A 110,991-nucleotide genomic window follows, 5' to 3' on the forward strand; every position below is an offset into this window, starting at 1 on the left:
GGCGGGGACGACAAGGGCAAGGGCGGCGACAAGAAGTAGCCCGGCCGGTTTCCCGAGGTTCTTGAAGGCCCCCGCGGGCGCGCTCCGGCGCGTTCTCGGGGGTCTCGCGTGCGCTGATTGTCTTCTCGCGGCCGTAAAGGACTGACGTGACTGAACTGATTCCGGGGCCGCGCCGCGGCGTCGCGGGTGACGGCGAGGTGCGGCTGACGGCGCACTCCCAGCTCTACGCAGGTACCGGCACGGAGGGCGTCGGCCATTGGCTGCGGACGGTCCTCTGGGAGGCCACCGGGCTGCCGCTGACCGAGGGCCAGGAGCTCGACGACGCCTGCGACGACGGCATCGGGCTCCAGCTCGACCCCGAGCTCGGCGCCGAGGAGTACCGCCTCGTCAGTGACTGGAACGGCGTCCTCATCGAGGGCGGCAGCGCGGCCGGTGTCTTCTGGGGCGCCCAGACACTGCGGCAACTCCTCGGCCCCGACGCGTACCGCAGGGCGCCGCTCGGCCGCGGCCGTACCTGGACCGTACCCCACGTCACGATCGAGGACTCCCCCCGCTTCCACTGGCGCGGCCTCATGCTCGACGTCGCCCGTCACTTCATGCCCAAGGACGGAGTCCTGCGCTACCTCGACCTGATGGCGGCGCACAAACTCAACGTCCTCCATTTCCACTTGACCGACGACCAGGGCTGGCGCGTCGAGATCAGGAAACACCCCCGGCTCACCGAGGTCGGCTCCTGGCGCTCACGCACGAGATTCGGCCATCGTGCCTCGCCGCTGTGGGAGGAGAAACCGCACGGTGGCTTCTACACCCAGGACGACATCCGCGAGATCGTCGCCTACGCCGCCGAGCGGCATATCACCGTGGTCCCCGAAATCGACGTACCCGGCCACTCGCAGGCCGCCATCGCCGCGTATCCGGAACTCGGCAACACCGACATTATCGACACCACCTCGCTGACCGTCTGGGACGACTGGGGAATCTCTCCCAACGTACTCGCGCCCACTGACAACACCCTGCGTTTCTACGAGGGGGTGTTCGAGGAACTCCTGGAGCTGTTTCCCTCGGAGTTCGTTCATGTGGGCGGCGACGAATGCCCGAAGGACCAGTGGCGGAAGTCGCCGGCCGCGCAGGCCCGGATCAGGGAACTCGGGCTCGCCGACGAGGACGAACTCCAGGCGTGGTTCATCGGCCACTTCGACAACTGGCTCTCCGCGCGCGGGCGCAGGCTCATCGGCTGGGACGAGATCCTGGAGGGCGGTCTTGCGAAGGGCGCTGCCGTGTCCTCGTGGCGCGGGTACGAGGGCGGGATCGCCGCCGCGCGGGCCGGGCACGACGTCGTCATGTGCCCCGAGCAGCAGGTGTATCTGGACCACCGGCAGGACGCCGGCGCGGACGAGCCGGTCCCCATCGGCTACGTCCGCACCCTGGAGGACGTCTACCGCTTCGAGCCCGTTCCGCCGGAGTTGACGGCCGAGGAGGCCGCGCATGTGCTCGGCACACAGGCCAATGTGTGGACCGAGGTGATGGAGGACCACACGCGTGTGGACTACCAGACGTTCCCGCGGCTTTCGGCCTTCGCGGAGGTGGCCTGGAGCCGGCTGCCCGCCCCGGGGGAACGGGACTTCGCCGACTTCGAGCGGCGGATGGCCGTCCATTACCGGCGACTTGACGCCCTGGGGGTCGGCTACCGGCCGCCCACCGGCCCGCTGCCCTGGCAGCGGCGGCCCGGGGTGCTGGGGCGGCCCGTCGAGGGGCCGCCGCCGAACAGGTAATGGAAAAAGCCCACAAGGGTCACTGAAGAGTGTCAATCGGTGCGCACGGGCGATGCCGTACGAAAACGGACCATCTCCCCGGTGAGGTGGGCGAATGCCTCCTAGTGGACCCCCGCGTTCGGGCCCTGTGAAGATGTGCCAGAGTTGCCACGTCCGCCCTGTCAGCACGTACCGTACGGCAGCAACAGGTGGGACCAGGTGGGGCAGCGGGAAGGGGCAGCCGGTTTGACCACGCACGCACCGCAGGCGGCGCAGGCCGTCACGCTGCCCACGACACTGGACGAGGCCGTGGCGGCGCTCACCGCCATGCCGGCCGCGGTACCCGTGGCCGGCGGTACCGACCTCATGACGTCCGTCAACTCCGGGCAGCTCAGGCCCGCCGCCCTGGTCGGCCTCGGCCGGATCAGCGAGATCCGCGGCTGGCAGTACCAGGACGGTCACGCCCTGCTCGGTGCCGGGCTCACCCATGCGCGCATGGGCCGCCCCGATTTCGCCGCGCTGATCCCGGCGCTCGCCGCGTCCGCGCGCGCGGCGGGACCGCCGCAGATCCGCAACGCCGGCACCCTGGGCGGCAACATCGCCACGGCGGCCCCCACGGGCGACGCGCTGCCCGTACTGGCCGCCCTGGAGGCGACGCTGATCATCGCGGGCCCGGGCGGAGCCCGCCGGGAGATCCCGGTGTCGCACCTGCTGGCCGGCATGGAGATGCTGCGCGCCGGCGAACTCATCGGCTACGTGCGCGTGCCGCTGCTGCATGCCCCCCAGGTCTTCCTCAAGGCGACCGGCCGCACCGGCCCGGGGCGGTCGATGGCCTCCGTCGCGCTGGTCCTCGACCCCGCCCGGCGGGGCGTGCGGTGCGCGGTCGGTGCCATAGCGCCGATGCCGCTCAGGCCCCTGGAGGCCGAGCAGTGGGTCGCGCAGCTGATCGACTGGGACAACAACCGCACGATCGTCCCGGAGGCCCTGACCGCCTTCGGTGAGTACGTCGCCGCGGCCTGCATCCCCGATCCGGCCCCGGAGGGCGACGGCTCCGTGCCGCAGCTTCCGCCCGCAGTACTGCACCTGCGGCGCACTGTCGCCGCGCTGGCCCGACGAGCACTGGGGAGGGCGCTGTCGTGACCGACGACCGGCACGGAGAGGGCGCGCCCCAGGGCGCGGGCCGCTGGGACCCGCTGCCCCAGGGCGAGTACGACGACGGCGCCACCGCCTTCGTGAAGCTTCCCGAGGGCGGTATCGACGCCCTGCTGGCCTCCGCCGACAGCCCGCTGGCCGCGCCCGGCCACGGCTACGTCCCGCCGCCGATAACGGTCACGCCCGCCACCACGGCGGGCACCGACCCGGCGGCCACCGGCACCTGGACGATGCCCGCCGGCGGCGTCCAGTGGCCCGAGCCGAACGCGGCGCCCCAGGAGACCGGCGACGACCGGTTCACGTACAACCCGGGTGCCACCGGGCAGTGGAACTTCGAAGAGGCGGCGGCCGCGGAGGGCGCACCCGGGCACGACGTCACGGGCCAGTGGTCGATCCCCGTCGCGGGCGGCGACCTTCCGGACGAATCGGGCGAGTTCACCACCTCGTCGCTGGTCGAGCAGTGGGGCGGCACCCCGCCGCCCACGCTGCCCGGCGGCGCGCCCGCACCCTGGGCGACGCAGCCGACGCAGGCCATCGGGGAGCCGTGGGGCCCGCACACCGGCGAGCAGCAGCCCGGCCCGCACGCGCACGTGCCCGTCGAGGCCGAGGACGCCGCCACGGCCGTACCGGCGGAGCGGGCCGGGGCCGACGACCACGCGCGCGTACCCTCCGATGCCGCGCCCGCCCCCGAGGCACCGGCCCCCAGTGGCCCGGAAAGCGCCTCAGAGGCCGCGCAGACGGCCCCTGAGGCCGGTGAGGCGCCCGAGGGGCCGCAGGAGCCCGACGAGGCCGCCACGGAGGCCGGAGCCGAGGCCGACGCGCCCGACGGATCCGGCGAGCAGCCATCCCTGCCCGGCGAGGAACACCCCCTCGCCTCCTACGTGCTGCGCGTCAACGGCGTCGACCGGCCCGTCACCGACGCCTGGATCGGCGAGTCGCTGCTCTACGTGCTGCGCGAGCGGCTCGGGCTCGCGGGCGCCAAGGACGGCTGCTCGCAGGGCGAGTGCGGGGCCTGCAACGTCCAGGTCGACGGACGGCTCGTCGCCTCCTGCCTGGTGCCCGCCGTGACCGCCGCCGGCAGCGAGGTCCGCACCGTCGAGGGCCTGGCCGTCGACGGCCGGCCCTCCGACGTGCAGCGGGCGCTCGCCCGGTGCGGCGCCGTGCAGTGCGGCTTCTGCGTGCCCGGCATGGCGATGACCGTCCACGACCTGCTGGAGGGCAACCCGGCTCCGACCGAGCTGGAGACCCGCCAGGCGCTGTGCGGCAACCTGTGCCGCTGCTCCGGCTACCGGGGCGTCGTCGAGGCCGTCAAGGAGGTCGTCGCCGAACGCGAGGCGCACACCTCGGCCGAGGGCGAGCCCGATCCGGACGAGGCACGCATCCCGCACCAGGCGGGCCCGGGGGCCGGCGGCGTCAACCCGTCGGCGTTCGGGGACCCGGCACCGCATGACCAGGCGTACGGACAGGACGGAGGCCAGGCGTGAGCAACGAAGCCGCCACCGCGACCAGCCCCGCGGAGGCAGCCCCCGCCCCCGAACCGATCCCGCACGGCCTCGGCGCCTCCCTGGCGGCCGCCGACGCGCGCGCCAAGACCGAGGGCACCTTCCCCTTCGCGGCCGACCTGTGGGCCGAGGGCCTGCTCTGGGCGGCCGTCCTGCGCTCCCCGCACGCGCACGCGCGCATCGTCTCCATCGACACCACCCACGCGCGCGAGATGCCCGGCGTGCACGCCGTCATCACGCACGAGGACGTCCCCGGCACCCCGGTGCACGGCCGCGGCAAGGCCGACCGCCCGGTGTTCGCCTCCGAGGTCGTGCGCCACCACGGCGAGCCCATCGCCGCCGTCGCCGCCGACCACCCCGACACCGCGCGCATGGCCGCGGCGGCCGTCATCGTCGAGTACGAGGTGCTCGACCCGGTCACCGACCCCGAGCAGGCCTTCGAGGCCGAGCCGCTGCACCCCGACGGCAACCTGATCCGGCACATCCCGCTGCGCCACGGCGACCCGGACGCGGCCGCCGAGATCGTCGTCGAGGGCCTGTACCGCATCGGCCGCCAGGACCCCGCCCCGATCGGCGCCGAGGCCGGCCTCGCCGTACCGCGCCCCGACGGCGGCGTCGAGCTGTACCTGGCCTCCACCGACCCGCACGCTGACCGCGACACCGCGGCCGCCTGCTACGGACTGGCGCCGGAGCAGGTCAAGGTCGTGGTCACCGGCGTCCCCGGCGCCACCGCCGACCGCGAGGACCAGGGCTTCCAGCTGCCGCTCGGCCTGCTGGCGCTCAGGACCGGCTGCCCGGTGAAGCTGACGGCGACCCGCGAGGAGTCCTTCCTGGGCCACGCCCACCGCCACCCGACGCTCCTCAGGTACCGCCACCACGCGGACGCCGAGGGCAAGCTGGTGAAGGTCGAGGCACAGATCCTGCTGGACGCGGGCGCCTACGCGGACACCTCGTCGGAGGCCCTGGCCGCCGCGGTGTCCTTCGCCTGCGGCCCCTACGTCGTCCCGAACGCCTTCATCGAGGGCTGGGCGGTGCGCACCAACAACCCGCCCTCCGGCCATGTACGCGGCGAGGGCGCCATGCAGGTGGCCGCCGCCTACGAGGCGCAGATGGACAAGCTGGCGAAGAAGCTCGGCGTCGACCCGGCGGAGCTGCGCCTGCGCAACGCCATGGCGACCGGCGACGTCCTGCCCACCGGCCAGACGGTGACCTGCCCGGCGCCGGTGGCCGAACTCCTCCAGGCGGTACGGGACTTCCCGCTGCCGCCGCTGCCGAAGGACACCCCCGAGGACGAGTGGCTGCTGCCCGGCGGCCCCGAGGGCGCGGGCGAACCGGGCGCGGTGCGCCGGGGCGTGGGCTACGGGCTCGGCATGGTGCACATGCTGGGCGCGGAGGGCGCCGACGAGGTGTCCACGGCCACCGTGAAGGTCCACGACGGGGTTGCGACGGTCCTGTGCGCGGCCGTGGAGACGGGCCAGGGCTTCGCCACCCTCGCCCGGCAGATCGTCCAGGAGACGCTCGGCATCGACGAGGTGCACGTCGCGCCGGTCGACACCGACCAGCCGCCGGCGGGCCCGGGCTGCCGGGGCCGCCACACCTGGGTGTCCGGCGGCGCGGTGGAGCGCGCGGCGAAGATGGTCCGCACCCAGCTTCTCCAGCCCCTGGCGCACAAGTTCGGCATGTCCACCGAGCTCCTCCAGATCACCGACGGCAAGATCACCTCGTACGACGGTGTCCTGTCGACCACGGTCACCGAGGCGATGGACGGCAAGGAACTGTGGGCGACGGCCCAGTGCCGCCCGCACCCCACCGAGCCGCTGGACGAGGCGGGCCAGGGCGACGCGTTCGTGGGCCTGGCGTTCTGCGCGATCCGCGCGGTTGTGGACGTCGACATCGAACTCGGTTCGGTACGGGTGGTGGAGCTGGCGCTCGCCCAGGACGTCGGCCGGGTGCTCAACCCCGCGCAGCTCGCGGCGCGCATCGAGGCGGGCGTCACACAGGGCGTCGGCATCGCGCTGACGGAGAACCTGCGCACCGCGCGCGGTCTGATCCGCCACCCCGACCTCACCGGCTACGCCCTGCCGACGGCGCTGGACGCGCCGGACATCAGGATCGTGAAGCTGGTGGAGGAGCGTGACGTGGTCGCCCCGTTCGGGGCGAAGGCGGTCAGCGCGGCGCCGGTGGTCGCCTCCCCGGCGGCGATCGCCTCCGCCGTGCGCGCGGCGACGGGCCGTCCGGTGAACCGGCTGCCGATCCGGCCGCAGGCCGCGGTGGTGACCGGACAGTAGGCGGACGCGCCTTGGGCGGAGGGCGTTGTCAGTGGTGCGGCGTAGTGTGATGAGCACGTGCACGACCTGCCCCGACCCGACATCGGCCCGGGGCACAGTGATCATCCCGGGGGAACGATGAGCACGACCGCCACCGCTTCAGGCCTCGCCCTGGACCTTCATACCCGCCTGCTGGACCAGGAGTTCGGCCGGGGCCGGATGATGCGTTTCGAGGACGTCGACTTTCCCGCGACACTCACCCACGACCCGACCCGCCGCTTCCTGCGCGAGACGGGCCTGCCCGAGGACGGGGTCCTGTTCCAGCCGGACGCCGACGTGCCTCTGCCGACGCTCGCCGACCTCTGCGCCGACGAGGGCCTGATGGAGGTACCGGCCCGGTCCGGCCACCTCATACGCCTCGGCCGGCTCACCGGCGGGGCCAGCCTGCTGCTGGACGGCGGGACCGGCGCGGTACTCCACTGGCACGGCTCGGGCACCACCCCGTCCCCACTGCCGAACGTCGACGTCTCCACCGTCGTCCTCACCCTCTGGCTGATGCGCCGCGCCAGGACGGCCCGGCGTTCACAACGCACGGACGGAGAACACCACCGTCCGCCCGGCGGAGCCCGCCGAGTTGACGGACGGGGCGGACGACGACGGCGTGTGAGCTCGCTGCACAGCGTCATCGGCGTGCGGAGCCCATCACCGAGTACTACACTCGTCAAGACGGGCAAATAACTCCGACGGGTCTTCGCAGAAGGCTGTTTCAGCGCCAACGCACTTCTCCTCGGCTGAACTCCAGCAGCTTCCAAGGGTTTTGAGCGATCGGAGGCGTGAGAACATGACTCGCATTCAAACGTTCAACCTGAACTCGAAGTTCTTCATTCGGCATCACAATTTCGAGGGCGAGATAAACGAACTTGATCGCCCGGGGCCAATCAGTGATTTCGAATGGCAGGTCAAGTTTCTCAGAATGGACAATGGATTCAGGCTGGTGGCATTCAAGTCACTCAGTCCGGCGGGGTTCCATCTTCGCCACAAGGGCTTCCGGCTGGTGCTGGAACGCCCCGACGGGAGCGACCAGTTCAAGCAGGACAACGCGTTTCGCGAAGTCCCTCCGCTGGTGGGTGACCCCAACGCAGGGTGGCGCTCGTACCAGGCGTTCCAGCAGGAGTTCTCCGACCGCTTCATCGGGCACAAGACCTTCCACCTCTGGCTGCGCGACAGGGCCGAGCCGGGCATGGCGGCCGACTCGACTTTCAGGCTGGTCGATCGGATTGACGACTGAAAGGGTGGTGCTCCTAAAGGGGCACCACCCATACCGCATAGTGTCACCGGGATTCCGCCCGCACCCGCATAGCCGGCGGGGCCGACGAGGTGCGTGACTACGGGTTGCTGGACTCGGCTCTGGCGCGGCCCCGGTCGAGTGTCTTCGGGCAGGATGCCTACCCGGACGTATGGTAGAAGGCTGCGGCGCTGATGGAGTGCCTAGCCCGCAATCACGGCCTTGTCGACGGGAACAAGCGCATCGCCTGACGAGGCGGAGCGGTTCGTTCTGGACGTCTGCCAGGGTGCCCTGGACGTTCCCAAGATCGCGGCCCAGCTGCCGTGCTTCGCGCGGTGACTGTGACCTCGGTCCCACCCGAGGGCGACCCGCCCCCGTGCGCACGTTGACACTCCCGGGTCGCCGGTAAGGTGGCCCGGTTGTCATACGTAGCCGAGCAGGCCGACCCCCACGGAGACCGTGACTACCACCGCCGCCTCCACCTCCCACCACCTTTCTCCCGCCTTCCCCGGCCGTGCCCCCTGGGGTACCGCCAGCAAGCTGCGTGCCTGGCAGCAGGGGGCGATGGAGAAGTACATCCAGGAGCAGCCGCGTGACTTTCTCGCGGTCGCGACCCCGGGCGCGGGCAAGACGACCTTCGCCCTCACCCTCGCCTCCTGGCTGCTGCACCACCATGTCGTGCAGCAGGTGACCGTCGTCGCGCCGACCGAGCACCTGAAGAAGCAGTGGGCGGAGGCGGCCGCGCGGATAGGGATCAAGCTCGACCCCGAGTACAGCGCGGGCCCGCTCGGCAAGGACTACCAGGGCGTCGCCGTGACGTACGCCGGTGTCGGCGTGCGGCCCATGCTGCACCGCAACCGCGTGGAGCAGCGCAAGACGCTCGTCATCCTCGACGAGATCCACCACGCCGGTGACTCCAAGTCCTGGGGCGAGGCCTGTCTGGAGGCCTTCGAGCCCGCCACCCGCCGGCTCGCGCTCACCGGTACGCCGTTCCGGTCCGACACCAACCCGATCCCCTTCGTGACGTACGAGGAGGACAACGCCGGCATCCGGCGGTCGGCCGCCGACTACACGTACGGCTACGGGAACGCGCTGGCCGACCATGTCGTCCGCCCGGTCATCTTCCTGAGCTACAGCGGCAACATGCGCTGGCGGACGAAGGCCGGCGACGAGATCGCCGCCCGGCTCGGCGAGCCGATGACCAAGGACGCCATCAGCCAGGCCTGGCGCACGGCGCTGGACCCGCGCGGCGAGTGGATGCCCAGCGTGCTGCGCGCCGCCGACCAGCGGCTGACCGAGGTCAGGAAGGCCATCCCGGACGCGGGCGCCCTCGTCATCGCCTCCGACCAGGACTCCGCGCGCGCGTACGCCAAGCTCATCCGGGAGATCACGGGCAGCAGGGCGACGCTCGTGCTGTCCGACGACGCCGGCGCGTCCAAGCGGATCGACGACTTCAGCGGCAACAACGACCGCTGGATGGTCGCCGTACGCATGGTGTCGGAAGGCGTCGACGTGCCCCGGCTGGCCGTCGGGGTCTACGCCACCACCATCTCCACGCCCCTCTTCTTCGCCCAGGCCGTCGGCCGTTTCGTACGGTCCCGCCGGCGCGGCGAGACCGCCTCCGTCTTCCTGCCGACCGTCCCCGACCTGCTCACCTTCGCCAACGAGATGGAGGTGGAACGGGACCACGCCCTCGACAAGCCGAAGAAGGAGGGCGAGGAGGACCCGTACGCCGAGTCCGAGAAGGAGATGGAGGAGGCGAACAAGGAGCAGGACGAGGACACCGGCGAGCAGGAGCAGTTCTCCTTCGAGGCGCTGGAGTCCGAGGCCGTCTTCGACCGCGTCCTCTACGACGGTGCCGAGTTCGGCATGCAGGCCCACCCGGGCAGCGAGGAGGAGCAGGACTACCTCGGGATTCCCGGACTGCTGGAGCCCGAGCAGGTCCAGCTGCTGCTGCAGAAGCGGCAGGCCCGGCAGATCGCGCACAGCCGCAAGAAGCCGGACGCCGAGGCCGACCTGCTGGAACTGCCCGCGGAGCGGCGCCCGGTCGTCTCGCACAAGGAGATGATGGAGCTGCGCAAGCAGCTCAACACGATGGTCAGCGCCTACGTCCACCAGAGCGGCAAGCCGCACGGGGTCATCCACACCGAGCTGCGCCGGGTGTGCGGCGGCCCGCCGAGCGCGGAGGCGACCGCGGGACAGCTGCGGCAGCGCATCGCCAAGGTCCAGGAGTGGGCGACGCGGATGAGGTGACCGGCGGCGACCGGTCTTCCCCGGGCGAGTGACGTACGTAACAGGACAAAGCCAAGCAGGCCGTACCGGCCATTGCCCGGATTCTGGACGGAGCCTTCCGCTCAGCGAACCGCCTTCGCTACTGTCCCGCTACGCACACGCCCCGTGGCAGCGCCGCCGCGGAGCGCAGCCGTGAAGCGACGCGGCCCGGTACAGGCCGGGCCGCCGGCCGATCGGCGGCCTCTGAAGCGCGTCACTGACGGGACTCGGTGACGCATCCGCCGCGAGGGGGCTGCCGACCTCACCACTAAGGAGTGGGCGTCGTGACCGCGGAGACCTCCCAGACGCTCGACCGGGGACTGCGTGTCCTCAAACTGCTGGCCGATACGGACCACGGGCTGACCGTCACCGAGCTATCCACCAAACTGGGCGTGAACCGGACCGTTGTGTACCGGTTGCTCGCCACGCTTGAGCAGCATGCCCTCGTCCGTCGTGACCTGGGCGGACGTGCCCGGGTAGGACTCGGCGTGCTGCGACTGGGCCGCCAGGTGCATCCGCTGGTACGGGAGGCGGCGCTGCCCGCGCTGCGATCGCTGGCCGAGGACATAGGGGCGACGGCACATCTCACGCTCGTGGACGGGGCGGAGGCGCTGGCCGTCGCCGTGGTCGAGCCGACGTGGACGGACTACCACGTGGCGTACCGGGCCGGGTTCCGGCACCCGCTGGAGCGCGGGGCGGCCGGGAAGGCGATCCTCTCGGCGCGCCACCAGCCGCTGGAGGAGCCCGGGTACACCCTGACGCACGGCGAGCTGGAGGCCGGCGCCAGCGGGGCCGCGGCGCCGCTGCTCGGGGTCACGGGTGTCGAGGGCAGCGTCGGAGTCGTGATGCTGGCCGACGCGGTACCGGAACGGGTCGGGCCGCGGGTGATGGACGCCGCGCGGGAGGTGGCGGAGGCGCTGCGCTGAGCTGCCCACAGGCTCCGCGGGCCCCGCACGTTAGATTGACCCCGTGCTCTCTCGTCTCTCGCGCCCCCAAGCTCTCGCTGTCTGTGCCGCGCCCGTCGTCGGGCTGCTCGCCGCCGCGGTGTTCGCGCCGCTGCCGTTCTCGCTGACGCAGCCCGGGATGACGGCAAACGTGCTCGGCGAGGACAAGGGGGAGCCGGTGATCACGATCTCCGGCGCGCCGACGCGGGAGACCAGCGGGCAGCTGCGGATGACGACGATCGAGGCGACCGGCCCGGACGCGACGGTTCAGCTCGGCGATGTGATCGACTCCTGGTTCCGTACGGACCAGGCGGTCATGCCGCGTGACGCGGTCTACCCGAGCGGCCAGAGCACCAAGGAGATTGAGGAGCACAACGCCGAGCAGATGCGGGAGTCCCAGGACACCGCGACCGAGGCGGCGCTGAACTACCTCAACCTCGACGACAAGGACATCAAGGTCAGCCTGGAACTCGCCGACGTCGGCGGCCCCAGCGCCGGACTGCTGTTCTCCCTCGGCATCGTCGACAAGCTGGACGGCGACGGCAGCGGCGGCGACCTCACGGGCGGCCGCACCATCGCCGGTACGGGCACCATCGACGCCGACGGCACGGTCGGCCCGGTCGGCGGCGTCGCCCTGAAGACGCAGGCCGCCAAGCGGGACGGCGCGACCGTGTTCCTCGTGCCCAAGGACGAGTGCTCCGACGCCAAGGGCGAACTGCCCAAGGGGCTGCGCCTCATCCCGGTGACCACCCTCAAGAGCGCCGTCGACTCCCTGGTCGCCCTGGAGCAGGGGAAGGGCTCGGTCCCGAGCTGCTAGCAGGAACGGGTCCGCACGCGACTCAGCCCTCCTTCACGAACCCCTCCGCCTTCATCCAGTCCAGCGCCACCTCGTGCGGGTCCTCCCCGTCGACGTCCACCTTGGCGTTCAGTTCCTGTGCCACCGCGTTGTTCAGCTTCGCGGTCACCGGGTTCAGGATCTCGGCGATGGCCGGATACTCCTTCAGGGTCTTGGAGTTGACCTCGGGTGCCGCGTTGTAGTTGGGGAAGAACTTCTTGTCGTCCTCCATCACCGTGAGGTTCATCGACTTGATGCGGCCGTCGGTGGTGAACACCTCGCCGTAGGTGCAACCGCCCTTCGCGGCCTCGGTGTAGATGATCCCGGTGTCCATCTGCGTGATGTTCTTCGCCGGGACGCTCATCCCGTACGCCTTCTCCATGCCCGGCAGCCCGTCCGCCCGGTTGGCGAACTCGCTCTCCACGCACAGCGTCACCGCGTCCGGGTCGGACTCGGCCAGCGCGGCCACGTCCGAGAGCGTCTTCGTGCCGTACTTCTTGAAGTTGTCCTGGTTCATCGCCAGCGCGTAGGTGTTGTTCAGGGCGGAGGGCTCCAGCCAGGTCAGCCCGTTCTTCAGGTCGGCGTCGCGCACCGCCTCCCACTGCGCCCGCGGGTCGTCGATCGGCTCGCTGTTGCCCTGGTACGTGATCCAGGCGGTGCCCGTGTACTCGTACATGGCGTCCGCGTCACCGGACTTGACCGCCTCCCGCGCCCCGATGGAGCCCTGGATGCCCGTCCGGTCGAGGACGTCCGCGCCGGCCGCCTCGAAGGCGATGCCCATGATCGCGCCGAGGATGAGCTGCTCGGTGAACTCCTTCGACGTCACCGTCAGATCGGCCCCCTTGAGCGGCTCGCCCTTGCCGATCGAGCCGGGGACGACGTCGTCGACCATGGGGGAGCCGCTGGTCAGCCCGCAGCCGGAGACCACGATCAGCGCCCCGGCGACCGCCAGACATCTGCGTTTCATGTCCCCGCCTCCAACCCCCGCGGCCGGAGCAGTAGTTCGGCCAGTGAGGCCAGCCAGTCCACCAGCAGCGCCAGCGACACCGTGAGGATCGAGCCCAGCACCAGCACCGGCATGCGCTGGGTGGTGATGCCGGTGGTGATCAGCACGCCCAGGCCGCCGCCTCCGCCGAAGGTCGCCAGCGTCGCCGTACCGACGTTCAGGACGAGGGCCGTGCGGACGCCCGCCAGGATCAGCGGGACGGCAAGGGGGAGTTCCACCTTGGCCAGCACGCCCAGGGGCGACATGCCGATGCCGCGGGCGGCCTCCAGCAGCGTCGGGTCGTTCGCCTTCAGGCCCGCGATCGTGTTGGACAGCACCGGCAGGACGGCGTAGATGATGATGCCGATCAGCGCCGCCCTCGTGCCCGTGCCGAGCCAGATGACCAGCAGGGCGAGCAGGCCGATCGCCGGGGTCGCCTGGCCCATGTTGGCGACCGTCATCGCCACCGGAGTGGCCTTGCGGAACGCCTTGCGGGTGAGCAGGATGCCCAGCGGGATCGCGATGATCAGCACGAAGAACGTGGAGACCACCGTCAGCTCCACATGCTGCCAAAGAGCCTTCGACACCTGCCCGTTCGACAGCGCGTTCTCGGAGATCGGGTCCAGGTCGGCCTGCTGGAACCACAGCCAGGTCGCCAGCAGCACCGCCACCAGCAGCGCGGGCAGGACCGTCAGCTTCTGCCAGGTCACCCGGCGCCGCGTGGGCGCCGGTGGCGGGGGAGCCTCCTGCTCGGCCTCGCCCTCGTCCCGGAAGGCGAGCCCCTTGACCTCGTGCTCGCCCTGCGGACGCTGCTGATCGGGAGACCTCGAAGGAACGGTCACGCCTTCTTCTCCCCTCCGTCGCCCTCCTGCTCGGCATGCGTCTGCGTGGCCCGGGCCGACTCCAGCTCGTGCTGGTGCTCCATCGCCTCCAGCCGGTCGGCCTCCAGCAGTTCGTGCACGGAGTTCATCAGCGTCTCCATGTCGACGACGCCGTCGTACTCACCGCGCCGCCCGGTGACCGCGACCCGCCCCGCGTTGTCGGTGAGTACGGCCTCCAGGGCGTCGCGCAGGGTGGCGTCCCGGGTGACCGTGTCGTGCACCAGCGTGCCCGCCCGCGCCAGCGAGCCCTTGGCCCTCATCAGGTCACCGCGCCGGAGCCACTTGTAGGGGCGGCCGCGCTTGTCGAGCAGCAGGATCTCGTTCGTGCCGCTGGAGCGGAGCTTGTTGAAGATCTCCTGGAGCGGGTCGTCCACGGTCACCGTCGGATAGTCGGTGATCTCCACATCCCGTACGCGCGTCAGATTCAGCCGCTTCAGGGCCGCCCCGGCCCCGACGAACCCCGAGACGAAGTCGTCGGCCGGGTTGGTCAGGATCGCCTCGGGGGTGTCGAACTGAGCGATGTGCGAGCGTTCGCGCAGCACCGCAATGCGATCACCCAGCTTGATCGCCTCGTCGAAGTCATGGGTGACGAAGACGATCGTCTTGTGCAGCTCGTGCTGCAACCTGATCAACTCGTCCTGGAGATGGTCCCGGGTGATCGGGTCGACCGCGCCGAACGGCTCGTCCATGAGCAGCACGGGAGGATCGGCGGCGAGCGCCCGTGCCACGCCCACCCGCTGTTGCTGACCGCCCGACAGCTGACGCGGATAGCGGCCGTGGAACTCGCCGGGGTCCAGACCGACGAGGTCGAGCAGCTCCTCCACCCGGCCCTTGATCCGCGCCTTCGGCCAGCCGACCATCCGCGGCACGAGCGCGATGTTCTGCGCGACCGTCATGTGCGGGAACAGCCCCGCCGACTGGATCGCGTAGCCGACCTTGCGGCGCAGCTTCACCGGGTCCATGTCGGTGACGTCCTCGCCGTTGATCCGGATCCGGCCGCCGGTCGGTTCGATCAGCCGGTTGATCATCTTGAGCGTCGTGGACTTTCCGCACCCGGAGGGGCCGACGAAGATGACGATCTCACCCGCCTTGATCTCCATGTTCACGTTGTCCACGGACGGCTGCGGATTGCCCGGATAGCGCTTGGTCAGGTTCTCCAGCTCGATGGACGCGCCCGAGGTGCCGGACGTACTGGACTCAGGCACGGATCCCCCTGGGAATGGTCAGCCGTCCGATCAGGACGTACGCGGCGTCGAACAGCAGCGCCAGGACGACGATCCCGAGCGTGCCCGCGAGCACCTGGTTGAGCGCGTTCTTGCTGCCCAGCGAGGCGATCCCGCGGAAGATCTCATTGCCGAGGCCAGGACCGGAGGCGTAGGCGGCGATCGCTGCGATGCCCATCAGCATCTGCGTCGAGACCCGGATCCCGGTCAGGATCGGCGGCCAGGCCAGCGGCAGCTCGACCCGCGCCAGACGCATCAGCCGGGACATCCCGATGCCCTTGGCCGCGTCCACCAGCGACGGGTCGACCCCGCGCAGGCCGACGATCGCGTTGCGCACGATCGGCAGCAGCCCGTACAGCGTCAGTGCGATCACCGTGGGCGGCACGCCGAGACCCACGATCGGAATGAGCAGACCGATCATGGCCAGCGACGGAATGGTCAGGATGGCCGAAGTGGTCGTCGTGGCGAGGTTGCCCGCCCATTCGCTGCGGTAGGTGACGACACCGATCAGCACGCCGATCACCGTCGCCACGACCATGCACTGGAACACCGCGCTCGCATGTTGATACGCGTCGGTGAGCAGCTGTTGGTGGCGCGCGCCCAGGTACTCCCAGAAGTTCACATCGCCACCCCAGGTTCGGCTACGGTCTCGCCCGGCGGTCCTCCGCCGCCTGCTCCACCAGCGGGATGATCCGCAGCGGAACGGGGTTCTCCATCACGATCGCGGTGGAAGCCCGGACGATCCCATCGAAACCGACAACCAGGTCGATCACACGCTGGAGATCGGCGTTCGAGCGGGCCACGAGCCGGCACAGCATGTCCCCGCTGCCGGTGGTCGTGTGCAGCTCCAGCACCTCCGGAACGGTCGCCAAGTGCGCCCGCACATCCGCCCCTTGGCCCTGCCGGATCTGGAGCGTGGCGAAGGCCGTGACCGGATAGCCGAGCGCCGCCGGGTCGACCTGCGGACCGAATCCGCGGATGACGCCATTCGACTGAAGCCGGTCAAGGCGCGCCTGCACGGTCCCGCGCGCCACACCCAGCCGCCGGGACATCTCCAGCACCCCGATCCGCGGCTCCCGGGCCAGCAGCACGATGAGCTGCCCGTCCAGATGATCGATCGCCATCAGGGTCCTCCCGGCACTGGTCATCCTGTACAGGACGCCCGCCGACGCGGGCGTATCGCCGCACACAATGCCCAGCGATGATGCGAACTATTGCGCACCTTGCGAGGTGCGACCAGGCTTCCGATATGACGCAGACCACACACCACACTCCCGACACAGCCCGGCAGGCGGACCCCTTCCCGGTCAAGGGAATGGACGCGGTCGTCTTCGCCGTGGGCAACGCCAAGCAGGCGGCGCACTACTACTCCACCGCCTTCGGTATGCAGCTGGTTGCCTACTCCGGACCGGAGAACGGCAGCCGTGAGACCGCGAGCTACGTGCTGGAGAACGGCTCCGCCCGGTTCGTGCTCACCTCGGTGATCAAGCCCGCCACCGACTGGGGGCACTTCCTCGACCGGCATGTGGCCGAGCACGGCGACGGCGTCATCGACCTCGCCATCGAGGTCCCGGACGCGCGCGCCGCGTACGCCTACGCCGTCGAGCACGGCGCCCGCTCGGTCGCCGAACCGTACGAGCTGAAGGACGAGCACGGCACGGTCGTCCTGGCCGCCATCGCCACCTACGGCGAGACCCGCCACACCCTCGTCGAGCGCTCCGGCTACGCCGGCCCGTACCTGCCCGGCTTCGTCGCCGCGCAGCCCCTCGTCGAGCCGCCCGCCCAGCGCACTTTCCAGGCGATCGACCACTGTGTCGGCAACGTCCAACTCGGCCGCATGAACGAGTGGGTCGCCTTCTACAACAAGGTCATGGGCTTCACGAACATGAAGGAGTTCGTGGGCGACGACATCGCCACCGAGTACAGCGCGCTGATGTCGAAGGTCGTGGCCGACGGCACGCTCAAGGTCAAGTTCCCGATCAACGAGCCCGCCGTCGCCAAGAAGAAGTCCCAGATCGACGAGTACCTGGAGTTCTACGGCGGCGCCGGCGTCCAGCACATCGCGCTGAACACCAACGACATCGTGGCGACGGTCCGCACCATGCGCGCGGCCGGCGTGCAGTTCCTCGACACCCCGGACTCGTACTACGACACCCTCGGCGAGTGGGTCGGCGACACCCGCGTCCCCGTCGAGACCCTGCGCGAGCTGAAGATCCTCGCCGACCGCGACGAGGACGGCTATCTGCTGCAGATCTTCACCAAGCCGGTCCAGGACCGTCCGACCGTGTTCTTCGAACTCATCGAACGGCACGGCTCGATGGGCTTCGGCAAGGGCAACTTCAAGGCCCTGTTCGAGGCGATCGAGCGGGAGCAGGCCAGGCGCGGCAACCTCTAAGGCGCTTCGAGCGACGGCTCGCCCAGTTCCTGAAGGGCTTGGCGAGCCGCCTGCACATGCCCGAGGGAGAAGTACGGGTTGATCCGCAGCGCCTCCTGAAGATGCCGCCGCGCGGGACCGTACCGCTCCAACTCCCGCTCGATCATGCCCCGGTGGTACGCGTACAGCGCGCTGCGCACCGCGCCGCCGCGCGTCCTGTCCGTGGCCGTCTCGGCGAACCGCAGCGCCTCCTCGTGCTTCCCGGCCCGGTGCAGCGCCCAGCCCAGCGCATCGGCCACCGGGATCCCGGGCTGCCGTTTCCACTCGGCCCGCAACCGCCGTACCGCCGCCTGCGGATCGCCGTGGTCGGCCTCGAACTGCCCGAGCACCAGCTCCTCGTCGGCCCCGCCCGCGGCGGCGCCGCGCACGCGCTCGCGCAGGACGTCGTACTGCACCCGTGCCGCCTGCTCCAGGCCCAGCGACTCGTACAACTCGCCCAGTTCCAGGGCGTACTGGGGGAGCGGCTGCTTGGCGAGGGCCATCCGGTAGGCGTTCAGGGCCTCCGTCGTGCGGCCCAGGGCCGCCAGCGCCCGCCCCTGCCCGGCCAGCGCGGCCCGCTGGTCGGGGTCCAGCCGTACCGCCGCCTGGAAGTGCCGCAGGGCGACCTCCCGGTCCCCGCGCTCGAAGGCCAGCTGCCCGGCCCGCTCCAGATACGCCGCCTGCTCGGCCGGTGTCCCGGCCGCGGCCGCCGCGTCGGACAGCTGGGCCGCCGCGTCCTCGCGCCAGCCCCGGTCGCGGTAGACGGCCGCCGCCCGCGCCATCACGGCGGGCCCGGAACGCAGCTCCAGCAGCCGGTCGAGGCTTTTCTTGGCCGCCTTGTGGTCACCGACCCCCGTGTACGCGTCGATCAGCAGCGGATACGTCGTCCACCGCTTCGGCGCCAGCTTCAGCGCGGCCTCGCCCCACTTCCGGGCGGCGGGAAAGTCCCGGCGCGCGTTCGCCAGCGCGGCCAGCCCGCCCAGCGCCTCCACATTGCCCTTGGGCCGCACCTTCAACGACGTACGCAGCGCCCGGTCGGCCCGCGGGTAGTAGCCCGCCTCCGCGGTCCGCCGCCCGTGCTCCACATAGGCGGCCCCGAGCACCGCCCAGGACTCCGCGTCCTTCGGATGCGCCCGCAGATGCGCCTCGCGCTCACCGATCAGCACCGCCAGGTCGGGCAGCGCCGCCGGCACCCCCGTGGTGACCGCGGCCAGCGCCTGCGCCCCCGGGGCCGGCGCGGGCGGCCCGCCCGCCGACCGCTCCCACGGCAGCAGCACCAGCACCCCGCCGAGCACGGCACACCCCGCCACGGAGGCGGCCACCACCCGCAGCCCTCGTTGGTTCTCCATGGCGCTCACTGTGCGTCAATACGACGACCACACCCCCGCTTACGACGGGCGGCGCAGACGGGGTTCACACCGATGGCCCCCGGTGCGACGCTGTGATCATGAGCCGTATCGAAGCGCCCCGCGACGAAGTGACGGGCAACCTCGTGGACCGTCTGCTGACCGGCCTGCCCGCCGAGGCCGTCCTGACCGACCCCGACGTCGCGGCCTCCTACGCCAACGACATGGCCAGCTTCTGCCCGGCCGGCACCCCGGCCGTGGTCGTCCTGCCGCGCACGGTCGAGCAGGTGCAGCACGTCATGCGCACCGCCACCGAACTGCGCGTCCCGGTCGTCCCGCAGGGCGCCCGCACGGGCCTGTCCGGCGCGGCCAACGCCTCCGACGGCTGCATCGTGCTGTCGCTGACCAAGATGGACCGGATCATCGAGATCAACCCGGTCGACCGCGTCGCCGTCGTCGAACCGGGTGTCATCAACGCCGCCCTGTCCCGCGCGGTCGCCGAACACGGCCTCTACTACCCGCCGGACCCCTCCAGCTGGGAGATGTGCACCATCGGCGGCAACATCGGCACGGCCTCGGGCGGCCTGTGCTGCGTGAAGTACGGGGTGACGGCCGAGTACGTCCTCGGTCTGGACGTGGTGCTGGCCGACGGCCGCCTGATGACCACCGGCCGCCGTACCGCGAAGGGCGTCGCCGGGTACGACCTGACCCGCCTGTTCGTCGGCTCCGAGGGTTCGCTCGGCATCGTCGTACGCGCGATCCTGGGGCTCAGGCCGCAGCCGCCGCGGCAGCTGGTGCTCGCGGCCGAGTTCGGGTCCGCGGCCGAGGCCTGCGACGCCGTGTGCCGGATCATGGCCGGCGGGCACGTGCCGTCCCTCCTCGAACTGATGGACCGTACGACGGTGAAAGCCGTCAACGACCTGGCGCACATGGGCCTGCCGGAGACGACCGAGGCCCTCCTCCTGGCCGCCTTCGACACCCCGGACCCCGCCCCCGACCTCGCCGCGGTCGGCGCGCTGTGCGAGGCCGCCGGCGCCACCCAGGTCGTCCCGGCCGACGACGCGACCGAGTCGGAACTGCTCCTTGAGGCGCGGCGGCTCTCGCTGACCGCGCTGGAGGCGGTCCGGGGCGTGACGATGATCGACGACGTGTGCGTGCCGCGGTCCCGGCTCGGCGACCTGATCGAGGGCGTCGAGCGGATCGCCGACAAGCACCGGCTGACGATCGGGGTCGTCGCCCACGCCGGCGACGGCAACACCCACCCCACCGTCTGCTTCGACGCCCAGGACCCCGACGAGTCCGCGCGCGCCCGCGAGTCCTTCGACGAGATCATGGCGCTCGGCCTGGAGCTCGGCGGCACCATCACCGGCGAGCACGGCGTCGGCGTCCTGAAGAAGGAGTGGCTGGCGCGCGAGATCGGCCCGGTGGGCGTGGAGATGCAGCGGGCGGTCAAGCAGGTCTTCGACCCCCTCGGCATCCTCAACCCGGGCAAGCTGTTCTGACCCCCTCGCGCTACGGCTCACTCCCCGTCCTTGGACTCGTCCGAGGGCCACGGGTCGCACAGGTACAGATCGTCGGCCGGGGTCGGGGCAAGCAGCTCGGCCAGGCCGTCGTCGATGCCGAGCTGCTCGGCCTCAGAGCCCGGAGGGACCACCCGCAGGGTGCGCTCCAGCCAGGCCGACACCTGCGCGGCCGGGGCCTCCAGCAGGGCGTCCCCGTCGGGCGAGCTCAGCGCCATCAGCACGACGCTTCGGCCCTCGACCTTCGTCGGCCACACCCGCACGTCCCCGTGCCCGCACGGCCGGAACACCCCCTCCACCAGCAGCTCGCGGGCGAAGGTCCAGTTGACGGGGTGGTCGGAGCCGATGTGGAAGGCGATGTGGACGGCGTAGGGGTCGTCGCTGCGGTAGGTGAGACGGGCCGGGACCGGGATGCTGCGCTCGGGAGACAGGATGAGCTTCAGCTCCAGCTCCCGTTCGACCACGGTGGAGTACATGACTGCGGTGTCCTCTCATGACGTCGTGCGGTCCCGTGGTGGGGCCGCACGAGTGGAGAGGGCGTGGGGCGTCGAGCATTACGCGGGTTCGCAGAACTTTTTTCCGCACTTCTTTCGGGGCCGTGAAGAGCGTGCACGAGCTTGCCCGGAAAGGGGCGGGTCCGGCGGGACCGGCAGTGGGGGTTGCCCGCGTCTGATAGATGTGGAGGCCCCCAAATGACCCCCGAGCAGATACGGGACGACGGACATGAGCGCCCCAACCCCGGCCCCCGGTGACGACAGGCCCCGCGAAGGGTATTACCCGGACCCGTCCATTCCTGGATATGTCCGGTACTGGAACGGTGCCGCCTGGGTACCGGGCACCAGCCGTCCGGCACCGTCGGACGGCGAGCCGCTCGCGCCGCCGCCCGGCGCCGGCCCCGCGCCCGCTCCGGTGGAGGAGACCGGCCCGCACTTCTTCGACGAGGACCCGGTCGCCGGGCCCGGTCCGGCGCAGGCCCAGCACGGCACTCGCCCCGAGCCCGCGTCCGCCTGGGGCGCCGACCGCTCCCGCCAGACCGGCTTCGGCGGCGAGCAGGACCGCCGCGTCTCCTGGGGCGCCCCGCAGGGCGCCGACCCGCGCGACCCGCGTACGGCGGCCCCGGCCGACGGCACGGCCCCGCGCACCGACGGCACGGCCACGATTCCGCCCGCGGAGCCGGCCGGGGACGCGCAGGGCGCCGCCTCCGGCAACACGTTCGTGTTCCGCCGCCCGACGCCGGGACCCGCCGGAACGAACCCCTCCGGCCAGGCCGCACCGGGCGTCCCCAGCCCCGCCGGCCCCGCTGCCGACGAGGGCACCATGACATTCCGCGCCGTGTCCCCGCGCACGGGTCAGCAGGACGGGGCGTCCGGGGCGCGCCCGGGGCGCACGGCCCCTTCGACGGGCGGACAGGGGACAGCGGGGGCCGCTGGTTCGGGAGGGGGTTCGGCAGGGGCCGGTGCCGGTACGGGTGGCTTCGGCGCACCGGCTGGTGCTGGTGCTGGTGCCGGGGCAGCGGGTGCGGCCGGTGGCGCGGGAGCCGGTGGCTTCGGCGGTGCCTCCGGTGCCGGTGCCGCCGGGTTCGGTGCCTCCCCGGCGGCCGGAGCCCCCGGCGCCCCGCAGGGCGTCAACTCCGGTTCCACCGCGCCCTCCAGCGCCCCGCAGGGCCCCGGCTTCAGCGCCGGCAAGGCGGCCGCCGAGCGGGCCGCCGCCGCGCAGGCGCAGGCCGCTCAGGCGGCCGTCCCGACGGTCCCTCAGCAGTCCTCCGGCCCCCAGCCCTCCGCCACGCCCGCCTCCGCCATGCCCTCCTCCGCGATGCCCGCCTCCGCCGCCGCCCCGGTGACCTCCGGCCCCGGCGGCGGGCAGTCCTCGTGGGCGCAGCAGGTGCACCGGCTCGCGGGGGCGCCGGGCGAGGACCAGCCCGTCGCGCCGTGGAAGCCGCCCGTGGAGGACGTCTTCCAGGCGGCCGCCCGGCGCCAGGCCGCCGCGCGTCCCGCGGGCCTCGGCAAGCGGCTGGCCGCGCGGCTGCTGGACACGGTCGTCGTCGTGGGCGTCACCGCGGTGGCCGCCGTACCGCTCGGCACGAAGGCGATCGACCACGTCACCGAGAAGATCGACGCGGCCAAGCTGTCCGGGGAGACCGTCACGGTCTGGCTGCTGGACGGCACGACCTCGGCGTATCTCGGCATCGTGCTGGCCGTCCTGCTGCTGTTCGGCGCGCTCTACGAGGCGCTGCCCACCGCCAAGTGGGGCCGCACCCTGGGCAAGAAGCTGCTCGGTCTTGAGGTGCGGGACATCGAGGCGCACGAACCGCCGTCCTTCGGCGGGGCGCTGCGCCGCTGGCTCGTCTACAGCATCCCCGGTCTGCTCGTCATCGGCGTCGTCGGTGTCCTGTGGTGTCTGTTCGACAAGCCGTGGCGCCAGTGCTGGCACGACAAGGCCGCGCGTACGTTCGTAGCGGGATGACGGCATACGGCGAAGTGGCCGGGTAATTCCGTACCCCGGACGGCCGCTCGCCGGATGCGGAGCCGGGGGGTTCGCGGTCGACTCGGGCCATGAGCAGTGAACCGCCTCCCGGCTCCGGTCAGCAGCCACCGGAAGACGACCCGTTCAGGAAGCAGCCCCCGCCCGGGGACTCGGGCGGACCCTACGGCAGTCAGCCGCCCCCCTATCAGGGCGGCCCCTACGGCGGCGATCCCTACGGCGGCGGCGCGGGCGGCTACCCCGCCGATCCGCTCGCCGGTATGCCCCCGCTCGCCGACAGCGGCAAGCGCACCCTGGCCCGGATCATCGACATGCTGCTCGTGCTGGTCGTGGTCTGGCTGCTCACCTGGGCGTTCGGCGTCAACGAGTACGACATGGACGCCGACGAGGTCGACTACGGCAAGTCCCTCGGACAGTCACTGGTCGCCGCCCTGCTCTACATCGGCTACGACACCTTCATGATCGCCAAGTCGGGGCAGACGCTCGGCAAGAAGTGGCTGGGCATGCGGGTGGCCAACCTCGACAACGGCTCGACGCCCTCCGTCCAGACCTCGCTGGTGCGCGCGCTGGTGCTGTGGATTCCGTTCGCGTTCTGCTGCGCCTGTATCTGGACGGCGATCTCGGGCGGCTGGAGCTTCTTCGACAAGCCCTACAAGCAGGGCCTGCACGACAAGGCCGCCAAGACGGTGGTGGTCAGCACCCGCTGAAGCAGCCCCGCGCGGGTCGGTCAGGAAGCAGCGCGCTCGTGCACGGGCTCGGACGCCACCACGGCGACCGGGGCCGGCACGGGCGTTTCCGCTGCCACGGGGGTGGGCTTGCGTACGGCGACCACCCGGGACCTGGGCGTCGGGACGGTGAGGGAGACCAGGAGGCCGAGGGCGAGCGCTGCGACCACGATGAGCGCGATGCCGGCACCCGAACTCGTCTGTGACAGCAGCAGCATGGCGAGGGTCGACAAGATCACGGTGCACGAACCGTAGGCGAGCTGTGCGGCGGTCGGACGAGGCATGTCAATCGTGTCCTCGGAATCGGGGGTACACGGGGGGTGTCGGCCTGGCATTCCGCCGACGTCCGGGCGTTCCGCCAATCGACTCTAATCGCGTGCATGCCCGAGCGGAACGAACAGTAAGCGTGACCTAACCAACAGTACCGGTGCATGGGGGGCGCACGGAGTCATGCAGTCCACCAAGTGGACGGGGTCGCGCGCCTGTTGAGTGATCTCCAGGTGTCCGTAAAGCGGAACTCGACTCCGCATAGTGCACTTGACCTGCTCAAGTCAAGGTCTGTCTTTTCTTCTAAACCTCTAGTCAAATTGCGTCACTTGACTACACGCGTCGATCACGCGCCCGCGGATCATCCATGACCAGGACCCTCCTTCCGCGCGCCCGGACGCGGGGGAGGATCTCAAGTGACCAGCAGACCCTGGACGTTCAGAGCGGCCGCGACGGCCGTTGCGCTCGCGGCGGCCACCGCCACGCTCTCGACGTTCACCGCGGCCCAGGCCGACGACACGGCCAAGAGCCCCGCCATCGACCGGCACGACCCCGCGTCGGCGCACGGCGAGCAGGAGCACGACTTCGACGGCCCGCTGACCAAGACCGTGGAGGCCCAGCGCGAAGAGGCGCTGAACCAGGTCATATCCGGCGAGGCCAAGGTGAAGGAGCGCGCCGGCTCCTCGGTCGTCGAGCTCAAGAGCAAGAAGGGCGACAGCAAGTACGTCGAGCTGGGCCGCGAGAAGACCGACAAGATCTTCACGATCCTCGTCGAGTTCGGCGACCAGGTCGACAGCCGCTACGGCGGCACGCCCGGCCCGCTGCACAACGCGATAGCCCAGCCGGACCGCGCCGACGACAACAGCACGGCCTGGCAGGCGGACTACAACCGCGAGCACTACCAGGACCTGTACTTCGGCGAGGGCACCGCCTCGATGAAGACCTACTACGAGAAGCAGTCCTCGGGCCGCTACTCGGTGGAGGGCGAGGTCGCCGACTGGGTCAAGGTCCCCTACAACGAGGCCCGTTACGGCTCCAACAAGTGCGACCCCGACAACTGCGCCTGGTACGCGGTGCAGGACGGCGTCACCGCGTGGGCCGCCCAGCAGAAGGCGGCCGGCAAGACCGACGCCGAGATCAAGGCCAAGCTCGCCGAGTACGACCAGTGGGACCGCTACGACCACGACGCCGACGGCAACTTCAACGAGGCCGACGGCTACATCGACCACTTCCAGATCGTGCACGCCGGTGAGGACGAGTCCGCGGGCGGCGGCGTCGAGGGCGAGGACGCGATCTGGGCGCACCGCTGGTACGCGTTCGGCACCGACGCCGGCGCCACCGGCCCCGAGGGCAACAAGCTCGGCGGCACCCAGATCGGCAGCACCGGCATCTGGGTCGGCGACTACACCATCCAGCCGGAGAACGGCGGACTCGGCGTCTTCGCCCACGAGTACGGCCACGACCTCGGTCTGCCGGACCACTACGACACCTCCGGCGACGGCGAGAACTCCACCGGTTTCTGGACCCTGATGTCCTCCGGTTCCTGGCTCGGCACCGGCAAGGACACCATCGGTGACATGCCCGGCGACATGACCGCCTGGGACAAGCTCCAGCTGGGCTGGCTCGACTACGACACGGCGAAGGCCGCGACGAAGTCCAAGCACAAGCTGGGCGTCGCCGAGTACAACACCAGGAACAAGCAGGCGCTGGTCGTCGAGCTCCCGGACAAGGCGGTCACCACCGAGATCGTCACCCCGGCCGAGGGCGCGACCCAGTGGTGGAGCGGCAGCGGCAACGACCTGCGCAACACCCTGACCCGGTCCGTCGACCTGACCGGCAAGGCGTCGGCGAAGCTGACGCTGGACGGCTGGTACGACATCGAGAAGGACTACGACTACCTCTACACCGAGGTCTCGACCGACGGCGGCGCCAACTGGACCGCCGTGGACGGCACGGTGGACGGCCAGCCGATCCCGCGTGACGGCAGCGACAAGCCGGCCCTGACCGGCTCGGTCGACGGCTACAAGAAGCTGGCGTACTCCCTGGACGCCTACGCGGGCAAGAAGATCGACCTGCGCTTCCGCTACACCTCCGACGGCGGCGTGGCCCTGGACGGCTTCGCGGCCGACGCCATCACGGTCACCGCCGACGGCTCCGCGCTGTTCACGGACAACGCCGAGACCGAGGACGCGGCCTGGACGAAGAACGGGTTCTCCCGGATCGGCGCGTCCTTCACCAAGGAGTACGACCAGTACTACATCGCCGAGAACCGTCAGTACGTGTCGTACGACAAGACCTTGAAGGTCGGCCCGTACAACTACGGCTGGGACGACACCCGTCCGGGCTGGGTGGAGCACTTCCCGTACCAGAACGGCCTGTTGATCTGGAAGTGGGACACCTCCCAGGCGGACAACAACACCAGCGCGCACGAGGGCACCGGTCTGCTGCTGCCCGTCGACTCGCACCCGAAGGCCACGAAGTGGGCCGACGGTACGCCGATGCGCAGCCGTATCCAGTCCTACGACTCGCCGTTCAGCCTGTACCGCACGGACGGCATCACGCTGCACCTGGACGGTGTCGCGGCGCGGATCCCGTCGTCGAAGGGTGTGTCGGTCTTCAACGACCACACGAACACCTACTACGACCCGCAGACCCCGCTCGCGGGCGTCAAGATCACTGACACCAACACCAAGATCAAGATCGTCAAGGAGGCCAAGAGCGGCTCGACGATCACGGTCCAGGTTGGCCCCGCGGTGAAGTAGTCGGTATTTCCGCAGGTCAGACGCGTATCGGCGGCAACCCTCTGGCGGGTTGCCGCCGATCGTGTTTAGGTGCGTCCTGTGGCTCTCTTATTGACACCGACGCACACGGGGGTATGACCGCATGGCCGCAGGGGGATTCTGCAAGCTGCCGACCGGCAGCGTGGTGGTGGCGCTGAACCTGCCCAGACCCACCACCGACGGCACGGGCTCGGTCCGTGTCCTCGTCCACGCCCGCAACCGGGCGCGAGCCCTGACCAGGCTCCGCAACCTGGGCATGCGGGCGGTCTATCTGCGCGGCAACGCCGCCCCGCCGACCCCGGACGAGATCACCGCGGTCCTGCACCACCCGGACGGCCTGATATGGCGAACGGCCCCTGACAACGGTGTCGTGGTCGGCGGCCCGGAGCTCCCCCAGGAGCTGTGGCACCCGATCAGGGCCCTGCTCAGGCGCCCCGCGGCCCAGGCCTGACGCCTACGCCACCACCGGCTTCCCGGTCAGCTCCACGCCCGCCGTGCGCATCTCCTCCAGTGCCCGCTCGGTGGTCTCCTCGGCCACCCCGGCGGTCAGGTCCAGCAGCACCTGCGTACGGAAACCCTCCCGGGCCGCGTCCACGGCGGTGGCGCGTACGCAGTGGTCCGTGGCGATGCCCACCACGTCCACCTCGGTGACCTCCCTGGCCCGCAGCCAGTCGGCCAGGGTGACCCCGTTCTCGTCGACGCCCTCGAACCCGCTGTACGCCGCCGCGTACGCCCCCTTGTCGAAGACGGCGTCGATCGCGCCGGAGGCGACCGTGGGGGCGAAGTTCGGATGGAAGCCGACGCCCTCCGTGCCGGCGACGCAGTGCGCCGGCCAGGAGTGGGCGTAGTCGGGGTTGTCGGCGAAGTGGCCGCCGGGGGCGATGTGGTGGTCGCGGGTGGCCACCACGTGCTGGTACCCGGTACCGGCGGCCTGCCCGACCAGCTCGGTGATGGCCGCGGCGACATCGGCGCCGCCGGCCACCGCGAGGCTGCCCCCCTCGCAGAAGTCGTTCTGCACGTCTACGACGATCAAGGCGCGGCGCATGATGTGTCCTTCGACTAAGAGTGAACTTACGAGCCTAGAGACTTCGAGGGCACTGCGGGAGGGCGCACCCGCTTTAGCTACCCGACCGCCCCGTGGCGTACTCCGTCGGAATGACGGGTTCCCCGCGCGAGAGCTGTGTCGCGGACAGCGGCAGACCGGCCCGGGCCGCGATGTGCCGGTCCCGTACGACGTCCAGCGGCTCACGGGCCACGACCTCGCCGCCCTTGACCAGCTCCACCAGCAGCTGCCGGTCGGCCAGCTCGGCCGGGACCGCGCCGGTGCCGATCACCTCGGCCTCCGCGACGCCGTACTCGTCGAGCCGCCGCGCGGCCCACTTGCGGCCGCCGATGGAGGTCTTGCCGCCCGTCGACTTCTTCGCCACCGGCACCAGCGGGGCCTTCGGGTCGGCGGACTCGGCACGGGCGACCAGTTTGTAGACCATCGAGCAGGTCGGGTGCCCGGAGCCGGTCACCAGCTGGGTGCCGACGCCGTACGCGTCCACGGGCGCCGCCGCCATGGAGGCGATGGCGTACTCGTCCAGGTCCGAGGTCACCACGATCTTCGTGCCGGTCGCGCCCAGCTCGTCCAGCTGTTGGCGCACCCGGTGCGCGACCAGCAGCAGGTCGCCGGAGTCGATGCGCACCGCGCCCAGCTCGGGCCCGGCGACCTCCACGGCCGTACGGACGGCCTCGGTGACGTCGTAGGTGTCGACCAGCAGGGTGGTGCCCCGGCCGAGCGAGTTCACCTGGGCCTGGAAGGCGTCCCGCTCGCGGTCGTGCAGCAGGGTGAAGGCGTGCGCGGAGGTGCCCACCGTCGGGATGCCGTAGCGGAAGCCGGCCGCCAGGTCGGAGGTGGTCGCGAAGCCGCCGACGTACGCGGCGCGCGAGGCGGCGACCGCGGCCAGCTCGTGGGTGCGGCGGGCGCCCATCTCGATCAGCGGGCGCTCGCCCGCCGCCGAGGACATCCGGGAGGCGGCCGCGGCGATCGCCGAGTCGTGGTTGAGGATCGACAGGATCACGGTCTCCAGCAGCACGCACTCGGCGAAGGAGCCCTCGACCCGCATGATCGGCGAACCGGGGAAGTACACCTCGCCCTCGGGGTAGCCCCAGATGTCGCCGCTGAAGCGGTAGGAGGCGAGCCAGTCCAGGGTCTCCGCGTCGACGATGCCGCGCTCACGCAGAAAGCCGAGGACGCCCGCGTCGAAGCGGAAGTTCTCCACGGCGTCCAGCACCCGCCCGGTGCCCGCGACCACGCCGTAGCGACGCCCGTTCGGCAGCCGCCGGGTAAAGACCTCGAACACGCTCCGCCGTTCGGCCGTGCCCGCCTTCAGGGCGGCCTGCAGCATCGTCAGCTCGTACTGGTCCGTGAAGAGCGCCGTAGAAGGAACGTCCACCGGCAGCCCAAGGTCCGCTGTGTTCATGACGAAGATGCTACCCCTCTTTGTGTCAGTGTGACGATTTATCTCGCGCGTGGCAGCATGGGCCATGTGACGTCACCCGCTCCCGTAGAGATCGAACGCACCGAGTCGGCGGAAGAGGTCTTCGCCGTCCCCGAGCCCGACGTCCCCTGGGTCACGATCGTCCACAACGACCCGGTCAACCTCATGAGCTATGTGACCTACGTCTTCCAGACGTACTTCGGCTACTCCAAGGACAAGGCCACCAAGCTCATGCTCGACGTCCACCACAAGGGCCGGGCGGTCGTCTCCAGCGGGACCCGCGAGGAGATGGAACGCGATGTGCAGGCCATGCACGGCTACGGTCTGTGGGCCACCCTCCAGCAGGACCGGAAGTAGCGACATTCCCTGATGCCAGGACAATTCGAACCGCTCCCCGGCGGCGGCGCGGCCGTCGCGCTCGACGACGTCGAGATCTCCATCATCCGGTCGCTGGCCGTGCAGCTCCTGGAGCTCATCGGCCCCGGCCCCGCCGAGGACGCCCCCGACGACCCGCTCGCCGAACTCTTCGCCGAGGGCCCCAGCGAGCCGCCCGCCGACCCGGTGCTCCGCCGCCTGTTCCCGGACGCCTACGGCGACCCGGAGGGCACCCCCGGACCCCAGGAGGCCGAGGAGCAGCGCGCCCACTCCGCGGAGTTCCGCCGTTATACGGAGAACGACCTGCGCGCCGGCAAGCGCGACAACGCCCTCGCGGTGATCCGCTCCCTGGACGCGCTCAGCTCCGCCGGCGACGGCGGCGCCGTGCTGAAGCTGTCGCCCGACGAGTCCCGCCAGTGGCTGGGCGCCCTCAACGACCTGCGCCTGGCGATCGGCTCCCGCCTGGACATCCTCGACGAGGACGACACCGATCTGCTCTACCGGCTCCCCGACGAGGACCCGCGCAAGCCGATGGTGATGGCCTATCTGTGGCTCGGCGGGCTCCAGGAGACCCTCGTGACGACCCTCATGCCCTGATGTGACCGATTTGGCGTTCGCTCAGCGGACGCTCAAATCCGAATAACGATCCCGTCACCGCGGTGGCGGTGTATGCCACCGACCGGGCGCTTTGTCCGCTTCTTCCTGTGCGGTGCGCCACATGTCACTCAGGCGATCACTGTTGCGGCCGTGATAAATCTTCACGACCGCCCGGCGAACACCACCCGTATGTTCCGCCGGGTGCGCCACCGAGCCGGCGACCGCCGGCCAGGCACGGGCGGGCCCGCTGAGGCCGCCCAGCTCCATCAATCCGGGGGGATCGAAACCCGATCTGAGGCCGACGAGAGGCCCGGTTCGGCATGGAGAAAGGCGCACCACACATGACCTCCGCTCAGGTCGACACAGAAAAGGCCCCGACAGAGTCGGGTGAGGGGTACGAGCGCGGGCTCGGCAGTCGTCAGGTCCAGATGATCGCCATCGGCGGCGCGATCGGCGTCGGCCTCTTCCTGGGGGCCGGGGCGAACATCGCCAAGGCGGGACCCAGCCTCATCTTCATGTACGCCATCGCCGGCGTCATCATCTTCTTCATCATGCGGGCGCTCGGTGAGCTGCTGCTCTACCGCCCCGTCTCGGGCTCCTTCGCGGAGTACTCCCGCGAGTTCCTCGGCCCGTTCTTCGGTTACTTCACCGGCTGGACGTACTGGCTGATGTGGGTCGTCACCGGCATGGCGGAACTCACCGCCGCCGCGATCTACGTCAACTACTGGTTCCCCGACATCCCGCAGTGGGTCACGGCCCTGGCCTTCCTGGTCCTGCTGTTCGCGGCCAACCTGATCTCGGTGAAGCTGTTCGGCGAGATCGAGTTCTGGTTCTCGATGGTCAAGGTGACCGCGCTGATCGGCATGATCGTGATCGGTCTCGGCGTCCTCACCTTCGGCTTCAGCTCCGCCGGTGACACCGCCGCGGTCTCCAACCTCTGGGCCTTCGACGGCTTCTTCCCCAAGGGCATCGGCTCGTCCCTGATGACCCTCCAGGGCGTCATGTTCGCCTACCTCGCCGTCGAGCTGGTCGGCGTCACCGCGGGCGAGTCCGAGAACCCGGAGAAGACCCTCCCCAAGGCGATCAACACCCTGCCCTGGCGCATCGCCCTGTTCTACGTCGGCGCCCTCACCGTCATCCTGTGCGTGGTGAAGTGGACCGAGTTCGCCGAGGGCGTCAGCCCCTTCGTGAAGGCCTTCGCGGTCATCGGCATCCCGGCCGGCGCCGGCCTCGTGAACTTCGTGGTGCTCACCGCCGCCCTGTCCTCCTGCAACTCCGGCATGTACTCCACGGGCCGCATGCTGCGCACCCTGGCCGACAACGGCGAGGCCCCGCGCGTCTTCAGCAAGCTGTCCTCGACGAAGACGCCCGCGCTCGGCATCAGCGTCTCGGCCGTCTTCATGGGCATCGGCGTGGTCCTGAACTACGTCGTCCCGGAGAAGGCCTTCGGCTACGTCGTCTCCGTCGCCACCGCGGCCGGCATCTGGACCTGGCTCATGATCCTCGTCAGCCACGTCCTGTACCGCCGCGCGGTCGACGCGGGCCGCCTGCCGGCCTCGTCGTTCCCGGCCCCGGGCGGCGCGAAGTGCTCCTACGTCGCCATCGCCTTCCTCCTCTTCGTCACGGGCCTCATCGCCTACGACGCCGACTCCCGCGTCTGCCTGTACGTGATGGCCGGCTGGGCCGCGGCGCTCGGCGTCGGCTGGGCCGTACTGAAGTCGCGGAACCCGCAGGTCACGCAGCGGCGCGAGGTGTTCGACCAGGTCGGCTGACCCCCATCCCAGCCGAGCTGTCCGGAATACGGGCGGCCCTGTACCACTCCTCGGTACAGGGCCGCCCTTCTGCTTATCCTGACGAGCATGCTGACCATCACCCAGGCCCTCGTCGACCAGATCGTCGCCCATGCGCGCAAGGACCACCCCGACGAGGCGTGCGGCGTCGTCGCGGGCCCGGCCGGCTCGGACCGCGCCGAGCGCTTCATCCCCATGCTGAACGCCGCGATGTCGCCCACGTTCTACGAGTTCGACTCCGGCGACCTGCTCAAGCTGTACCGCGAGATGGACGACCGCGACGAGGAGCCGGTGGTGATCTACCACTCCCACACGGCGACCGAGGCGTATCCGTCCCGGACGGACATCTCGTACGCGAACGAGCCCGGCGCGCACTACGTCCTCGTCTCCACCGCCGACACCGACGGGCTGGGCGAGTTCCAGTTCCGGTCCTTCCGGATCGTGGAGGGAGAGGTGACGGAAGAGGAGGTGGAGATCGTGGAGTCGTACTGATCTCGCATCGCGGATGAATTGCGTCCGGAAGGTGAGATCACACTCCAGGAGTCGGGTCGGGAATCGATACGATGACCCCATGGTTTCCCACGACGTGAGCGAAAAGACGCCGGGCATGCTGCTCGTGGCGCGGCTGCACGTCGACCTGTGCAGGCTCGCCAGCGCCATCTGTTGACGCTGCCCTGCCGCCGTACGGCCGTGGGCCGCGGCGCACTCTGACATGCACGACCTGCTGTACTGCGCTGCCGCGCGCCCACCGATCCGAACACCATCCGACAGGAGCCCTGAGCCATGGCCATCGAGGTCCGCATCCCGACCATCCTCCGCCCGTACACCGACGGCCAGAAGGCGGTGGAGGGCTCCGGGGACACCCTCGCCGACCTGTTCACCGACCTGGAGACCCGGCATGCGGGCATTCACGCCCGCATCGTGGACGGCGAGCAGCTGCGCCGCTTCGTCAACGTCTACCTGAACGACGAGGACGTCCGCTTCCTCGACGGCATCAACACCAAGCTCGCCGACGGCGACAACGTCACGATTCTGCCGGCCGTGGCCGGCGGCATGGTCTGATTCCTATGCGTTACGACTCCCCGCTGGCCGCGGTGGGCAACACCCCTCTGGTGCGCCTGCCGCGGCTGTCGCCCTCCGCCGACGTCCGGATCTGGGCCAAGCTGGAGGACCGCAACCCCACCGGCTCGGTCAAGGACCGCCCCGCCCTGCACATGATCGAGCAGGCGGAGAAGGACGGCCGGCTCACCCCGGGCTGCACCATCCTGGAGCCCACCTCCGGCAACACCGGTATCTCGCTGGCCATGGCGGCCAAGCTCAAGGGCTACCGCATCGTGTGCGTGATGCCGGAGAACACCTCGCAGGAGCGCCGGGACCTGCTCGGCATGTGGGGCGCGGAGATCATCTCCTCCCCGGCCGCGGGCGGCTCCAACACCGCCGTACGCGTCGCCAAGGAACTGGCCGCCGAGCACCCCGACTGGGTGATGCTCTACCAGTACGGCAACCCGGACAACGCCGGCGCCCACTACGCCACCACCGGCCCCGAGATCCTCGCCGACCTCCCCTCCATCACCCACTTCGTGGCGGGCCTCGGCACCACCGGCACCCTGATGGGCGTGGGCCGGTACCTCAGGGAGCACAAGCCGGACGTCAAGATCGTCGCCGCCGAACCGCGCTACGACGACCTGGTCTACGGCCTGCGCAACCTCGACGAGGGCTTCGTACCCGAGCTGTACGACGCCTCCGTCCTCACCACCCGCTTCTCGGTCGGCTCCGCGGACGCGGTCACCCGCACCCGCGAGCTCCTCCAGCAGGAGGGCATCTTCGCGGGCGTCTCCACCGGCGCCGCGCTGCACGCGGCCATCGGCGTCGGCAACAAGGCGGTCAAGGCGGGGGAGTCCGCCGACATCGTCTTCGTCGTGGCCGACGGCGGCTGGAAGTACCTCTCGACCGGCGTCTACACGGCGGCGACGACGGAGGAAGCGATCGAGACGCTCCAGGGCCAGCTCTGGGCGTAGTCCCTCACGACGCCAGGTGACGGACCTGGTCCCACAGGACCGGGTCCACCACACCCACCCGCCGCCGGAAGTCCCACACCGGCACCTCGCGCAGCTCGTCGGTCTCCAGATAGCTCGCCCGCCCCTGTGCATCGCCGACGGCACCGGGCGGCAGCGGAATCACCCCGGCCCGCTCGTCATGGAACCGGCTCGTGATCTTCGCGACGCGCACCCGCTTCCCGTGCACCGCGAGCACCAGACACGGCCGGTCCTTCGTCCCCGGCCCGTCCTCGAACGGCACGCTCGCCCACCAGATCTCCGTCGGCCGAGGCCGCGCGGCGACCCGTGTCCGGGTCCGCCGGAGCAGCGGAGTACGCCCCCGTCCCCACCCGTCGACGAGCGCGGCGACCAGCGCCAGCAACACCACCGCCGCTAGCGCCAGCCACCAGGACGTATCCATACGGACGACGTTACCGGCGCGCACCCAGAAGCGCGCGCCCTCTTGCGAGCCCCGCACGCCCCGCTTCCAGCCGAACCGGTGACAGCACAGGTGAGTTCGCCCACAACAGCCCTTGGCGGAGGAGCGACCGGGGGTTTTGCGCCTTACGCTCGACGGACCGCACGACCCCCGACGCCCCTCCCCCACGCTCGGCTTCGCTCGCGTGGGGGGACCCCCATCCGACATCCCCGCCAGCGGAGGTTTCTGCTTCATGAAGCTCACCGTCGTCGGCTGCTCGGGGTCGTTCCCGTCCGCGGAATCGGCCTGTTCGAGCTACCTCGTCGAGGCCGACGGCTTCCGGCTGCTCCTCGACATGGGCAACGGCGCCCTTGGCGAGCTGCAGCGCCACTGCGGTCTCTACGACCTCGACGCGATCTTCCTGAGCCATCTGCACGCCGACCACTGCATCGACATGTGCGCGTACTTCGTCGCGCGCTACTACCGGCACGACGGCGGCCGCTGCGCCCCGATCCCGGTCTACGGTCCGGAAGGCACCGAGCACCGCCTGACCACGGCCTACGCCGACACCCCCTCCGCCTCCTCCATGAGCGAGGTCTTCGACTTCCACACGGTCAAGCCGTCCACCTTCGAGATCGGCCCGTTCACCGTGCACACGGAGCGTGTGGCGCACCCGGTGGAGGCGTACGGCATCCGCGTCGAGCACGGCGGGAGGTCGCTGACGTACTCCGGCGACACGGGTGTCACCCCTGCCCTGGACGAACTCGCCCGCGACACCGACCTGTTCCTGTGCGAGGCGGCGTTCACGCACGGCAAGGAGAACATCCCCGACCTCCACCTCAACGGCCGCGAGGCCGGCGAGACGGCGACCCGCGCAGGCGCCCGCCGCCTGGTGCTCACCCACATCCCGCCGTGGACCGACCCCCGGACCAACCTGGCGGACGCCCGCGAGGCCTACGACGGGCCGGTGGAACTGGCGGCGCCGAGGGTGTCGTACGAGATCTGATCGACACGAGCGCGAAGGCCCCGGAACCAATCAGGTTCCGGGGCCTTTGTCATGCCGTCAGGCGGAGGGGGCTCACGCCTTCGTGAGGTCCTCGACCTCCTCCTCGGGCTCGCGGCCCGGGGTGGGGAGGTTGAACTTGGCGATCGCGAAGCGGAAGACGAAGTAGTAGACCGCCGCGAAGACCAGGCCGATCGGGATGATCAGCCAGGGCTTGGTGGACAGCGACCAGTTGAGCCCGTAGTCGATGGCGCCCGCGGAGAAGGTGAAGCCCACGTGGACGCCCAGCGCCCAGGTGATCGCCATGGACAGGGCGGTCAGTACCGCGTGGATCGCGTACAGCACCGGCGCGATGAACATGAACGAGAACTCGATCGGCTCGGTCACACCGGTCACGAAGGAGGTCAGCGCGAGCGAGATCATCATGCCCATCACGGCCTTGCGGCGCTCGGGACGGGCGGCGTGCGCGATGGCGATCGCGGCGGCCGGCAGACCGAACATCATGATCGGGAAGAAGCCCGACATGAACTGACCGGCGTCCGGGTCACCGGCGAAGAAGCGGTTCAGGTCGCCGTGCACGACCTCGCCGGCGGCGTTGGTGAAGTCGCCGATCTGGAACCAGGAGACGGTGTTCACGAACTGGTGCATGCCGATGGGGATCAGCGCGCGGTTGATCAGACCGAACAGACCGGCACCCGCGGCGCCCAGACCGGTGATCCACTCGCCGGCGTCGGAGATGACCTCACCGATCGGCTCCCAGACCAGGCCGAAGAAGACACCCATGGCGGTGCCGACGAAGGCCATGATGATCGGGACCAGTCGGCGGCCGTTGAAGAAGCCCAGCCAGTCCACCAGCTTCTTGCGGTGGTAGCGCTGCCACAGCACGGCGGAGAGCAGACCCATGAGGATGCCGCCGAGGACACCCGGGTTGTTGTAGGTCGCGGCTATGTCCGCGCCCGCCTGCACCTTTGCCTCGGTGACCGGGAACGCCTTCAGGACGTTGCTGTAGACCAGGAAGCCGACCAGCGCGGCCAGCGCGGTGGAGCCGTCGGCCTTCTTGGCGAAGCCGATCGCGACACCGATGCAGAACAGCATCGGCAGGTTGTCGAAGATCGCGCCACCGGCCGTGGCGAAGACCGCCGTGACCTTGTCGGGCAGGTTCAGCTTCTCCTGGACGTCGGCCTGGCCCAGACGAAGCAGGATGCCCGCCGCCGGCAGTACGGCGATGGGCAGCTGGAGGCTGCGGCCGACCTTCTGCAGGCCCTGGAACAGGCCTGATCCCCGCTTCTTTGCGGGGACCGCCGATGCGGTGGCGGTGCTCATAGACTTCCTCCATCGGGTGGTGGTCTACACCACTCAGTGGTGTAGACCTGTTGTAGCACGATGAAGGCCACGTAAGGAACCCGCGATTCCGTGACCGGAACCGCGGGTTCTGTAACCGCTCTTCGGAGCCTGCGAGGTCAGGCCTTGGTGACGTCCTCGTGTTCCTCCTCCGGCTCCCGGCCGGGTGTCTTGAGGTCGAACTTCGTGATCGCGAAACGGAAGATCACGTAGTACACGGCAGCGAACACCAGGCCGATCGGGATGATCAGCCAGGGTTTGGTCGCCAGGTTCCAGTTGATGATGTAGTCGATGAGGCCGGCGGAGAAGCTGAAGCCGTCGTGCACGCCCAGCCCCCATGTCACCGCCATCGACACACCCGTCAGCACCGCGTGGACGACATACAGCAGCGGCGCGATGAACAGGAACGAGTACTCGATCGGCTCGGTGATGCCCGTGACGAACGACGTCAGCGCGACCGACAGCATCAGGCCGCCGACCTCCTTGCGGCGGCTGGGCTTCGCGCAGTGGGTGATCGCCAGTGCCGCGGCCGGCAGCGCGAACATCATGATCGGGAAGAAGCCCGACAAGAACTGCCCCGCGTCCGGGTCGCCCGCCAGGAACATGTTGATGTCGCCGTGCACTTCGGTGCCGTCCGGCTTGGTGTACGTGCCGAACTGGAACCAGATGGGCACGTTCAGGAACTGGTGCAGACCGATCACCAGCAGCGCCCGGTTGGCGACGCCGAAGATGCCCGCGCCCCAGGAGCCCGCGTCGCTCAGCCAGTCGCTGAAGTTCTCCAGCGCGTCGCCGATCGGCGGCCAGACCCACAGGCAGAGCGCCGCGAAGAAGATGGCGACGAACGCCATGATGATCGGCACGAGCCGGCGGCCGTTGAAGAAGCCGAGCCAGTCCACCAGCTTGGTGCGGTGGTAGCGCGCCCAGAAGAAGGCCGCCATCAGGCCGATGACGATCCCGCCGAACACCCCGGGGTTCTGGTAGGTGAAGGCCGTCACCGCCCCGTCCGTCGCCTGGCAGCCGGTGGCGACCTTCTCCGCCCCGTCCGGGCAGCCCTCCGGGAACTGGCGCAGCACGTTGTAGTAGACGAGGAACCCGGCCACCGCCGCCAGTGCGGTCGAGCCGTCGGCCTTCTTCGCCATGCCGATCGCGACACCGACGCAGAACAGCAGCGGCAGGCCGAGCGAGCCGTCGAGCAGTGCGCCGCCCGCGCCCGCCATCACCTTGGAGACGTTGTCCCAGCCGAGCCCGTCGTCCCCGAACACATCCGGCTGACCGAGCCGGTTGAGGATGCCCGCGGCCGGCAGCACGGCGATCGGGAGCTGGAGACTGCGGCCCATCTTCTGGAGGCCCTGGAACGCCGACTGCCACCGCCGACGTGCTGGAGAGGTCTCGGTGGGAGCGTTCATCAGTTGGCGACCGCCTGTCAGGTGGTGTAGACCAGTTATCGACGATTGGGTTGCTGTGACGTCATCTTTCGGTACGTACGGCGCAATCGCTCGTAAAGTTGGGCCAACTGTGCGTGAGGAGACCGAAATGGCCAGCAAAGCTGAGAAGATCGTTGCCGGGCTCGGCGGCATCGACAACATCGAAGAGGTCGAGGGCTGCATCACCCGCCTGCGGACCGAGGTCGCCAACGCCTCCCTCGTCGACGAGGCGGCCCTGAAGGCCGCCGGCGCCCACGGCGTCGTGAAGATGGGCACGGCCATCCAGGTCGTCATCGGCACCGACGCCGACCCGATCGCGGCGGAGATCGAAGACATGATGTGAGCCCACGGGCGCACTCGAAGGGGTCCCTTCCCATCGGGGGAGGGACCCCTTCCATATGTCCGGCTAGGCTCAGCGGCATGTCCTCAATGCCTCGAATCGACGGCCGCACCCCCGAACAACTCCGCCCGGTCACCCTGGAACGCGGCTGGAGCAAGCACGCCGAGGGCTCCGTCCTCGTCTCCTTCGGCGACACGAAGGTCTTCTGCACCGCCTCCGTCACCGAGGGCGTTCCGCGCTGGCGCAAGGGCAGCGGCGAGGGCTGGGTCACCGCGGAGTACTCCATGCTGCCCCGCGCCACCAACACCCGCGGCGACCGCGAGTCCGTCAAGGGCAAGATCGGCGGCCGCACCCACGAGATCAGCCGTCTCATCGGCCGCTCGCTGCGCGCCGTCATCGACTACAAGGCGCTCGGCGAGAACACCATCGTCCTCGACTGCGACGTCCTCCAGGCCGACGGCGGCACGCGTACGGCCGCCATCACCGGCGCCTACGTCGCACTCGCCGACGCCATCTCCTGGGCCCAGGGCAAGAAGCTCATCAAGGCCGGCCGCCAGCCGCTGACCGGCACGGTGTCCGCGGTCTCCGTCGGCATCGTCGGCGGAGTCCCGCTCCTCGACCTCTGCTACGAGGAGGACGTCCGCGCCGAGACCGACATGAACGTCGTCTGCACCGGCGACGGCCGCTTCGTCGAGGTCCAGGGCACCGCCGAGGCCGAGCCGTTCGCCCGCGACGAGCTCAACGCCCTGCTCGACCTGGCCGTTTCCGGCTGCGGAGAATTGGCTGCCCTCCAGCGCGCGGCACTTGATACCGTCCTCCAAAAGTAAAGGACGCACCAAGAGGCGGCGGGCGGCGCGGGCAACCACGTCGACCGCCCCCGCGTCACTAGGGGTACGGGGGCCTGCCTCAAGGCGGGGCCTGAGCACGGGAGGGACACCAGCATGGGCGCGAGCCGACGCCGTCGGAGCCGTATCGCCATTGTCGCCGCGGTCGCGGCCGTAGGGCTGACCGCAGGACTGACCACCGGCTGCGACGCCGTCAGCAAGGCACTGGACTGCGTCCAGACCGCCGAGGCCGTGGCCGACAGCGTGACCGACCTCCAGCAGGCCGTGGAGGCCGCGGGCAACGACCCGACCCAGATCGACGAGTCCCTCGACTCCATCGACAAGAACCTCGACGAGATCGGCGACAAGACCGACAACGCCGACGTCAACAAGGCGGTCGACGACCTCGCCGCGGCCGTCGACAACGTCCGTACGGCCATCGAGAACGGCGACGAGACGCCCGACCTCTCCCCGGTCACGGACGCGGCCGGCGAGCTGACGAAGGTCTGCACTCCCTGATACTGGGGGGCATGACCCGCCTGATCCTCGCCACGCGCAACGCCGGAAAGATCACCGAACTGAAGGCCATCCTCGCCGACGCAGGTCTGTCTCACGACCTCGTCGGCGCGGACGCCTACCCCGACATCCCCGACGTCAAGGAAACAGGCGTCACCTTCGCCGAGAACGCTCTCCTGAAGGCGCACGCCCTGGCGCAGGCAACAGGCCTCCCGGCCGTCGCCGACGACTCGGGCCTGTGCGTGGACGTCCTGAACGGCGCCCCGGGCATCTTCTCGGCCCGCTGGGCGGGAAGCCACGGGGACGACAGGGCCAACCTGGAGCTGCTCCTCGCCCAGCTCGCCGACATCGACGACGCCCACCGGGGCGCGCACTTCGCGTGCGCGGCGGCCCTGGCGTTGCCGGACGGCACGGAGCGGGTCGTGGAGGGCCAACTGCGGGGCGTACTACGGCATGCGCCGACGGGCACCAACGGCTTCGGCTACGACCCGATCCTCCAGCCGGAGGGCGAGACGCGCACCTGCGCCGAGCTGACCCCCGGGGAGAAGAACGCGATCAGCCACCGGGGCAAGGCGTTCCGGGCGCTGGTGCCCGTCGTGCGGGAGCTGCTCGGCTGAGAGCTGGTGCGGCCGGAGGGACTCGAACCCTCACGGGAGTTACCCCACTGGGACCTAAACCCAGCGTGACTGCCAGTTCCACCACGGCCGCCTGACACTGCCCGGCCATGCTACTGGCCGGGCAGTGTGTTCAGATCCCCAGATCTTTGATGATCTTGGCCACGTGGCCCGTCGCGCGGACGTTGTACAGCGCCCGCTCGACCTTGCCCTCCTCGTCCACGACGATCGTGGAGCGGATGACGCCCATGTACGTCTTGCCGTAGTTCTTCTTCTCGCCGTAGGCGCCGTAGGCCTCGGTGACCGTCTTCTCGGGGTCCGCGAGGAGGGTGACCTTCAGGTTCTCCTTCTCGCGGAACTTCGCCAGCTTCTCCGGCTTGTCGGGGGAGATGCCGATGACGTCGTAGCCGGCGGTGGCCAGCACGTCCAGGTTGTCGGTGAAGTCGCACGCCTGCTTCGTGCAGCCCGGCGTCAGGGCCGCCGGGTAGAAGTAGACGATGACCTTGCGGCCCTTGTGGTCCGCAAGGGAGACCCCGTTGCCGTCGGCGTCGGGGAGGGTGAAGGCGGGGGCGGTGTCCCCGGGCTGGAGTCGCTCGCTCATCGGGCTAGCGTAACCGGGGGTCCTGACAGTGCGGCGGCGCGTGGAACTGACAGACTGTCCGCAACAGGCATCAGCTCAAATCGGAGGCCGTACGGTGGCGGAAACCTCGGACACCAGAACCCCGGCGCAGATCGAGGCGGACATCAGGCGCCGTCGCGAGGTGCTCGCCGAGACGCTCGACGAGATCGGGGTCCGTGTGCACCCGAAGACCATCGTCGGGGACGTCAAGGCCAAGGTCGTCTCCAACGTCGACCACACACTGGGACGGGCCTACGTTCAGGCCAACCGGGTCGTCAGTGACGTCAAGGCGCAGTTCGTCGACGAGGAGGGCGCGCCCCGGCTGGAGCGGGTGGTGCCCGTCGCGCTGCTCGTCGTCGGCGTGGTCGGGCTGCTCACCGTGGGCTCCCGGCGCCGTAGGCGCTGACCCGGCGGCGTACGGACGCGGCAAAGGCAGGTAGGTTCACAGCGTGAGCGCCAACAGAAACGAGCACAGCACCCACCACGACAAGCTGCCCATCCGGATGCTGCACGACCGAGTCCTCGTGCGGCAGGACACCAGTGAGGGCGAGCGGCGTTCCGGTGGCGGCATCCTGATTCCGGCCACCGCGGCGGTCGGCCGCCGGCTGGCCTGGGCCGAGGTCGTCGCGGTGGGGCAGAACGTACGCACCGTGGAGCCGGGCGACCGGGTCCTGTACGACCCGGAGGACCGGGCCGAGGTGGAGGTGCGGGGGACCGCCTACGTGCTCATGCGTGAGCGGGATCTGCACGCCGTGGCCGCCGACCGGTTCGAGGGGTCCGAGGACACGACGGGGCTGTACCTGTAGAAGCACGGTTCAAAGGGGCCGGTGACCATCGTCACCGGCCCCTTTTGTCGTTTTCTTGCTACCTTTGCAAGGAGCCCGACGAGACGCGCCGTACCGGGACCCAAGGAAAAGACGACGCGACGAAGTCTGTTCCGTCCGTCTCTCGGAGGTGCTCCCCATGGCCTGGGTTCTGCTCGTCGTCGCCGGTCTGCTGGAGGTCGGCTGGTCGATCGGGATGAAGTACACCGACGGCTTCACCCGCCTGGTCCCCAGCCTGTTCACCGGCGCCGGAATCGTCGCCAGCATGCTGCTGCTGTCCTACGCCGCCCGCTCCCTGCCCATCGGCACCGCCTACGGCGTGTGGGTCGGGATCGGCGCGGCCGGTGCGGCGGTGCTCGGCATGGTGGTACTCGGGGAGCCGGTCACCGCCGCCCGCATCTTCTTCGTATGTCTGCTGCTGGTCGCCGTGGTGGGACTCAAGGCGACCGGGGGTCACTGAGGGTCACTCCCTGCGGCTCGTGGACAGCGGGCCCGCCGTCACCCCGCCGGTGGTGCCTCCCGTCGAGCCGCCACCGGTGGTGTCGCCCGTAGTCCCGCCGTCCGTGGTCGTGCCGCCGTCCGTCGTGTCGCCGGTGGTGCCGCCCGTGGTGGTCGTGCCGCCGTCCGTGGTCGTGCCGCCGTCCGTCGTGTCACCCGTGGTGCCGCCGGTCGTCGTACCGCCCGTGGTGGTCGTGTCGCCGGTCGTGCCCTCGGTGGTCTGACCCCCGGTCTGGCCTTCGGTGTCCTCGCCGCCGGTCGTGCCGCCGTCGTCCTGGCCGCCCGTGGTCGGGTCGGCCGGCGGCTCGACGGTGGGCGGGGGCTGGACGATGTCGGCGCCCTCCTGGAGCTGAAGGTCGAACTCCGTCACCGGCTTGCCCTTGAGGGCCTCCTCGGTGAACTGCGCCCAGATCTCGGCCGGCGCCCCGCCGCCGTTGATGCGCGGCAGGCCCATCACGTTGTACAGCGACTCGTGCTTGGCGGTGACCGGGTCCTGGCCCATCACGGCGACGACGGTGGCGAGTTCGGGGGTGTAGCCCGCGAACCAGGCGGCCTGGTCCTCCTCGGCGGTGCCCGTCTTGCCGGCCGCCGGGCGGCCCGCGGCCTGGGCGGCGGTGGCGGTGCCGTTCTCGACGACGCTCTGCAGTACGGAGGTCGTGGTGTCGGCGGCCTCGCGGCTGATGACCTGGGAGGTCTTGCGTGCGGGCATCTCCACGACGTCGGCGCCGTCCTTGGTGATCCTCTCGACCATCGTGTACGTGCCGTGCTTGCCGTGGCTGGCGAGGGTGGCGTAGGCCTCCGCCATGTCGAGGACGCTGGCGGTGGCGGTGCCGAGCGCGATCGACGGGTACGGCTCCAGGTCCGGGGTGTCGGTCGGCAGGCCGAGGTCGATGGCCGTCTGCTCGACCTTCTCGGGGCCGACGTCCACCGCCATCTGCGCGTACACCGAGTTCACCGACTTGTCGGTGGCCTCGCGGACGGTGATGTCGCCGTAGGAGTACTGGTCCTCGTTCTCGGGGGCGTAGGTGCCTCCCGTCCAGCCCTGGACGGGACGCATGTTGGTGCCGTCGTAGTACGTGTTGGGGGTGATCAGCTGGCCGTCCTGGGTGGTGGAGCTGTTCTCGACGGCCGAGGTGAACACGAACGGCTTGAAGGTGGAGCCGACCTGGAAGTCGCGGCGCGCGGCGTTGGGCGTGTACTGCTTGACGTAGTCGATGCCGTTGTACATCGCGACGACCTTGCCGGTCTTCGGGTCGACGGCGGCGCCGCCCGCGCGGACGTAGGAGTCGACCTTGCGCGCCTTCGGGTCGAGCTTGTCCATCAGCTTGTCGTTGACGGCGTCGACGAAGGCGTCCTGCTTGCTCTTCTGCAGGGTGGTGGTGATGCGGTAACCGCCCGCGTCGAGCTCCTCCTTGTCGACGATCTTGTTGTCGACGAGGTAGTCCTTCACGATCTGGACGATGTAACCCCGCTGCCCGGACATGCCGGTGGAGACCGTCGCCTCCTTCGGCATCGGGAACTTCAGGCCCGCCCGCTCCGACTGGCTGATCCAGTCCTCCTTGACCATGCCGTCCAGGACGTAGTTCCAACGGGCCTGTGCGGCGGCCTTGTTCTCCGGGTGGGCGACGACGTCGTACTCGCTCGGCGCGTTCAGCAGCGCGGCCAGGTAGGCGCCCTGGGCGGCGGTGAGTTCGGCGGCGTCGATGCCGTAGTAGGCCTGCGCGGCGGCCTGGATGCCATAGGCGTTGCGGCCGAAGTAGCTGGTGTTGAGGTAGCCCTCCAGGATCTGGTCCTTGGTCTCGTTGCGGTCCAGCTTGATCGAGATGAAGAACTCCTTCACCTTGCGGGTGAGGGTCTGTTCCTGGGCCAGGTAGTAGTTCTTGACGTACTGCTGGGTGATCGTGGAGCCGGACTGCTTGCCCTTGCCGGTGGCCGTGTTCCAGGCGGCGCGCAGCATCGCCTTGGGGTCGATGGCGGACTCGCTGTAGAAGTCGCGGTCCTCGGCGGCGAGTACGGCGTACCGGGCGTCCTTGGAGATCTGCGAGAGCGTGACGTTCTCCCGGTTGACCTCGCCGTCCCGGGCGAGCTGGGAGCCGTCGGCGTAGAGGTAGACGTTGCTCTGCTTGGTGGCGAGCGCGTTGGCCGGCGGGATCTTGACCAGGGAGTAGCCGAGGAAGAACAGGCCGACCAGCAGCAGCACACCGATCACGAACGTGCCGAGCACCATGCGCCAGGTGGGGATCAGCCGGCGCCAGCCGGTGCGCTTGGGCCGCTTCGGCTTCTTCCCTCCGTCGTCCTCGGTTCTGGGTGCCCAGCCCTCGGTCGGCTGCTGCGGCTGCGGCTCGTCACTCATGTCGTGCACGGACTCCTGTTTCGCGTCGTACGTTCCCGTACGACCTCGTACGCGTTCTGCGCCCCCTGTTGAAGACTCTCGCACCAAGCGTTCCGTTCCCGGATCACGGCACGCTTCGGCGGCGGAAAATGCGTGGCGTCTGTCAACACCTGCGCGCTAGGCTCCTGCGCTTTGGCGCGCGGCGGGCCGAGGAGGGCTGTGGGTGTGGGTTCCGGGCGGTTGTACGCGGCCGTCGCGGCGGGGGGATTCAGACGGTACGTGACCTATCGGGCGGCCACGGCGGCCGGGGTGTTCACCAACACGGTCTTCGGGGTCATCCTCGTCTACACCTACCAGGCGCTGTGGGACGAGAGACCACACCTGGGAGGGTACGACCAGACGCAGGCCGTCACCTATGCGTGGCTGGGGCAGGCCCTGTACTCGACGCTGGCGATCCAGGGCGGCGGCGCCGAGAAGGACCTGATGACCCGGATCCGCACGGGGGAGATCGCGGTCGATCTGTACCGGCCCGCCGATCTCCAACTGTGGTGGCTGGCGAGCGACTTGGGCCGTTCGATGTTCCAGCTTCTGGGCCGAGGGGTGATCCCCTTCGCCTTCGGCGCGCTGTTCTTCTCGATGGCGCTGCCCCGGGACGTCATCTCCTGGGCGGCCTTCCTGCTCGCGGTGGTGCTGGCGATGATCGTCAGCTTCGGCATCCGGTACCTGGCCGCGCTGTCGATGTTCTGGCTGATGGACGACCGGGGCGTCGCCCAGACCCTGATGATCACGGGTGTCTTCTGCTCCGGCATGGTCCTGCCGCTGAACGCCTTCCCGGACCCGCTCGGGGACATCGTCCAGGCGCTGCCCTGGGCGGCGCAGCTCCAGATGCCGGCGGACGTGCTGATGGGGGAGACCGCGCCGCTGCACGCGTACGCCTTCCAGGCGGGGTGGGCGGTGGCGCTGCTGGCGGCCGGGCGGCTGCTGCAGTCCGCGGCGACCCGGCGGGTGGTGGTGCAGGGTGGCTGAGACGACCCGCCTGGGCGAGGGCCTGCGCGCCTACCGGCTGATCGCCGGGATGTGGATCCGGTCGATGACGGCCTACCGCACGTCGTTCGCGCTCACCGTGGTCGGCAATCTGCTGATTACCGGGCTGGACTTCGTCGCGATCCTGCTGATGTTCTCGCAGGTCGACTCGCTGGGCGGCTGGACGCTGCCCGAGGTCGCCCTGCTGTACGGGCTGTCCGCGACGGCGTTCGGCCTGGCCGATCTGCTGCTCGGTTCGATGGACGTCCTCGGCGGCCGGATCCGGGACGGTTCGTTCGACGTCCTGCTGGTGCGGCCGGCGCCGGTGCTCGCCCAGGTGGGCGCGGACCACTTCGCGCTGCGCCGCCTGGGCCGGATCACGCAGGGCGGGCTGGTGCTGGGGTACGCGCTGCTGGCCGTGGACGTCGACTGGACCGCGCCGAAGGTGCTGCTGGTGCCGGTGATGGTGGCCTGCGGTGCGGTGATCTTCGGATCGGTGTTCGTGGCGGGCGCGGCCTTCCAGTTCGTGGCGCAGGACGCGGCCGAGGTGCAGAACGCCTTCACCTACGGCGGCAACACGCTGTTGCAGTATCCGCCGACCGTGTTCGGAACGGATCTGGTGCGCGGGGTGACGTACGTACTGCCGCTCGCCTTCGTCAACTGGGTGCCCGCCGCCTATGTGTTGGGGCGCCCGTATCCGCTCGGCCTGCCCGACTGGGCCGCCTTCGCACCGCCGTTGGTGGCGGCCGGGTTCTGTGCGCTGGCGGGTCTTGCGTGGCGGGCGGGGCTGCGGGCCTATCGGAGTACGGGGAGCTGAGGGTGCATGTTCATTGAGGTGGACGGCGTCGAGAAGGTCTTCGACGTGCGCAGGAAGACCGGGTTCCTGAAGCGGGAGCGGCGGCAGGTGCGGGCGGTCGACTCGATCTCCTTCACCGTGGCGCGCGGCGAGATGGTCGGCTACATCGGGCCGAACGGCGCCGGAAAGTCGACGACGATCAAGATGCTGACGGGCATCCTGACGCCGAGCGGCGGCCGGCTGCGGGTCGCCGGCATCGACCCTTCGCGCGAGCGGACAAAACTTGCGCACCGAATCGGGGTGGTGTTCGGGCAGCGCACCACGCTGTGGTGGGACCTTCCCCTGATCGACTCCTACCGGCTGATGCACCGCATGTACCGCATCCCCGACGCCCGTTACCGGGAGAACCTCGACCGCTGCGTCGAACTCCTTGAGCTGGCCGACCTGTTGGACGTCCCCGTCCGTCAGCTCTCCCTCGGCCAGCGGATGCGCGGGGACATCGCGGCGGCCCTGCTGCACGATCCGGAGGTGCTGTACCTGGACGAGCCGACGATCGGACTGGACGTCATCTCCAAGGCGAAAGTCCGCGGCTTCCTGCGGGAGTTGAACACCGAGCGCGGCACGACGGTGCTGCTGACCACGCACGACCTCCAGGACATCGAGCAGTTGTGCTCACGGGTGATGGTCATCGACCACGGGCGACTGGTGTACGACGGTTCGCTCGCCGGTCTGCACGAGCGCGGCGGCAGCGAGCGGGTGCTGGTGGTGGACCTGGAACGTGAGCTGCCGCCGATCGAGGCCGCGCCCGCGCGGGTGGTGAAGGTGGAGGGGCCCCGGCAGTGGCTGGCGTTCCCGTCGGGGGAGTCGGCGGCGGGGCTGGTGGCCCGGATCGCGGCGGAGTATCCGCTGGTGGACCTGTCGGTGCGGGAGCCGGACATCGAGGCCGTGATCGCGCGCATGTACGCGGAGAAGGCCACCGCATAGTGCCCGGCGGCCGGAAAACGTAGGCTGAATCCATGACCGACGAACTCCCGGAGCTCCGGGCTTCCGACGCCGATCGTGAGCGAGTCGCCGAGATCCTGCGGGACGCCCTCGCGGAGGGGCGGCTCGACATGGAGGAGTTCGAGGAACGGCTGGACGCGACGTACAAGGCGCGGACCTACGGCGAGCTGACGCCGATCACCCGGGACCTGCCGACCGCTCCCACGGTGAGCATGGTCAAGGAGCCCGAGGCGAGAGGGAGTTGGGCCGGACGGATCACCGGCGGCGAGGGTTCCTCGACATGGGCCGTGGCCGTCATGTCGGGCTTCCAGCGCAAGGGTCGGTGGACGGCGCCCAAGCGCTTCACCTGCTTCGCCTTCTGGGGCGGCGGTGAGATCGACCTGCGCGAGGCGAACTTCGCCGACCGCGAGATCGTGATCAACAGCATCGCGATCATGGGCGGCGTGAACGTGATCGTGCCCCCCGGCGTCGAGGTCGTCGTCCGCGGCATCGGCATCATGGGCGGCTTCGACCACCGCGAGGAGGGCATCCCGGGCGACCCGGGAGCACCCCGCGTGATCATCACCGGCTTCGCCTTCTGGGGCGGCGTCGGAGTCGAACGCAAACTGACCCGCGACGAACGCCAACGCCTCAAGGAGGAACGCCGCCGAGAGAAGCTGGAACGGAGGGCGGAACGGAAGGAGCTGGGGGAGCCCTGAGCTTCTTGGCCTCACCGGCGGTCGAGGACGAGGCCGTAGCCATCCCGAGCCCTCACCCACCCGCAGGGGCGCAGCCCCGGGGCGGTCACATCTGGACACCGGTCCGCGCCCTCCAGCCCGTCCGGCGTTCGAGGCCGAGCCCGCAACCGTCCCGAGCCCCCACCCACCCGCAGGGGCGCAGCCCCGGGGCGGTCGCATCTGGGCGCCGGTCGCTACATCCAGCCCGTCCGGCGTTCGAGGCCGAGCCCGCAACCGTCCCGAGCCCCCGCCCACCCGCAGGGGCGCAGCCCCGGGGCGGTCGCATCTGGGCGCCGGTCGCTACATCCAGCCTGTCCGGCGTTCGAGGCCGAGCCGCAACCGTCCCGAGCCCCCACCCACCCGCAGGGGCGCAGCCCCGGGGCGGTCGCATCTGGGCGCCGGTCGCTACATCCAGCCTGTCCGGCGTTTGAGGACGAGGCCGTTCAGGCCGATGGGGTCCAGGGGCGGAGCCCCTGGGCGGGGGCGAAGGGGCGGCAGCCCCTGGAGGATGGGACGGGTAGGGGCGGCGGGGGCGAGGAAAAGCCCTACAGCTTCGCCGGTGCCGAGCCCCTCAGGTCCTTCAGGTCGAACGCCTCCGCCATCTCCTCGTAGCCCCGGTCGCTCGGGTGCAGGTGGTCGCCCGAGTCGTAGTCGGGGCGGAGCTTGCGGGGGTTGTACGGATCGCGCAGCGCCTCGTCGAAGTCGACGACCGCGTCGAAGACGTGCCCCGCCCGGATCTCCGAGTTGATCTCCTGCCGCACACCCTCCCGCGCGTCGGTGTAGCCGCGGTGCCCCTGGAACGGCATCAGCGTCGCGCCGACGACCTTCAGCCCACGAGCATGCGCCTGGCGGACCATCGTCCGCAGCCCGTCGAGAATCGCGCCGGGATCGGCGAGCTGCCGGCTGCGCAGGATGTCGTTGACGCCGAGGGCGATCACGACGACCTTGACGTTCGTCCGGTTCAGCACGTCACGCCCGAAGCGGCCGAGCCCGCTCTGGTTGTCCGCGGGCCGGCCCAGCCCGCCGACGAGGATCTGGTTCCCGCTGATGCCCTGGTTGACGACGCTGTAGCGGGGCAGGTCCGCGCCGGACTCGATCGCCGTACGCAGCCGCTTCGACAGCACGTCCGTCCAGCGCCGGTTGGCGTTCTCCGTGGAGCTGATGCCGTCGGTGAGCGAGTCGCCGAGGACGACGACGGTGCCGTCGGACTCGTTGCTCAGCACGTCCAGCGCGGTCAGGTACCGCCAGTACGCGGTCTCCTCGGTGTACGCGGCCGCGGTCGCGTCCTCGGCGCGGTCGCCCCGGGCGACGTAGGAGATCTGGCGGGCGTGCGGGTGGTAGGTGACCGGTCCGGAGGCGTTGGGGGAGTACGTGGTGACGAGGACGTCGGCGTCCGCCGGGACCGTGACCCGGACGGCGTCGCTCATCACCTGCCCGCCGGGCGGCACGACGACCGAGGGGTTGCCGCCGAAGGTGAGCCGCCGCATGGTCCCGGTGAGCGCGGCGGCGGTCTCGCTGCCCGCGGCGACCGCGAGCGAGGCGTGCGTGACGGTCAGCGGGGACGTGCCGTAGAGGTTGGACAGGGTGATGCGGGCGCTCGTACCGCCGACACTGGTGTGGACGACGTTGCGCACCGAGCGGCCCGCCATGCCCTCCGTCTCGGTGCCGGGCTCGGCCCCGGCCGGCGACGCGGACCAGGCGCCCACCCAGGTGCCGGTGGAGACCGGCGCGGCGGAGTTGTGCGGGGCCTTGCCCTTGGCCAGGTTGGTCTTGCTGCCGGTGCCGTCGTCGGCGGCGACCCCGATGTAGATGGCGGCGGAAAGAGCCATGATCAGCGCGACGATCATGGAAAGCAGGGCATAACCGTGTCGCCTGGTCATGCGGTGCAGTCTCCTCGGGCGATGGGAGCCCGAGGCTCCGATGTGATCACCTCATGATGCGTCATGAGGGAAGGAGGACTTGAACAGACCCCCCGTTGGGCCGTGGAGTTCCCCAGTGTGCTCCCCCGTCCGGTCAGACGCCGGGAACTCTCATTTCGTTCCAGGAGTCGGTCAGGAAGGGACAATGAGGTACGAGGGTCGCGAACGGGTGGAGTGAATGAACCGATCAAAAACGGACGAAGCGGAGTCTTCGAGCATGGAGGAGCATTCCCGGCGGGACGCATCGGCCAACCCTGCCGGCGTCCCGGCATCGGCCGTCCGTGCGATGACGACCTTCAGCGCCGCCGACGAGGAGAAGCAGCGCGGCGTACGCCGGATGAAGCTCACCGCGACCGGCCTGCTGCTCTTCGTGGCACTGATCTACGTCCTCGCCAAATGGGCGTCCAACGAGGGCGCCGGCGCCTGGGCGGGCTATGTCGCCGCGGCCGCCGAGGCCGGCATGGTCGGCGCGCTGGCCGACTGGTTCGCCGTCACCGCCCTCTTCCGCCACCCCCTCGGCATCCCCATCCCGCACACCGCGATCATCCCCACCAAGAAGGACCAGCTGGGCGTCTCCCTGGGTGAGTTCGTCGGCGAGAACTTCCTCTCCGAGGACGTCGTACGGCAGCGGCTGCACGCCGTCGGCATCGGCAGCCGGCTCGGCGCCTGGCTGGCCGAACCCCAGCACGCCGACCGGGTGACGGCGGAGCTCTCCGCGGCCCTGCGCGGCGCGCTGACCGTCCTGCGGGACTCCGACGTGCAGGCGGTCGTCGGCGAGGCGATCACCCGGCGGGCCGACGCCCAGGAGATCGGGCCCGGCATCGGCAAGATGCTGGAGAAGGTGGTGGCCGACGGCGGCCACAGGCGCGTGGTCGACCTGGTCGTCACCCGGGCGCACGACTGGCTCGTCCTGCACGACGAGCAGGTCATGGACGCCGTACAGGGCGGGGCGCCCGGCTGGACCCCGCGGTTCGTCGACAAGCGGGTCGGCGAGCGCGTCTACCGTGAGCTGCTGCGCTTCGTCACCGAGATGCGCGACATGCCCTCCCATCCGGCCCGCGGCGCCCTCGACCGCTTCCTCACCGACTTCGCCTCCGACCTCCAGTCCGACACCGACACACGCGCGCGCGTGGAGCGGCTCAAGGGCGAGGTCCTCGGCCGCGGCGAGGTCCAGGACCTGATCGCCTCCGCCTGGACCGCCGTACGCTCCATGATCGTCTCGGCGGCGGAGGACGAGCGCAGCGAGCTGCGGCTGCGGGTGCGCGCCTCGCTGCTGTCGCTGGGCGCCCGGATGGCCGTGGACCCGAAGATCCAGAGCAAGGTCGACACCTGGGTGGAGGGCGCGGCGGTGTACGTCGTCACCACGTACCGCAAGGAGATCACCTCCCTGATCACGGACACCGTGGCGAGCTGGGACGCCGAGCACACGACCCGCAAGATCGAGGCGCACATCGGCCGTGACCTGCAGTTCATCCGGATCAACGGCACGGTGGTCGGCTCCCTCGCGGGGCTGCTGATCTACACGGTGTCGCGGGCGCTGGGGGCGTAGCCGGGGGTGAGACGCAGGTCACTCCCGCGTCTGTCACATCGCGTCGAGCCGCTCCGTCAGTTGTGTGTAACCACCTACGACGGCAGAGGAGCCCACGATGGAAGCCCGCCTGAACCTGTTCGGCAACGACTTCGCGATGAAGGCCCTGAAGCACTTCAACTCCGCGGGCAAGGCGGTCACGGACTCGACCGTTCCGGCCGCCACCCAGGAGCTGGTGAAGATCCGCGCCAGCCAGATCAACGGCTGCGGCTTCTGCACCGACATGCACACCAAGGACGCCGCCGCGGCCGGTGAGACCGTACAGCGCCTGCACCTGGTCGCCGCCTGGCGCGAGGCCAAGGTCTTCACCGAGGCCGAGCGCGCCGCCCTTGAGCTGACCGAGCAGGGCACCCGGATCGCGGACTCGGCCGGTGTCAGCGACGAGGTTTGGGAGAACGCCGCCAAGCACTACGACGAGGACCAGCTCGTCGCGCTGGTGGGGCTGATCGCCCTCATCAACGCCTACAACCGGCTGAACGTCCTCGTCCGGCAGCCGGCCGGCGACTACGAGCCGGGCATGTTCGGCTGAGCGACGGCGCAAGACGGCGCCGGGACGGCGCTGGACGGGGCACGGAGGCACGGCCCGGGGCGATCGGCCCCGGGCCGTCCTGGCGTTCTCCGCGGCTCAGTTCGTGGCCTTGCCGCGCCGCCGCAGCAGGAGCAGACCTCCGGCCAGCGCGCCGATCCCCGCGGCGGCCGTCCATCCGACGAGGTCGTCGGAGCCGGTGGCGGCGAGGTCGTCGCCGGTGGGCTTGGGCGTGGTCTGCGGCCGGGGATCCGACGGGGTGGCGGACGCCGACGGAGCCGTACCGCCCTCCGCTGCCGCCCTGTCCCGCGTGAACGCGATGGTGCCGAAGCCGAGTTGGTCGTAGCCGCCGCTGTTGGGCCCGTAGTCCCCGCCGCCGCCCTCGGGCGCCGACTTGGCGGCGATCCGGGTGACGTAGGAGGCGGACAGGCCGCGCCGCTTGGTGTAGTGGTTGGCGATCATGGCCCAGATGGGGCGGGTCATGGCCGGGTCCACGGCGGCGGCCTCGGTGACGGTCTCGGAACCCGACCAGCCGTTCACCGCGCCCTTCGCGCGGGTGTTCGCGGTGAACGGCACCTCGCCGCCCAGGCTCCACTTGGCCACGTACTGGGCGCCCTTGAGGAAACGGCTGTCGTCGTGGCCGTAGAGGTCGATGCCCTGGTTCCACGCCATCTCGCAGACCGTGCCCATCAGGCCGACGCCGAGCAGCGCGTGCCCCTGGTCGCGGCCGGCCTCCAGCCATTCGCCGAGTCCGTCGTCGTACACGACGGGGATGGCGTTCTTTACGGAACCGAGGCCCTCGCCGTGCTTGAAGTAGTCGACGGCGCGGGCGACTTGGGCCCTGTCGTCGCAGAAGATGCCGGTGGCCAGGACGCAGGCCATGGCCGTCAGGTCCCAGTTGGTCCAGTAGTTGGTGATGACGGCGCCGTTGTGGTCGGTCAGGAAGTTGTCGCTGAGCGGCGCGAAGACGGTCGTCAGCATCTCCTGGAAGCGGCCGAGCTCGAAGTCGGGGTGGTCGCGGACGAGTTCGGCGGCGTTGGCGAACTGGTAGCCGTACAGACCGGCGGCCAGGAAGCGGTCGGCGCTGCCGTCGAGCCGGGTCATCGTTGCGGACCAGGCGTTCAGGATCGCGACGGCGGTGTCGAGGTGTGCGCCGTCGCCGCTGATGTGGCCGCGCAGGGCGTTCTGGTACGCGGCGTGGATGTCGTTGTAGAGGATCGAGTAGTTCTGCGGGCTGCCCGCGCCGCGGTAGACGGCGGCCTGCGGATTCGCCGTCCAGCCGCTCTGCGCATGCCGGTTGGCGCTCAGCTTGGCGAACCCGGCGGTGTAGGGCGCCGCTTCGGCCTTCACCTTCGCCGTCATACGGTCCAGATCGGCGCGGGTGTGCAGGAGACCGGGGTGGGCGTAGGCGCCGGCGGCCGCGGCGGGCGCCGGCGTGAGCGCCGTACCGATACCGACGGCTCCCGCTGCCACGCCCGTGGCCTTGAGCATGCTGCGACGGCTGATGTGTCGTGTCACGTGCGCGTACCTCAACGTCTGGGGTGGGGGACGGAGAGGAGACGTACGGGCCGGCGCGGCGATAACAGAAAGTCGCCCCCGGCCTTGGCGTGGGTTGGAGGCCGGGGGCGACTGGCTGGGGGGGGAGGGGTGGTGGCTCACGCCTGGCGTGCGGGTGCGAGGGCAGGCGCGGGGTGGCTCACGCCTGCCGTGCGTGTGCCGTTGCGGGGTGGCTCAGGCGTCACCGTCCGGCTCAGGCGCCACCGTCCGGCTCAGGCGTCACCGTCCGGCTCAGGCCTTGCGGTCCGCCACCGCCCACGAAGCCAGGGCAACGGCCCCGGCCACGCCGACCACGGCGGGCCAGGCGCCCACCTTCTTGGCCAGCGGGTGGGAACCGGCGAAGGCGGCGACATACGCCGCCGTCAGCGCGCCCGCGGCCCGCCCGCCGGCCCGCTCCCGCCACTGCTGCGCCGCGGCCGCTCCGGCGGCGGCCAGCACGGCACCGCCGAGCTGCCGCTTCTTGGTGAGCCTGGCCACGCCGTACCCACCGACGAGCCCGCCCGCTGCGACCACCGCGCTGGGAACCTTCGCCATGTTCGACTCCTCCTGCCTGCGTGACTGATGTGAACGAGGCTAATCGTCGCGCTCGACGATCACTCGAACACCCCTGCAGCCCGCCGCGGAGGCACCCTCGGCAAGAATCCTGACGTCCCCGGCCCCACCGACCCCTCCGGTCCCGACTCCCAGGAACAGAGCACCCGTTGACACCGGCATCGCAGCACCTCACCACCCCCGACGGCACCCGTATCGCCTACCGCGACCACGGCCCGGCAGCACCGCCCGCCCGCCCGTTCCTGCTCCTGCACGGCCTCGCCGGACACCAGGGCGAGTGGGACGACCTGACGGCCCGCCTGCTCGCCGACGGCCGCCGCGTGGTGACGTACGACGCCCGCGGCCACGGCGCCAGCACGCGCCGCCCGCCGACGGTGACCCGCGAGGCCTGCGTCGAGGACGCCGTAGCCCTGATCGAGCACCTGGCCCTGTCCCCCGTAACCCTCGTGGGCCAGTCGCTCGGCGGCCACACGGCGCTGCTGCTGTCCGCCGTCCGCCCGGATCTGGTCCGCGCCCTGGTCCTCGTGGAGGCGGGCCCGGAGCGCGCCGCCACGGACCTCCCGGCCCAGATCGGCGCCTGGCTGGACAGCTGGCCGAAGCCGTTCGAGTCTTTCGACGCTGCACGGGACTTCCTGGGCCACGAGGCATGGGCGAGGGGCCTGGAGGAACGTGAGGACGGCTGGTGGCCGCGGGTCGACCGAGACGTGATGGTGGCGACGATCAGCCCCCTGACGACCCGCGACCGCTGGCCCGAATGGCGGCGCACGACGGCCCCGGCCCTGGTCGTCCGGGGTGAGAACGGCTGGCAGCCGGAGCAGGAGTTCCACGCGATGGCCGCCGCCCGCCCCGGCACCGAACTGCGCACGATCCCGGCGGCGGCCCACGACGTACACCTGGACCAGCCGGAACTCCTGCACACGGAGATCAAGAAGTTCACGGACGGCGGGACACACCCGGAGGCGACCTGAGCGGCACCCCAAAACCTGACATAGCGTGGCACCTACGGACCGATGAACCCAAGGTGAACCACTGGGGGCAGTCATGCTCAAGGTCAGCGTCGTCGTCCCCGTCTACAACGCGGGCCCCTACCTGGACCGCTGCGCCCCCTCCCTCCTCACCCAGACCATCGGCCGGGACGCGTACGAGATCGTCTACGTCGACGACGGCTCGACCGACGACAGCCCCGACCGCCTGGCCCGGCTCGCGGCCAGCCATCCCCACGTCCGCGTCCTCCGCCAGGAGAACTCCGGCTGGCCCGGCAGACCCCGCAACGTAGGCGTCCGCGCGGCACGCGGCGACTACGTCCAGTTCGTGGACCAGGACGACGAACTCACCAGCGACGCCCTGGAGAACCTCCACCGCCTCGCGGAACGCAACGACTCCGACATCGTCCTGGGCCGGATCGTCGGCACGATGCAGGGCCCCAGCCACGTCTTCAAACGCACGGTGGACCGCTGCACCGCCGCCGACGCGCCGCTCTTCGAGAGCCTCACCCCGCACAAGATGTTCCGCCGGTCCTTCCTCCTCGACCACGGCATCGAGTTCCCCGAGGGCCGGGTACGCCTGGAGGACCAGATCTTCATGGCCCGGGCGTACGTACGAGCGAAGACGGTCTCGATCCTCTCCAAGCCCTGCTACATCTGGAACCGCCGCGAGGACGGCGGCAACACGAGCTCCTCGGCGACGACCCCGGAGACGTACTACGGCCATCTGCGCACGGTCGTCGAAGCGGTGAAGGAGGGCACGGAACCAGGCCCCCTCCAGGACCACCTCCTGCGCCGCTCCTACCGGGTCGAGGTCCTCCGCCCGGTGACCGAGCCGCGCGTCCTGCGCCGCAAGGGCCAGTCCCTGGACCGCTACTTCACCGTCGTCCGCCGCACCGCCCTCGACTGCTTCCCACCGGGCGTACGGGAGGGCCTGCCCGCGATCACCCGCCTGCGGGCGACCCTGCTGGAGGAAGGCCGGCTGGAGTCGTTGGTCGAGCTGGCCAGGAGGGTGGAGGCGGTGCGACCGCGCCTGACGGTGGACGACATCCACTGGAGCTCGGGCAAGCTCCACGTCACGGTTACGGCGGAGATGCTCCGCCCGGACGGCGAGCCGCTCGTCCTGCACGAACGCCAAGGCCGCCTCTTCCTGGACCCCGACCTCCTCAACGGCATCAAGGGCGCCGAGGACTGGGAGGTCCCGGACCCCCTGGCCTACGCCCGCGGCGAACTGCTGACCCACGACACGGGCCGGGACGCGTGGTGGTTCCCGGACGGGGACCTGACGGCACGGACGGAACGGGCGGGCGCCGCGGGCCGTATGCGAGTAGTCGTCTCGGGAACGACGGTCATCGACCCGTTGACCCTGGCGGCGGGCGAGGCCATGCCTCCCGGCACCCACCTGATCTGGGCCAATGCGCAGATGCTGGGGGTGGGGCGGCGGGCGCGCGTGATCGTGGACGGCGACGGTCTCGCGACGCTGAAGACGGTGCAGGCGGGCACGCCACCCCGCCTGATCATCCCGACCCGGACACCCCGCGAGTCCCAGCTCAGCCTGGCGGTCGGCCCCCTGGGCAGCACAGCGCCCCACCACCGCCTCATCCTCCATGCAACGACCTCCCCCGACCTGCGCCGCAGAGCCCGGGTCCTGCTTCACCACCTCCCACTGGCGGTGCGCCGCAGGGCGAGGAGGCTGGCGCGGAGGGCGGATCCGTGGAGCCGTTGAGACCGGGCCGGGCGACGGCTCGGGCATGGCTCCGGACCCCGATCGGACCTGACCGGGCAGCCCGTGGACGCGGCGGCCGACCCGAGGGTGCAGGATGGGGGGTATGACAACCAAGGTCTACTTCGACATCACCATCAACGACGAGCCCGCCGGGCGTATCACCTTCAACCTCTTCGACGACGTCGTCCCGAAGACGGCCGAGAACTTCCGCGCGCTCGCCACGGGCGAGAAGGGCTTCGGCTACGCCGGCTCTTCCTTCCACCGCGTCATCCCGGAGTTCATGCTCCAGGGCGGCGACTTCACCCGCGGCAACGGCACCGGCGGCAAGAGCATCTACGGCGAGAAGTTCGCCGACGAGAACTTCAAGCTCAAGCACGACCGTCCGGGCCTGCTCTCGATGGCCAACGCGGGCCCGAACAGCAACGGCTCGCAGTTCTTCATCACCACGGTCGTGACCGGCTGGCTCGACGGCAAGCACGTCGTCTTCGGCGAGGTCGCCGACGACGCGAGCATGGAACTCGTCAAGAAGATCGAGTCCCTCGGCTCCGGCAGCGGCGCCACCAAGGCGAAGATCACCATCGCGGAGTCGGGCCAGCTCTGACGGACGTGCCGGCCGGGGCGTGACGCGTGCCGCCCCGGCCAGGGCACTGCGCCCTACGCTCCCGCTTACAGCTGCGCTGCCGCTGATTGCCCGCACCCGGCATGAAAGCACCGTACTTGCCTGCCAGAACCCCTCATGGAGTGGCAGTTCGCGGCAGGCGAGGATAGGCCGACAGGCCGGGACACCCAGCCTCGGAGGCGCGGGAGTGGGCGATGACCGGGGTGACTCGGGCCTGGGGGCTGCTGATGATCGCGGTGTCCGTGGCCCTGGCAACGGGCTGCGCCCTCACCTTCACTGACTGGCTGCCCGCCAACGTCGCGCGGTACGAGGACTACCGCGCGGCCGAGCCCTGCGCGGCCGGCTCGACCCCGGGAACGTGGTGGGAGGACTGCCTGCGGGAGATCGAGCTCAACATCGTGGACACGGTGGTCGAGACGAGGGCCAAGAGCAGCGAGTACCGGGCGACCTTGAACGGCGAACAGGTCCGGGTCGAACTGGACTTCGGCGATCCCGGACCACTCCTGGACACACTCCAGCCGGGCGACAAGGTCACCGCCACCGTCTGGCGCGGCGACATCGTCGCCCTCACCAAGGACGGCGTCCGCCAGAAAACCTCCGACGAGCCGCGCAACGAGCCCCAGATGATCGCCGCCGGAGGCGCTTGCCTCGGCGTACTCGCCCTGCTCGGCCTCACCTTCGGCGCGGCACGCCTGGTCGCGCCCCGCAACCCCGGCCCCTTCACCTGGAGCCGCTCCGGCAAGATCCTGTTCTTCACCAGCCTGGCAGCCACCTTCGGCGTGGGACTGCCCGCGGTGTGGCTCGGGCTTCCGTGGCAGCTCGTGACGCCGACGATCGTGGCGGTCCTGCTCGGCGCGGGCTACTTCTTCCTGGTCGTCCAGAGATCTGCCAAGTCAGGCGCGATGCGTTGAGCGCAGGCCACCGTCGCTCAACGCGCCCACAAATCGCAGCCAAGTCTCCGTCGCGACCGAAACGAGTGGCCCATCCGTGCGCTTGGAGTCACGTATCAGAGCCCCGCCAGTGACGTAGGCGCACTCCACGCACTCAGTCCCGCTGCCGCCGCTGTAGGACGACTTGAACCACTGGTGCGTAGAGGGCGCCTGCATCAGGTCTCCTTGCTTATGCGGTGGATGATCTCCGCGGAGGAATCGAGATCGAGTGCCTGTGCGCTGAGGTACTCGAACGCCAACCTATAGCGGCCGAGTTCTTGGGGCTTCTCCATGAAGAGGCCGCCGCCGAGTAGATCCACGTACACCACGTCCAGTTCCGGAGTCGGGCCGCGGAGAACGGCGAAGCTGCCAACCGCAGCGGCATGGGCGCCTGTTGAGAACGGCAGCACCTGGACGGTGACATGTGGTCGCTGCGAGACGGTGAGTAGATGCTTCAGTTGGTCATGCATGACGGCATTGCCGCCCACCCGGCGTCGTAGTGCTGCTTCGTCGATGACGCACCAGAGGTGGGGTGGCTCATCTCGGTCGAGGAGCTCCTGGCGCTTCATGCGGATGTCGACCATGTGCTGCACTTCCCGCTCCGGGCACTGCACTTCCGACGCTCGATGAACAGCCTCTGCATAGGCCCGCGTTTGGAGAAGGCCGGGGATGTACATGCAGGCGTAGTGGTCCTCGCGGACCACCTCGTCCTCCAGGGTGAGCATGAGGTTCATGGACTCAGGGATGGGGTCGGCAAGCGATCGCCACCAGCCCTGGATCTTGGCTCCCTTGGCAAGCTCGACGAGGGCCTGACGCTCTTCGTCTGAGGCGCCGTACTCGCGACAAAGGGCGTCTACGGCTGGCCATTTGACCGCGCCCTCCTTGGTCTCGTAGCGACTGAGCGTCGCCTTTGAGATGCCGACGCGGGCCCCGGCCTCCTCAAGGGTCAGCCCCTTGGACTCGCGGAGGCGGCGCAGGTCGGCGCCGAGTTGGCGCCTTCGTGTGGTCGGTCCGATTGGCATGCTCTTAGCCCCTCATGTCGATCTCTGGGATCGTCGCGGGTGTTCGAATGCATGGGCAAGGTGGCGTGCGCGGGGGGCGCGCGATTCATCAGCGTGCTCCCGCAAGGTGCGAGATGAGAGTTCCATTTTGAGAGTTCCAGTGCAACTCTCGGTGTGTGCAAGGTTGCACACTGCGACTGTCGTGGAGGGTTGATAGATGGACTGCACTGGCTGCATGCCGAGGAAGCCGTGGGAGTTGCCCTTCCTGGCGGAGCCCGAGGAAGTCGCGGTGCTGCGCCGCCTCCTGCGAATCCACCTGGGAATCTGGGGTCTGCACGACCTGATCGACGGGGCCCAACTCTGCGTAAGCGAGCTGGTTGCCAACGTCATCACGCACGTTGGGCGCGGTACACCAGCCACCCTTGCCGTCTCGATGAGGGGCACTCATCTGCGTATCGAAGTCCACGACCCGGACACGCGCGCTACCCCTACGCTCCTCGATGCCGCGTCCGACTCCGAGGACGGTAGGGGCATGGCCTTAATCAACGCAGTCGCAGAGCGGTGGGGCGTCCAACTCCATGCCGATCGGAAGGTCACCTGGTGTGAGCTCACTACGACGCTCATCTCGCCGGACGGACATGTGAGCGGCGATAGCGTGGTTCGCGCGGAGGCTCTACTCGGGCTCTATGGGGCAGCGAAGCTCCCCCGTCATCCAGGCTCAAGCAGACTGAGCGCGTCGATCGCTGAAGAAGCGGTCATCGACGTCATCACGGACGTCCTCCACTGGCTCCGGGCGCATGGGCGCGACGCGGAGGACGTCCTGGACTGTGCGCAGACTCGCTTTGAGGTGCAGGTTGAGCAAGCCGGCGTCCGCGTGTGACATCGCTACCCGGTGGCGATGGCTGAGTACGTGAAGACGTCGGCAGGAAGCTCGTGCTGGAGTCTCCAGGTGATGGCCATCGGCTTGCTGCCACTGTGGTCCTCGTATGTTGCGGGGCCGAGGAGCATCCAAGGCTGCGACTTACCGATGTCGGTGTTCTTGTAGCGGCGCATGAACAGCAGAACGTGGCTGCCTTGTTGCGCGTGGTGCTGATAGCGCAGGCCAGTGGGGGAGTTTTCGGCCGTGGCGTTCTGCGACTCCCAATGGAAGAGCGTGGGACTCAAGGCGAAGTCCTTGTAGCGGACCGTCGGGGAGAAGTCCCTCTCGTTCTTCTCCAAGGTGATGAGTAGGGCATCGGTCTGCATATCCGCGACCCACTGCACACCCTGAGCGAACGACCGAGGCATCTGACCGCCGAAGCGGGCAACGCCCAGCGCAGCCAGGATCTCAGAGCGGTTGTAGGAGCAGTGCACCTTCAGGGGGAGTTGGGCATGAGGGCCCGACAGAGCGATCGGGAAGTGATCGGCCTGCTCAATGACGTGGGTCAGTACTTGGCTTAGTTCGTCCCGGAGCATCCTCTGGGAGCGCAAGGATTCCAGGCCCTGTTGGAAGCTGGTGAAGCCCCCCGCGTCATCCCACAGATTGAAGAAGAGCATGCGGGCGTAGGACTGGTCGGCCGCCGAGAGAGCGTCGTACGAAGGTGCATCGTCGGCGAGGAGGCGGCGATACGTCTCGGCCCTATCGGGGTCGTCTACGTGGAGGAAGGCGTGCACGCGCTTGAGGAGGGCCGCTTCCCCTTCGGGCGCAGGCTCCTCGACCAGGCCAGCACGGCGAAGGATGGTCGTCCAGGAGTTGTTGCTCTTGTACAGCTCCTTGAGCTCCCGGCGACTCTCACGGAGGTAGTCCGTGAGCCGCGGAGTGCGGAAGTCCTTGACCTCCTTCACCAGTGTTTTGACGGTGGCGCCCAGCTGCGTGCGGATGTTGTCGAGGACGAGGTCCTTGGACTTGCCTTCCAAGAGGATCTGGCAGCCCGAGGGGAGCTGAGGGAAGTCTCGTTCGATGTGCTCGATGAGTCGGTTGCGGGAGAGGTTCGTGAGGGCACGGAACTGCTCCTCGAAGCGGAACTCAGCTCGGTGTTGGCCGATGAAGTCGAGGACGGTCAGCACTGGCTTGTCGTCGGTGCGGCGCAGGCCACGTCCGAGCTGCTGAAGGAAAATGGTGGCGCTGTTCGTAGGCCGGAGCAGCAGCAACGTATCGACATCGGGAATGTCGAGACCCTCATTGAATAGATCGACAGAGAAGATCACCTGGAGCCTCCCGTCCCGGAGATCAGCGAGCGCCTGCGCCCGCACCTCGGCAGGTGAGTCACTGTCGAGCGCCACAGCTCGGAAGCCAGCCTTGACGAAGAACTCGGCCATGAAATGCGCATGCTTCTTGGACACACAGAAGCCCAGAGCACGCATCGCCCCCGGCTCGGAGACCTTGTCGCGGATCTGCTTGACGACGATCCGAGCGCGGGCGTGATTGCCGGTGTAGACGTTGTCGAGATCACGGTCCACGTACGCGCCCTGCTGCCAGGTGAGGTTGGTCAGGTCCGTTCCATCAGGGATGCCGAAGTAGTGGAACGGGCAGAGGAGGTCGTTCTCCAGGGCTTCCCACAAGCGCATCTCGGCCGCGATGCGACCGTCGAAGAACTCGTCCTGGACGTTCTTGCCGTCCATCCGCTCTGGAGTAGCGGTGAGGCCCAGAAGCTGCTTCGGCTTGAAGTGGTCGATCACTCGGCGGTACGTGGCTGCCGTGGCGTGATGGAACTCGTCGATGACGATGATGTCGAAGTGGTCCGGGGCGAGCTGCTCCAGCCGCTGCATGTTCAGCGACTGGACGCTCGCGAAGACGTGGTTCCCGTCGCGCGGGTCTTTGCCGCCGTAGAGAAGCTCCCCGAAGGAGGCGTCGTCGAGGACTTCGCGGTACTTACGCAGGGACTGATCGAGGATCTCCTTGCGGTGTGCCACGAATAGTAGGGTCGGGTTCCCGTTGCGCAGTTCCTTCCTCAGGCTCCGGTAGTCCAAGGCAGCCATGACGGTCTTGCCGGTACCCGTCGCGGCTACGAGGAGATTGCGGTCTCGGCCGCGAAGTTCCCGCTCGACATGGAGGCGTTCGAGCATGTCCTGTTGGTGTGGGAAGGGCCGGACCTCAAGTCCTGAGAGGCTGATCTTGAGGTCGGTCGAGGGGCCGGTCCCGCCGGCCTGAGCGAGGGCTCGATCGAGACGCGCGCCGTCCTCATCGGGGTCGTACAGCTCGAATGCGATGTCGTTCCAGTACGCATCGAAGGTGGCCTCGAACTTCTTGAGCACTTCGGGAGTGGTGACCGATGACAGACGTACGTTCCACTCCAGGCCGTCGAGTAGAGCAGCCTTGGAGAGGTTGGAGCTCCCCACGTACGCCGTGTCGAAGCGGCTCTCGCGGCGAAACAGCCAGGCCTTGGCGTGCAGTCGCGTTGAGCGGATCTCGTAGTTGACCTTCACTTGTGCACCGAAGTCGCGCACTAGACGGTCGAGCGCATGGCGATCGGTGGCGCCGATGTAGGTGGTCGTGATGACGCGGATCGGTACGCCGCGTTCCTTGGCAGCGCGGAGCGAGTCTTCGAGTACACGGAGGCCGTACCACTTCACGAAGGCGCAGAGCAGATCAATACGGTCTGCCGTGGCAAGTTCCGCACGCAGCTCGCTACCAAGGCTCGGGTCTTCGGGGGAGTTGGTGATGAGCGCTGTTTCGGACAGCGGGGTAAGTGGGCGCATCGCGTAGACGCCGGGAGCCTCTTGTTCAGCCAGCGCGAGCAGTTGGCGAGGCCCCTCGGCGATGAGCTCAGAGTCATCGGGTGCAGGCGAATCGGACGCCAGTGACTCAATGATCTGGTTGGCCATGGCCACACGTTGATCGGGCGGCAACTGGCGTAGCCGTCGACCTATGGCCCGCCCTAGGTGCCGAGCGAGCACATGCGGAGACGACTCCTCGCTGACGTCAGCGTCGATCGCCTTCCAGCCAGACGCCCCCAGCTGCGCAATCTGTTCCTGCATGCGCTCAGTGATGAGCTCCTCGTACACACCCGCGATCGGCTCAGACAGGTCCCCGGGCTGGCTCACGCTGGCTCCTTCAACGGTCGTACCACGATGGGCCAGTTGTAACAGGTGCCACTGACAAGTGATGGGGAAGTGGCCAGGAACGATCATAGGAAGTTGGAAGGGATCGCCTGACAGTTCAAAGGAGTTGACAGTATCGATCGTCTGCGGTCCAGTTTGATCGCATGAGGAACGAACGCGTGATCGGCTACGTCGAGGGCGTCGGACCCGGGACCTTCTTCGATGGGCGAAGGGAGATGTTCGACGCTAAGCTGCACGGCGACCTGCGACGAGGTATCTCTCGAATCAAAGACCCGGACGGTGCTTGGGTCGCCGACGCCATTGTCCTTTATGGCGGTTACGAGGATGACGCGGACGAGTGGCACACCGTCCTGTACACGGGAGCCTCGCCGGACGTCGATAAGTACAAGGAGCACGGCGTAACGAAGCTCAAGCGCAGCCAGTCTTGGGAGCACCAAGACAATGCTGCCCTGAAGTTGAGCTATGAGCGGGACCATCTCATTCGAGTATTTCGTGGCCGCAAAGGAGACAAGCGATACTCTCCTGTGCAGGGTTATAGATATGACGGCCTGTACGAGATAACCGACATCCGTACGGCAACTTCCAAGTCTCCAGCACCTGACGGTTCAGAAATCAAGATCTGCCAGTTCGATCTGCAGCGAGTTCCTGAGCCTCTTCAAGAGACGACTGACCTGGAGCGTCATACGATAAAGGCGCTAAAGGAGGCGGAAGAGGAGCGCGAGCAGGAGTGGGAGGCTGAGGGCGCCCCCGTCGTACGCTCTTCGTGGGTGCAGCGGCAAGTTCGCGACAGTGCGCTGATCAGGCGTATCAAGGCGATGTACGATCACGAGTGTCAGACCTGCGGCCTGCGTTTGGTGGGGGCGGACGGAAGGCCGTACAGCGAGGGTGCTCACATTAAGCCCCTTGGCAAGCCGCATTACGGTCCCGACGTTGAATCGAATGTCTTGTGCCTCTGCGCAAATTGCCATGTTCTGCTTGACATCGGAGCTATAGCGATAGCGCGTGACTGGTCAATCGTCAAGCGTGCTGGATTGTTTGGTGTCAACCTCAGGTCGAAGCTGAATATAGATCGAACGCATAAGGTGCATGAGGAGTATCTTCAGTACCATCGGAATCAATGGCAGGGTGTCGAATAGTCTGGCCCGGTGGTGATTTTACGGACCGGCGTACCGGTTACATTGCCTGCACTTCTCGATCGCGAGGAGTCGCCAAAGAACGAGCGGACCCGTGGAGCAGGGGCGTCGTTTGCGCTCCGGGCCGGGCCTTCGGGTACGACCAGTGAGGCTCAATCTTGTGAGTCTGGCACCGTCGGATGCGTACCCCACGTGGCTCCCATGGTCCGTAACCGGAAGACCAGCTTCGGCGTTGCCACCGCTGACGGCCGTTGCACACGAGCGAGGGTCGCCCCGGCCAATGAAAGGCAAGAGCCACCGTGACCGAAGAACCCGGTGTCTACCTGTACAGCGAGTGCGACTACCAGGGCAGCGTGTTCCATCTGCCGAGCTCCGACGACAAGGCCTACGCGCTGGAGGCAACCGGCCTGGGCAGGATCGCCTCGATCCGCGTGGTCGACGCCGACCCCAACGGGCAAGTCCAGGCGTTCCTCTACTTCCACCGCCCCGAAACCGGTTCCCTCGAAGGGGCCGAGGGCGAGGACTGGGCGGTCTGCACGGCCGACACCGCAGACCTCGGCGAGGACGGTGAGCGCACGCAGTACGTGGAGGCCAAGGTCGCCGAACGCCGTCCCCGCAACCTCAACGTCGGCGCGACCTCGGGAGGCTTGGAGATGTTGGTGAAGCTCTCGCTCACCATCGAAGTCGTCGACAAGGCAACGTCAGAGACGATCCACATGCTGTCGACGGATCCGACCAAATATCCGTAATCCTGGAGGGATGTGAGCCAATCCCGCACCCGCAAAGGGCCGAGGCCCGTCGACTCAGGTGTGAGTCGACGGGCTTCTTCGAGTATGCACGGTCTGCTTGAGGGCTTGCGGTCGTCGGGCGGGTGGTCGGCTCCGCTGCTTTCATGGACCCATGACCAGCAAAAGCGTCGTCGTCGAGCGTCGTATTGCCGCAGACCGGAAGACTGTGTGGGAAGCGCTGACCGACCTCAAAGGTATGGAACGCGTGCTCAGCGGCGTCTCGAAGATCGAGCCCCTTACCGGTGGGGCCTTCGGGGTCGGTACCCGGTGGCGGGAGACCCGGCGGATGTTTGGGAAGGACGCCACCGAGGAGATGTGGGTTACCGCGAGTGAGGTGCCCGAGCGGTTTGTTGTTGAGGCTGAGTCGCATGGCACTCACTACGTGTCGGAGTGGGTGCTGCGGGCGGACGGGCCCGTGGCTACGACCGTCCGTATGACCTTTACGGCGGCAGCGCCCGGTGGGGTGGCGGGGCTGCTCGCCAAGGTTCTGGGTGGGGTGGGGGCCCGGGCCGTCAGTAAGGCCGTCGCCAAGGACCTCGACGACGTTGCTTCTGCCGTCGAGGGGCGGGCCCGGGGCTGATTACTCCGCGCCGTGGCACTCGCCGTAGGCCCGGCCGGAGCCGCACCAGCAAGCTGTCCCCCTCTGCGGCGGCCACTCCACGGCCCGGCCCCTTGCCGCCAGGGTCGTCGCGTACTGCGGTAGCAGGGACGCGTCTCCCGGGGACGAACCCTCTGACGCCGCGAATGCCTCGTACGACGGGACCGTGCCCGTGACGATGCCCAGGTTTGGCGTGCCTGACGAGGCCAGCTCCCTCAGCGAGGCCTCTATCGTCGCCAGGTGGGTCTCGTGGGACGGGTATTCGTCGGACAGGGACGGGTACGCCTCCAGCAGCTCCGCGAGTTCTGCTTCCGGCCAGCGGAGGATCGCTACCGGGAACGGGCGGGACAGGGCCTCCCTGTAGGCGCCCAGTTCGGCGCGGAGGCGGGAGATTTCCGCTTCCAGTTCCGCTGGGTTTTCCGAGCCGAGGGACCAGACGCGCTTCGGGTCGTGGAGTTCGTCCAGGGAGACGACCGAGGTCGGGGTTACGTGCGCCAGGTGGGCCGTGTCGGCCAAGGTGTCCCACTCGTCGTGGGTGGCGCCCAGCATGCGGCGTACTCGGTGGCGGCCGAACAACAACGGGTGCGTCGAGTACGGAGGGTCCGTCACGTCCGTCAGTAGGAGGTGGACGCCCTCCGTGAAGGTCGCGCTCGCCGCCTCCAGCTCGTCGTGGGACTCCAGGGCCTCCGCCACGATCACCCAGGGGGCCGGGTCCCGCGGGGCAGATGCGCGGATGCCGTCGATGATCGCGCGGGCCTCGGCCTCATGGCCGTACTCCCAGAGGTTCGAGGCCTTCAGGGCGCGGACCAGGTGCGGGTTCTCCAGTGCGGCCTGGGACGACAGCAGGCGGTCGTAGAGCGCGGTCGCGGCGGGGCGGTCGCCGGCGAGTTCCAGGTGGGCCGCGGCCTGCAGCAGCAGGGCCTCGGCGTCCTCGGGATACAGGCCGGCGGTCCGCTCCAGGCGTGCCGCTTCGGCGGTGTGGTCGACGTTCTCGGCAGGCGTGTCGGGGCGCATGGGGGACACCGTACTGCCGGGCGCGGACATAGGTGAGATATAGGCAGGCCAGGGCACTCATGTACCTGGCTGATCTCCTAGATCGTCACGCAGTCACACAGTCACTCCGTCCACTTGCAGCGTCTGCACCGCCCCCGCCGCGAACGACGCGCTCACCGACTTCCCGCTCAGGTACGTGTTCGAGTACGACCGGTACATGTCACCGCCGCCGGTCACCGTGTTCCAGCGCGGGACCAGGCCGCCCGACCCGCCCGTCACCGTCGTGAAGCGGGAGAGGTCGAAGGTCAGGGTCTGGGCCGTGGTCGCGGTGTTTACGGCCACTATCACCAGGCGGCGCGCTGTCGCGTCGTAGGCCGCCACCGCGTAGCTCACCCCCGTGTCCAGGATCGTCATCCCGGGGCGGATGTGGCGGCTGAACTGGGCCATCACGTAGTACTTCGGCTGGATCGTCGTCGGCTGGAGGGTGTTCGCGTCGTAGGCGATCATCGCCCAGCCCGTCGACGGGTCCATCACTTGCCAGTAGCACCAGGCCGTCGGGTGGAGCCAGCGGAAGTCGTAGCAGAGGTTGCGGGCCATGCTCAGGCCCGTGCCGTCGCCGTCGCCCGTCTCCGAGTTCCACAGCTTCTTGCCGGACGTCGTCACCACGTCCGTGTACAGGAGGTCCCTGCGGCCGCCCGTGCCCTGGTAGCCGTGCACGTTCACCTGGGAGACCAGGGCCTTCGTGGAGGAGTTGAAGGACGACCATGTGCTGCGCGCCGTGTCGTAGTTCGTCTCGTCCGAGGCCGAGATGCGGATGCCCGTCAGGCCGCGCTTGTCCAACTCGCTGCGCATGTACGGGAGTACGGCCGCCTGGACCGCCGGGTCCAGGTGGCAGCCCTCCTGGGTGCCCGTCGCGGTCCACCAGGTGGAGGCCGGCTCGTTGAAGGGGTCGACCGTCGCGAAGTTCACGCCCCAGTTCGTCTTTGCGTAGAGGGCGACGGCGGCGAGGTGCGAGGCGTGCTGGCGGTAGTTCCAGGACTGGAGGTTGTTGCCGCCGTCCGCCGCGCCCGAGGGGTTGTGGTTGTAACACATCCACCACATCGGGGAGTTGGCGAAGAGCTCGCTCACCGCACCCCGCTGGGTCGCCTTCACCAGCATCGCCCGCTGTGTCGCGTCCGCCGTCCAGTCCCAGGCCGAGGACGCCGGGTCCTCGTTCGACCAGTCCTGCCAGTAGCCCTCTATCTGCTTGAACCCCGGGATGTTCGGCGACTCGGCCATCGTCTCGCCGTTCACGGTGTTCCAGCTGCAAGCGCCCAGGTTGTAGCGGGCGATGTTCAGGCCCAGGCCGGGGAGTGAAGTGCCGTTGTAGGTCACCGACTTGGTGGTGAAGAAGAGGTCGGCGAAGTCGTCCCGGGTGCCGAAGACATTGCCCCACCAGGCCAGGGAGGTGCCCCAGCCCTCCCAAGTGCCGTACCGCGTACCCGGGTTGACGGCGATCGTGGCGTCCGCGTGGGCGGTGCCCGTCGCCAGTGCGCTGCCGAGGACCGCGCCGCCCGTTGCCGCCAGCAGAGTTCTGCGTCGGATCATGGCTTCTCCGCTTCCCGATGCTTCCTGATGGCATGGCCTGTCCCGTACATGCCATGGCATCAGGAAGCATCGGGTGTGGCTCCTGAGGTTGTCGAGGGTTGTGACAGACCTTTCTGGACCCTTTCTAAAACCGCTGTATGAAGTACGGGATGTCGAACGCTGGTGACTTCGCCCCCCGCCCCCTATCGTGCGGGCGGCCCCGCTCAAGGAGGCGTACGGAATGCGCGTCCCCGTCGTGCAGCACCGCACCCGCCGTCGGCGCGCCCGGCGTCGACGCGCCCTGTGGACCGGCGGCGAACTCCTCGTCACCGTAGGGCTGGTGCTCCTGCTGCTCGTCGTCCATCAGCTGTGGTGGACCAACCGGGAGGCCAAGGCGGGGGCCGAGCGGAGGGTGGAGGCGCTGGAGCGGGAGTGGGGCGCCGAACCCTCCGATACGGCGACGCCGGAGCCCTCCCGTACGACGGCGACGCCGCGGCCCACCCCGTCGTCGCCCGCCGAGCCCCGCAGGGAACCCCGGCCGCAGCCCGCCGCCCCCGACCCCTCCCAGGCCTACGCCATCCTCACCGTCCCCCGCCTCGACCTCCGCGTCCCCGTCGCCGAAGGCGTCGGCAAGCCCGACGTCCTCGACAAGGGTTACGCCGGCCACTACCCCGGCACCCAACAGCCCGGCCGCCCCGGCAACTTCGCCCTCGCCGGGCACCGCAACACCCATGGCGAGCCCTTCCGGCACCTCGACCGGCTCGGCGACGGCGACGAGATCGTCGTAGAGACGCGGGACGCGGTGTACACGTACGCCGTCGACGAGACGATCGCGCAGACCACCGCCCGCGACACCGGAGTCATCCGGCCGGTGCCCCGCAGTCTCGTGCACCCCGGCCGCGGCTATCGCGACCGCGGGTACTACATCACCCTGACCACCTGCACGCCTGAGTACACGTCCAAGTACCGCCTGGTGGTGTGGGGGACACTTCGTTCGATGCGGGCGCGTTGAGGTATAACGGGAGGCGACCGACGACCGGAGGGGGGAGGGCAGTTGATGGGCAGGTACTGGTCCAACTCGCGGCTCGCCGTTGCCCTCCTGGTCCTTCTCCTGGATCTCCTCCTCCTCGACTCCGGCAGCCTCACCGCCACCGTCGCCCTCGCCGCCACCGCGGCGGCCGGGTCCGCGCTCGCCGCCTGCTCGCTGCTCGCCGCGCGCTGCGCACCCGCCGTGCCGCCCACCCGGGTGCGTACGGCCATCCGCGACCGGGACCGGCGTACGGCCTTCCTGCCGCAACGCGACCCCGATGCCAGGGGGCGCACCCGTCCCCGAGCGCCCGGACACGCCCTCCCGACGGCCGTCGCGTAGGGGCTCATCCGCACAGCTGACCCCGCGCGGGTCGTCATGCCGCCATTCCGATTTCCGGCACGACGAGACCCCCGGAGGGCTCACCCATGTCCGTTTTCGCCGACCTGGTCCAGCACCTGGCCGACCTGCTCCAGCCGCTCTTCCACAACTCCGCGGCCGCCGCCGCGATCGTCCTGTTCACCGCGCTCGTACGGCTGCTCGTGCACCCGCTGTCCCGGGCCGCCGCGCGCGGCGCACGTGCCCGGGCCGCGCTCCAGCCCCGGATCGCCGAGCTGCGCAAGAAGCACCGGAACAACCCCGAGAAGCTCCAGAAGGCGGTGCTCGAACTGCACACCGAGGAGAAGGTGTCGCCGCTGTCGGGCATCCTGCCGAGCCTGCTGCAGCTGCCCGCCTTCTTCCTGCTCTACCACCTCTTCTCCGCGTCGGAGATCGGCGGCCGGACCAACGAGCTGCTCACCCACACCCTGCTGTCCGCGCCCCTCGGCGACCGGTGGCTCGACGCGCTGACCGCGGGAGGGACGGCCTGGCTCGTGTACGTCGGGCTGTTCGCCCTCGTCGCGGGCGTCGCCTTCTTCAACTACCGCCAAACGAAGACGACCATGGCCGGCAGCGCGCCGATGGACACCCCGGGTGCCGGGGCGATCACCGCGGTGATGCCGTTCATGTCCTTCTTCACGCTGGTCACGGTGGCGGTCGTGCCGCTCGCGGCGGCGCTGTACGTCGTCACGAGTACGACGTGGAGTGCGGTGGAGCGGGCCGTGCTCTATCCGTGACCCCGTACCTACGGTCCAGTACGTGAACCGGGTATTGCGGACTGGACCCGCAGCTTGGAGGATCGACCAGTCCTCCGATGGCTGCACACATCGGCGGGCGACCGCGATCGAGGGAGATTGTGATCATGAAGCTGCTGCGAGTCGGTACGGCGGGAGCGGAGACGCCCGCGCTGCTCGACGCCGACGGGGTCCTGCGGGACCTGTCCGGAGTCGTGCCGGACATCGACGGCGCGCTGCTCGCCGACGAGGAAGCGCTGGCCCGAATCCGTGCGGTCGCGGTCGCCGGTGAGCTGCCGGTGCTGGACGCCACCGGGCTGCGCGTAGGGCCGCCGCTGGGCCGGATCGGCAAGATCGTGTGCATCGGGCTGAACTACCACGACCACGCCCGTGAGACCGGGGCCGAGCCGCCCGCCGAGCCGGTCGTCTTCTTCAAGGCCCCGGACACGGTCGTGGGGCCGAACGACACCGTGCTGGTGCCTCGCGGGTCGGTGAAGACCGACTGGGAGGTCGAGCTGGCGGTCGTCATCGGGCGTACGGCGCGGTATGTCGAGTCCGCGGAGGCGGCGCTCGGGCATGTCGGCGGGTACGCGGTGGCGCACGACGTGTCCGAGCGGGAGTTCCAGATCGAGCGGGGCGGCACCTGGGACAAGGGGAAGAACTGCGAGACGTTCAACCCGCTGGGTCCCTGGCTGGTGACGGCCGACGAGGTGCCCGACCCGCAGAACCTCTCGCTCAAACTGTGGGTCAACGGCGAGCTGAAGCAGGACGGGACGACGGCCGAGCAGATCTTCCCGGTCGGGGAAGTCGTGCGGTACGTCAGCCAGTTCATGACCCTGTACCCCGGCGACGTCATCAACACCGGGACGCCGGCCGGGGTGGCACTGGGCGCTCCCGACCCGAAGCCGTTCCTGCGGGCCGGGGACGTCGTCGAGCTGGAGATCGAGGGGCTGGGGCGGCAGCGTCAGGAGTTCAAGGACGCGTAGTCGCTCCGCTGGGTGAGCCGTCACAGGCGGTTGATCGGCTGCGGCGCCGTCGTGGCCGGTCGCGCAGTTCCCCGCGCCCCTTCGGGGCGCGACCGCAGCAGCGCCGCGGCCAGCCAGATCAGGATGACGCCCACCGTCACGTGCAGGGCGCTGCCGAGCAGCGAGTCCGGCAGGGCGGTGACGAAGGCGAACAGCGGGACGACGACCGCGTACCCCCACGACGGCACCCTCGGGAACACCCGCGCCCGCAGCAGGGCCGCGCCGAACAGGGCGCAGCCCACGGCGAAGACGGCCGCCGAACCGATCAGGGCCGGGACGGTGGGGCCGGTGAGGGTGTCCTCGATGACCTTCTCGTCGAAGTAGAACAGGACGAGGTTCCCGGCGAAGGCGGCCCCGCCGAACAGGCCGAGGCCGATCAGGTTGACGGTGTAGGCCGTCTCCCCGAAGCGGCCCGTGGCCGGGGCCTGCCGCAGGTGCAGCGCGGTGAGCAGGGGGAGGGCGAGTGCGGGGGAGAGGGCGAGCAGGAAACTGGTCGCGGCGGTCTCTCCGGTGAACGCCTCGATCAGGCCCGGCAGGGCGATCAGCAGGCCGGACAGGGTTCCGCAGAGTGCGGCGGTGCGCGGGGAGAGCGAGGACATGCTGTCCACCTCCGTTTGCTCGGACGGCAATCGACGCGGGAAACGTAGGCGTCGGCCGGTTCCCGCGGGGAGGTGAAGAGCGGCGACTTCGGCTGCCGGGCGGCACCATCTGCCGGACGGGGTACGGCCGTTCGGCATGTGCCGGTCGGCCACATTCCGGGGCCGGGCACCGGCGGGGCCACCGGCGCGGGGCTAGCCTGGCGGGGGTGGAGGGGGTGCGGGCATGGGGGAGTACGTGCCGGTGCGGTGGGTTGCGCCGCTGCTGTACGGCGCCGTGCTGGTCGCCGGCCTTGTGGCGGCCGGTCCGGGGGACGGCCCCGCTGTGTGGCGGACGACCGGATTCGTCGTCGCCCTCGGGGCGCTGTTCGCCGTCGATTCGGTACGGGGTGGGCGGCTGCCGGTCCTCCTTTCGCGCGGCGCGCTGATCGGCGCGGTCGTCCTCCTCGACGCCTCGGGGCTGGCCCAAGTCCTGTTCGTCCTCCTGCCGTTCACCGCCTACTTCGCCTACGGCCGTGGCGTCGCGCTGGCGCTCGGCGGACTGTGTCTGGCCGGGGCGCTCGTCGGGTACGTACTGACCGCGCCCGGCTGGTACCGGGACGTGGAGCGTGTCTCCGACCTGCTGATGCTCTTCGTCGGTCTGGTGCTGGCGGTCGCGATGGCGGCCGTTGCCGTCGGCGAACAGCGGGCCCGGCGGGAGGCGGAGAAGTACGCGGCCCGGGTCGCGGAGCTGTCCGCGGCGGCCGAGCGGAACCGGGTGGCCCGGGACATCCACGACAGCCTCGGCCACCATCTCACCGCGATGTCCGTGCAGTTGGAGATGGCGGCCGAGTTCCGCGCCCTCGACCCCGATGCGGCTCAGCGTGCGCTGGGCGAGGCCCGGCGGTCGGTGTCGCTCGCGCTCGGGGACGTACGGCGGTCCGTGCGGGCGTTGCGCGACGAGGCGGCGCGGCGGCCTGTGCTGGCCGACGAACTCGCCGGGCTGGCCCGGGGGGACGGAGCGGCCGGGCCGCGGATCGTCGTCGAGGTGAGCGGGGACGAGTCGGGCTACGGTACGGCGGAACTCACCGCCCTCCACCGGGCCGCGCAGGAGGGTGTCACGAACGCGCGCCGGCATGCGGGGGCGTCTCGGGTGACGGTGACGCTTCGGCTGGCGGAGGACGGGGCTCGGCTTGTCGTGGCGGACGACGGTTGCGGGTTTGCTCCGCAGGAGGTGGCGGGGGGCTTTGGGCTGGCGGGGATGCGGGAACGGGTGCAGCTGGTCGCCGGGCGAGTGGACGTCGACAGTGGGCGGGGCGCCGGGACTCGGGTGGTCGTGACTGTGCCTCGGGGAGGGGTGGGGGTGTGAGGGGTGGGTGTGCTTGCCCGGTGCTTGCGGGTACTGCCGGTTGCACTGGCCGGGGGTGGGTCGCGCATCCCGGCGCTATCGGGGTGCCGCCTCTCTTTGGCAGCGGGGCCGCCCTAGGCGGCACTCATGCCCGCAGGTTGGGCGGCTGCAATGGTGGCGCATCGTGAGTGGTGGGGAGACCGGGGTGGAACCCGACGTGCGCGTGCTCGTTGTGGATGATCAGCGGCTTATTCGGGACGGCATCGCGTCGTTGCTGTCCGTGCGGGCCGGGATCGCTGTCGTGGGGACGGCCGTGGACGGGCGGGATGCCGTCGCGAAGGCGGTCGAGCTGCGGCCGGACGTCGTGCTGATGGACGTGCGGATGCCGGAGGTGGACGGTGTCGAGGCCGTCGCCGTGCTGCGCGGCAGGGCGCCCGAGTGCAGGGTCGTGATGCTGACGACCTTCGATGACGAGGAGTACGTCGTTCAGGCGTTGCGCGCCGGTGCGAGTGGCTATCTGCTCAAGGATCTGCCCGCCGAGGAGCTCGCGCAGGCGGTCCGCCTGGCGCATGCCGGTGTCACCCAGCTCGACTCCTCCGTGGCCCGCCGTCTTACCGCCGCTCTGCCCGACCCCGGTGTGCGCGCGGCGCCGCCCGGACCCGCGGTCGCGCTGAGCCCGCGGGAGATCGACATCCTGCGGCTCGTGGCGCACGGCCACACCAACCGGGAGATCGCGGCACGGCTCTTCCTGAGCGAGGGCACGGTCAAGAACCACGTCTCGCGCATCCTCAGCCGCCTCGCCCTGCGGGACCGTACCCAGGCCGCGGTCCGCGCCCGCGACCTGGGACTGCTGTGACTGCTGTAGGCCCTACAGCTCCTGGGACTTGCCCAGGAACTCCTCCAGCGCCTCCACCACGAACCGGTGGTCCTCCAGCTGCGGCAGACCGCTCACCGTCACCGAGCCGATCACGCCCACGTCCTCGACGGCGATCGGGAACGAACCACCATGCGCGGCGTATGTGTCGACGTCCAGCCGGGACGACTCCTCGAACGTCGTGCCCTTGGCCCGGAAGCGGGCGCCGACCAGGTACGACGAGGCGCCGTAGCGTTCGACGACGCGGCGCTTGCGGGCGATCCAGGCGTCGTTGTCGGGGGTCGAGCCGGGCAGGGCGGCGTGGAAGAGCTGCTGGCCGGCGCGGTGGATGTCGATGGCGACGGGCGCCTGGCGCTCCCGGGCCAGCTGGACCAGGAGGAAGCCCAGCGACCACGCGTCGTCGTGGGTGAACCGGCGGAAGACCAGGCGGCGTTCCTGGGCCTCCAGCTCCTCGATGGTCGGGGTGATCTCCGGGGTGAACTTCGGGCTGATCCCGTTGTTGTGCGTCACAGCGTCACCACCACTCCGTCGCGGGCCGAACGGCGGGCCGCCTCCAGTACGTCGAGGGCGGCGGCCGCCTCCAGGGCGGTCACCGGATTGGCGCCGCCGTCGGTAATGGCCCTGGCCACGGCCGCATAGTACGCGGGGTAATCGCCCGGAAGGGTCGGTTCTGGGCGCCCGCCGCCGGTCAGCGGGGACTCGCCGGAGCCGACGCGGCCCCACAGCGACTCGGGTTCCGTGCCCCAGTCGGCGCCGGGAAGCAGGCCCTCGCGCAGGGCGGCCTCCTGCGGGTCGAGGCCGTACTTGACGTAGCCCGCCCGGGAGCCGAGCACGCGGAAGCGGGGGCCGAGCTGGGCGGTCGTGGCGGAGACGTAGAGGTGGGAGCGGACGCCGCCGGTGTGCGTGATGGCGATGAAAGTGTCGTCGTCGGTCTCGGCGCCGGGGCGGCGGACGTTCGACTCGGCGTAGACGGAGGCGGCCGGGCCGAAGAGGACGAGGGCCTGGTCGACGACGTGGCTGCCGAGGTCGTAGAGCAGACCTCCGATCTCTGCGGGGTCGCCGGACTCCCGCCAGCCGCCCTTGAGTTGCGGGCGCCAGCGCTCGAAGCGGGACTCGAAGCGGTAGACGTCGCCGAGCTCGCCGTCCGCCATCAGCTTGCGGAGCGTCAGGAAGTCGTTGTCCCAGCGGCGGTTCTGGAAGACGGAGAGGAGCAGGCCGCGTTCGTCGGCCAGCGCCGCCAGTTCGCGCGCCTCGGCGGCCGTGCCCGCGACCGGCTTGTCGACGACGACCGGGAGGCCGGCCTTGAGGGCGGTGGTGGCGAGCGGGACGTGGGTCTTGTTGGGGGACGCGATGACGATCAGGTCGAGGTCGTCGCCCGCCCGCTCGAAGAGCTCGTCGGGGGCCGCGGCGACGCGCACGTCCGGGAACCCGGCGCGGGCCTGCTCCTGCCGCTCCGGGTTGGAGGTGACCACCGTGTCCAGGGCGAGGCCCTCGGTGGCGGCGATCAGCGGGGCGTGGAAGACGGAGCCCGCGAGGCCGTAGCCGATCAGGCCCACACGGAGGGAGGTACCAGTCATGAGCTCTACTTTCGCAACGCTGTTGCCAAAGTGCAAGCGGCGGGGAGAATGGGGGGCGTGAGCAGCACGAAAGGCGTGAGCAGTACGAAGGGCGTGAGCAGTACGAAGGGCGTGACCCAGGGCGTGAACCTGCCGGCGTTGCGCAGCCACAACACCGCGCTGGTCCTTGACCTGCTGCGGGCGGCCGGGCCGGACGGGATCAGCCGGCTGGAGGTGGCCGAGCGGATCGGGCTGACCCCGCAGGCCGTCAGCAAGATCACCGCGCGGTTGCGGGCGGAGGGGCTGGCGGCGGAGGCGGGGCGGCGGGCCTCGACGGGCGGCAAGCCGCGGACCGCGCTGCGGCTGGTGCCGGAGGCCGGGCATGCGGTGGGCGTGCATCTGGACCGGGACGCGCTGCGGGCTGTGCTGGTCGATCTGACGGGCGCGGTTGTCGCGGAGCGCGACGCTGAGCTGGACCTGGGGGCGGGGCAGGCGGCCGTCGTCGACGGTGTCGTACGGGAGGTGACGGCGCTGGTGGCGCAGTGCGCCGTCGGGACCCTTCTCGGAGTGGGCGTCGGACTGCCGGGCCCGCTCGACCACACCCGGGGCGTCCTGCACCGGGTCACCGGCTTCCCCGAGTGGGACGGCTTCCCGCTGCGGGAGGCACTGGAGGAGGCCCTTGGGCTCGGGGTGCCGGTCGTGGTCGACAAGGACACCAACGCGGCGGCGCTCGGACTGGCCGTGGCCGGGGACGCGGGGGAGTCCTTCGCGTATCTGCACTTCGGTGCGGGGCTGGGTGGCGGGCTCGTCCTCGGCGGTGTCGTCCGACGCGGGGCCCGGACCGGGGCGGGGGAATTCGGACATCAGGTGGTCCAGCTGGACGGGCCGCTGTGCGAGTGCGGCAACCGGGGCTGCGTGGAGGCGCTGTGCCTGGCCGCGGTCGGGCGCGGGGACTTCGAGGAGGCGGCGCGCGTGCTGGGCACCGGTGCCGGGAACCTCGTCGCGCTGCTGGACATCGACGTGGTCCTGCTGGGCGGCCGTACGGTGGCCGACCGACCGGAGTGCTTCGTACGGGGTACGGCGACCGTCCTTGAGCAACGCGCCCGGCGCGTCGGTGAGGAGCCGGTGCCGGTGCGGATTGCTCCCGGCGGGGGGCGGGAGGTGGCGGAGGGCGCGGCCCAGTTGCTGCTGGCGCCGTTGTTCGGGCGGGGGGAGGGGTGACGCCCCGAAAGGGGCGCGGGGAACTGCGCGACCAGCCCCCACGCACCCGCAGCTTTGCGCCGGCGTGGGGGTGGGTCGCGCAGCCCGGCGCTAACGGGGTGCCGCCTCTCTTTGGCAGCGGGGCCGCCCTAGGCGGCACTCATGCCCGCAGGTTGGGCGGCTTTGTCGGCACCTGTCGGCGCCGGTCCGCATCATCCAGCCCGTCCGGCGTTTTGAGGACGAGGCCGTTCAGGCCGATCGGGGGTCCAGGGGGCGGAGCCAGGGGCGGCGGGGGCGTAAAACTCCGCGTCCGATCGGGCGGAAACCGGACTCCCGCCGGAGCGGCTCCACCCCACCCCCCACCCCCTCCGGCATGGTCATGTGTTCATGCGACTGTGCCCGCCCACGCCCGTGTCCCTCCCCCTCGCCGCAGCCGCCGCCCTTCTCTTAGCGCCGCCGGCCGCGCAGGCCGCCGTGCCACCGGCCACGCACGCCGCCGCCCCCGCCCCACCGACCGCCACCTGCGCCACCCCCACCAACCCCACCAACCCCACCTTCCCCCTAACCACCCGCCTCCACAGCGGCCCGAAAACCTACGAGGCAGGCGGCGGATACGGCACCTGGTACCTGGACCTGACCAACACCACCACCCAGACCTGCCGCAACGTCCACCCCGTAGTCGTCCTCGTCGACGAGCGCCACGCCCTGCGCCCCGCCCAACCCCGCCTGGAGTACTACGCGGGCGACACCCCGCAGCCCCACCCCGTCCGCTTCGAGACCACCGACGCGGACGAACTCGTAGGCGCCCTCGCGCACGGCCTCACCGTCGGCCCCCGCGAGACCCTCACCGTGAAGCTGCGTCTCGCCGTCACCTCCGACGCCGTGCCCAACCGGGTCACCGCCAACGCGGCCGTCGTACAGCGCCACGACGACGACGGCGACTGGATCGGCCAGTCCAACGACTACCGCTTCGACATCGACGCCGACGAGGACCCCGACACCGCCACCGATTCCACCACCGACCCCACCACCCCGCCCTTCCCCCTCCCCGACGAACTCGCCCGCACCGGCACCCCCGTCACCGCCCTCGTCACCGCCCTCGCCCTGCTGCTCACCACCACCGGCACCTTGCTGCTCGCGCGGAGGCGGCGCTGAGTCCGCCGGGAGCGTCTGAAACGATCCTCGTGTGGACTACCCGAACGACCAGGCCCCCGGCGCCCCCGTTCGCTCCGGCATCCCGGAGCACGGCCGTATCCCGAAGTACTACGCGGTCAAGGCGCGCATCGACCGCCTGGTGGCGGACCTCCCCGAGGGCAGCGCGATCCCGACCGAGCGCGACCTCGCCGAGGAGTACGACGTCGCCCGCGAGACCGTCCGGCAGGCGCTGCGCGAGCTGGTGCTGGAGGGCAAGCTGCGGCGCCAAGGGCGCGGGACGGTCGTTGCCGGGCCCAAGCTCGAACAGCCCCTCTCCCTCGCCAGCTACACCGAGGGCGTACGGCGGCAGGGGCGCACCCCGGGCCGTACCCTCGTCACCCTCGACCGCTTCCCCTGTCCGGACGCCCTCGCCGCCGAGACCGGGCTGACCCGCGGCGAGCCCGTGTGGCACCTGGAGCGCGTACTGCTCGCGGACGACGAGCGGGTCGGCCTGGAGAGCACCTACGTGGCCGTGGCCCGCGTGCCGCGCCTGGACAGCGACTTCGACCCGGACTCCTCCTTCTACGCCTATCTCCACTCCCAGGGCATGGCCTTCGGCGACGCCGACGAGCGCATCGAGACCGTGCTCGCCACCCCGCGCGAGGCCCTGCTCATCGGCACCCCGCCGGCCCTGCCGATGCTGCTCCTGCACCGCGTCTCGCGGGACACGGCCGGGCGGCCGCTGGAGCGGGTGCGGACGTTGTACCGGGGGGACCGCTTCTCCTTCACCACACATCTGCGCGGCTGAAAGTCGACCGATTCGCGAGCCCCGTCTCATCACGAAAAGATAACGGGTCTAGCCCAAACGTGATGGCTCGTTCACGCTCTCGTTGGCAGCCGGACCTTTCCGGTTCCCCGAGTCCGAGGAGCGTTGCCGCCGTGAGAGTGATAGTCGTCGGAGCCGGCGTGGTGGGCACCATGCACGCCTGGCATGCAGTGGAACGCGGCCATGAGGTCGTACAGATCGAGCGCGAGACGGAGGCTCGCGGCGCCTCGCTGCGCAACTTCGGCCAGATCTGGGTCAGTGGTCGCGCGGGTGGCGAGGAGCTCGAAACCGCCCTGCGGGCAAGGGAGTTGTGGGAGGGGATCGGCGCCCGGGTGCCGAAGCTCGGCTTCCGGGCCAACGGCTCCCTCACCCCCGTACGCGGCGACCTCGAACTTGCCGTCGCCGAGGCCGCCGTGGCCCGCGAGGACGCCGCCGCCCGTGGCCACAAGCTGCTCACGCCGGCCGAGGCGCGCGCCCTGAACCCCGCCCTGCGTGGCGAGTTCACCGCCGCCCTGTACTGCGAGCGGGACGCGGCCGTGGAGCCCCGCACGGCTCAACTCGCCCTGCGTGAGGAGCTGCTGAAGTCCCCGCGCTACACCTTCCTCCCCGGCCGTGAGGTCCGCGAGGTCGTCGGTGAGGGTGCCGTCCGCGACGACCACGGCGATGTGCACACCGGGGATGTCGTCCTGCTGTGCACCGGCGCCTGGCTCGGCGGGCTCGTCCGCGAACTGGCCGGCCCCGAACTGCCCGTACGCCGCGTCCGCCTCCAGATGATGCAGACCGACCCGCTGGGCGAGCCGCTCACCACCTCGGTCGCCGACGCCGACAGCTTCCGCTACTACCCGGCGTACGCCTCGAAGGCCCTGGACGCCCTCAACTCCGGTCAGCCGCAGCCCGACACGGCCGCCCGGCACGCGATGCAGCTGCTCATGGTCCAGCGCGCCGACGGCGGACTGACCATCGGCGACACCCACGAGTACGAGCACCCCTTCGCCTTCGACACCCTCGAAGACCCCTACGACCACCTCACCGGGGTCGTCGAATCCCTCCTCGGCCGCCCGCTGCCGAAGGTCCGCCGCCGCTGGGCGGGGGTGTACGCGCAGTGCACCGACCCGGGCCGGGTCGTGCACCGGCAGCGGGTGCGCGACGGAGTGTGGCTGGTCACCGGGCCCGGCGGGCGCGGCATGACCTGCTCGCCCGCGATAGCCGAGACGACCGCGAACGAACTGGGCTGGTGAGCACCCCCATGGGCACCCACATGAGCACTGACAAGACCACCGACAAGACCACCGACATCCGACTCGTCGTCCTCGACATGGCCGGCACCACCGTCGCCGACGGCGGTCTCGTCGAGCAGGCGTTCGCGGCGGCGGCCCGGAGGTTGGGCGCGGACCCGGACGCGATGCTGGACCACGTCCGCGCCACCATGGGCGAGTCCAAGATCTCCGTCTTCCGGCACCTGTTCGGGGAGGAGGCGAGGGCCCAGCAGGCCAACAAGGCCTTCGAGGAGGCGTACGCCGCACTCGTCGACGGCGGCCGCGTCGCGGCGGTCCCCGGCGCGCGCGAGGCCGTCGAGGAGCTCAGGTCACAAGGCCGTACGGTCGTGTTGACCACCGGCTTCGCCCGCCCCACTCAGGACGCCATCCTGGCCGCGCTCGGCTGGCAGGACCTCGTCCCGCTGACGCTGTGCCCGGCCGACGCCGGGGGCCGCGGACGGCCGTACCCGGACATGGTCCTCGCCGCCTTCCTGCGCACCGCCGCGGCGGACAGCGTCCGGCAGATCGCGGTCGTCGGCGACACGTCCTACGACATGCTCAGCGGGGTTCGCGCGGGCGCGGGCGTCGTCGCGGGCGTCCTGACCGGCGCGCACGACGCGGAGGCGCTGCGGGCGGCCGGTGCCGGCCAAGTGCTCGGCAGCGTCGCGGAGTTGCCGGGAGCGCTGGCGTGAGCAGCGGCATCCGCTTCGACTCCGTGACCGTCGCCTACGACGGGAACGTCGTCCTCGACGCCCTCGACCTCACCGTCGCCCCCGGCGAGGTGATGGCGCTGCTCGGGCCGTCCGGATCCGGCAAGACCACCGCGCTGCGGGCGGTCGCCGGGTTCGTACGGCCCGCCTCCGGGCGGGTGTTCCTCGGCGACCGGGACGTCACCGGCCTGCCGCCGCACCGGCGGGGCATCGGGATGGTCGTCCAGCAGTACGCGCTGTTCCCGCACATGCGGGTCGAGGAGAACGTCGCCTTCGGACTGAAGGCCCGCAAGGTCGCCCGCGCCGAGATCCGCGGCCGGGTCGCCGAGGCGCTGGAGATGACCGGCATGGCGGCCTACGCCCGCCGCCACCCGCGCGAGCTGTCCGGCGGCCAGCAGCAGCGCGTCGCCATCGCGCGGGCGCTCGCCATCCGGCCTGCCGTGCTGCTGCTGGACGAACCCCTGTCCGCCCTCGACGCCCGGCTCCGCTCCGGCATGCTCGCCGAACTCGCCCGGCTGCACCGCGAGTTGCCCGACGTGTCGATCCTTTACGTCACCCACGACCAGGTCGAGGCGCTCACCCTGGCCGACCGGATCGCCGTGATGGACAGCGCCCGGTTGCAGGCCTGCGGGACGCCGAGGGAGCTGTACCGGTCCCCGGCCAACGAGTTCACGGCGTCCTTCGTCGGCAACGCCAACCTGCTCCCGGTGACCGTGAGTTCGGGCGGGGTGGCCTTCGCCGGCGCCGAGCTGAAGGTGGACACGACGGGCGCCGCGAAGGGCGCGCGGGCCACGCTCTGCGTACGGCCGCACCTCATCGGCGTAGGCGACGGGCCCAACCGGCTCTCCGGGACCGTACGGGAGATCCAGTGGCGTGGCGCCACCCACCGCCTGTACGTCGAGGTCGACGGCCACCGCATCATGACCGACCTGCGGGAACTGAAGGACCCGCCCGCCCTCGGCGACACGGTGAGCCTGCACTTCTCCCCGGAGGACGCCGTACTGCTGACCGCCGGAGTCACTCATGACTAGGCGACTGCTGTGGGCTGTCCCGCCCGTCGCCCTCCTCGCCCTCTTCTTCCTCTACCCCCTCGCCCTCGTCGTCGAGCAGTCCCTCAAGCCCGACACCGGCGGCACCTCCCTCACGCCGTACGCCGACGTCTTCGCCTCCGAGGCCTTCCGTGAGGCCCTGTGGACGACCGTGTGGCTGGCCGTCGCCGCCACCGCCGGCTGTCTGGTCCTCGGCTTCCTGCTGGCGCTGGTCATCGCCTTCGTCCCGTTCCCCGGGGCCCGCGCGGTCGCACGCTTCGTGGACGTCTTCCTGTCCTTCCCGTCCTTCCTGATCACCCTCGCCCTGCTGTTCGTCTACGGCACGGTCGGCATGGCCAACGGGCTGTGGACGGACGTCACCGGGACCGCCGAGGGACCCTTCCGGTTCCTCACCACGCCCTGGGGCGTGCTCCTCGCCGAGATCACGTACTTCACACCGTTCGTGATGCGCCCGCTGCTCGCCGCCTTCGCCCAGCTCGACACCGCGCAGCTGGAGGCGGCCGGTTCGCTCGGCGCGCGGGCGCCAAGGATCGTCCGGCGGATCATCCTGCCCGAGGCGCTGCCCGCGCTCGCGGCCGGCGGCAGCCTCGTCCTGGTGCTCTGCCTCAACGAGTTCGGCATCGTGCTGTTCACCGGCGCCAAGGGCGTCACCACACTGCCCACGCTCGTCTACAGCAAGGCGATCCTGGAGTCCGACTACCCGGGCGCCTGTGTGGTCGCCGTCGTCAACGTCCTGATCTCCGTGGGCCTGTACGGCCTGTACCGGGTGGTGAGCCGTCGTGCTGGTGCATAGCCGCGGGGCCAGGTGGGCCGTATGGGCCCTGTTCCTCCTGCTCTTCCTGCCGCTGTTCGCGCTGCCCCTGCTGGTGGTGGTGGGCGCCTCCTTCGCCACCCACTGGTCGAGCGTGCTGCCGTCGGACTTCACCACCGAGCACTACGCGGCCGCCACCCGCGGCGAGGCCCTCCAGGCGCTCACCACCAGCCTGGTCACGGCCGCCGCCGCGAGCCTGCTCGCCCTCGCCGCCGGCACCTGGGCCGCGCTCGCCGCGGCCGCCCTCGGCCGGCGCGGGCGGCGACTGCTCGACGCCCTGTTCGTGCTGCCGCTCGCGGTGCCCTCCGTGGTCGTCGGGCTCGCGGTGCTGGTCGCCTTCTCCCAGCCGCCGATGCTGCTCAACGGCACCCGGTGGATCGTGATCGTCGCGCACACCGTGCTGGTCACCGCCTTCGCCCACCAGTCGGTGTCGGCCGCGCTGACCCGGCTCGACCCCGCCTACGAGCAGGCCGCCGCCTCGCTCGGGGCACGCCCCTCCTACGTGCTGTGGCGGGTGAAACTGCCTCTGCTGCTGCCCTCCCTGTCCGCCGCGGCCGGCCTCTGCTTCGCCCTGTCCATGGGCGAGTTGAGCGCCACGATGATGCTCTATCCGCCCGACTGGACCCCGCTTCCGGTCCTGATCTACGCGGCCACCGACCGCGGCGCCCTCTTCACCGGCTCCGCCCTCGCCGTGGTCCTCATGACGGCGACCCTGCTGGTCCTGCTCGTCGTCTCCCGCGTACGCACCAAAGCCTCCTACCGCTGATCAACCACCCCTGCCGAGCAAGGAGTTCACCTCGCCATGCCCAGAAACCGCCGCACGCTCGCCGTAGCCCTCGCCCTGGTCGCCACCCCCGCACTGTCCGCCTGCGGCGGCGACTCCGCCGCCTCCGACGAGAAGGTCGTCACCGTCTACAGCGCCGACGGTCTCAAGGGCGAGAACGGCGACGGCTGGTACGACCAGGTCTTCGCCGACTTCGAGAAGGAGACCGGCATTAAGGTCGAGTACGTGGAGGGCGGCTCCGGCGAGATGGTGCAGCGCGCCGTCCGCGAGAAGAGCAACGCCCAGGCCGACGTGCTGGTCACGCTGCCGCCGTTCATCCAGCAGGCCGACGGCAAGGGACTCCTCCAGAAGTACGTCCCCGCCGGCGCCGACCAGGTGAGCGGGGCCGACAAGTCCGCCGACGGGACGTGGACCTCTGTCGTCAACAACTACTTCGGGTTCATCTACAACAAGAAGGAGCTGGCCGAGGCGCCCACCACCTGGGAGGAGCTGCTGGACGCCAAGTACAAGAACAAGCTCCAGTACTCGACCCCGGGTGTCGCCGGTGACGGCACGGCCGTCCTCATCAAGGCGATGCACGACTTCGGCGGCGAGGAGGCCGCCCTGGAGTATCTCGGCGAGCTCCAGTCCAACAACGTCGGCCCCTCCGCCTCCACCGGCAAGCTCGCGCCCAAGGTCGACAAGGGCGAACTCCTCGTCGCCAACGGCGATGTGCAGATGAACTACGCCCAGTCCAAGGACATGCCGAACCTCGGGATCTGGTTCCCGGCGAAGGAGGGCGGCGAGCCGACGACGTTCGCGCTGCCGTACGCGGCCGGTCTGGTGACGGACGCCCCGCATTCGGAGAACGGCAGGAAGCTTCTCGACTACATGCTCAGCCGCACCGCGCAGCAGCAGGTCAGCGAGATCGGGGGCGGATTCGCGGCCCGCGAGGACGTGAAGGCGTTCGACGCCGACGCGATCGCCCTCACCAAGCTCATGGACGGCGTCGAGATCTTCGAGCCGGACTGGGACGCCATCGAGAAGAACCTGACGGAGCACGTGGACAACTGGAAGTCGGCGACAGGCAGCTGACCTGGCTCGCGGCACCCCAGCGACCCAACCCTTCACCTCCCGGAGGAACACGTGACGTCTCAACCCACCCGCCGTACCGTGCTCGCCGCCACCGGGGCCGGAGCCGCAGCCCTCGCGCTCGGCACGTCCGCGGCGCACGCCGTGCCGACGCTGCCGGGCGGCACCAGCAAGGACAAGGTCCTCGTCATCGGCATGGACGGTCTGCGCCACGACCGGATCGCCGCCGCCAACGCCCCGCACCTGAAGGCCATGATGAGCGAGGGGACCTTCGGCACCTCCCTGCTGTACGCCAACCCCATGGCCGCCACCTCCTCAGGACCCGGCTGGTCGACCATCTCCACCGGCGTCTGGCCCGACAAGCACGGAGTCAAGGACAACACCTTCACCGGCAAGAAGTACGGCCAGTACCCCGGCTTCCTCGCCCGCCTCGCGCAGGTCAGGCCGGAGCTGTCCACGTACGCCGCCGTCGACTGGAAGCCCCTCGACACCCAGGGCACCGTCACCCCCGGCGCCGACGCCAAGCTGGTCCTCGACGGCGACGCCGACGGATACACCGGCCACGACGCCACCATCGCCGGCGAGGCCGAGGCCGTCCTGCGCGACCAGAACCCGGACGTCGTCTTCGTCTACTTCGGCCAGTCGGACATCGTCGGCCACAACTCCGGCGCGGGCAGCCAGGCTTACCTCGACCAGATCGCCGTACAGGACGCGTTCGTCGGCAGACTCCGCGCCGCGATCAAGGCCCGGCCCGGCTACTCCACCGAGCGCTGGACCGTCATCGTCACCACCGACCACGGCCACCTCGACGCGGGCGGCCACGGAGGGTCCGCGATCGAGGAGCGGCGTACCTTCGTCCTCGCCACCGGCCCCGGTATCGCCGCCGGTGCCCGCCCCGTCGACACCCGGCTCGTGGATGTCGTACCCACTGTCCTCAAGCAGCTCGGGATCACCGTCGATCCCGCCTGGGGGCTGGACGGCAAGCCGATCCAGGAGCGCTCCACCGATCCCTTCGACGCGCTCACCCTGTCCACCCGCACCGACGAGACGGGCATCCCGTCGACCGTCCTCGGCTACACGCACACCCCGCCCAGCGGCTGGTCGGTCATCAACAGCGCCATGGGGACCGGCGGGGTGACCGAGTGGCGCGGCTGGTCCTTCGCCACCGACGAGTTCTGGTCCCGCACCCAGCGCGACCAGTCCCGTGAACTCAACGTCCGCGCCCGCGGGGTCTTCGCCGTCGCCGACTCCGACGAGTGGTCGGACAAGACGTTCTCCGGCAGTTACGACACCACCCTGGTGACGCCCGCCCACGACGTCACCGGCAAGAGCACGGTCCGGCTGGACTTCGTCACCCTCTACCGTCAGGAAGGCGCCCAGACCGCCCAGATCCTCGCCTCCTTCAACGGCGGCACCCCGATCCTCGTCAAGAGCTACACCTCCGACGTCATCTCCCAGCCGCAGTCCCTCTCCGTACCCGTCCCCGCCGGCGCCTCCACCGTGAGCTTCCGCTTCCGCTACACCGGGTCCAACAACTGGTACTGGGTGATCGACGGGGTCAATGTGACGACTTCCTGATTACGCTGGGGGCGTCGGTACGCCGTGGTTCCGGCGCCCCCGCTCAAGCCCGTACGCACGCAGGAGTCACCAGCACATGGCAGACCGCAAGCCCATCGAGTCATGGCTCACCGACATGGACGGAGTGCTCATTCACGAGGGCGTGCCGATCCCCGGCGCCGACGCCTTCCTGAAGAGGCTGCGCGAGTCCGGCAAGCCGTTCCTGGTCCTCACCAACAACTCCATCTACACCCCGCGCGACCTGCACGCCCGGCTGCGGCGCATGGGCCTGGACGTGCCGGTGGAGTCCATCTGGACCTCGGCCCTGGCCACCGCCCAGTTCCTGGACGACCAGCGGCCCGGCGGCACGGCGTACGTCATCGGCGAGGCCGGTCTGACCACCGCGCTGCACGACATCGGGTACGTCCTCACCGACCACGAGCCCGACTACGTCGTCCTCGGCGAGACCCGCACCTATTCCTTCGAGGCCATGACCAAGGCCGTCCGGCTCATCAACGACGGCGCCCGGTTCATCTGCACCAACCCCGACGAGACCGGCCCGTCCACCGAGGGCCCGCTCCCCGCGACCGGCGCTGTCGCCGCCCTCATCACCAAGGCGACCGGCAAGAAGCCGTACTTCGCGGGCAAGCCCAACCCGCTGATGATGCGCACCGGCCTGAACACCATCGGCGCCCACTCCGAGACCAGCGCCATGATCGGCGACCGGATGGACACCGACGTCCTGGCCGGCATCGAGGCCGGAATGCAGACCTTCCTGGTGCTCACCGGCCTGACCGCGCCCGAGCAGGTGGAGAACTTCCCCTACCGGCCGTCCAAGATCGTGGACTCCATCGCCGACCTCGTCGACCGGATCTGAAACCCCGCGACGCCGCAATACGACCCGTACGGAGCAGTCGGGCCCCGCTGAGGATGCGGGGCCCGGCCCGCAGGAGGAGCCTCCAAGGTATCTGGAGGTTCACGATGGGCTCACTGAAGGTCACTCTCTGTGCGGGCGCCGCGCTGGTCGCGGCCCTGCTCCCCCCGGCGGCACACGCGGCGGACGGAGGCGGCATCTCGGTGAGCCCCGCCTCCCCCGCCCCCGGCTCCGACATCGCACTGCGGGTCACGGGCTGCACCGAACGGACGGCCACCGCCGTCTCGGCGGCCTTCGTCGCCGACGTGACGCTCACCCTCACCGGCGCCGAAGGCGCCCTGGTCGGCGAGAGCCGGGTGCGCTCCTCGCTCAAGGCCGGCGGCTACGAGGTGAAGGTCACCTGCGGCAGCGCCGCGCACAAGGCCACGCTCACCGTCGCGGACAGGCCCTCCGCGCCCGCCTCGCCCGTCGCCCCCGTCAGCGCGGGCGGCGGCGGCACCGCGGCCCGCCTCGCCGCCACCGACGCCCGCACCACCGGACCCGGCACGGCACACGCGGTGACCGGCCTGGTCCTCGCCGGGGTCGCGGCAACGGCCGTGGCGCTCAGAAGCGCCCGCCGGAGCCGCGGGACGGACTGACCCGGTGAACGGCCGGCTGCTGACCGGCACGGCCTGGGCGGTGCTGCTGCTCGGGCTGTGGCTGTGGGGTCGGGAGGTCACCGACGTACGGCACGGGACATCCGCGCCGACCACCGGCGACATGGCGGCGGTGGGCCGCCCGCCCCAGGTCGAACTGCCGCCCGCGGCCCGCCCGTTGGACCGGGCCCGGCCGCAGCGCATCGACATCCCCGGCCTCGGCGTGCAGGCGCCCGTGGTGGCCCGCGGCCTGGACGGGCAGGGCGCGGTCGACCCGCCGCCCTTCGACCAGCCCGGCATCGTGGGCTGGTACGCGGCCGGCACCGCACCCGGCGCGGCCGGCCCCGCACCCGGCGCGGCCGGCCCCGCCCTGATGGTGGGGCACGTCGACACCGAGACCCGGCCCGCCGTCTTCTACAAGCTCAGCGCGCTCAAACCCGGCCAGCCGGTCCGGGTGATCCGCGACGACGGCACGGTCGCCGAGTTCACCGTCGACGACGTCCAGGTCGTCGCCCGCGACCGCTTCGACCCCGCGCAGGCCTACGGCGCCCGCGAACCCGGCCGCGCCGAACTGCGGCTGATCACCTGCGGCGGCACCTTCGACCGGGCGAGCCGCAGCTACACGGCGAACGTGGTGGTGTCGGCGTATCTGACCGGGACGGGTCTGTGAGGTCACCGTGCCCGGTCGACGGCCCGCTCCCCCCGAAACCGCCGACCGGGCTGGTCCTCAACCGCGCACGCACGGGCTGCGGGAGTAACCCGGCGACCGGCGCGGGAGGCCTTGGAAAGCCACTGTGGGAGGTGGTGACAGGCCGGGGGCTGGGGCCGTCTGAGAAGACTCTAGAACGGATGCGGTCCCCGGCCTAGAGGTCAATTGACGTCAAGTCCCAGGTTGGTTGCGCTGCGTCATCCGCACAGGTGGTAAGCCGTTCTACCGCTGCGGACCGGAGGCGCCGCCGCCCTGCCGCAGCTCGGCGTCGTCCGCGGACCGGTCGATGACCGAGCGGGCCACCTGGTCCAGCGGCAGCCGACGCCGCCGCGCGTACTGCCGCAGCACCATGAACGCCTGATCGGCCCCGGTCTGCCAGCGCTCGGCGAGCATCCCCTTGGCCTGCTCGATGCGCACCCTGCTGGACAGCGCCGCCTGCAACTGGCCCGCCAGGGTGCGGTACTGCGTGTACGTGCGGTGGTTCTGCAGCCCGACGGCCGCCGCGTCGGCCAGCGCCTGCGCCAGCCGCAGCTCCCCCGCGCTGCCGCCCGCGGAGTCGTCGGGCAGCGTCGGCGCGAACACGTTGAGCGCGCCGAGCAGCCGCTCCCGGCGGCGCAGCGGCACCGCGAAGGTAGCCGCGATGTCGTAGCGCAGCGCCCGCTCGGTGAAGGCCGGCCAGCGCGAACGCGCATGGGCGACCCGGATGGAGACCGGCTCGACCACCTTCCCGGTGCCGTAGCTGTCCAGGCAGGGCCCGCCGTCGGCCTGCGCCTGGAGCAGGTCGAGCGCGAGCTCGGCCTGGCCGCTGCTGCCGGCCAGCGACACCGTGCGGCCCTGCTCGATCAGCATGATCCCGACCGCCCGCGCGGCGAGCAGCTCCACGCAGCGGTCCGACACCTGCCGTAAGTAGTCGTCGGCGTCGAAGCCGTCGGTGAGTGTGTCCGAGGCCTCCAGCAGAGCCTCTGCCAGCCGGATCTCCCTCATGGTGTGGTGCATGGCCCCCGCCCTCGCCTTCGTCAGCAGCCGCTCCCGCACCGGCGCACCTACCCCCGCCCCCGGAGGTGTAACAGGTCTCCGACAAGGCACGGCCGATCTCGTGTGCCCCACGGCACGTATGTCAGGATTGAGCCTTGGAACAGTGCACCCAAGGGGGAGTTGGATGTACGGCAGCAGGGGGGCCCGCAGGGGGGCGACCGCGGTGGTGCTGGGGGCGGCACTGCTGATCGCGGGATGCTCCTCCTCGGACGACGGCGGCGACGAGCCGGATGACGCCGGCGCCGCCATCACCCAACAGCCCAAGGAGGTCGACCCGTTCTGGGTCAACCCGGGAGGAAACGCGGCCCAGCAGGTCGCCGACTACGAGAAGGCCGGCAAGGACGCGAACGCCGAACAGATCCGCAAGATCGCCGAGCAGCCGACCGGCGAGTGGATCGGCCCCGAGAACCCGGAGGACGAGGCCCGCGGCTTCACCGAGGCCGCCGACAAGGCGGGCCGCACGGCCCTGCTGGTCCTCTACAACATCCCGCACCGCGACTGCGGCCAGTACTCACAGGGCGGCGCCGCCGACGGCAACGCCTACCGGTCCTGGATCGACGGTGTGGCCAAGGGCATCGGCGACCGCTCGGCGACGGTCATCCTGGAACCGGACGCAGTCCTGCACCTGGTGGACGGCTGCACCCCGGACGAGTTCCACGAGGAGCGCTACGACCTCCTCAAGGGCGCCATCACCAAGCTCAAGTCGCTGCCGAACACCAAGGTGTACCTCGACGCGGGCAACGCCGGCTGGGGCCACCCCGACCAGATCTTCGAGCCGCTCCAGTGGGCGGGCATCGACCAGGCCGACGGCTTCTCGGTCAACGTCTCGAACTTCTACACCACCGAGTCCTCCGTCAAGTACGGCAAGGACCTCTCCGCCAAGGTCGGCAACAAGCCCTTCGTCATAGACACCAGCCGCAACGGCAACGGCCCCTACGAGGAGGGCGACCCGGGCGAGCGCTGGTGCAACCCGCCGGGCCGCGCCCTGGGCGAGACCCCGACGACGAAGACCGCGGACCCGCTCGTCGACGCCTACGTCTGGGTCAAGCGCCCGGGGGAGTCGGACGGGGAGTGCAAGGGGGGTCCGAAGGCGGGGGAGTGGTGGGCCGAGTACGCGCTCGGTCTCGCCAAGGCGTCCCAGTGACCATCCCCGCGCCCCGGGAGGGGCGCGGGGAGCCGTCCTAGGGGACCTGAACCCACTGTGCCTCCGACGGCACCCCCTGGTCGTCCACGGCGAACAGCATGTACCACCCGGCCTGAACAAGGTTCTTGTTCTTCGGCACCGTCACCGTGACCTTGTTCCCCTCCGTCTTGAAGTCCAGCGCGACGGACCGCTGGTCCACGTCCGTCACATGCGTGGCCGCGCTGGGACGGATCAGCCGCACCTTCTTGATGGACGCGGCGTGCTGCGAGGTGTACGTCCCCGACTCGCCGCGCTCGATGGACTGCTCGCCCCCGGACAGCGACGGCCGGGACCCCTGGTAGAGATACGGCGGCGTGTAGATCTCGATCCGCTGCTCGAACTTCCCCGGCTTGGTGTTTGCCTTGTCGCTGTAAAGCGAGTCCGACCCGAAGAACATGACCCGGCCGTCGGGCAGCAGAATCGACCCGGAGTGGTAGTTCCGCCCGACCAGCGGATCGGCGACCTGGTCGAGGGAGTTGCTGTCCGGGTGGTAGATCCGCGCCTCAAGAATGTTGGAGTCGCCGCGCCCGCGATAGTCCTCGGACCCGCCCGACACCAGCACGGTGTCGTCCGGCAGCACGGACGCCTGCGGATACCGCGTGCCCTTGTCCATCGACGGCCCGTCCACGAACTTCGGGTCGTCCGCCTTCAGATCGATGATCCGGGTCTTCTCGCTGGACAGCTTGGACTCACCGACGCCGCCACCGCCGATCACCATGTACTTCTCGTCCTGCGCCGGAGGCAGCAGCACGGTCCCGGACGTCTCCAGCTTGTCGGCGTCGCTCAGCCCCGGCAGCTTGGTGAACTTGTTGCTGTCCACGTCCCAGATGCCCGGGTCACGGCCCACGTCGTCAGGCCCGTAGCCCGCGTTCGACCCCGAGTAGAAGACCTTGCCGTTCTGCATCAGGAACAGCGCCGGATAGGTCGGGAACTGCCGGATCTTCTCCGTGTACGTCCACTTCTTGGTCTCGGGGTCGTAGAGCTCGTTCTTGCCCGGCACCAGCTGACCGATGTCGTCGAGCCCGGAGACGCTGAGGATCTTCCCGTCGCTCAGGGTGGTGAGCGTCGGGTACCAGCGGGCCTCCTTCATCGGGTCGACCTTGATGTACTTCTCGGCGACCGGGTCGAACTCGTAGGCGTCCCGGATGCCCTGGAAGTCCTTCTTGTCGAGGGCGAGCTTCTGCGCGATGCCGTACGTGTTGCGCGCGTCGGCACCTGACAGGCCCTGCACCCGGTAGTTGTCCTCGGTGCCGGTCTCGTACTTGGAGCCGCTCTGCTGCGCCTCGACGTAGATCCGGCCGAGGCCGGGGTCGTTGCGCAGGAACTCGCCGGTCGCCTTGTCGAAGACCTTCTTCGCGCGCGGCACCAGCACCGGGTCCTTGGAGACGAACGTCTTGCCGTTCTCCTTGCCGGTGAACTTGGTGCCCGCGGGCAGCGTGATCGGCTCGTCCGGGTTCTCGTTGTGGACGATCATCAGGCCGCCGGCCTTGGTGACATCGCCCTTGAGCTTCTCGTACCGCTTCGTACCGCCCGCGATCAGCAGATTGCCGTTCGCCAACTGCGTGTGGCCCGTGCAGAACAGGTCGCTCGGGGTCGGCACCTTCTTGATGGTGCCCTTGACCGGGTCCCAGATCCGGGTGTCGAACTTCTTCGCGTCGAAGTTGTCCTGGTTGTTGCCCGAGCCCGCGACGAGCAGCACCTTTCCGGTGCGCAGCAGCGCCGCGTGAATGGTGTTCTGCCGGTATTCCTCGGGGAAGTCGACGATCTCCCAGTGACCGTTGTCCGCTTTGTACTCGGGTCGGTTGATCTGGTACTGGTGGTATTTCTCGGTCCCGAAGCGGTAGAGCCACGGCCCGTTCATCCCGGCCAGCGCGAGCACCACCGCCGTGCCTATCGCGAGTCGACGGACACGGCGGCGGCCGGCCTGGTCTTTCATTCCTTACGTCCCCCAAGTCCACCCAGGGCGATCTGCATGGTCTGGTCGGTGCCGCCGCCCTGCGAGGCGGCCCAACTCGGCTTGTGCTGCGGGCTGTGGTGCGCGCCGGCCTGCGCCGGGAGCGGCTGCGCCTGGTGCGGCACCACCGGGGCGACCGCCTCCTGCGGCTCGGCGGCGACCGGCGGCTTCTTCTTCGCCTGCCGCAGCATGTGACGCCACGCGAAGACCGGCGTCGCGGTGATCAGCATGGCGAACGTCGCCCAGATGACCATCGCGGGGTGGGAGTGCCCGTACACGAAACCGGCGGCGATCGACGCGCCGAAGATCAGGATGAAGTACCAGTGGTAGCGGAAGGTCCCGAACCAGCGGTCGGGGCTGGCCGAGTCGCCCTTGGGGGTCACGACGAACTTGCTCTTGCGGCGCAGCACCGAGTCGATCAGCGCCTTGGCGTACAACGGCGCCGACAGCGCGGACATGACCATGCCGGCCACACCGCCGGAGCCCTCGGGCTCGTGCGGCGAGACGTTGTGGCGGCGGTTCCAGACGTAGAGGCCGATCTGGAGCGCGGAGGCGTTGCCGTAGAGCATCAGCCAGATCGTGGGGTCGATGTTCACACCCGAGGCACCCAGGCCCAGGAACAGGGCGCAGCTCAGCGCGGCCAGGATCCAGTTCAGGGCGGACATCGGGTAGAAGATGATCATCATCGTGTAGTTGAAGAGCTTGCTCGGCGGCAGCGAGTACCAGCCCTTCCAGTACTGCTTGAGGATCGTCTCGTACGTCCCTCGCGACCAGCGCATCTGCTGGGTGAAGAAGTCCGTCCAGGCGCTCGGGCCCTCGCCGACCGCGAGCACGTCCGGGGTGTAGACCGAGCGCCACTTCTTGCCCGTCGCCGGGTTCTTGTGGCGGTGGATCTCGAAGCCGGTGGCCATGTCCTCGGTGATCGAGTCGTACAGGCCGCCGATCTGCTTCAGCGCCTTGATGCGTACGGCGTTGGAGGTGCCCACGAACATGGGGGCGCCGTACTTGTTGCCCGCGCGCTGGATCAGGGCGTGGAAGAGGAACTGCTGCGACTCGGCGGCCTTGGTGACGAAGTTGTCGTAGTTGCCGTAGACCTGCGGGCCGATGACGAAGCCGACGTTCGGGTCGCGGAAGAAGCCGAGCATGCGCTCCAGGTAGTTGGGGAGCGGCACATGGTCGGTGTCGACGGAGGCGAAGTAGTCGTAGTCGTCGCCGTGGGCGTCGAGCCAGGCGTTGTAGTTGCCGTGCTTGGTCTTGGCGCGGTGCGGGCCCTTGGGCTGGTTCCACTTCGCGATGCCCTTGCGGGAGAAGTGGTGCACGCCGAGCCGGGCGCAGACCTCCTTGACGGCCGGGTCGTCGCCCTCGTCGAGCAGCCAGACATGCAGAAGGCCCCGGTGGCGCAGCTTGACCGCGGCCTCCAGGGTCTTCGTCACCATCTCCAACGGCTCCTTGCCGGGCACGAAGGAGGTCAGGAACGCCACTCTTGTGCCGGTCTCGGGCACCACTGGGATCGGGTCGCGGGCGACCAGGGTGGCGTGCGCGTTGGACAGCACGTTCATGCAGCGGAAGAACTCGATCAGGCCGATCGAGACGAGCATCACGATGTCGAGCGCCGGCAGGAAGTCGTACTCGACGTAGTCGCGTTCGGTCCAGTGCTCGGGCTGGAGCAGCCAGGCCAGCAGCACCAGCGAGAGCAGCGGTGCGGCGGCGAGCATCAGGGCGACGCGGATGCGGTGCGGCTCCTGCGAGATCAGGGAGCGGTACTGCACCCGGTACGGCTTGTTCGGATCGGGCTGGGTGAGGGGACCGGCCAGCCGGCTGTAGTGCTCGTAGTCGTATTTGGGCAGCGTCTTCTTGATGCGCCGGAACGCCCCGGTCCGATGAGTAGGCACTCTGAGCTGAGTGGTCTGTGACGGGTCGGAGTTCGGCCGGGCGCCCGTCGGCGTCGACGTCATGAGTCATCCCCCCACACGCAGGTCACCGCGTGTCTGTCGGTTCCTTCGTCTGCTTCGGTCCCCCTCGACCTTCACAGACGTATCAGTGGTGGGTCACCGTCACCACATCTTCCACTTCATAGACATGGAAACGCGACCTTCCGGTTGCATGATGCCCCCCTCGGCATCCGTTCATTGACGGGGCCCCTCTCCCCGCAATCGGACAACCGGCTCCTTGCCCCCCAACTACCGCGAATCCGCGGCAGCTTGAAGAACCAGGGTTCTACGGCGTTCAGCATGATCGCAAGATGCGAAACGCGGTGTTTACCGGTCATACGCGTTCATTGTGGCGCCTGTGGGGGTCTTGTGTACCGGTTGTGGACACCCGGGCACGGATGTTGCCGAAGTGCTCCCTTATGGCTCCTTCCGCCCGCAGCGCATCACCGGACCGCACCGCGTCCAGGATCTCGCGGTGCTGCCGGCAGGTGATCATCGGATCCTGCGGCTCGCCCCCGAGGTCCGTGCGGACCCGGTGGAACGCGTCCCAGAACGCCTCCAGGACCTCGCTCAGCAGCACGTTGTCCAGCCCCCGGTAGAGGGTGGCGTGGAAGGCCCGGTCGGTCTCGGCCAGGCCCGCACCCCGCGCGGCCTGCTCTTCCATACGGTCGACGAGCCCGTCCAGTTCAACGAGGTCCTGTTCCGGGATCCGGCCCGCGAGCCGGGAGGCCAGCCCCGTCTCCACGGCCTCCCGCAGTTCCAGCAGCTGGAGCAGGCTGTCCTCGCCCCGGTAGTGCCCGGCGACCGTGCGGAAGGCGAGGCCCTCGATCATCGGGGCCAGCGACATCGGGCCGACGTACGTCCCGAACCCGTGCCGGATCTCCACGATGCCCATGGCCTGGAGCGCCTTGAGCGCCTCGCGCACCGAGTTCCGGCTCGCGCCCAGGAACTCCATCAGCTCCGGCTCCGTCGGCAGCGGGGCCCCGGAGCCCAGCCGGCGGTCGATGATGAGCTTCTTGATCCGCTCCTGGAGGTCTCGCGCTGCCATGGCGAGAGGGTAGCGGCCCGGTTACGCAGAAAGCCCCTCGTGTGCACGAGGGGCTTCCTCAAAGGCGAAGGCCCCCCGCTTTCGCGAAGGGCCTTCACTGTCTGTGCGCCGCCAGGGACTCGAACCCCGGACCCGCTGATTAAGAGTCAGCTGCTCTAACCAACTGAGCTAGCGGCGCCTGCTGACGTGAGAACTCTACCGGACCTGCGGGGGTGCTCCGGACCGCGTCGGAGGCGCGGGGGCGGCCCCGTACATCATTCGGACCGTCAACATGCGCGTCCGGAAGACAGTTGAGAAACTGACGAACGTGTACAGGCGCGGATATTTCCACCTGGAGTGTGAGGGGAATCGCATGGAGACTCCGGTATTCGAGGAATTCGATCCCGCGAGCGACTGCGACTGCCCCGGCTGCGTTCACCGGCGCCGCGCCACGGCGCATTCCGCGACCGGCCGGACGGGCGGCGGCCCGGCCCACCGGACGGTGATCGTGGCGGCGGCCACCGCGGTCCTCGGCGCCGCCCCTGCCGTACCGGCGCTCGCGGCCCCCCAGGCACCCGACCGGCCTAGCGTTCCCGCAGGTGACGAGCCCGATACCCCGCAGGGGAGCAAGGCCCCGCTGCACGGCCCGAGCGGCACCCCGGCCCGGCCCGCCAAGCCCCCGGAGACCACCCGCGCGGAGATCATCAAACGGGCCAAGGAATGGGTCGCGGCGAGAGTGCCGTACAGCATGTCCCGGTACTGGGCGGACGGATACCGGCAGGACTGCTCGGGATTCGTCTCGATGGCCTGGAACCTGCCCGGGAACGAATGGACGGGCAGCCTCGACCAGTACGGAACGCGCATCCCCAAGGAAGAGCTCCAGCCCGGCGACATTCTGCTGTTCCACAATCCGGCGGACCCCGAGAAAGGCTCGCACGTCACCATTTTCGGCGGCTGGACCGACTACACGCACACCTACTACATCGCCTACGAGGCGACCCGCCCGTATGCCCGCAAGCAGGCCACCCCGTACGCCTACTGGAGCAATTCCGCCCGGTATCTCGCCTACCGCTACAAGGGGCTCGCGGGCGGTACGGCGGGGTCGGAGCCGGACGCCCCGGAGCCGGCCGCGGCGCCCTACCCGGGCCGGGTCCACTTCGGGCCCGGGGCCAACAACAAGTACGTCACCCAGCTGGGCCGCATGCTCGTCGAGCGCGGGGCCGGCCACTACTACTCCTCCGGGCCCGGCCCTCGCTGGTCGGACGCGGACCGCCGGGCCACCCAGGCCTTCCAGCAGGCGCAGGGCTGGCGGGGCCGGGACGCGGACGGGCTGCCGGGGCCGGAGACCTGGGCGCTGCTCGTCACGGGCCGGGGCAAGGACGTCCGGGCGGGGGCGGCCGGGGCGCCCGCCCCGTCCACGGCGGCGCCCGGATATCCGGGGCGGGCGGCATTCCGGCCGGGGGCGAAGAGCACCTACGTCACGCTGCTCGGGAAGCAGCTCGTGAAGAAAGGGTTCGGCAAGTACTACACGAGCGGTCCGGGTCCGCGCTGGGGCGAGGCGGACCGCCGGAACGTCGAGGCCTTCCAGCGCGCCCAGGGATGGCGGGGCGGCGCGGCGGACGGCTACCCGGGCCCGGAGACCTGGCGGCGGCTGTTCTCGTAACGGCGACCCACAACCCACAACCCACAACCCGCATCCCCTGTTGCACCCCTGCTGTACCCCCTGTTGTGACGCATCTGGCGCGGAGGCTGGAGGCACGCATGAGCACGACCACTTCTTCTACGTCTTCTTCGACCCCGGAGTCCGAGGGGCCACGGCCCGCCCGGCTCATCCAGAACGAGGCGACCACCGAGATCCCCGTCCACCTGCTGTTCCGCGACGACCCCGACCCGGTGGCCGTGCCGATCGGGCCCGCCGTCGTGGCACGCCGGCAGGGGACGGGGGAGCAGCCGCGGCTGCGCAGGCCTACGGCGGTGACCCCGCGTCCGGCGCCGGAGGTCGACCCCGAGCTGACGGAGCGGCCCGCGCGGGTGCTGCCCGGGGCGGTCGGGGTGCTCGCCGGGGCCTGCGGGGCGGCGGGCTGCGCGGTCACCTCGTGGTGGGCGGGCGCGCTGCCGCCGCTCGCGCTGGACGCGCTCGGGCTGCCGGCGGCCACGGCGGCGGGCCTGGGACCGGTGCAGTGGGCGGCGTATGCCGGGGCCGGGGCGCTCGGCCTGGTCGGCTTCGGCGGGCTGGCCCGCGGCCGGACCGGGCGGGCCTGGGTGCTCGGTCTCTTCGGCCGCTACCGGGGGACGGTCCGCCGGACCGGTCTGATGTGGGTCAACCCGCTGCTGCTGCGCCGCCGGGTCGACGTACGGCTGCGGCACTGGCGCAGCGAGGCCCTGCCGGCCGCCGACGGCAACGGAGTCGCGCTGCGGGTGGTGGTGCTGGTGGTGTGGCGGGTGCGGGACACCGCGCGGGCCACGTTGGGTGTCGAGGACCACGAGTCGTACCTGCGCGAGTGCGTCGAGGCGGCGCTGGCCCGGGTGCCGGTGGAGCCGCCGGGCGGTGCACAGGGCGCGACGGAGGCGGCCGGGGAGGCGCTGACCCGGCTGGTGGCGGCGGACACGGCGCCGGTGGGCCTTGAGGTGTTCTCGGTGCAGCCGGTGCGGGTGGAGTACGCCCCCGAGGTCGCCGCCGCGATGCACCGCCGGCGGATCGCCGCGCTGGACGCGCGGCACCGGGCGAGCGTGCTCACCTCGGTCGTCGACTCGGTGGAGGACACGGTGACGCGGCTGACCATGCGCGGCCTGGTCGAGCTCGACGACTACGAGCGCAAGGCGCTGGTGAAGGACCTGACGGTGGCGTTCTGCGCGGGCCGCGGGGAAACGGGATCGTGATTGGTATGGACATGTTCAACTGACGGTCCTACTCTCAGACTTGGTCTAGACCTACCTGCACAGCTCACTGAAACTCCCCCACGTTCTCCAGGAGCGGCAGCATGCGCAGAAAGACCAAGTTGTCTGCCGCCGTGGTCGGACTCGCCACCACCGGAGCACTGGTGCTCTCCTCCGGCGGAGCCAGCGGCCACGGCTACACCGACCTCCCCATCAGCAGGCAGAAGCTCTGCCAGAACGGCACCGTCACCAACTGCGGCCCGATCCAGTGGGAGCCGCAGAGCGTCGAGGGCCCGAAGGGCTTCCCGGGCTCCGGCCCGGCCGACGGACAGATATGCAACGCGGGACTGAGCCAGTTCAGCCAGCTCAGCTCGCCGCGCACCCCGTCGGGCGGCACCTGGCCGGCCACCAAGGTGACGGGCGGTCAGAGCTACACGTTCCGCTGGCAGTTCACCGCCATGCACGCCACGACGGACTTCAAGTACTACATCACCAAGCCGGGCTGGAACCAGAGCCACAACCTCGCCCGCTCCGACCTCAACCTCACCCCGTTCCTGACGGTGCCGTACAACGGCCAGCGCCCGCCGTCGACGCTCTCGCACAGCGGCACACTGCCGTCCGGGCTCAGCGGACGACACGTCATCCTCGCGGTGTGGACGATCGCCGACACGGGCAACGCCTTCTACGCCTGCTCGGACATCACGTTCTGAGCATCGCTTGAGCAACTCCGCCACCCCCCACGGGTACGTTCCCCCTACGCCGACCCGACCAAGTCGGCGTAGGGGAGCGGTATCCGACCTCGGGGGAGCACCATGGACTTCTTCTTCTACCTGGTACCCGGCCTGATCCTGGCCGTGGTCCTGCTCGGCGCCCACCGGCTGGTGCGCCGCGCTCTGCGGCTCCGCCGCGCCTGGAACAGCGGCCTGACGGCCGAGGGGCGCTGTCTGCGGATGTTCACGACGACCCACGGCGGCAGCGGTGACACCTCGGTGAGCACCACGCTCCACCACGTCTACGAGTTCACCGCGCGCGACGGCCGCGTCGTCCGCTTCGAGGAGGAGGACGGCCCGGCGACGACGCTGGAGGGTGACTTCGTCACCGTCCACTACGCCGAGGGCGGCGAGATCTTCGCCACGGCCAAGGCCCCGCGCCGGGCCGGACTCGCGGCCGCCACCGTCGGCGCCCTGGCCTTCCTCGGCGTGATCGCGGTGTTCTGCGTCGGCTTCATGGTCACGTACCACAAGATGTCCGACGAGTTCGGGTTCGGTTCCGGCGAGGGCACCGACATCGGCGACACCGTTGTGATCGACGGCGAGACGCTGACCCCGTGGCCCTCCACAACTGACGACTAATCAATTACCGTGCGCCGCCATGGAGTCCACAGGGCGTACGGTCGCGGAGCTCGTCGCCGGCCGGTGGGGCGACCACCGGGCCGGGCTGTGGTTCGAGGGGCGTGCGCTCACCCACCACGAGGTGGCGGCGGGCGCGGCGGCCCGGGCGGCGCTGCTGGCCGATCTGATGCCGGCGGGCTCCGAGCCGCATATCGGGGTTCTGCTCGACAACACCCCGGAATACCCGCTGTGGTTGAGCGCGGCGGCCCTCGCCCGGGCCGCCGTCGCGGGCATCAACCCCACCCGCCGCGGCCCGGAACTGGTCCGGGACATCCTGCACACCGAGTGCCGGATCCTGATCACCGAACCGGCCCGCCTCCCGCTCCTCGACGGCCTCGACCTGCCCGGCGTCCGCCTGCTGCTGACCGGTTCGGAAGAGTACGACGCCCTCCTCGCGCCCTACGCCGACGCCCGGCCGGACGCCTCCCGGGCCGACCCGGGCGACCGGCTGCTGCTGTGCTTCACCTCCGGCTCGACCGGCGCTCCGAAGGCCGCGATCTGCACCCAGGGGCGCCTGGCCGCCGCCGGCCGGGCGCTGGCCGGGCAGTTCGGGGTCCGGCCCGACGACGTGCACTACATCTGCATGCCGATGTTCCACGGCAACGCGGTCATCGCCGACTGGGCTCCCGCCCTCACGGCCGGGGCGGGCGTGGCCCTGCGGCGGCGGTTCTCCGCCTCCGGCTTCCTCGCGGACGTACGGGCCTACCGGGCGACGTACTTCACCTACGTGGGCCGGGCGATCCAGTACGTACTGGCCACCGAGGAGCGCCCCGACGACCGGGACAACCCCCTGCGCGTCGGCTTCGGCACCGAGGCGGGGGCGGCGGACGCGGCGGCCTTCGAGCGGCGGTTCGGGGTGCGGCTGGTGGAGGGCTACGGGTCCTCGGAGGGCGGCGCGGCCGTGCAGTGGTCGCCGGGCACGCCGGCCGGTGCGGTGGGGCGGGCGGCGCCCGGTCTCGTCGTACTCGATCCGGAGACGGGGGAGGAGTGCCCGCCCGCACGCTTCGGCCCGGCCGGGCGGCTGCTGAACGGGGACCGGGCGATCGGGGAGCTGGTGAACCGCGGGCCGAACCCCTTCGAGGGCTACTGGCGCAACCCCGAGGCCGAGGCCGAACGGCGCCGGGACGGTGCGTACTGGACCGGCGACCTCTTCTGCCGGGACGCCGACGGCTACCTGTACTTCGCCGGGCGGGCCGACGACCGGCTCCGCGTCGACGGCGAGAACCTGGCCGCCGCGATGATCGAGAACATCCTCGCCCGGTACGAGGGGGTCGACTCCGTCGCCGTCTATCCGGTGCCGGATCCCGTGACCGGGGACCAGGTGATGGCGGCCATCGCCGGGGTCTTCGAGCCGGTGGCGTTCACCGGGTTCCTGGCCGCCCAGCCCGACCTCGGGACGAAGATGGCTCCCCGCTTCGTCCGGGTGCTGGAGCGGATGCCGGTCACCGCAACGAACAAGATCCACCGAGCGCTGCTGAGAAGGGAGGGCGTGCGGTGTACGGACCCGGTGTGGTGGCGCCCGCCCGGGGAGCGGACCTACCGGCGACTGACCCCGGAGGACGCCGAAGGGCCCCTCGTTTCCACGAGAGGCCCTTCATCTGTGCGCCGCCAGGGACTCGAACCCCGGACCCGCTGATGCTGCATCTTCTGGGGGATAACCCCCAGACCCCCAGCCGACTGCCCCGGCGCCTGGGGGAAGCCTGGTCAAAAGCGAAGGCCCCCCGCTTCCGCGAAGGGCCTTCACCGTTTGTGCGCCGCCAGGGACTCGAACCCCGGACCCGCTGATTAAGAGTCAGCTGCTCTAACCAACTGAGCTAGCGGCGCATGACTCTCGCCACGCTCGCTTTCGCGGCTGGCGACGAAGAAAATACTACCTGGTCTGGAGGGGTGCTTCTGACCACGGCCAAGTGGACCCACCCAGGGGCGCGGGGCTGTATCAATGTGCGGCTCCGCCGCGTGGGCGCGACCAGCCCCCACGCGCCCACAGGCGAAGAAACTACCTAGATCGCCAAAGACAAGAGCACCGGCGCCGCATTCCGGTTCAGCGCATCCGCCGCCTGCCGGAGGCGATGCGCGTGCTCCACCGGCAGGGACAGTGCCAGGCACCCGACGGAGGCCCCCGCGGTGATCGGGACCGCCGCGCACACCGTGCCCACCGCGTACTCCTGGAGGTCCAGGACCGGCACGGTGGCCGGCTGGGACTCCAGTCGGGACAGGAGCAGCCGGTCGCTGGTGATCGTGCGCGAGGTCAGGCGCGCCATCTTGTGCCGGGAGAGATGATCCCGGCGGCCGTTGTGGTCGAGCTGGGTGAGCAGGCTCTTGCCGACCGCCGTGGCGTGGGCCGAGTAGCGGAAGTCCACCCACTCGTTCACCGCGGGGGTGTCCGGTCCGTCGGCGTACTGTGTGACCTTCACCTCACCGTCGACGTACCGGCTGATGTACACGGCTGCGCCGACCGAGTCGCGCAGCCGGTCCAGCGTGCGCTGGAGTTTCTCGCGCAGGGCGTCCTCGCGGTCGTGCGCGGAGCCGAGGCGGGTCAGTGCCTCGCCCGTCACATACGCGCCGTCGGTGACCTGCTCGACGTATCCCTCGCGGCGCAGCATCCTCAGGAGGCTGGTCAGGCGCTCCGGGCTGAGGGCGGTGTGCCGCGCGAGTTCGACGTCGGTGATTCCTGTGGTGTGCCGCGCCACGGTTTCCAGGACGCGCAGGGCGTCCTGGGCCGAGTGGTACGGCGCGGTCGGCTCGTGCTTCAGCGCCACGGTTTCCCCCTGCGCTCGCTCAGTCGCACTAGTTACTGTGCCGTGATCCGGTCAGCGAATCCTCTCCACGATAACCGGCAAACGGCTTGTAGTGAGCGGCTGTTGACGAGATTGTGTCGCCCTCAGCAGCACCGCTGGCACTCTGGCATATGCCAAAGTCATGACCCAGCCAGCGGACCTCGTGGATTGGCGCCTTCACATCCCGTAGTCAGAGAACCGCACTGAGAAATTCCCGCGTCCGGTCCTGCTCCGGTTCGCTGAAGATCTTCTCCGGCGCGCCCGCCTCGATGACCCGTCCGGAGTCGAACATCAGCACCTGGTCCGAGATGTCCCGGGCGAAATTCATCTCGTGGGTCACACAGAGCATCGTGATGTCGGTGGAACGCGCGATGTCCCTGAGCACGTCGAGGACGCCCGCGACCAGCTCCGGGTCGAGCGCCGAGGTCACCTCGTCCAGCAGCAGCACCTGCGGCCGCATCGCCAGCGCGCGGGCGATCGCCACCCGCTGCTGCTGGCCGCCGGACAGCTGGGCGGGGTGCTTGTCGACATGGTCGGTCAGCCCCACCAGCTCCAGCAGGTCCCGGGCCCGCTCCTCGGCCTCGTCCCGGGACATGCCGAGCACGGTCACCGGGGCCTCGGTGATGTTCCTCAGGACGGTCATGTTCGGGAACAGGTTGAACTGCTGGAACACCATCCCGATCTTCTTGCGGACCTCGCGGACCTGCTTCTCCGGCGCCGGGAACAGCCGCTCCCCGTCCACGGTGATCGTGCCCTCGTCCGGCTTGGTCAGCGTCATCAGCAGCCTGAGGATCGTGGTCTTGCCCGACCCGGACGGCCCGATGAGCGTGACGTGCTTGCCGGCCCGGACCGAGAAGTCCAGGTGGTCGAGGACCGTGTGCTCGCCGAACCGCTTGGTGACCTGCTCCAGCCGGATCAGCTCGCCGCTGGAGCGCTTGTCGGCGGGGTTCATGTCGGGACTGTGCTGGATGTCAGTGGACAAGGCGTCGCTCCAGGGCTCGCAGAAGAAGGGAGGCCAGATAGGAAATGACGATGAAGGCCGCGCCGATCACCGTCAGGGGCTCGGTGAACTGGAAGTGCTCCTGGGAGAACAGCCGCGCCTGGCCGAGCATGTCGAGCACGGTGATCGCCATCAGCAACGGCGTGTCCTTGAGCATCGCGATCACGTAGTTGCCGAGGGCGGGGACGACCCGGCGGATCGCCTGCGGCAGGATCACCGCCGTCCACGTCCTGCGCAGCGGCAGATTCAGCGCCGTCGCGGCCTCCCACTGGCCGACCGGCACCGCCTCGATGCCGGCCCGGTAGACCTGCATCGTGTACGTCGAGTAGTGCAGCCCGATGCCGACCACACCGGTGGTCAGCGCCGAGAAGGTCAGGCCCCACTCGGGCAGCACGTAGAAGAGGAAGAACAGCTGCACCAGCAGCGGCGTGTTGCGCACGAACTCGGTGACCACGCCGACCGGCCAGCGCACCCAGCGGGTGGGCGTGCGCATCAGCAGCGCCCAGACCAGGCCCAGCGCGAAGGAGATCAGCGAACCGAGGGCGAGGGCCTGAAGGGTGACCCACAGCCCGTCCCAGAACAGCGGCATGAAGTCGCTCACGGCGTTCCAGTCCCAGGTCATGCGACACCACCGCCCACGAGCTCCCGCCGCTTCGCCGGCTCCGGCCGCTTCCCGACCCCCGCCTTCAGCTTCCGCTCAAGACCCCGCATCACCCGGGTGAGCAGGAAGGCGATCACGAAGTAGATGAGCAGGAGGTACGTGTAGATCTCCGCGCTCTCCTGGAGTGCGAGGCGTACCAGGTTGCCGCTGAACGCCAGATCGCCCATGCCCATGACCGACACCAGGGCGGTGCCCTTGAGCAGCTCGATCAGCAGATTGGAGAACGGCGGGATCATCTCCGGCACCGCCTGCGGCAGCAGGATCAGCCGCATCCGCTGCCAGGGTGTGAAGCTGAGGGCGATACCGCCCTCCTTCTGCGCCGGGTCGACCGCCGTCAGCGCGCCGCGCACGATCTCCGAGCCGTATGCGCCGTACGTCAGACCGAGCGCCAGCGTGCCCGCCCACATCGGCACCAGCTGCCAGCCGAAGGCCGTGGGCAGCACGAAGAACACCCAGAAGATCATCACCAGCGCGGAGGTCCCGCGGAACACCTCGGTGTAGAAGCCCGCGAGGAAGCGGACGATCCACAGCCGGTGGGTGCGGGCGATGCCGACCACGAACGACACGGCCGCGGCCAGCAGCGCGCTGAACACGAGCAGCTGGACGGTGACCCAGACGCCCTTGAGTACGAGTTCCCAGAGTCCCGAAGTCATCCGCCGCACAGCTCCTTCGCGGTCAGATCGGTCATCTCCGCCTCCGTGAAACCGAACGGCTTGAGGATGCGCAGCAGTTCGCCGCTCTTCTTCAGCTTGTGCAGCTCGACGTTGAACGCGTCGCGCAGATTCGTCTCGGTCGGCCGGAACGCGAAGGCGCCGCCGTCGACATGGGGTTCGCCGCCGACGATCGGTTTGAAGGGCTCGGTCGACTCGGCCTTGTTCGACTTCTTCACCACCGCACGGGTGGTCACCGCGGTTCCCGCGAAGACGTCGACCCGGCCGGCCTCGACCGCGTTCAGCCCCGCGACCTGGTCCGGGACGATGAGGATGTCGCTCTCCTGGTATCCGGCCTCGACCGCGTACTGGATCTCCGCATAACCGGTGCCGGTCGCGAACTTCGCCTTCTTCTCGACGACGTCCTGATAGTTGTTCAGACCCTTTGGATTGCCCTTGCGGACGATGAACGCGTCGAGCATCTGGTAATCGGGATCGGCGAAGATGACCTGCTCACAGCGCTCGGGATTCACATACATCCCGGCCGCCACGACATCGAACTGCTGGGAATTCAGCCCGGGAATCAGCGAGCCGAACTCCGTCGGCACCGGCTGGACCCGGTCCACCCCCAGCCGCTTGAAGATCACCTCCGCGAGCTCGGGTGCCTCACCGGTCAGCTCGCCGTCCGTGTTGATGTATCCGAACGGGATCTCACCCGCGATCCCGAGCCGTACGACACCTGCCGCGCGCAGCCGTTCGAGCAGGTCACCGCCGTCCTCGGTGGAGGCGGTGGCCACCCGTGAGCAGCCGGCCGCGCCCAGCGCACCGAGCGCCGCCACCCCCGCGAGCAGCGATCGGCGGGTGGTTCCGGATGTGTGTTCGCCATGTTCCAGTGGTGGAGCCATGGCGGCGCGGCTACCCGGGAGCATGCGATGTATGCACCCTGGATTGCATGACTGATCGGTTCATCGAGGTGTCGCTCCTCAAACGGGACATCCACTGCACGGCGAAACTCCTGGACGACCGCGCACCGATCACCTGCGCGGCCGTCTGGGACGCCCTCCCGCTGAGCGGCGACGTCTACCACGCCAAATACGCCCGCAACGAGATCTACGCCCTCTTCCCGCCGTTCGCGAAATCGGAGCCACCCCTGGAAAATCCGACAGTTACCCCGATCCCCGGAGATCTCTGTTATTTCTCCTTCGCGGGCGCCGAACTCGGCACGAAGGCCTACGGCTACGACCGCGAGGTCCGCCCCGGCACCACCCTGGTCGACCTGGCCCTGTTCTACGAGCGCAACAACCTCCTGCTCAACGGCGATGTGGGCTGGGTGCCCGGCATCGTCTGGGGCCAGGTCGTCGAAGGGCTCGCGGAGATGGCGGACGCCTGCAACGACCTGTGGCGCTCGGGCGCCGCGGGGGAGACGCTCAGCTTCCGCCGGACATGAGCGCGTGGGCCGTGCGCAGCACCAGGTCGTCCCGGTGCCGGGCGGCCACGATCTGCAGGCCCACCGGCAGCCCGTCCCCGTCCCGGCCGACGGGGACGGTCGCCGCCGGCTGCTGCGTCATGTTGAAGGGGTACGTGAACGGCGTCCACCCCGTCCAGCGGCGGTGCCCCGACCCCTTGGGCACCTCGGCGCCCGCCTCGAACGCCGTGATCGGCAGCGTGGGGGTGACGAGCAGGTCGTAGGAGTCGTGGAAACGGCCCATCCGGCGGCCGAGTTCCATCCGTACGTCGACGGCGGCGAGGTAGTCGAGGGCGCTGTACCGGGTGCCCAGGCCGCAGATCTCCCGCAGGCCGGGGTCGAGCAACTCCCGCTGGTGCGGCCCGAGATGCTGGACGACCCGGGCGGCGCCGCTGAACCACAGGGTGTGGAAGGCGTCCACCGGGTCGGTGAAGTCCGGGTCGGTCTCCTCGACGTACGCGCCGAGCCCCGCGAGCCGTTCCACCGCCCGCCGCACCGCGGACGCCACCGCCGGCCGCACCGCCACCTGGCCGCCCAGCGACGGCGAGTACGCCACCCGCAGCCCGTGCACCCCGCCGCTCAGCCCCGCCGCGAAGGAGCCCGGCGGCGGGCCGAGCGCCGACCAGTCGCGGGAGTCCGGCACCCCGATGACATCCATCAGCAGCGCCGCGTCGGCCACGTCCCGGGTCATCGGCCCCACATGCGACAGCGTCCCGAACGCGCTCGCCGGATACAGCGGCACCCTGCCGTAGGTCGGCTTCAGCGCGAAGATCCCGCAGAAGGCCGCCGGGATACGGACGCTGCCGCCGCCGTCCGTGCCGAGGGCCAGCGGACCCGCGCCGAGCGCCACGGCCGCCGCCGCACCGCCGCTGGATCCGCCCGCGGTGCGCGTCGGGTCGTAGGGGTGGCGGGTGATGCCGGTCAGGGGTGAATCGGTGACGCCCTTCCAGCCGAACTCCGGGGTGGTGGTCTTGCCGAGGAAGACCGCGCCGTGTGCCCTCAGTCGCGCGACGGAGGGCGCGTCCTCGCTCCAAGTGCCCTTCTCCGCAATGGTTTTCGAGCCCTTGAGGGTGGGCGCCCCGCGTACCAGCAGTATGTCCTTGACCGTGACCGGGACCCCGTCCAGCAGCCCGGCCGGCTCCCCGCGCCGCCACCGCCCGGCCGAGGCCTCCGCCTGTTCGAGCGCCTGTTCCGCGGTGATCCGCACGAACGCGTTCACCTCCGGCTGGATCCGCTCGGCCCGCTCCAGTGCCGCGCGGGTGGCGTCCACCGGGCTGAACGCGCCCGTGCGGTAGCCGTCGAGGAGTTGTACGGCGGTCAGTGCGGTGAGGTCGGTCATCCATCCTCCAGCCGTGGGTGGTTCAGCGTCCCGGTACATACCCGCGCTGCTTGTCGACCACGTTCGGCAGCGTCCTGCCCGCCTCCCATCGCCCGAACAAGTCCACGAACTGCACGGCGAGTTCGTCCCGCCAGCCGACCGTGTCACCGCTCATGTGCGGGGACACGATCAGCCCCGGCAGCCCCCACAACGGGCTGTCGGGGCCGAGCGGTTCATGCGCGAACACATCCAGGGCGGCGCCCGCGATCCACCGCCGGGACAGCGCCCGAACGAGCGCCTCCTCGACCACGAGCTGCCCGCGGCCGACGTTGATGAACCGCGCGGAGGGCTGCATCACACCGAACCGGCGGGCGTCGAACATGCCGTACGTCTGCTCGGTGAGCGGCGCGGCGGCGATCACCCAGTCGGCGCGGGCGATCAGCCGGTCCAGGTCGTCGGGGCCGTGGATGCCGGTACGGGGCTCACGGCCGACGAGCGCGCAGGTGACGCCGAGGGCCTTGAGGGTGCGGACGACGGCCCGCCCGATGGGCCCGGAGCCCACGACACAGGCGCGGGTGCCGGCCACGCGCTGCGACTCACGGTGCCGCCAGGTTCGCTCTCCCTGAAACTCCAGCGTCCGCGGCAGATCCTTGGCCATGGCGAGCACGAGGGCGGCGACGTACTCGGCGATGGGCTCGTCGAAGATGCCGCGGGCGTTGGTGACGACCGTGTCGGAGGCGGCGAGCTCGGGGCACAGCAGATGGTCCACGCCCGCGCTCGCGGTGTGCACCCAGCGCGGACGCGGACCCTTGCCGGGCCAGGCCTCACGCACCGCGTACGAGGTGAAGTCCCACACCAGCAGCACATCGGCGTGCGGCAGCCGCTCGGCCAGGGTCGACTCGTCCGCGTGCTCGATCCGGGCGCGACCGGTGAGGCGCCCGAGGCGGGGAAGGGGGTCGGCGTCCAGCACGAGCAGGGTGGGCAAGGTCATCGGCAGCCGTTCCTCCGGGCCGGGGCCGGGCGTCTGACATGCGCGGATTGACCACGCTCGCACCCGAACCTACCTTCGTCAACACGGGCGGAGCCTACGGTCCGTTGCTCCCCTTTCCTCACGGTGAGGCCGGTGCCTGCCATGGATGTCTCCTTCCTCGGCGGACCACACCCACAACGCGGTGTAGGTGTAGTCGCCCCCTTTGACTTCGCCCTGGACCGCGAGCTGTGGCGCTGGGTCCCGGACGAGATCTCCCTGCATCTGACGCGCACGCCCTTCGTCCCGGTCGAGGTGAGCCTGGACCTGGCCCGCCTGGTCAGCGAGCACGAGACGCTGGCCGACGGCGTCCGCACCCTGAACGCGATCGCCCCCGAGGTGGTGGCCTACGCCTGCACCTCCGGCAGCTTCGTCGGCGGCATCGCGGGCGAGCGGGCGATGTGCGAGGCGATGACCAGGGCGGGCGCGGTGCCCTCGGTCACCACCTCGGGGGCACTGCTGGAGGCGCTGGCCGACCTCGGCGCACGACGGGTGGCGCTGGTGACGCCGTACACGATGTCGGTGACGCGGGCGCTGGAGGAGTACGTCGCCGAGGCGGGCGTCAGGGTGACGGGGTGTGCCTTCATGGGGCTGACGCGGCACATATGGAAGGTGCCCTACCGCGATGTGGTGGACATGGCGCACCGGGCGGCGCGGGCCGGCACGGACTGCCTGTTCATCAGCTGCACCAACCTGCCGACGTACGACGTGATCCCGCAGCTGGAGGCGGAGCTGCGCATGCCGGTGCTCTCGGCCAACCAGGTGACGATGTGGGCGGCACTGCGCCGGCTGGGTACCCGGGCGGTGGGACCGTACCAGGCGCTCATCGATCCGGCGGCGCGTGGCGGCCGTCCCGTACTCCCGGACGTGGAACAGCAGCAGGAAGGCTCGACATGACAGCACTCGGATTCCTCTACCCGGGCCACTCCGCCGAGGACGACTATCCACGCATCGAGCAGCTACTGGGCAGTGACATCCGGGTGGACCTGGTGCACACGGACATCGGCGAGGACGCCCACCGCGTCGACGCCCTGCGCGAGATGGGCTCACCGCAGCGGCTCGCCGCCGGCATCGAGTCCCTGCGCCTGTCCGGCGCCGAGGCGGTGGTGTGGGCCTGCACCAGCGGCAGCTTCGTCTACGGCTGGCAGGGCGCCCAGGACCAGGTACGCACCCTTGCCCGCACAGCCGGCATGCCGGCGTCCTCCACGTCCTTCGCCTTCGTCCACGCGGCCGCGGAGATCGGCGCACGCCGGGTGGCGATCGGCGCGACGTACCCCGACGACGTGGCCGCCCTCTTCGCCGACTTCCTCCGCGCGGGCGGTGCGGACGTGGTCGGCGTACGCGACTCCGGAATCATCACGGCCGCGGAGGTCGGCAAGTGGGGCGAAAAGGAGGTCCTCGCCCTCGCCAGGCAGGCCGACCACCCCGACGCAGACGCCGTCCTCCTCCCGGACACGGCCCTGCACACAGTGGCCCTGATCCCAACCCTGGAACGGGCACTCTCCAAGCCGATCCTCACAGCCAACCAGGTAACAGTCTGGGAAGCCCTGCGCCTAACAGACCGCCGAGTAAACGCCCCCGCCCTGGGCGCCCTGTTCACGAGGGAACCGATCGTGCAGGTGTGAGAGGGGGCGACGCGTTTCAGCCCGTCCGGCGTTCGAGGACGAGGCCGCAACCATCCCTGACCCCCACCCACCCGCAGGGGCCGCAGCCCCAGGCCGGGCACATCTGAGCACCGGTCGGTACCTCCAGCCCGTCCGGCGTTCGAGGACGAGGCCGCAACCATCCCTGACCCCCACCCACCCGCAGGGGCCGCAGCCCCAGGCCGGGCACATCTGAGCACC

110 protein-coding genes, 3 tRNA genes, 1 pseudogene and 1 riboswitch (1 of these 115 cut by a window edge) are annotated in these 110,991 nt (G+C 70.0%); of the genes and pseudogenes, 74 read left to right on the top strand and 40 right to left on the bottom strand.

What is annotated here, in order from left to right; translation table 11 throughout:
- From AB0Q90_RS31985 to AB0Q90_RS32035, 11 genes and pseudogenes are all read left to right on the top strand, one after another.
- Positions 1-39, top strand: partial view of a DUF3039 domain-containing protein gene (locus tag AB0Q90_RS31985; protein WP_053665779.1) — the 3' portion only. Its footprint begins 249 nt before the window's first position; only the last 39 of its 288 coding nucleotides appear in the window; its start codon lies beyond the left edge, outside the window; it ends in the stop codon at positions 37-39.
- 107 nt (positions 40-146) lie between these two features.
- Positions 147-1,772, top strand: coding sequence for a beta-N-acetylhexosaminidase (locus AB0Q90_RS31990; RefSeq protein WP_363163726.1), 1,626 nt, complete (start codon positions 147-149; stop codon positions 1,770-1,772).
- Positions 1,773-1,997: 225 nt separating this feature from the next.
- A complete protein-coding gene (locus AB0Q90_RS31995) occupies positions 1,998-2,891 on the top strand; it encodes an FAD binding domain-containing protein (protein ID WP_363163725.1) in 894 nt (297 codons plus the stop codon).
- A complete protein-coding gene (locus AB0Q90_RS32000) occupies positions 2,888-4,387 on the top strand; it encodes a 2Fe-2S iron-sulfur cluster-binding protein (RefSeq protein WP_363163724.1) in 1,500 nt (499 codons plus the stop codon). The genes AB0Q90_RS31995 and AB0Q90_RS32000 overlap by 4 nt, the downstream gene beginning before the upstream one ends.
- Positions 4,384-6,693 (top strand): molybdopterin cofactor-binding domain-containing protein, encoded by a 2,310-nt coding sequence (locus AB0Q90_RS32005; protein ID WP_363163723.1) that lies wholly within the window; start codon positions 4,384-4,386, stop codon positions 6,691-6,693. The genes AB0Q90_RS32000 and AB0Q90_RS32005 overlap by 4 nt, the downstream gene beginning before the upstream one ends.
- A 117-nt stretch (positions 6,694-6,810) precedes the next feature.
- Positions 6,811-7,410, top strand: coding sequence for an SUKH-4 family immunity protein (locus tag AB0Q90_RS32010; RefSeq protein ID WP_363163722.1), 600 nt, complete (start codon positions 6,811-6,813; stop codon positions 7,408-7,410).
- Positions 7,411-7,513: 103 nt separating this feature from the next.
- On the top strand, positions 7,514-7,960 hold the full coding sequence (locus tag AB0Q90_RS32015) for an AbfB domain-containing protein (protein ID WP_363163721.1): 447 nt from the start codon (positions 7,514-7,516) through the stop codon (positions 7,958-7,960).
- Between the two features lie 68 nt (positions 7,961-8,028).
- Positions 8,029-8,296: pseudogene (locus AB0Q90_RS32020) on the top strand (Fic family protein).
- Positions 8,297-8,416: 120 nt separating this feature from the next.
- Positions 8,417-10,210 (top strand): DEAD/DEAH box helicase, encoded by a 1,794-nt coding sequence (locus tag AB0Q90_RS32025; protein ID WP_363163720.1) that lies wholly within the window; start codon positions 8,417-8,419, stop codon positions 10,208-10,210.
- Positions 10,211-10,512: 302 nt separating this feature from the next.
- Entirely contained in the window at positions 10,513-11,154 is a 642-nt protein-coding gene (locus AB0Q90_RS32030; protein WP_363163719.1) for a helix-turn-helix domain-containing protein, read from the top strand.
- Positions 11,155-11,197: 43 nt separating this feature from the next.
- Positions 11,198-11,989: a S16 family serine protease gene (locus AB0Q90_RS32035; RefSeq protein ID WP_363163718.1), complete on the top strand. Its 792-nt coding sequence runs from the start codon at positions 11,198-11,200 to the stop codon at positions 11,987-11,989.
- Positions 11,990-12,011: 22 nt separating this feature from the next.
- On the opposite strand, the gene AB0Q90_RS32040 is transcribed toward AB0Q90_RS32035, so the two are convergent.
- The 5 genes from AB0Q90_RS32040 to AB0Q90_RS32060 are packed head-to-tail and all read right to left on the bottom strand — an operon-like array spanning position 12,012 to position 16,220.
- Entirely contained in the window at positions 12,012-12,974 is a 963-nt protein-coding gene (locus AB0Q90_RS32040; RefSeq protein ID WP_363163717.1) for a glycine betaine ABC transporter substrate-binding protein, read from the bottom strand.
- On the bottom strand, positions 12,971-13,834 hold the full coding sequence (locus AB0Q90_RS32045) for an ABC transporter permease (protein WP_363163716.1): 864 nt from the start codon (positions 13,832-13,834) through the stop codon (positions 12,971-12,973). The genes AB0Q90_RS32040 and AB0Q90_RS32045 overlap by 4 nt, the downstream gene beginning before the upstream one ends.
- Complete coding sequence (locus AB0Q90_RS32050; protein WP_363163715.1) at positions 13,831-15,078, bottom strand: betaine/proline/choline family ABC transporter ATP-binding protein; 1,248 nt, start codon at positions 15,076-15,078, stop codon at positions 13,831-13,833. The genes AB0Q90_RS32045 and AB0Q90_RS32050 overlap by 4 nt, the downstream gene beginning before the upstream one ends.
- Positions 15,071-15,718: an ABC transporter permease gene (locus tag AB0Q90_RS32055; protein ID WP_363163714.1), complete on the bottom strand. Its 648-nt coding sequence runs from the start codon at positions 15,716-15,718 to the stop codon at positions 15,071-15,073. Before AB0Q90_RS32055 ends, AB0Q90_RS32050 begins: the two co-directional genes overlap by 8 nt.
- A 19-nt stretch (positions 15,719-15,737) precedes the next feature.
- A complete protein-coding gene (locus AB0Q90_RS32060) occupies positions 15,738-16,220 on the bottom strand; it encodes an Lrp/AsnC family transcriptional regulator (protein WP_363163713.1) in 483 nt (160 codons plus the stop codon).
- A gap of 125 nt (positions 16,221-16,345) precedes the next feature.
- On the opposite strand from AB0Q90_RS32060, the gene hppD reads away from it, so the two are divergent.
- The gene (gene hppD / locus AB0Q90_RS32065) at positions 16,346-17,491 is read left to right on the top strand and encodes a 4-hydroxyphenylpyruvate dioxygenase (protein WP_363163712.1); all 1,146 of its coding nucleotides are present in this window, start codon (positions 16,346-16,348) and stop codon (positions 17,489-17,491) included.
- Here hppD and AB0Q90_RS32070 read toward each other — a convergent pair.
- Positions 17,488-18,858 carry a tetratricopeptide repeat protein gene (locus AB0Q90_RS32070; protein ID WP_363163711.1) on the bottom strand — a complete coding sequence of 457 codons (1,371 nt, stop codon included), beginning with the start codon at positions 18,856-18,858 and terminating at the stop codon, positions 17,488-17,490. The two genes, hppD and AB0Q90_RS32070, sit on opposite strands and share 4 nt — an antisense overlap.
- A gap of 92 nt (positions 18,859-18,950) precedes the next feature.
- On the opposite strand from AB0Q90_RS32070, the gene AB0Q90_RS32075 reads away from it, so the two are divergent.
- Positions 18,951-20,357: an FAD-linked oxidase C-terminal domain-containing protein gene (locus tag AB0Q90_RS32075; RefSeq protein ID WP_363163710.1), complete on the top strand. Its 1,407-nt coding sequence runs from the start codon at positions 18,951-18,953 to the stop codon at positions 20,355-20,357.
- A 17-nt stretch (positions 20,358-20,374) separates the two neighbouring features.
- On the opposite strand, the gene AB0Q90_RS32080 is transcribed toward AB0Q90_RS32075, so the two are convergent.
- Positions 20,375-20,851 carry an SsgA family sporulation/cell division regulator gene (locus AB0Q90_RS32080; RefSeq protein WP_363163709.1) on the bottom strand — a complete coding sequence of 159 codons (477 nt, stop codon included), beginning with the start codon at positions 20,849-20,851 and terminating at the stop codon, positions 20,375-20,377.
- A 247-nt stretch (positions 20,852-21,098) separates the two neighbouring features.
- Here AB0Q90_RS32080 and AB0Q90_RS32085 point away from each other — a divergent pair, with 247 nt between their 5' ends.
- Positions 21,099-22,838, top strand: coding sequence for an RDD family protein (locus tag AB0Q90_RS32085; protein WP_363163708.1), 1,740 nt, complete (start codon positions 21,099-21,101; stop codon positions 22,836-22,838).
- 89 nt (positions 22,839-22,927) lie between these two features.
- A complete protein-coding gene (locus AB0Q90_RS32090; RefSeq protein WP_363163707.1) occupies positions 22,928-23,563 on the top strand; it encodes an RDD family protein in 636 nt (211 codons plus the stop codon).
- Between the two features lie 20 nt (positions 23,564-23,583).
- Here the strand turns inward: AB0Q90_RS32090 and AB0Q90_RS32095 are convergent, their stop codons facing one another.
- Positions 23,584-23,865, bottom strand: coding sequence for a hypothetical protein (locus AB0Q90_RS32095; RefSeq protein ID WP_363163706.1), 282 nt, complete (start codon positions 23,863-23,865; stop codon positions 23,584-23,586).
- Between the two features lie 399 nt (positions 23,866-24,264).
- On the opposite strand from AB0Q90_RS32095, the gene AB0Q90_RS32100 reads away from it, so the two are divergent.
- Positions 24,265-26,610, top strand: a complete 2,346-nt coding sequence (locus tag AB0Q90_RS32100) for an immune inhibitor A domain-containing protein (protein WP_363163705.1) — start codon at positions 24,265-24,267, stop codon at positions 26,608-26,610.
- A gap of 121 nt (positions 26,611-26,731) precedes the next feature.
- Positions 26,732-27,079 (top strand): hypothetical protein, encoded by a 348-nt coding sequence (locus AB0Q90_RS32105; protein WP_363163704.1) that lies wholly within the window; start codon positions 26,732-26,734, stop codon positions 27,077-27,079.
- Positions 27,080-27,082: 3 nt separating this feature from the next.
- Here AB0Q90_RS32105 and AB0Q90_RS32110 read toward each other — a convergent pair whose 3' ends face one another.
- Both AB0Q90_RS32110 and AB0Q90_RS32115 read right to left on the bottom strand, forming a co-directional pair.
- Positions 27,083-27,673 carry an isochorismatase family protein gene (locus AB0Q90_RS32110; RefSeq protein WP_363163703.1) on the bottom strand — a complete coding sequence of 197 codons (591 nt, stop codon included), beginning with the start codon at positions 27,671-27,673 and terminating at the stop codon, positions 27,083-27,085.
- A 73-nt stretch (positions 27,674-27,746) separates the two neighbouring features.
- Complete coding sequence (locus AB0Q90_RS32115; RefSeq protein WP_363163702.1) at positions 27,747-29,093, bottom strand: nicotinate phosphoribosyltransferase; 1,347 nt, start codon at positions 29,091-29,093, stop codon at positions 27,747-27,749.
- A 57-nt stretch (positions 29,094-29,150) separates the two neighbouring features.
- Between AB0Q90_RS32115 and clpS the strand changes: the two genes are divergently transcribed.
- The 7 genes from clpS to AB0Q90_RS32150 all read left to right on the top strand — a co-directional run bounded on the left by clpS (position 29,151) and on the right by AB0Q90_RS32150 (position 33,891).
- Positions 29,151-29,468 (top strand): ATP-dependent Clp protease adapter ClpS, encoded by a 318-nt coding sequence (gene clpS, locus AB0Q90_RS32120; protein ID WP_095754611.1) that lies wholly within the window; start codon positions 29,151-29,153, stop codon positions 29,466-29,468.
- A 12-nt stretch (positions 29,469-29,480) separates the two neighbouring features.
- Positions 29,481-30,083 carry a DUF2017 domain-containing protein gene (locus AB0Q90_RS32125; RefSeq protein ID WP_363163701.1) on the top strand — a complete coding sequence of 201 codons (603 nt, stop codon included), beginning with the start codon at positions 29,481-29,483 and terminating at the stop codon, positions 30,081-30,083.
- Between the two features lie 341 nt (positions 30,084-30,424).
- Positions 30,425-31,855 carry an amino acid permease gene (locus AB0Q90_RS32130; RefSeq protein ID WP_363163700.1) on the top strand — a complete coding sequence of 477 codons (1,431 nt, stop codon included), beginning with the start codon at positions 30,425-30,427 and terminating at the stop codon, positions 31,853-31,855.
- Positions 31,856-31,942: 87 nt separating this feature from the next.
- Positions 31,943-32,365 carry a M67 family metallopeptidase gene (locus tag AB0Q90_RS32135; RefSeq protein ID WP_363163699.1) on the top strand — a complete coding sequence of 141 codons (423 nt, stop codon included), beginning with the start codon at positions 31,943-31,945 and terminating at the stop codon, positions 32,363-32,365.
- Positions 32,366-32,444: 79 nt separating this feature from the next.
- A complete protein-coding gene (locus AB0Q90_RS32140) occupies positions 32,445-32,540 on the top strand; it encodes a putative leader peptide (RefSeq protein WP_019759525.1) in 96 nt (31 codons plus the stop codon).
- 116 nt (positions 32,541-32,656) lie between these two features.
- On the top strand, positions 32,657-32,935 hold the full coding sequence (locus AB0Q90_RS32145; RefSeq protein WP_363163698.1) for a MoaD/ThiS family protein: 279 nt from the start codon (positions 32,657-32,659) through the stop codon (positions 32,933-32,935).
- A 5-nt stretch (positions 32,936-32,940) separates the two neighbouring features.
- A complete protein-coding gene (locus tag AB0Q90_RS32150) occupies positions 32,941-33,891 on the top strand; it encodes a cysteine synthase (RefSeq protein ID WP_363163697.1) in 951 nt (316 codons plus the stop codon).
- A 4-nt stretch (positions 33,892-33,895) separates the two neighbouring features.
- Here AB0Q90_RS32150 and AB0Q90_RS32155 read toward each other — a convergent pair whose 3' ends face one another.
- The gene (locus tag AB0Q90_RS32155) at positions 33,896-34,330 is read right to left on the bottom strand and encodes a type II toxin-antitoxin system PemK/MazF family toxin (RefSeq protein ID WP_363163696.1); all 435 of its coding nucleotides are present in this window, start codon (positions 34,328-34,330) and stop codon (positions 33,896-33,898) included.
- 250 nt (positions 34,331-34,580) lie between these two features.
- Between AB0Q90_RS32155 and AB0Q90_RS32160 the strand changes: the two genes are divergently transcribed.
- Positions 34,581-35,333 carry an MBL fold metallo-hydrolase gene (locus AB0Q90_RS32160; RefSeq protein WP_363163695.1) on the top strand — a complete coding sequence of 251 codons (753 nt, stop codon included), beginning with the start codon at positions 34,581-34,583 and terminating at the stop codon, positions 35,331-35,333.
- 72 nt (positions 35,334-35,405) lie between these two features.
- Here the strand turns inward: AB0Q90_RS32160 and AB0Q90_RS32165 are convergent, their stop codons facing one another.
- Together AB0Q90_RS32165 and AB0Q90_RS32170 are read right to left on the bottom strand one after the other, a co-directional pair.
- Complete coding sequence (locus tag AB0Q90_RS32165; RefSeq protein WP_363163694.1) at positions 35,406-36,653, bottom strand: PTS transporter subunit EIIC; 1,248 nt, start codon at positions 36,651-36,653, stop codon at positions 35,406-35,408.
- A 137-nt stretch (positions 36,654-36,790) separates the two neighbouring features.
- On the bottom strand, positions 36,791-38,077 hold the full coding sequence (locus AB0Q90_RS32170; RefSeq protein WP_363163693.1) for a PTS transporter subunit EIIC: 1,287 nt from the start codon (positions 38,075-38,077) through the stop codon (positions 36,791-36,793).
- 127 nt (positions 38,078-38,204) lie between these two features.
- On the opposite strand from AB0Q90_RS32170, the gene AB0Q90_RS32175 reads away from it, so the two are divergent.
- From AB0Q90_RS32175 to rdgB, 4 genes are all read left to right on the top strand, one after another.
- Complete coding sequence (locus AB0Q90_RS32175) at positions 38,205-38,438, top strand: PTS glucose/sucrose transporter subunit IIB (protein ID WP_363163692.1); 234 nt, start codon at positions 38,205-38,207, stop codon at positions 38,436-38,438.
- A gap of 86 nt (positions 38,439-38,524) precedes the next feature.
- Complete coding sequence (rph, locus tag AB0Q90_RS32180; protein ID WP_363163767.1) at positions 38,525-39,262, top strand: ribonuclease PH; 738 nt, start codon at positions 38,525-38,527, stop codon at positions 39,260-39,262.
- Between the two features lie 114 nt (positions 39,263-39,376).
- Entirely contained in the window at positions 39,377-39,778 is a 402-nt protein-coding gene (locus AB0Q90_RS32185) for a hypothetical protein (protein WP_363163691.1), read from the top strand.
- Between the two features lie 11 nt (positions 39,779-39,789).
- Complete coding sequence (gene rdgB, locus AB0Q90_RS32190) at positions 39,790-40,392, top strand: RdgB/HAM1 family non-canonical purine NTP pyrophosphatase (RefSeq protein ID WP_363163690.1); 603 nt, start codon at positions 39,790-39,792, stop codon at positions 40,390-40,392.
- A 4-nt stretch (positions 40,393-40,396) separates the two neighbouring features.
- On the opposite strand, the gene AB0Q90_RS32195 is transcribed toward rdgB, so the two are convergent.
- Positions 40,397-40,483 (bottom strand) — tRNA-Leu (locus AB0Q90_RS32195).
- 39 nt (positions 40,484-40,522) lie between these two features.
- A complete protein-coding gene (gene bcp, locus AB0Q90_RS32200; RefSeq protein ID WP_363163689.1) occupies positions 40,523-40,990 on the bottom strand; it encodes a thioredoxin-dependent thiol peroxidase in 468 nt (155 codons plus the stop codon).
- Between the two features lie 94 nt (positions 40,991-41,084).
- On the opposite strand from bcp, the gene AB0Q90_RS32205 reads away from it, so the two are divergent.
- From AB0Q90_RS32205 to AB0Q90_RS32215, 3 genes are all read left to right on the top strand, one after another.
- Positions 41,085-41,414 carry a DUF3618 domain-containing protein gene (locus AB0Q90_RS32205; RefSeq protein WP_363163688.1) on the top strand — a complete coding sequence of 110 codons (330 nt, stop codon included), beginning with the start codon at positions 41,085-41,087 and terminating at the stop codon, positions 41,412-41,414.
- A gap of 43 nt (positions 41,415-41,457) precedes the next feature.
- Positions 41,458-41,814, top strand: a complete 357-nt coding sequence (locus AB0Q90_RS32210) for a co-chaperone GroES (protein WP_363163687.1) — start codon at positions 41,458-41,460, stop codon at positions 41,812-41,814.
- 49 nt (positions 41,815-41,863) lie between these two features.
- Positions 41,864-41,935: riboswitch (guanidine-III (ykkC-III) riboswitch) on the top strand.
- A gap of 36 nt (positions 41,936-41,971) precedes the next feature.
- Positions 41,972-42,292, top strand: coding sequence for an SMR family transporter (locus AB0Q90_RS32215; RefSeq protein ID WP_363163686.1), 321 nt, complete (start codon positions 41,972-41,974; stop codon positions 42,290-42,292).
- Positions 42,293-42,295: 3 nt separating this feature from the next.
- Here the strand turns inward: AB0Q90_RS32215 and AB0Q90_RS32220 are convergent, their stop codons facing one another.
- Complete coding sequence (locus AB0Q90_RS32220; RefSeq protein ID WP_363163685.1) at positions 42,296-44,683, bottom strand: transglycosylase domain-containing protein; 2,388 nt, start codon at positions 44,681-44,683, stop codon at positions 42,296-42,298.
- Between the two features lie 204 nt (positions 44,684-44,887).
- Between AB0Q90_RS32220 and AB0Q90_RS32225 the strand changes: the two genes are divergently transcribed.
- Genes AB0Q90_RS32225 through AB0Q90_RS32240 form a run of 4 tightly spaced genes read left to right on the top strand, consistent with a single transcriptional unit; the run spans position 44,888 to position 48,181 of the window.
- On the top strand, positions 44,888-45,688 hold the full coding sequence (locus AB0Q90_RS32225; RefSeq protein WP_363163766.1) for an ABC-2 family transporter protein: 801 nt from the start codon (positions 44,888-44,890) through the stop codon (positions 45,686-45,688).
- Positions 45,681-46,502 (top strand): ABC transporter permease, encoded by an 822-nt coding sequence (locus tag AB0Q90_RS32230; protein ID WP_363163684.1) that lies wholly within the window; start codon positions 45,681-45,683, stop codon positions 46,500-46,502. Before AB0Q90_RS32225 ends, AB0Q90_RS32230 begins: the two co-directional genes overlap by 8 nt.
- A gap of 6 nt (positions 46,503-46,508) precedes the next feature.
- Positions 46,509-47,465 (top strand): ATP-binding cassette domain-containing protein, encoded by a 957-nt coding sequence (locus AB0Q90_RS32235; RefSeq protein WP_363163683.1) that lies wholly within the window; start codon positions 46,509-46,511, stop codon positions 47,463-47,465.
- A 32-nt stretch (positions 47,466-47,497) separates the two neighbouring features.
- Entirely contained in the window at positions 47,498-48,181 is a 684-nt protein-coding gene (locus AB0Q90_RS32240; protein ID WP_363163682.1) for a DUF1707 domain-containing protein, read from the top strand.
- 563 nt (positions 48,182-48,744) lie between these two features.
- On the opposite strand, the gene AB0Q90_RS32245 is transcribed toward AB0Q90_RS32240, so the two are convergent.
- Positions 48,745-50,079: an SGNH/GDSL hydrolase family protein gene (locus tag AB0Q90_RS32245; RefSeq protein WP_363163681.1), complete on the bottom strand. Its 1,335-nt coding sequence runs from the start codon at positions 50,077-50,079 to the stop codon at positions 48,745-48,747.
- 256 nt (positions 50,080-50,335) lie between these two features.
- On the opposite strand from AB0Q90_RS32245, the gene AB0Q90_RS32250 reads away from it, so the two are divergent.
- Both AB0Q90_RS32250 and AB0Q90_RS32255 read left to right on the top strand, forming a co-directional pair.
- The gene (locus tag AB0Q90_RS32250; RefSeq protein ID WP_363163680.1) at positions 50,336-51,667 is read left to right on the top strand and encodes a DUF445 domain-containing protein; all 1,332 of its coding nucleotides are present in this window, start codon (positions 50,336-50,338) and stop codon (positions 51,665-51,667) included.
- 97 nt (positions 51,668-51,764) lie between these two features.
- On the top strand, positions 51,765-52,235 hold the full coding sequence (locus tag AB0Q90_RS32255) for a carboxymuconolactone decarboxylase family protein (protein WP_363163679.1): 471 nt from the start codon (positions 51,765-51,767) through the stop codon (positions 52,233-52,235).
- A 96-nt stretch (positions 52,236-52,331) separates the two neighbouring features.
- Here AB0Q90_RS32255 and AB0Q90_RS32260 read toward each other — a convergent pair whose 3' ends face one another.
- Both AB0Q90_RS32260 and AB0Q90_RS32265 read right to left on the bottom strand, forming a co-directional pair.
- Positions 52,332-53,723 carry an alginate lyase family protein gene (locus tag AB0Q90_RS32260; RefSeq protein ID WP_363163765.1) on the bottom strand — a complete coding sequence of 464 codons (1,392 nt, stop codon included), beginning with the start codon at positions 53,721-53,723 and terminating at the stop codon, positions 52,332-52,334.
- Between the two features lie 297 nt (positions 53,724-54,020).
- A complete protein-coding gene (locus AB0Q90_RS32265; RefSeq protein ID WP_363163678.1) occupies positions 54,021-54,323 on the bottom strand; it encodes a hypothetical protein in 303 nt (100 codons plus the stop codon).
- Between the two features lie 167 nt (positions 54,324-54,490).
- Between AB0Q90_RS32265 and AB0Q90_RS32270 the strand changes: the two genes are divergently transcribed.
- From AB0Q90_RS32270 to AB0Q90_RS32285, 4 genes are all read left to right on the top strand, one after another.
- Positions 54,491-55,309, top strand: coding sequence for an alpha/beta hydrolase (locus tag AB0Q90_RS32270; RefSeq protein ID WP_363163677.1), 819 nt, complete (start codon positions 54,491-54,493; stop codon positions 55,307-55,309).
- A 73-nt stretch (positions 55,310-55,382) separates the two neighbouring features.
- Positions 55,383-57,050: a glycosyltransferase family A protein gene (locus tag AB0Q90_RS32275; RefSeq protein WP_363163676.1), complete on the top strand. Its 1,668-nt coding sequence runs from the start codon at positions 55,383-55,385 to the stop codon at positions 57,048-57,050.
- A 103-nt stretch (positions 57,051-57,153) separates the two neighbouring features.
- Positions 57,154-57,651 carry a peptidylprolyl isomerase gene (locus AB0Q90_RS32280; RefSeq protein WP_363163675.1) on the top strand — a complete coding sequence of 166 codons (498 nt, stop codon included), beginning with the start codon at positions 57,154-57,156 and terminating at the stop codon, positions 57,649-57,651.
- A 212-nt stretch (positions 57,652-57,863) separates the two neighbouring features.
- On the top strand, positions 57,864-58,580 hold the full coding sequence (locus AB0Q90_RS32285; protein ID WP_363163674.1) for a hypothetical protein: 717 nt from the start codon (positions 57,864-57,866) through the stop codon (positions 58,578-58,580).
- Here AB0Q90_RS32285 and AB0Q90_RS32290 read toward each other — a convergent pair.
- Entirely contained in the window at positions 58,563-58,775 is a 213-nt protein-coding gene (locus AB0Q90_RS32290; RefSeq protein ID WP_363163673.1) for a DUF397 domain-containing protein, read from the bottom strand. The two genes, AB0Q90_RS32285 and AB0Q90_RS32290, sit on opposite strands and share 18 nt — an antisense overlap.
- Positions 58,775-59,620, bottom strand: a complete 846-nt coding sequence (locus AB0Q90_RS32295; RefSeq protein ID WP_363163672.1) for a helix-turn-helix transcriptional regulator — start codon at positions 59,618-59,620, stop codon at positions 58,775-58,777. Before AB0Q90_RS32295 ends, AB0Q90_RS32290 begins: the two co-directional genes overlap by 1 nt.
- Positions 59,621-59,834: 214 nt before the next feature.
- On the opposite strand from AB0Q90_RS32295, the gene AB0Q90_RS32300 reads away from it, so the two are divergent.
- Positions 59,835-60,479 (top strand): ATP-binding protein, encoded by a 645-nt coding sequence (locus AB0Q90_RS32300; protein ID WP_363163671.1) that lies wholly within the window; start codon positions 59,835-59,837, stop codon positions 60,477-60,479.
- Between the two features lie 5 nt (positions 60,480-60,484).
- Here the strand turns inward: AB0Q90_RS32300 and AB0Q90_RS32305 are convergent, their stop codons facing one another.
- Positions 60,485-63,556, bottom strand: a complete 3,072-nt coding sequence (locus AB0Q90_RS32305) for a DUF3427 domain-containing protein (RefSeq protein WP_363163764.1) — start codon at positions 63,554-63,556, stop codon at positions 60,485-60,487.
- A 242-nt stretch (positions 63,557-63,798) separates the two neighbouring features.
- Here AB0Q90_RS32305 and AB0Q90_RS32310 point away from each other — a divergent pair, with 242 nt between their 5' ends.
- The 3 genes from AB0Q90_RS32310 to AB0Q90_RS32320 all read left to right on the top strand — a co-directional run bounded on the left by AB0Q90_RS32310 (position 63,799) and on the right by AB0Q90_RS32320 (position 66,141).
- The gene (locus AB0Q90_RS32310) at positions 63,799-64,776 is read left to right on the top strand and encodes a YDG/SRA domain-containing protein (RefSeq protein ID WP_363163670.1); all 978 of its coding nucleotides are present in this window, start codon (positions 63,799-63,801) and stop codon (positions 64,774-64,776) included.
- 296 nt (positions 64,777-65,072) lie between these two features.
- The gene (locus AB0Q90_RS32315) at positions 65,073-65,522 is read left to right on the top strand and encodes a hypothetical protein (RefSeq protein ID WP_363163669.1); all 450 of its coding nucleotides are present in this window, start codon (positions 65,073-65,075) and stop codon (positions 65,520-65,522) included.
- A gap of 151 nt (positions 65,523-65,673) precedes the next feature.
- Entirely contained in the window at positions 65,674-66,141 is a 468-nt protein-coding gene (locus AB0Q90_RS32320) for an SRPBCC family protein (RefSeq protein WP_363163668.1), read from the top strand.
- Here the strand turns inward: AB0Q90_RS32320 and AB0Q90_RS32325 are convergent, their stop codons facing one another.
- Positions 66,142-67,173, bottom strand: a complete 1,032-nt coding sequence (locus AB0Q90_RS32325; protein WP_363163667.1) for an SEC-C domain-containing protein — start codon at positions 67,171-67,173, stop codon at positions 66,142-66,144. It abuts the gene before it with no gap.
- Positions 67,174-67,266: 93 nt separating this feature from the next.
- On the bottom strand, positions 67,267-68,739 hold the full coding sequence (locus AB0Q90_RS32330; protein WP_363163666.1) for a glycoside hydrolase: 1,473 nt from the start codon (positions 68,737-68,739) through the stop codon (positions 67,267-67,269).
- A 220-nt stretch (positions 68,740-68,959) separates the two neighbouring features.
- On the opposite strand from AB0Q90_RS32330, the gene AB0Q90_RS32335 reads away from it, so the two are divergent.
- The 4 genes from AB0Q90_RS32335 to AB0Q90_RS32350 all read left to right on the top strand — a co-directional run bounded on the left by AB0Q90_RS32335 (position 68,960) and on the right by AB0Q90_RS32350 (position 71,843).
- Positions 68,960-69,730 carry a class E sortase gene (locus tag AB0Q90_RS32335; protein ID WP_363163665.1) on the top strand — a complete coding sequence of 257 codons (771 nt, stop codon included), beginning with the start codon at positions 68,960-68,962 and terminating at the stop codon, positions 69,728-69,730.
- A gap of 45 nt (positions 69,731-69,775) precedes the next feature.
- On the top strand, positions 69,776-70,087 hold the full coding sequence (locus AB0Q90_RS32340) for a DUF6412 domain-containing protein (RefSeq protein ID WP_363163664.1): 312 nt from the start codon (positions 69,776-69,778) through the stop codon (positions 70,085-70,087).
- Between the two features lie 86 nt (positions 70,088-70,173).
- A complete protein-coding gene (yidC, locus tag AB0Q90_RS32345) occupies positions 70,174-70,860 on the top strand; it encodes a membrane protein insertase YidC (RefSeq protein ID WP_363163663.1) in 687 nt (228 codons plus the stop codon).
- A gap of 125 nt (positions 70,861-70,985) precedes the next feature.
- A complete protein-coding gene (locus tag AB0Q90_RS32350) occupies positions 70,986-71,843 on the top strand; it encodes a fumarylacetoacetate hydrolase family protein (RefSeq protein WP_363163662.1) in 858 nt (285 codons plus the stop codon).
- Between the two features lie 20 nt (positions 71,844-71,863).
- Here AB0Q90_RS32350 and AB0Q90_RS32355 read toward each other — a convergent pair whose 3' ends face one another.
- Positions 71,864-72,481: a hypothetical protein gene (locus AB0Q90_RS32355; RefSeq protein ID WP_363163661.1), complete on the bottom strand. Its 618-nt coding sequence runs from the start codon at positions 72,479-72,481 to the stop codon at positions 71,864-71,866.
- Positions 72,482-72,704: 223 nt separating this feature from the next.
- Between AB0Q90_RS32355 and AB0Q90_RS32360 the strand changes: the two genes are divergently transcribed.
- Positions 72,705-73,826 (top strand): sensor histidine kinase, encoded by a 1,122-nt coding sequence (locus tag AB0Q90_RS32360; RefSeq protein WP_363163660.1) that lies wholly within the window; start codon positions 72,705-72,707, stop codon positions 73,824-73,826.
- A 184-nt stretch (positions 73,827-74,010) separates the two neighbouring features.
- Positions 74,011-74,661 (top strand): response regulator transcription factor, encoded by a 651-nt coding sequence (locus tag AB0Q90_RS32365; RefSeq protein WP_365733960.1) that lies wholly within the window; start codon positions 74,011-74,013, stop codon positions 74,659-74,661.
- A 12-nt stretch (positions 74,662-74,673) separates the two neighbouring features.
- Here the strand turns inward: AB0Q90_RS32365 and AB0Q90_RS32370 are convergent, their stop codons facing one another.
- Both AB0Q90_RS32370 and AB0Q90_RS32375 read right to left on the bottom strand, forming a co-directional pair.
- On the bottom strand, positions 74,674-75,189 hold the full coding sequence (locus AB0Q90_RS32370; protein ID WP_363163658.1) for a heme-degrading domain-containing protein: 516 nt from the start codon (positions 75,187-75,189) through the stop codon (positions 74,674-74,676).
- Positions 75,186-76,256: a Gfo/Idh/MocA family oxidoreductase gene (locus AB0Q90_RS32375; RefSeq protein ID WP_363163657.1), complete on the bottom strand. Its 1,071-nt coding sequence runs from the start codon at positions 76,254-76,256 to the stop codon at positions 75,186-75,188. The genes AB0Q90_RS32370 and AB0Q90_RS32375 overlap by 4 nt, the downstream gene beginning before the upstream one ends.
- A 48-nt stretch (positions 76,257-76,304) precedes the next feature.
- Between AB0Q90_RS32375 and AB0Q90_RS32380 the strand changes: the two genes are divergently transcribed.
- The 13 genes from AB0Q90_RS32380 to AB0Q90_RS32440 all read left to right on the top strand — a co-directional run bounded on the left by AB0Q90_RS32380 (position 76,305) and on the right by AB0Q90_RS32440 (position 88,812).
- Entirely contained in the window at positions 76,305-77,456 is a 1,152-nt protein-coding gene (locus AB0Q90_RS32380; protein WP_363163656.1) for an ROK family transcriptional regulator, read from the top strand.
- A gap of 360 nt (positions 77,457-77,816) precedes the next feature.
- Entirely contained in the window at positions 77,817-78,590 is a 774-nt protein-coding gene (locus AB0Q90_RS32385; RefSeq protein ID WP_363163655.1) for a hypothetical protein, read from the top strand.
- Between the two features lie 31 nt (positions 78,591-78,621).
- Positions 78,622-79,377 (top strand): GntR family transcriptional regulator, encoded by a 756-nt coding sequence (locus AB0Q90_RS32390; protein WP_363163654.1) that lies wholly within the window; start codon positions 78,622-78,624, stop codon positions 79,375-79,377.
- Between the two features lie 131 nt (positions 79,378-79,508).
- Positions 79,509-80,633 carry a TIGR03364 family FAD-dependent oxidoreductase gene (locus AB0Q90_RS32395; protein WP_363163653.1) on the top strand — a complete coding sequence of 375 codons (1,125 nt, stop codon included), beginning with the start codon at positions 79,509-79,511 and terminating at the stop codon, positions 80,631-80,633.
- A gap of 20 nt (positions 80,634-80,653) precedes the next feature.
- Positions 80,654-81,343, top strand: coding sequence for a phosphonatase-like hydrolase (locus tag AB0Q90_RS32400; protein ID WP_363163652.1), 690 nt, complete (start codon positions 80,654-80,656; stop codon positions 81,341-81,343).
- Positions 81,340-82,392 (top strand): ABC transporter ATP-binding protein, encoded by a 1,053-nt coding sequence (locus AB0Q90_RS32405; protein WP_363163651.1) that lies wholly within the window; start codon positions 81,340-81,342, stop codon positions 82,390-82,392. Before AB0Q90_RS32400 ends, AB0Q90_RS32405 begins: the two co-directional genes overlap by 4 nt.
- Complete coding sequence (locus tag AB0Q90_RS32410) at positions 82,385-83,203, top strand: 2-aminoethylphosphonate ABC transporter permease subunit (RefSeq protein ID WP_363163650.1); 819 nt, start codon at positions 82,385-82,387, stop codon at positions 83,201-83,203. Before AB0Q90_RS32405 ends, AB0Q90_RS32410 begins: the two co-directional genes overlap by 8 nt.
- The gene (locus AB0Q90_RS32415) at positions 83,190-83,987 is read left to right on the top strand and encodes an ABC transporter permease subunit (protein WP_363163649.1); all 798 of its coding nucleotides are present in this window, start codon (positions 83,190-83,192) and stop codon (positions 83,985-83,987) included. The genes AB0Q90_RS32410 and AB0Q90_RS32415 overlap by 14 nt, the downstream gene beginning before the upstream one ends.
- A 36-nt stretch (positions 83,988-84,023) precedes the next feature.
- A complete protein-coding gene (locus tag AB0Q90_RS32420) occupies positions 84,024-85,079 on the top strand; it encodes a 2-aminoethylphosphonate ABC transporter substrate-binding protein (RefSeq protein WP_363163648.1) in 1,056 nt (351 codons plus the stop codon).
- A gap of 51 nt (positions 85,080-85,130) precedes the next feature.
- Positions 85,131-86,654, top strand: a complete 1,524-nt coding sequence (locus AB0Q90_RS32425; RefSeq protein WP_363163647.1) for an alkaline phosphatase family protein — start codon at positions 85,131-85,133, stop codon at positions 86,652-86,654.
- A 76-nt stretch (positions 86,655-86,730) separates the two neighbouring features.
- On the top strand, positions 86,731-87,510 hold the full coding sequence (locus AB0Q90_RS32430) for an HAD-IIA family hydrolase (protein ID WP_363163646.1): 780 nt from the start codon (positions 86,731-86,733) through the stop codon (positions 87,508-87,510).
- Between the two features lie 104 nt (positions 87,511-87,614).
- Positions 87,615-88,145 carry a hypothetical protein gene (locus AB0Q90_RS32435; protein WP_363163645.1) on the top strand — a complete coding sequence of 177 codons (531 nt, stop codon included), beginning with the start codon at positions 87,615-87,617 and terminating at the stop codon, positions 88,143-88,145.
- A 4-nt stretch (positions 88,146-88,149) separates the two neighbouring features.
- Entirely contained in the window at positions 88,150-88,812 is a 663-nt protein-coding gene (locus AB0Q90_RS32440) for a class F sortase (protein ID WP_363163644.1), read from the top strand.
- A 261-nt stretch (positions 88,813-89,073) separates the two neighbouring features.
- On the opposite strand, the gene AB0Q90_RS32445 is transcribed toward AB0Q90_RS32440, so the two are convergent.
- Positions 89,074-89,847, bottom strand: coding sequence for a GAF and ANTAR domain-containing protein (locus tag AB0Q90_RS32445; RefSeq protein WP_363163643.1), 774 nt, complete (start codon positions 89,845-89,847; stop codon positions 89,074-89,076).
- Positions 89,848-90,010: 163 nt separating this feature from the next.
- On the opposite strand from AB0Q90_RS32445, the gene AB0Q90_RS32450 reads away from it, so the two are divergent.
- Positions 90,011-91,030 carry a glycoside hydrolase family 6 protein gene (locus tag AB0Q90_RS32450; RefSeq protein WP_363163642.1) on the top strand — a complete coding sequence of 340 codons (1,020 nt, stop codon included), beginning with the start codon at positions 90,011-90,013 and terminating at the stop codon, positions 91,028-91,030.
- Between the two features lie 37 nt (positions 91,031-91,067).
- Here AB0Q90_RS32450 and AB0Q90_RS32455 read toward each other — a convergent pair whose 3' ends face one another.
- The 4 genes from AB0Q90_RS32455 to AB0Q90_RS32470 form a co-directional block, all read right to left on the bottom strand.
- Positions 91,068-93,005 (bottom strand): kelch motif-containing protein, encoded by a 1,938-nt coding sequence (locus AB0Q90_RS32455; RefSeq protein WP_363163641.1) that lies wholly within the window; start codon positions 93,003-93,005, stop codon positions 91,068-91,070.
- Entirely contained in the window at positions 93,002-94,978 is a 1,977-nt protein-coding gene (locus tag AB0Q90_RS32460) for a glycosyltransferase family 2 protein (RefSeq protein WP_363163640.1), read from the bottom strand. The genes AB0Q90_RS32455 and AB0Q90_RS32460 overlap by 4 nt, the downstream gene beginning before the upstream one ends.
- Before the next feature lie 310 nt (positions 94,979-95,288).
- Positions 95,289-96,002, bottom strand: coding sequence for a FadR/GntR family transcriptional regulator (locus AB0Q90_RS32465; protein WP_363163639.1), 714 nt, complete (start codon positions 96,000-96,002; stop codon positions 95,289-95,291).
- 104 nt (positions 96,003-96,106) lie between these two features.
- A tRNA-Lys gene (locus AB0Q90_RS32470) sits at positions 96,107-96,180 on the bottom strand.
- A gap of 174 nt (positions 96,181-96,354) precedes the next feature.
- On the opposite strand from AB0Q90_RS32470, the gene AB0Q90_RS32475 reads away from it, so the two are divergent.
- From AB0Q90_RS32475 to AB0Q90_RS32495, 5 genes are all read left to right on the top strand, one after another.
- Positions 96,355-97,644 carry a peptidoglycan-binding protein gene (locus AB0Q90_RS32475; protein ID WP_363163638.1) on the top strand — a complete coding sequence of 430 codons (1,290 nt, stop codon included), beginning with the start codon at positions 96,355-96,357 and terminating at the stop codon, positions 97,642-97,644.
- A 98-nt stretch (positions 97,645-97,742) separates the two neighbouring features.
- A complete protein-coding gene (locus AB0Q90_RS32480) occupies positions 97,743-98,861 on the top strand; it encodes an SPFH domain-containing protein (protein ID WP_363163637.1) in 1,119 nt (372 codons plus the stop codon).
- A gap of 101 nt (positions 98,862-98,962) precedes the next feature.
- The gene (locus AB0Q90_RS32485) at positions 98,963-99,568 is read left to right on the top strand and encodes a lytic polysaccharide monooxygenase (protein ID WP_363163636.1); all 606 of its coding nucleotides are present in this window, start codon (positions 98,963-98,965) and stop codon (positions 99,566-99,568) included.
- A 102-nt stretch (positions 99,569-99,670) separates the two neighbouring features.
- Entirely contained in the window at positions 99,671-100,210 is a 540-nt protein-coding gene (locus tag AB0Q90_RS32490; protein ID WP_363163635.1) for a hypothetical protein, read from the top strand.
- Between the two features lie 19 nt (positions 100,211-100,229).
- The gene (locus AB0Q90_RS32495) at positions 100,230-101,885 is read left to right on the top strand and encodes an AMP-binding protein (RefSeq protein WP_363163634.1); all 1,656 of its coding nucleotides are present in this window, start codon (positions 100,230-100,232) and stop codon (positions 101,883-101,885) included.
- A gap of 114 nt (positions 101,886-101,999) precedes the next feature.
- On the opposite strand, the gene AB0Q90_RS32500 is transcribed toward AB0Q90_RS32495, so the two are convergent.
- The 6 genes from AB0Q90_RS32500 to ehuB all read right to left on the bottom strand — a co-directional run bounded on the left by AB0Q90_RS32500 (position 102,000) and on the right by ehuB (position 106,242).
- A tRNA-Lys gene (locus AB0Q90_RS32500) sits at positions 102,000-102,073 on the bottom strand.
- Between the two features lie 176 nt (positions 102,074-102,249).
- Positions 102,250-103,008, bottom strand: coding sequence for an IclR family transcriptional regulator C-terminal domain-containing protein (locus tag AB0Q90_RS32505; protein WP_363163633.1), 759 nt, complete (start codon positions 103,006-103,008; stop codon positions 102,250-102,252).
- Positions 103,009-103,216: 208 nt separating this feature from the next.
- On the bottom strand, positions 103,217-103,978 hold the full coding sequence (gene ehuA, locus AB0Q90_RS32510) for an ectoine/hydroxyectoine ABC transporter ATP-binding protein EhuA (protein WP_363163763.1): 762 nt from the start codon (positions 103,976-103,978) through the stop codon (positions 103,217-103,219).
- A 19-nt stretch (positions 103,979-103,997) separates the two neighbouring features.
- A complete protein-coding gene (gene ehuD, locus AB0Q90_RS32515) occupies positions 103,998-104,648 on the bottom strand; it encodes an ectoine/hydroxyectoine ABC transporter permease subunit EhuD (protein ID WP_363163632.1) in 651 nt (216 codons plus the stop codon).
- Positions 104,645-105,340 (bottom strand): ectoine/hydroxyectoine ABC transporter permease subunit EhuC, encoded by a 696-nt coding sequence (gene ehuC, locus AB0Q90_RS32520; protein WP_363163631.1) that lies wholly within the window; start codon positions 105,338-105,340, stop codon positions 104,645-104,647. The genes ehuD and ehuC overlap by 4 nt, the downstream gene beginning before the upstream one ends.
- A complete protein-coding gene (gene ehuB / locus AB0Q90_RS32525; protein ID WP_363163630.1) occupies positions 105,337-106,242 on the bottom strand; it encodes an ectoine/hydroxyectoine ABC transporter substrate-binding protein EhuB in 906 nt (301 codons plus the stop codon). Before ehuB ends, ehuC begins: the two co-directional genes overlap by 4 nt.
- A gap of 47 nt (positions 106,243-106,289) precedes the next feature.
- On the opposite strand from ehuB, the gene AB0Q90_RS32530 reads away from it, so the two are divergent.
- Positions 106,290-106,784, top strand: coding sequence for a DUF3830 family protein (locus tag AB0Q90_RS32530; RefSeq protein WP_363163629.1), 495 nt, complete (start codon positions 106,290-106,292; stop codon positions 106,782-106,784).
- Here AB0Q90_RS32530 and AB0Q90_RS32535 read toward each other — a convergent pair.
- Together AB0Q90_RS32535 and AB0Q90_RS32540 are read right to left on the bottom strand one after the other, a co-directional pair.
- Complete coding sequence (locus AB0Q90_RS32535) at positions 106,765-108,141, bottom strand: amidase (RefSeq protein WP_363163628.1); 1,377 nt, start codon at positions 108,139-108,141, stop codon at positions 106,765-106,767. The genes AB0Q90_RS32530 and AB0Q90_RS32535 overlap by 20 nt on opposite strands.
- A gap of 22 nt (positions 108,142-108,163) precedes the next feature.
- Positions 108,164-109,111: a D-2-hydroxyacid dehydrogenase gene (locus tag AB0Q90_RS32540; RefSeq protein ID WP_363163627.1), complete on the bottom strand. Its 948-nt coding sequence runs from the start codon at positions 109,109-109,111 to the stop codon at positions 108,164-108,166.
- Between the two features lie 141 nt (positions 109,112-109,252).
- On the opposite strand from AB0Q90_RS32540, the gene AB0Q90_RS32545 reads away from it, so the two are divergent.
- The gene (locus AB0Q90_RS32545; protein ID WP_363163762.1) at positions 109,253-110,044 is read left to right on the top strand and encodes a decarboxylase; all 792 of its coding nucleotides are present in this window, start codon (positions 109,253-109,255) and stop codon (positions 110,042-110,044) included.
- A complete protein-coding gene (locus AB0Q90_RS32550) occupies positions 110,041-110,772 on the top strand; it encodes a decarboxylase (RefSeq protein ID WP_363163626.1) in 732 nt (243 codons plus the stop codon). The genes AB0Q90_RS32545 and AB0Q90_RS32550 overlap by 4 nt, the downstream gene beginning before the upstream one ends.
- Positions 110,773-110,991 lie beyond the last annotated feature (219 nt).

Source organism: Streptomyces sp. NPDC079141 (assembly GCF_040686775.1).
Taxonomy (GTDB): Bacteria; Actinomycetota; Actinomycetes; order Streptomycetales; family Streptomycetaceae; genus Streptomyces.

What these genes read in the sequence shown, in the direction of transcription:
- AB0Q90_RS32010 (WP_363163722.1), top strand. Translation starts at nt 6,811, where the DNA reads ATGAGCACGACCGCCACCGCTTCAGGCCTCGCCCTGGACCTTCATACC.
- AB0Q90_RS32015 (WP_363163721.1), top strand. Translation starts at nt 7,514, where the DNA reads ATGACTCGCATTCAAACGTTCAACCTGAACTCGAAGTTCTTCATTCGG.
- AB0Q90_RS32040 (WP_363163717.1), bottom strand. Translation starts at nt 12,974, where the DNA reads ATGAAACGCAGATGTCTGGCGGTCGCCGGGGCGCTGATCGTGGTCTCC.
- AB0Q90_RS32060 (WP_363163713.1), bottom strand. Translation starts at nt 16,220, where the DNA reads ATGGCGATCGATCATCTGGACGGGCAGCTCATCGTGCTGCTGGCCCGG.
- hppD (WP_363163712.1), top strand. Translation starts at nt 16,346, where the DNA reads ATGACGCAGACCACACACCACACTCCCGACACAGCCCGGCAGGCGGAC.
- AB0Q90_RS32070 (WP_363163711.1), bottom strand. Translation starts at nt 18,858, where the DNA reads ATGGAGAACCAACGAGGGCTGCGGGTGGTGGCCGCCTCCGTGGCGGGG.
- AB0Q90_RS32080 (WP_363163709.1), bottom strand. Translation starts at nt 20,851, where the DNA reads ATGTACTCCACCGTGGTCGAACGGGAGCTGGAGCTGAAGCTCATCCTG.
- AB0Q90_RS32085 (WP_363163708.1), top strand. Translation starts at nt 21,099, where the DNA reads ATGAGCGCCCCAACCCCGGCCCCCGGTGACGACAGGCCCCGCGAAGGG.
- AB0Q90_RS32090 (WP_363163707.1), top strand. Translation starts at nt 22,928, where the DNA reads ATGAGCAGTGAACCGCCTCCCGGCTCCGGTCAGCAGCCACCGGAAGAC.
- AB0Q90_RS32095 (WP_363163706.1), bottom strand. Translation starts at nt 23,865, where the DNA reads ATGCCTCGTCCGACCGCCGCACAGCTCGCCTACGGTTCGTGCACCGTG.
- AB0Q90_RS32105 (WP_363163704.1), top strand. Translation starts at nt 26,732, where the DNA reads ATGGCCGCAGGGGGATTCTGCAAGCTGCCGACCGGCAGCGTGGTGGTG.
- AB0Q90_RS32110 (WP_363163703.1), bottom strand. Translation starts at nt 27,673, where the DNA reads ATGCGCCGCGCCTTGATCGTCGTAGACGTGCAGAACGACTTCTGCGAG.
- AB0Q90_RS32115 (WP_363163702.1), bottom strand. Translation starts at nt 29,093, where the DNA reads ATGAACACAGCGGACCTTGGGCTGCCGGTGGACGTTCCTTCTACGGCG.
- clpS (WP_095754611.1), top strand. Translation starts at nt 29,151, where the DNA reads ATGGGCCATGTGACGTCACCCGCTCCCGTAGAGATCGAACGCACCGAG.
- AB0Q90_RS32125 (WP_363163701.1), top strand. Translation starts at nt 29,481, where the DNA reads ATGCCAGGACAATTCGAACCGCTCCCCGGCGGCGGCGCGGCCGTCGCG.
- AB0Q90_RS32130 (WP_363163700.1), top strand. Translation starts at nt 30,425, where the DNA reads ATGACCTCCGCTCAGGTCGACACAGAAAAGGCCCCGACAGAGTCGGGT.
- AB0Q90_RS32135 (WP_363163699.1), top strand. Translation starts at nt 31,943, where the DNA reads ATGCTGACCATCACCCAGGCCCTCGTCGACCAGATCGTCGCCCATGCG.
- AB0Q90_RS32140 (WP_019759525.1), top strand. Translation starts at nt 32,445, where the DNA reads ATGGTTTCCCACGACGTGAGCGAAAAGACGCCGGGCATGCTGCTCGTG.
- AB0Q90_RS32145 (WP_363163698.1), top strand. Translation starts at nt 32,657, where the DNA reads ATGGCCATCGAGGTCCGCATCCCGACCATCCTCCGCCCGTACACCGAC.
- AB0Q90_RS32150 (WP_363163697.1), top strand. Translation starts at nt 32,941, where the DNA reads ATGCGTTACGACTCCCCGCTGGCCGCGGTGGGCAACACCCCTCTGGTG.
- AB0Q90_RS32155 (WP_363163696.1), bottom strand. Translation starts at nt 34,330, where the DNA reads ATGGATACGTCCTGGTGGCTGGCGCTAGCGGCGGTGGTGTTGCTGGCG.
- AB0Q90_RS32160 (WP_363163695.1), top strand. Translation starts at nt 34,581, where the DNA reads ATGAAGCTCACCGTCGTCGGCTGCTCGGGGTCGTTCCCGTCCGCGGAA.
- AB0Q90_RS32165 (WP_363163694.1), bottom strand. Translation starts at nt 36,653, where the DNA reads ATGAGCACCGCCACCGCATCGGCGGTCCCCGCAAAGAAGCGGGGATCA.
- AB0Q90_RS32170 (WP_363163693.1), bottom strand. Translation starts at nt 38,077, where the DNA reads ATGAACGCTCCCACCGAGACCTCTCCAGCACGTCGGCGGTGGCAGTCG.
- AB0Q90_RS32175 (WP_363163692.1), top strand. Translation starts at nt 38,205, where the DNA reads ATGGCCAGCAAAGCTGAGAAGATCGTTGCCGGGCTCGGCGGCATCGAC.
- rph (WP_363163767.1), top strand. Translation starts at nt 38,525, where the DNA reads ATGCCTCGAATCGACGGCCGCACCCCCGAACAACTCCGCCCGGTCACC.
- AB0Q90_RS32185 (WP_363163691.1), top strand. Translation starts at nt 39,377, where the DNA reads ATGGGCGCGAGCCGACGCCGTCGGAGCCGTATCGCCATTGTCGCCGCG.
- rdgB (WP_363163690.1), top strand. Translation starts at nt 39,790, where the DNA reads ATGACCCGCCTGATCCTCGCCACGCGCAACGCCGGAAAGATCACCGAA.
- bcp (WP_363163689.1), bottom strand. Translation starts at nt 40,990, where the DNA reads ATGAGCGAGCGACTCCAGCCCGGGGACACCGCCCCCGCCTTCACCCTC.
- AB0Q90_RS32215 (WP_363163686.1), top strand. Translation starts at nt 41,972, where the DNA reads ATGGCCTGGGTTCTGCTCGTCGTCGCCGGTCTGCTGGAGGTCGGCTGG.
- AB0Q90_RS32220 (WP_363163685.1), bottom strand. Translation starts at nt 44,683, where the DNA reads ATGAGTGACGAGCCGCAGCCGCAGCAGCCGACCGAGGGCTGGGCACCC.
- AB0Q90_RS32235 (WP_363163683.1), top strand. Translation starts at nt 46,509, where the DNA reads ATGTTCATTGAGGTGGACGGCGTCGAGAAGGTCTTCGACGTGCGCAGG.
- AB0Q90_RS32240 (WP_363163682.1), top strand. Translation starts at nt 47,498, where the DNA reads ATGACCGACGAACTCCCGGAGCTCCGGGCTTCCGACGCCGATCGTGAG.
- AB0Q90_RS32245 (WP_363163681.1), bottom strand. Translation starts at nt 50,079, where the DNA reads ATGACCAGGCGACACGGTTATGCCCTGCTTTCCATGATCGTCGCGCTG.
- AB0Q90_RS32250 (WP_363163680.1), top strand. Translation starts at nt 50,336, where the DNA reads ATGGAGGAGCATTCCCGGCGGGACGCATCGGCCAACCCTGCCGGCGTC.
- AB0Q90_RS32255 (WP_363163679.1), top strand. Translation starts at nt 51,765, where the DNA reads ATGGAAGCCCGCCTGAACCTGTTCGGCAACGACTTCGCGATGAAGGCC.
- AB0Q90_RS32260 (WP_363163765.1), bottom strand. Translation starts at nt 53,723, where the DNA reads ATGCTCAAGGCCACGGGCGTGGCAGCGGGAGCCGTCGGTATCGGTACG.
- AB0Q90_RS32265 (WP_363163678.1), bottom strand. Translation starts at nt 54,323, where the DNA reads ATGGCGAAGGTTCCCAGCGCGGTGGTCGCAGCGGGCGGGCTCGTCGGT.
- AB0Q90_RS32275 (WP_363163676.1), top strand. Translation starts at nt 55,383, where the DNA reads ATGCTCAAGGTCAGCGTCGTCGTCCCCGTCTACAACGCGGGCCCCTAC.
- AB0Q90_RS32280 (WP_363163675.1), top strand. Translation starts at nt 57,154, where the DNA reads ATGACAACCAAGGTCTACTTCGACATCACCATCAACGACGAGCCCGCC.
- AB0Q90_RS32285 (WP_363163674.1), top strand. Translation starts at nt 57,864, where the DNA reads ATGACCGGGGTGACTCGGGCCTGGGGGCTGCTGATGATCGCGGTGTCC.
- AB0Q90_RS32290 (WP_363163673.1), bottom strand. Translation starts at nt 58,775, where the DNA reads ATGCAGGCGCCCTCTACGCACCAGTGGTTCAAGTCGTCCTACAGCGGC.
- AB0Q90_RS32295 (WP_363163672.1), bottom strand. Translation starts at nt 59,620, where the DNA reads ATGCCAATCGGACCGACCACACGAAGGCGCCAACTCGGCGCCGACCTG.
- AB0Q90_RS32300 (WP_363163671.1), top strand. Translation starts at nt 59,835, where the DNA reads ATGCCGAGGAAGCCGTGGGAGTTGCCCTTCCTGGCGGAGCCCGAGGAA.
- AB0Q90_RS32305 (WP_363163764.1), bottom strand. Translation starts at nt 63,556, where the DNA reads ATGCAGGAACAGATTGCGCAGCTGGGGGCGTCTGGCTGGAAGGCGATC.
- AB0Q90_RS32320 (WP_363163668.1), top strand. Translation starts at nt 65,674, where the DNA reads ATGACCAGCAAAAGCGTCGTCGTCGAGCGTCGTATTGCCGCAGACCGG.
- AB0Q90_RS32325 (WP_363163667.1), bottom strand. Translation starts at nt 67,173, where the DNA reads ATGCGCCCCGACACGCCTGCCGAGAACGTCGACCACACCGCCGAAGCG.
- AB0Q90_RS32330 (WP_363163666.1), bottom strand. Translation starts at nt 68,739, where the DNA reads ATGATCCGACGCAGAACTCTGCTGGCGGCAACGGGCGGCGCGGTCCTC.
- AB0Q90_RS32335 (WP_363163665.1), top strand. Translation starts at nt 68,960, where the DNA reads ATGCGCGTCCCCGTCGTGCAGCACCGCACCCGCCGTCGGCGCGCCCGG.
- AB0Q90_RS32340 (WP_363163664.1), top strand. Translation starts at nt 69,776, where the DNA reads ATGGGCAGGTACTGGTCCAACTCGCGGCTCGCCGTTGCCCTCCTGGTC.
- yidC (WP_363163663.1), top strand. Translation starts at nt 70,174, where the DNA reads ATGTCCGTTTTCGCCGACCTGGTCCAGCACCTGGCCGACCTGCTCCAG.
- AB0Q90_RS32350 (WP_363163662.1), top strand. Translation starts at nt 70,986, where the DNA reads ATGAAGCTGCTGCGAGTCGGTACGGCGGGAGCGGAGACGCCCGCGCTG.
- AB0Q90_RS32355 (WP_363163661.1), bottom strand. Translation starts at nt 72,481, where the DNA reads ATGTCCTCGCTCTCCCCGCGCACCGCCGCACTCTGCGGAACCCTGTCC.
- AB0Q90_RS32360 (WP_363163660.1), top strand. Translation starts at nt 72,705, where the DNA reads ATGGGGGAGTACGTGCCGGTGCGGTGGGTTGCGCCGCTGCTGTACGGC.
- AB0Q90_RS32375 (WP_363163657.1), bottom strand. Translation starts at nt 76,256, where the DNA reads ATGACTGGTACCTCCCTCCGTGTGGGCCTGATCGGCTACGGCCTCGCG.
- AB0Q90_RS32380 (WP_363163656.1), top strand. Translation starts at nt 76,305, where the DNA reads ATGGGGGGCGTGAGCAGCACGAAAGGCGTGAGCAGTACGAAGGGCGTG.
- AB0Q90_RS32400 (WP_363163652.1), top strand. Translation starts at nt 80,654, where the DNA reads ATGAGCACTGACAAGACCACCGACAAGACCACCGACATCCGACTCGTC.
- AB0Q90_RS32410 (WP_363163650.1), top strand. Translation starts at nt 82,385, where the DNA reads ATGACTAGGCGACTGCTGTGGGCTGTCCCGCCCGTCGCCCTCCTCGCC.
- AB0Q90_RS32420 (WP_363163648.1), top strand. Translation starts at nt 84,024, where the DNA reads ATGCCCAGAAACCGCCGCACGCTCGCCGTAGCCCTCGCCCTGGTCGCC.
- AB0Q90_RS32430 (WP_363163646.1), top strand. Translation starts at nt 86,731, where the DNA reads ATGGCAGACCGCAAGCCCATCGAGTCATGGCTCACCGACATGGACGGA.
- AB0Q90_RS32435 (WP_363163645.1), top strand. Translation starts at nt 87,615, where the DNA reads ATGGGCTCACTGAAGGTCACTCTCTGTGCGGGCGCCGCGCTGGTCGCG.
- AB0Q90_RS32445 (WP_363163643.1), bottom strand. Translation starts at nt 89,847, where the DNA reads ATGCACCACACCATGAGGGAGATCCGGCTGGCAGAGGCTCTGCTGGAG.
- AB0Q90_RS32450 (WP_363163642.1), top strand. Translation starts at nt 90,011, where the DNA reads ATGTACGGCAGCAGGGGGGCCCGCAGGGGGGCGACCGCGGTGGTGCTG.
- AB0Q90_RS32455 (WP_363163641.1), bottom strand. Translation starts at nt 93,005, where the DNA reads ATGAAAGACCAGGCCGGCCGCCGCCGTGTCCGTCGACTCGCGATAGGC.
- AB0Q90_RS32460 (WP_363163640.1), bottom strand. Translation starts at nt 94,978, where the DNA reads ATGACGTCGACGCCGACGGGCGCCCGGCCGAACTCCGACCCGTCACAG.
- AB0Q90_RS32465 (WP_363163639.1), bottom strand. Translation starts at nt 96,002, where the DNA reads ATGGCAGCGCGAGACCTCCAGGAGCGGATCAAGAAGCTCATCATCGAC.
- AB0Q90_RS32475 (WP_363163638.1), top strand. Translation starts at nt 96,355, where the DNA reads ATGGAGACTCCGGTATTCGAGGAATTCGATCCCGCGAGCGACTGCGAC.
- AB0Q90_RS32480 (WP_363163637.1), top strand. Translation starts at nt 97,743, where the DNA reads ATGAGCACGACCACTTCTTCTACGTCTTCTTCGACCCCGGAGTCCGAG.
- AB0Q90_RS32485 (WP_363163636.1), top strand. Translation starts at nt 98,963, where the DNA reads ATGCGCAGAAAGACCAAGTTGTCTGCCGCCGTGGTCGGACTCGCCACC.
- AB0Q90_RS32490 (WP_363163635.1), top strand. Translation starts at nt 99,671, where the DNA reads ATGGACTTCTTCTTCTACCTGGTACCCGGCCTGATCCTGGCCGTGGTC.
- AB0Q90_RS32495 (WP_363163634.1), top strand. Translation starts at nt 100,230, where the DNA reads ATGGAGTCCACAGGGCGTACGGTCGCGGAGCTCGTCGCCGGCCGGTGG.
- ehuA (WP_363163763.1), bottom strand. Translation starts at nt 103,978, where the DNA reads ATGAACCCCGCCGACAAGCGCTCCAGCGGCGAGCTGATCCGGCTGGAG.
- ehuD (WP_363163632.1), bottom strand. Translation starts at nt 104,648, where the DNA reads ATGACCTGGGACTGGAACGCCGTGAGCGACTTCATGCCGCTGTTCTGG.
- ehuC (WP_363163631.1), bottom strand. Translation starts at nt 105,340, where the DNA reads ATGACTTCGGGACTCTGGGAACTCGTACTCAAGGGCGTCTGGGTCACC.
- ehuB (WP_363163630.1), bottom strand. Translation starts at nt 106,242, where the DNA reads ATGGCTCCACCACTGGAACATGGCGAACACACATCCGGAACCACCCGC.
- AB0Q90_RS32530 (WP_363163629.1), top strand. Translation starts at nt 106,290, where the DNA reads ATGACTGATCGGTTCATCGAGGTGTCGCTCCTCAAACGGGACATCCAC.
- AB0Q90_RS32535 (WP_363163628.1), bottom strand. Translation starts at nt 108,141, where the DNA reads ATGACCGACCTCACCGCACTGACCGCCGTACAACTCCTCGACGGCTAC.
- AB0Q90_RS32540 (WP_363163627.1), bottom strand. Translation starts at nt 109,111, where the DNA reads ATGACCTTGCCCACCCTGCTCGTGCTGGACGCCGACCCCCTTCCCCGC.
- AB0Q90_RS32545 (WP_363163762.1), top strand. Translation starts at nt 109,253, where the DNA reads ATGGATGTCTCCTTCCTCGGCGGACCACACCCACAACGCGGTGTAGGT.
- AB0Q90_RS32550 (WP_363163626.1), top strand. Translation starts at nt 110,041, where the DNA reads ATGACAGCACTCGGATTCCTCTACCCGGGCCACTCCGCCGAGGACGAC.